At 50.0% G+C, this 115,343-nt stretch carries 113 protein-coding genes, 3 tRNA genes and 1 pseudogene (1 of these 117 running past the window's edge); 65 read left to right on the top strand and 52 right to left on the bottom strand.

The genetic code is table 11. The annotated features are described in order from the left end of the window. On the bottom strand, positions 1-125 hold the start of the coding sequence (locus ABSB80_RS05595; RefSeq protein ID WP_428368997.1) for a DNA-3-methyladenine glycosylase family protein. Its footprint begins 724 nt before the window's first position; 125 of the gene's 849 nt are visible here — the first part of the coding sequence; its start codon is at positions 123-125; its stop codon lies off the left edge, out of view. A 171-nt stretch (positions 126-296) separates the two neighbouring features. Here ABSB80_RS05595 and ABSB80_RS05590 point away from each other — a divergent pair, with 171 nt between their 5' ends. From ABSB80_RS05590 to ABSB80_RS05575, 4 genes and pseudogenes are all read left to right on the top strand, one after another. Further along, positions 297-626 (top strand): hypothetical protein, encoded by a 330-nt coding sequence (locus ABSB80_RS05590; protein ID WP_428368995.1) that lies wholly within the window; start codon positions 297-299, stop codon positions 624-626. A gap of 108 nt (positions 627-734) precedes the next feature. Continuing rightward, positions 735-1,148 carry a hypothetical protein gene (locus tag ABSB80_RS05585; protein WP_428368993.1) on the top strand — a complete coding sequence of 138 codons (414 nt, stop codon included), beginning with the start codon at positions 735-737 and terminating at the stop codon, positions 1,146-1,148. 56 nt (positions 1,149-1,204) lie between these two features. Continuing rightward, positions 1,205-1,333: pseudogene (locus tag ABSB80_RS05580) on the top strand (PhzF family phenazine biosynthesis protein); the annotation flags it as partial. A 160-nt stretch (positions 1,334-1,493) separates the two neighbouring features. Next, positions 1,494-1,922 (top strand): PhzF family phenazine biosynthesis protein, encoded by a 429-nt coding sequence (locus tag ABSB80_RS05575; RefSeq protein WP_428368992.1) that lies wholly within the window; start codon positions 1,494-1,496, stop codon positions 1,920-1,922. A gap of 85 nt (positions 1,923-2,007) precedes the next feature. On the opposite strand, the gene nifB is transcribed toward ABSB80_RS05575, so the two are convergent. Beyond that, the gene (gene nifB, locus ABSB80_RS05570) at positions 2,008-2,901 is read right to left on the bottom strand and encodes a nitrogenase cofactor biosynthesis protein NifB (protein ID WP_428368991.1); all 894 of its coding nucleotides are present in this window, start codon (positions 2,899-2,901) and stop codon (positions 2,008-2,010) included. A 145-nt stretch (positions 2,902-3,046) separates the two neighbouring features. On the opposite strand from nifB, the gene ABSB80_RS05565 reads away from it, so the two are divergent. Further along, entirely contained in the window at positions 3,047-3,616 is a 570-nt protein-coding gene (locus ABSB80_RS05565) for an FKBP-type peptidyl-prolyl cis-trans isomerase (RefSeq protein ID WP_428368989.1), read from the top strand. Positions 3,617-3,646: 30 nt separating this feature from the next. On the opposite strand, the gene ABSB80_RS05560 is transcribed toward ABSB80_RS05565, so the two are convergent. From ABSB80_RS05560 to ABSB80_RS05535, 6 genes are all read right to left on the bottom strand, one after another. Continuing rightward, positions 3,647-3,720 (bottom strand) — tRNA-Val (locus ABSB80_RS05560). A gap of 124 nt (positions 3,721-3,844) precedes the next feature. Next, a complete protein-coding gene (locus tag ABSB80_RS05555) occupies positions 3,845-4,747 on the bottom strand; it encodes a thiamine pyrophosphate-dependent enzyme (RefSeq protein WP_428368987.1) in 903 nt (300 codons plus the stop codon). A 3-nt stretch (positions 4,748-4,750) separates the two neighbouring features. Next, positions 4,751-5,905 (bottom strand): transketolase C-terminal domain-containing protein, encoded by a 1,155-nt coding sequence (locus ABSB80_RS05550; RefSeq protein ID WP_428368985.1) that lies wholly within the window; start codon positions 5,903-5,905, stop codon positions 4,751-4,753. Continuing rightward, positions 5,906-6,166, bottom strand: a complete 261-nt coding sequence (locus tag ABSB80_RS05545; RefSeq protein ID WP_428368983.1) for a 4Fe-4S binding protein — start codon at positions 6,164-6,166, stop codon at positions 5,906-5,908. After that, the gene (locus tag ABSB80_RS05540; protein ID WP_428368982.1) at positions 6,166-6,708 is read right to left on the bottom strand and encodes a pyruvate ferredoxin oxidoreductase subunit gamma; all 543 of its coding nucleotides are present in this window, start codon (positions 6,706-6,708) and stop codon (positions 6,166-6,168) included. Before ABSB80_RS05540 ends, ABSB80_RS05545 begins: the two co-directional genes overlap by 1 nt. Positions 6,709-6,749: 41 nt before the next feature. Beyond that, positions 6,750-7,622, bottom strand: a complete 873-nt coding sequence (locus ABSB80_RS05535; RefSeq protein WP_428368980.1) for a methanogenesis marker 12 protein — start codon at positions 7,620-7,622, stop codon at positions 6,750-6,752. Positions 7,623-7,661: 39 nt separating this feature from the next. On the opposite strand from ABSB80_RS05535, the gene ABSB80_RS05530 reads away from it, so the two are divergent. The 4 genes from ABSB80_RS05530 (at position 7,662) to mch (ending at position 12,099) form a co-directional block, all read left to right on the top strand. After that, complete coding sequence (locus ABSB80_RS05530; protein WP_428368978.1) at positions 7,662-8,612, top strand: NAD-dependent epimerase/dehydratase family protein; 951 nt, start codon at positions 7,662-7,664, stop codon at positions 8,610-8,612. Further along, positions 8,609-9,760, top strand: a complete 1,152-nt coding sequence (locus ABSB80_RS05525; RefSeq protein WP_428368976.1) for a cofactor-independent phosphoglycerate mutase — start codon at positions 8,609-8,611, stop codon at positions 9,758-9,760. Before ABSB80_RS05530 ends, ABSB80_RS05525 begins: the two co-directional genes overlap by 4 nt. A gap of 198 nt (positions 9,761-9,958) precedes the next feature. Then, a complete protein-coding gene (locus ABSB80_RS05520) occupies positions 9,959-11,083 on the top strand; it encodes an ORC1-type DNA replication protein (protein WP_428368974.1) in 1,125 nt (374 codons plus the stop codon). A gap of 68 nt (positions 11,084-11,151) precedes the next feature. Continuing rightward, positions 11,152-12,099 carry a methenyltetrahydromethanopterin cyclohydrolase gene (mch, locus tag ABSB80_RS05515; protein ID WP_428368972.1) on the top strand — a complete coding sequence of 316 codons (948 nt, stop codon included), beginning with the start codon at positions 11,152-11,154 and terminating at the stop codon, positions 12,097-12,099. 840 nt (positions 12,100-12,939) lie between these two features. Here mch and ABSB80_RS05510 read toward each other — a convergent pair. The 13 genes from ABSB80_RS05510 to ABSB80_RS05450 all read right to left on the bottom strand — a co-directional run bounded on the left by ABSB80_RS05510 (position 12,940) and on the right by ABSB80_RS05450 (position 22,844). After that, positions 12,940-13,482, bottom strand: a complete 543-nt coding sequence (locus tag ABSB80_RS05510) for a DUF5803 family protein (RefSeq protein ID WP_428368970.1) — start codon at positions 13,480-13,482, stop codon at positions 12,940-12,942. A gap of 32 nt (positions 13,483-13,514) precedes the next feature. After that, positions 13,515-14,720, bottom strand: a complete 1,206-nt coding sequence (gene thrC, locus ABSB80_RS05505; RefSeq protein ID WP_428368968.1) for a threonine synthase — start codon at positions 14,718-14,720, stop codon at positions 13,515-13,517. Between the two features lie 103 nt (positions 14,721-14,823). After that, entirely contained in the window at positions 14,824-15,627 is an 804-nt protein-coding gene (locus ABSB80_RS05500; protein WP_428368966.1) for a nitrilase-related carbon-nitrogen hydrolase, read from the bottom strand. Positions 15,628-15,639: 12 nt separating this feature from the next. Continuing rightward, positions 15,640-15,840 carry a hypothetical protein gene (locus tag ABSB80_RS05495; RefSeq protein ID WP_428368964.1) on the bottom strand — a complete coding sequence of 67 codons (201 nt, stop codon included), beginning with the start codon at positions 15,838-15,840 and terminating at the stop codon, positions 15,640-15,642. 2 nt (positions 15,841-15,842) lie between these two features. Further along, positions 15,843-16,493, bottom strand: a complete 651-nt coding sequence (locus tag ABSB80_RS05490; RefSeq protein ID WP_428368962.1) for a MarC family protein — start codon at positions 16,491-16,493, stop codon at positions 15,843-15,845. Positions 16,494-16,549: 56 nt separating this feature from the next. After that, a complete protein-coding gene (gene ndk / locus ABSB80_RS05485; RefSeq protein ID WP_428368960.1) occupies positions 16,550-17,002 on the bottom strand; it encodes a nucleoside-diphosphate kinase in 453 nt (150 codons plus the stop codon). Between the two features lie 7 nt (positions 17,003-17,009). After that, positions 17,010-17,201, bottom strand: a complete 192-nt coding sequence (locus ABSB80_RS05480) for a 50S ribosomal protein L24e (RefSeq protein WP_428368958.1) — start codon at positions 17,199-17,201, stop codon at positions 17,010-17,012. Positions 17,202-17,204: 3 nt separating this feature from the next. Continuing rightward, a complete protein-coding gene (locus ABSB80_RS05475; RefSeq protein ID WP_428368956.1) occupies positions 17,205-17,414 on the bottom strand; it encodes a 30S ribosomal protein S28e in 210 nt (69 codons plus the stop codon). A 9-nt stretch (positions 17,415-17,423) separates the two neighbouring features. After that, positions 17,424-17,792, bottom strand: coding sequence for a 50S ribosomal protein L7Ae (rpl7ae, locus tag ABSB80_RS05470; protein ID WP_428368954.1), 369 nt, complete (start codon positions 17,790-17,792; stop codon positions 17,424-17,426). 159 nt (positions 17,793-17,951) lie between these two features. Further along, a complete protein-coding gene (locus ABSB80_RS05465) occupies positions 17,952-19,988 on the bottom strand; it encodes a DUF2298 domain-containing protein (protein WP_428368952.1) in 2,037 nt (678 codons plus the stop codon). Next, complete coding sequence (locus tag ABSB80_RS05460; protein WP_428368950.1) at positions 19,948-20,919, bottom strand: lysylphosphatidylglycerol synthase transmembrane domain-containing protein; 972 nt, start codon at positions 20,917-20,919, stop codon at positions 19,948-19,950. The genes ABSB80_RS05465 and ABSB80_RS05460 overlap by 41 nt, the downstream gene beginning before the upstream one ends. Next, on the bottom strand, positions 20,903-21,619 hold the full coding sequence (locus ABSB80_RS05455; protein ID WP_428368948.1) for a dolichyl-phosphate beta-glucosyltransferase: 717 nt from the start codon (positions 21,617-21,619) through the stop codon (positions 20,903-20,905). The genes ABSB80_RS05460 and ABSB80_RS05455 overlap by 17 nt, the downstream gene beginning before the upstream one ends. Further along, positions 21,606-22,844, bottom strand: coding sequence for an NAD(P)/FAD-dependent oxidoreductase (locus ABSB80_RS05450; protein ID WP_428368946.1), 1,239 nt, complete (start codon positions 22,842-22,844; stop codon positions 21,606-21,608). The genes ABSB80_RS05455 and ABSB80_RS05450 overlap by 14 nt, the downstream gene beginning before the upstream one ends. Before the next feature lie 191 nt (positions 22,845-23,035). Between ABSB80_RS05450 and ABSB80_RS05445 the strand changes: the two genes are divergently transcribed. Together ABSB80_RS05445 and ABSB80_RS05440 are read left to right on the top strand one after the other, a co-directional pair. After that, complete coding sequence (locus ABSB80_RS05445) at positions 23,036-24,214, top strand: tubulin/FtsZ family protein (RefSeq protein ID WP_428368944.1); 1,179 nt, start codon at positions 23,036-23,038, stop codon at positions 24,212-24,214. A gap of 5 nt (positions 24,215-24,219) precedes the next feature. After that, positions 24,220-25,359, top strand: a complete 1,140-nt coding sequence (locus tag ABSB80_RS05440; protein ID WP_428368942.1) for a hypothetical protein — start codon at positions 24,220-24,222, stop codon at positions 25,357-25,359. 195 nt (positions 25,360-25,554) lie between these two features. Here the strand turns inward: ABSB80_RS05440 and ABSB80_RS05435 are convergent, their stop codons facing one another. From ABSB80_RS05435 to tuf, 3 genes are read right to left on the bottom strand one after another with little or no spacing between them, the layout of a single operon-like run. Further along, on the bottom strand, positions 25,555-27,216 hold the full coding sequence (locus ABSB80_RS05435; protein ID WP_428368940.1) for a flippase activity-associated protein Agl23: 1,662 nt from the start codon (positions 27,214-27,216) through the stop codon (positions 25,555-25,557). Positions 27,217-27,225: 9 nt separating this feature from the next. Further along, positions 27,226-27,534 carry a 30S ribosomal protein S10 gene (gene rpsJ, locus ABSB80_RS05430; protein WP_428368938.1) on the bottom strand — a complete coding sequence of 103 codons (309 nt, stop codon included), beginning with the start codon at positions 27,532-27,534 and terminating at the stop codon, positions 27,226-27,228. Between the two features lie 20 nt (positions 27,535-27,554). After that, the gene (tuf, locus tag ABSB80_RS05425; RefSeq protein ID WP_428368936.1) at positions 27,555-28,832 is read right to left on the bottom strand and encodes a translation elongation factor EF-1 subunit alpha; all 1,278 of its coding nucleotides are present in this window, start codon (positions 28,830-28,832) and stop codon (positions 27,555-27,557) included. Positions 28,833-28,995: 163 nt separating this feature from the next. On the opposite strand from tuf, the gene ABSB80_RS05420 reads away from it, so the two are divergent. Further along, positions 28,996-29,292 (top strand): hypothetical protein, encoded by a 297-nt coding sequence (locus tag ABSB80_RS05420; RefSeq protein ID WP_428368934.1) that lies wholly within the window; start codon positions 28,996-28,998, stop codon positions 29,290-29,292. Between the two features lie 220 nt (positions 29,293-29,512). Here the strand turns inward: ABSB80_RS05420 and cobS are convergent, their stop codons facing one another. Together cobS and ABSB80_RS05410 are read right to left on the bottom strand one after the other, a co-directional pair. Continuing rightward, positions 29,513-30,223, bottom strand: a complete 711-nt coding sequence (cobS, locus tag ABSB80_RS05415; RefSeq protein WP_428368932.1) for an adenosylcobinamide-GDP ribazoletransferase — start codon at positions 30,221-30,223, stop codon at positions 29,513-29,515. Beyond that, positions 30,220-30,654, bottom strand: a complete 435-nt coding sequence (locus ABSB80_RS05410; protein ID WP_428368930.1) for a phosphatidylglycerophosphatase A — start codon at positions 30,652-30,654, stop codon at positions 30,220-30,222. Before ABSB80_RS05410 ends, cobS begins: the two co-directional genes overlap by 4 nt. A gap of 97 nt (positions 30,655-30,751) precedes the next feature. Between ABSB80_RS05410 and cobT the strand changes: the two genes are divergently transcribed. From cobT to hxlA, 5 genes are all read left to right on the top strand, one after another. Further along, complete coding sequence (gene cobT, locus ABSB80_RS05405; protein ID WP_428369192.1) at positions 30,752-31,762, top strand: nicotinate mononucleotide-dependent phosphoribosyltransferase CobT; 1,011 nt, start codon at positions 30,752-30,754, stop codon at positions 31,760-31,762. A gap of 37 nt (positions 31,763-31,799) precedes the next feature. Further along, complete coding sequence (locus ABSB80_RS05400; protein WP_428368928.1) at positions 31,800-32,360, top strand: GMP synthase subunit A; 561 nt, start codon at positions 31,800-31,802, stop codon at positions 32,358-32,360. Between the two features lie 65 nt (positions 32,361-32,425). Continuing rightward, on the top strand, positions 32,426-33,466 hold the full coding sequence (locus ABSB80_RS05395; protein WP_428368926.1) for a DUF3821 domain-containing protein: 1,041 nt from the start codon (positions 32,426-32,428) through the stop codon (positions 33,464-33,466). A gap of 53 nt (positions 33,467-33,519) precedes the next feature. Further along, positions 33,520-34,026: a nitroreductase family protein gene (locus ABSB80_RS05390; protein WP_428368924.1), complete on the top strand. Its 507-nt coding sequence runs from the start codon at positions 33,520-33,522 to the stop codon at positions 34,024-34,026. A gap of 273 nt (positions 34,027-34,299) precedes the next feature. After that, entirely contained in the window at positions 34,300-35,586 is a 1,287-nt protein-coding gene (gene hxlA, locus ABSB80_RS05385; protein ID WP_428368922.1) for a 3-hexulose-6-phosphate synthase, read from the top strand. A gap of 7 nt (positions 35,587-35,593) precedes the next feature. Here the strand turns inward: hxlA and ABSB80_RS05380 are convergent, their stop codons facing one another. From ABSB80_RS05380 to ABSB80_RS05370, 3 genes are read right to left on the bottom strand one after another with little or no spacing between them, the layout of a single operon-like run. After that, complete coding sequence (locus ABSB80_RS05380; RefSeq protein ID WP_428368920.1) at positions 35,594-36,028, bottom strand: ACT domain-containing protein; 435 nt, start codon at positions 36,026-36,028, stop codon at positions 35,594-35,596. Continuing rightward, entirely contained in the window at positions 36,029-37,330 is a 1,302-nt protein-coding gene (locus ABSB80_RS05375) for a phenylacetate--CoA ligase family protein (protein ID WP_428368918.1), read from the bottom strand. Further along, positions 37,330-38,619 carry a phenylacetate--CoA ligase family protein gene (locus tag ABSB80_RS05370; protein ID WP_428368916.1) on the bottom strand — a complete coding sequence of 430 codons (1,290 nt, stop codon included), beginning with the start codon at positions 38,617-38,619 and terminating at the stop codon, positions 37,330-37,332. The genes ABSB80_RS05375 and ABSB80_RS05370 overlap by 1 nt, the downstream gene beginning before the upstream one ends. A 218-nt stretch (positions 38,620-38,837) precedes the next feature. On the opposite strand from ABSB80_RS05370, the gene cas1 reads away from it, so the two are divergent. Further along, positions 38,838-39,773, top strand: coding sequence for a CRISPR-associated endonuclease Cas1 (gene cas1 / locus ABSB80_RS05365; protein WP_428368914.1), 936 nt, complete (start codon positions 38,838-38,840; stop codon positions 39,771-39,773). Here cas1 and ABSB80_RS05360 read toward each other — a convergent pair. From ABSB80_RS05360 to ABSB80_RS05340, 5 genes are all read right to left on the bottom strand, one after another. Continuing rightward, positions 39,757-40,050 carry an acylphosphatase gene (locus ABSB80_RS05360; protein WP_428368912.1) on the bottom strand — a complete coding sequence of 98 codons (294 nt, stop codon included), beginning with the start codon at positions 40,048-40,050 and terminating at the stop codon, positions 39,757-39,759. The genes cas1 and ABSB80_RS05360 overlap by 17 nt on opposite strands. Position 40,051: 1 nt before the next feature. Then, complete coding sequence (locus ABSB80_RS05355) at positions 40,052-43,609, bottom strand: hypothetical protein (protein WP_428368910.1); 3,558 nt, start codon at positions 43,607-43,609, stop codon at positions 40,052-40,054. 262 nt (positions 43,610-43,871) lie between these two features. Next, complete coding sequence (gene glmM / locus ABSB80_RS05350; RefSeq protein WP_428368908.1) at positions 43,872-45,236, bottom strand: phosphoglucosamine mutase; 1,365 nt, start codon at positions 45,234-45,236, stop codon at positions 43,872-43,874. Between the two features lie 20 nt (positions 45,237-45,256). Next, complete coding sequence (gene mobB, locus ABSB80_RS05345; RefSeq protein WP_428368906.1) at positions 45,257-45,673, bottom strand: molybdopterin-guanine dinucleotide biosynthesis protein B; 417 nt, start codon at positions 45,671-45,673, stop codon at positions 45,257-45,259. A 3-nt stretch (positions 45,674-45,676) separates the two neighbouring features. Beyond that, a complete protein-coding gene (locus tag ABSB80_RS05340) occupies positions 45,677-46,549 on the bottom strand; it encodes a DUF5806 family protein (RefSeq protein WP_428368904.1) in 873 nt (290 codons plus the stop codon). 1,368 nt (positions 46,550-47,917) lie between these two features. Here ABSB80_RS05340 and ABSB80_RS05335 point away from each other — a divergent pair. The 4 genes from ABSB80_RS05335 (at position 47,918) to ABSB80_RS05320 (ending at position 52,312) form a co-directional block, all read left to right on the top strand. Continuing rightward, the gene (locus ABSB80_RS05335) at positions 47,918-48,208 is read left to right on the top strand and encodes a hypothetical protein (RefSeq protein WP_428368902.1); all 291 of its coding nucleotides are present in this window, start codon (positions 47,918-47,920) and stop codon (positions 48,206-48,208) included. 772 nt (positions 48,209-48,980) lie between these two features. Continuing rightward, positions 48,981-49,901 carry a site-specific tyrosine recombinase/integron integrase gene (xerA, locus tag ABSB80_RS05330; protein ID WP_428368900.1) on the top strand — a complete coding sequence of 307 codons (921 nt, stop codon included), beginning with the start codon at positions 48,981-48,983 and terminating at the stop codon, positions 49,899-49,901. Between the two features lie 1,668 nt (positions 49,902-51,569). Then, the gene (locus ABSB80_RS05325) at positions 51,570-52,025 is read left to right on the top strand and encodes a hypothetical protein (RefSeq protein WP_428368898.1); all 456 of its coding nucleotides are present in this window, start codon (positions 51,570-51,572) and stop codon (positions 52,023-52,025) included. 214 nt (positions 52,026-52,239) lie between these two features. Then, positions 52,240-52,312, top strand: a tRNA-Gln gene (locus ABSB80_RS05320). A gap of 326 nt (positions 52,313-52,638) precedes the next feature. Here the strand turns inward: ABSB80_RS05320 and ABSB80_RS05315 are convergent. The 11 genes from ABSB80_RS05315 to argH all read right to left on the bottom strand — a co-directional run bounded on the left by ABSB80_RS05315 (position 52,639) and on the right by argH (position 63,377). Further along, positions 52,639-53,361, bottom strand: a complete 723-nt coding sequence (locus tag ABSB80_RS05315; RefSeq protein WP_428368897.1) for a zinc ribbon domain-containing protein — start codon at positions 53,359-53,361, stop codon at positions 52,639-52,641. 215 nt (positions 53,362-53,576) lie between these two features. Then, positions 53,577-55,385, bottom strand: coding sequence for a DUF2070 family protein (locus tag ABSB80_RS05310; protein WP_428368896.1), 1,809 nt, complete (start codon positions 55,383-55,385; stop codon positions 53,577-53,579). Then, positions 55,385-56,041, bottom strand: coding sequence for a diphthine--ammonia ligase (locus ABSB80_RS05305; protein WP_428368895.1), 657 nt, complete (start codon positions 56,039-56,041; stop codon positions 55,385-55,387). The genes ABSB80_RS05310 and ABSB80_RS05305 overlap by 1 nt, the downstream gene beginning before the upstream one ends. Then, the gene (locus tag ABSB80_RS05300) at positions 56,038-56,943 is read right to left on the bottom strand and encodes a carbohydrate kinase family protein (protein WP_428368894.1); all 906 of its coding nucleotides are present in this window, start codon (positions 56,941-56,943) and stop codon (positions 56,038-56,040) included. The genes ABSB80_RS05305 and ABSB80_RS05300 overlap by 4 nt, the downstream gene beginning before the upstream one ends. Then, positions 56,940-57,278, bottom strand: coding sequence for a DUF555 domain-containing protein (locus ABSB80_RS05295; RefSeq protein WP_428369191.1), 339 nt, complete (start codon positions 57,276-57,278; stop codon positions 56,940-56,942). The genes ABSB80_RS05300 and ABSB80_RS05295 overlap by 4 nt, the downstream gene beginning before the upstream one ends. 10 nt (positions 57,279-57,288) lie before the next feature. Further along, complete coding sequence (locus ABSB80_RS05290; protein ID WP_428368892.1) at positions 57,289-57,816, bottom strand: nitroreductase family protein; 528 nt, start codon at positions 57,814-57,816, stop codon at positions 57,289-57,291. Continuing rightward, a complete protein-coding gene (locus tag ABSB80_RS05285; RefSeq protein WP_428368891.1) occupies positions 57,803-58,159 on the bottom strand; it encodes a hypothetical protein in 357 nt (118 codons plus the stop codon). The genes ABSB80_RS05290 and ABSB80_RS05285 overlap by 14 nt, the downstream gene beginning before the upstream one ends. A gap of 138 nt (positions 58,160-58,297) precedes the next feature. Beyond that, entirely contained in the window at positions 58,298-58,624 is a 327-nt protein-coding gene (locus ABSB80_RS05280; protein WP_428368890.1) for a DUF5350 domain-containing protein, read from the bottom strand. Between the two features lie 196 nt (positions 58,625-58,820). After that, positions 58,821-60,671 carry a Glu-tRNA(Gln) amidotransferase subunit GatE gene (gene gatE / locus ABSB80_RS05275; protein ID WP_428368889.1) on the bottom strand — a complete coding sequence of 617 codons (1,851 nt, stop codon included), beginning with the start codon at positions 60,669-60,671 and terminating at the stop codon, positions 58,821-58,823. Further along, the gene (gatD, locus tag ABSB80_RS05270) at positions 60,661-61,899 is read right to left on the bottom strand and encodes a Glu-tRNA(Gln) amidotransferase subunit GatD (protein WP_428369190.1); all 1,239 of its coding nucleotides are present in this window, start codon (positions 61,897-61,899) and stop codon (positions 60,661-60,663) included. The genes gatE and gatD overlap by 11 nt, the downstream gene beginning before the upstream one ends. Next, entirely contained in the window at positions 61,896-63,377 is a 1,482-nt protein-coding gene (gene argH, locus ABSB80_RS05265; protein WP_428368888.1) for an argininosuccinate lyase, read from the bottom strand. The genes gatD and argH overlap by 4 nt, the downstream gene beginning before the upstream one ends. Before the next feature lie 405 nt (positions 63,378-63,782). Here argH and ABSB80_RS05260 point away from each other — a divergent pair, with 405 nt between their 5' ends. The 16 genes from ABSB80_RS05260 to sucD all read left to right on the top strand — a co-directional run bounded on the left by ABSB80_RS05260 (position 63,783) and on the right by sucD (position 77,579). Continuing rightward, positions 63,783-65,036: an ABC transporter substrate-binding protein gene (locus tag ABSB80_RS05260; protein WP_428368887.1), complete on the top strand. Its 1,254-nt coding sequence runs from the start codon at positions 63,783-63,785 to the stop codon at positions 65,034-65,036. Positions 65,037-65,067: 31 nt separating this feature from the next. Then, complete coding sequence (locus ABSB80_RS05255; protein ID WP_428368886.1) at positions 65,068-65,835, top strand: ABC transporter permease; 768 nt, start codon at positions 65,068-65,070, stop codon at positions 65,833-65,835. Continuing rightward, on the top strand, positions 65,832-66,593 hold the full coding sequence (locus ABSB80_RS05250; protein WP_428368885.1) for an ABC transporter ATP-binding protein: 762 nt from the start codon (positions 65,832-65,834) through the stop codon (positions 66,591-66,593). Before ABSB80_RS05255 ends, ABSB80_RS05250 begins: the two co-directional genes overlap by 4 nt. A gap of 121 nt (positions 66,594-66,714) precedes the next feature. Next, the gene (locus ABSB80_RS05245; RefSeq protein WP_428368883.1) at positions 66,715-67,473 is read left to right on the top strand and encodes a 50S ribosomal protein L16; all 759 of its coding nucleotides are present in this window, start codon (positions 66,715-66,717) and stop codon (positions 67,471-67,473) included. Positions 67,474-67,619: 146 nt separating this feature from the next. Continuing rightward, entirely contained in the window at positions 67,620-67,898 is a 279-nt protein-coding gene (locus ABSB80_RS05240; RefSeq protein ID WP_428368881.1) for a hypothetical protein, read from the top strand. A 141-nt stretch (positions 67,899-68,039) separates the two neighbouring features. Further along, positions 68,040-68,549, top strand: a complete 510-nt coding sequence (locus tag ABSB80_RS05235; RefSeq protein ID WP_428368879.1) for a hypothetical protein — start codon at positions 68,040-68,042, stop codon at positions 68,547-68,549. 1,192 nt (positions 68,550-69,741) lie between these two features. Then, complete coding sequence (locus ABSB80_RS05230) at positions 69,742-70,482, top strand: hypothetical protein (protein ID WP_428368877.1); 741 nt, start codon at positions 69,742-69,744, stop codon at positions 70,480-70,482. 257 nt (positions 70,483-70,739) lie between these two features. Next, positions 70,740-71,279 carry a hypothetical protein gene (locus ABSB80_RS05225; protein WP_428368875.1) on the top strand — a complete coding sequence of 180 codons (540 nt, stop codon included), beginning with the start codon at positions 70,740-70,742 and terminating at the stop codon, positions 71,277-71,279. Between the two features lie 183 nt (positions 71,280-71,462). Next, a complete protein-coding gene (locus tag ABSB80_RS05220; protein WP_428368873.1) occupies positions 71,463-72,299 on the top strand; it encodes a fumarate hydratase in 837 nt (278 codons plus the stop codon). Beyond that, entirely contained in the window at positions 72,296-72,871 is a 576-nt protein-coding gene (locus ABSB80_RS05215) for a FumA C-terminus/TtdB family hydratase beta subunit (protein ID WP_428368871.1), read from the top strand. The genes ABSB80_RS05220 and ABSB80_RS05215 overlap by 4 nt, the downstream gene beginning before the upstream one ends. A gap of 57 nt (positions 72,872-72,928) precedes the next feature. Further along, the gene (locus ABSB80_RS05210) at positions 72,929-73,201 is read left to right on the top strand and encodes a 4Fe-4S dicluster domain-containing protein (RefSeq protein WP_428368869.1); all 273 of its coding nucleotides are present in this window, start codon (positions 72,929-72,931) and stop codon (positions 73,199-73,201) included. Then, positions 73,198-74,301 (top strand): 2-oxoacid:acceptor oxidoreductase subunit alpha, encoded by a 1,104-nt coding sequence (locus ABSB80_RS05205; RefSeq protein ID WP_428368867.1) that lies wholly within the window; start codon positions 73,198-73,200, stop codon positions 74,299-74,301. The genes ABSB80_RS05210 and ABSB80_RS05205 overlap by 4 nt, the downstream gene beginning before the upstream one ends. Continuing rightward, positions 74,298-75,086 carry a thiamine pyrophosphate-dependent enzyme gene (locus tag ABSB80_RS05200; protein WP_428368865.1) on the top strand — a complete coding sequence of 263 codons (789 nt, stop codon included), beginning with the start codon at positions 74,298-74,300 and terminating at the stop codon, positions 75,084-75,086. The genes ABSB80_RS05205 and ABSB80_RS05200 overlap by 4 nt, the downstream gene beginning before the upstream one ends. After that, the gene (locus ABSB80_RS05195) at positions 75,083-75,622 is read left to right on the top strand and encodes a 2-oxoacid:ferredoxin oxidoreductase subunit gamma (protein WP_428368863.1); all 540 of its coding nucleotides are present in this window, start codon (positions 75,083-75,085) and stop codon (positions 75,620-75,622) included. Before ABSB80_RS05200 ends, ABSB80_RS05195 begins: the two co-directional genes overlap by 4 nt. Next, positions 75,619-76,704 carry a succinate--CoA ligase subunit beta gene (locus ABSB80_RS05190; RefSeq protein ID WP_428368861.1) on the top strand — a complete coding sequence of 362 codons (1,086 nt, stop codon included), beginning with the start codon at positions 75,619-75,621 and terminating at the stop codon, positions 76,702-76,704. Before ABSB80_RS05195 ends, ABSB80_RS05190 begins: the two co-directional genes overlap by 4 nt. Beyond that, positions 76,701-77,579 carry a succinate--CoA ligase subunit alpha gene (gene sucD, locus ABSB80_RS05185; RefSeq protein WP_428368859.1) on the top strand — a complete coding sequence of 293 codons (879 nt, stop codon included), beginning with the start codon at positions 76,701-76,703 and terminating at the stop codon, positions 77,577-77,579. Before ABSB80_RS05190 ends, sucD begins: the two co-directional genes overlap by 4 nt. 60 nt (positions 77,580-77,639) lie before the next feature. On the opposite strand, the gene ABSB80_RS05180 is transcribed toward sucD, so the two are convergent. The 4 genes from ABSB80_RS05180 to ABSB80_RS05165 form a co-directional block, all read right to left on the bottom strand. After that, positions 77,640-78,020 (bottom strand): hypothetical protein, encoded by a 381-nt coding sequence (locus ABSB80_RS05180; RefSeq protein WP_428368857.1) that lies wholly within the window; start codon positions 78,018-78,020, stop codon positions 77,640-77,642. Positions 78,021-78,447: 427 nt separating this feature from the next. After that, positions 78,448-78,786 (bottom strand): DUF2085 domain-containing protein, encoded by a 339-nt coding sequence (locus ABSB80_RS05175; protein WP_428369188.1) that lies wholly within the window; start codon positions 78,784-78,786, stop codon positions 78,448-78,450. An 83-nt stretch (positions 78,787-78,869) separates the two neighbouring features. After that, positions 78,870-79,190, bottom strand: a complete 321-nt coding sequence (locus tag ABSB80_RS05170; RefSeq protein WP_428368855.1) for a B-box zinc finger protein — start codon at positions 79,188-79,190, stop codon at positions 78,870-78,872. Positions 79,191-79,203: 13 nt separating this feature from the next. Further along, on the bottom strand, positions 79,204-79,653 hold the full coding sequence (locus tag ABSB80_RS05165; protein WP_428368853.1) for a B-box zinc finger protein: 450 nt from the start codon (positions 79,651-79,653) through the stop codon (positions 79,204-79,206). A 200-nt stretch (positions 79,654-79,853) separates the two neighbouring features. Here ABSB80_RS05165 and ABSB80_RS05160 point away from each other — a divergent pair, with 200 nt between their 5' ends. From ABSB80_RS05160 to ABSB80_RS05140, 5 genes are all read left to right on the top strand, one after another. Further along, entirely contained in the window at positions 79,854-81,095 is a 1,242-nt protein-coding gene (locus ABSB80_RS05160) for an aldo/keto reductase (RefSeq protein WP_428368852.1), read from the top strand. Further along, a complete protein-coding gene (locus tag ABSB80_RS05155) occupies positions 81,088-81,720 on the top strand; it encodes a TetR/AcrR family transcriptional regulator (RefSeq protein ID WP_428368850.1) in 633 nt (210 codons plus the stop codon). Before ABSB80_RS05160 ends, ABSB80_RS05155 begins: the two co-directional genes overlap by 8 nt. Then, positions 81,717-82,442 carry an ABC transporter ATP-binding protein gene (locus ABSB80_RS05150; protein ID WP_428368848.1) on the top strand — a complete coding sequence of 242 codons (726 nt, stop codon included), beginning with the start codon at positions 81,717-81,719 and terminating at the stop codon, positions 82,440-82,442. Before ABSB80_RS05155 ends, ABSB80_RS05150 begins: the two co-directional genes overlap by 4 nt. Beyond that, positions 82,435-83,841 (top strand): hypothetical protein, encoded by a 1,407-nt coding sequence (locus tag ABSB80_RS05145; RefSeq protein WP_428368846.1) that lies wholly within the window; start codon positions 82,435-82,437, stop codon positions 83,839-83,841. The genes ABSB80_RS05150 and ABSB80_RS05145 overlap by 8 nt, the downstream gene beginning before the upstream one ends. Before the next feature lie 179 nt (positions 83,842-84,020). Next, positions 84,021-84,419, top strand: coding sequence for a pyridoxamine 5'-phosphate oxidase family protein (locus tag ABSB80_RS05140; protein WP_428368844.1), 399 nt, complete (start codon positions 84,021-84,023; stop codon positions 84,417-84,419). Between the two features lie 136 nt (positions 84,420-84,555). Here the strand turns inward: ABSB80_RS05140 and ABSB80_RS05135 are convergent, their stop codons facing one another. Continuing rightward, positions 84,556-86,121 (bottom strand): PKD domain-containing protein, encoded by a 1,566-nt coding sequence (locus ABSB80_RS05135; RefSeq protein WP_428368842.1) that lies wholly within the window; start codon positions 86,119-86,121, stop codon positions 84,556-84,558. A gap of 370 nt (positions 86,122-86,491) precedes the next feature. Here ABSB80_RS05135 and ABSB80_RS05130 point away from each other — a divergent pair, with 370 nt between their 5' ends. Then, the gene (locus ABSB80_RS05130) at positions 86,492-87,871 is read left to right on the top strand and encodes a hypothetical protein (RefSeq protein ID WP_428368840.1); all 1,380 of its coding nucleotides are present in this window, start codon (positions 86,492-86,494) and stop codon (positions 87,869-87,871) included. A 101-nt stretch (positions 87,872-87,972) separates the two neighbouring features. Further along, positions 87,973-89,394 carry a zinc ribbon domain-containing protein gene (locus tag ABSB80_RS05125; protein ID WP_428368838.1) on the top strand — a complete coding sequence of 474 codons (1,422 nt, stop codon included), beginning with the start codon at positions 87,973-87,975 and terminating at the stop codon, positions 89,392-89,394. Between the two features lie 358 nt (positions 89,395-89,752). Here the strand turns inward: ABSB80_RS05125 and trpY are convergent, their stop codons facing one another. Further along, positions 89,753-90,253, bottom strand: coding sequence for a TrpY family transcription regulator (gene trpY, locus ABSB80_RS05120; RefSeq protein ID WP_428369186.1), 501 nt, complete (start codon positions 90,251-90,253; stop codon positions 89,753-89,755). 236 nt (positions 90,254-90,489) lie between these two features. On the opposite strand from trpY, the gene ABSB80_RS05115 reads away from it, so the two are divergent. The 16 genes from ABSB80_RS05115 to ABSB80_RS05040 all read left to right on the top strand — a co-directional run bounded on the left by ABSB80_RS05115 (position 90,490) and on the right by ABSB80_RS05040 (position 109,126). Then, a tRNA-Leu gene (locus ABSB80_RS05115) sits at positions 90,490-90,574 on the top strand. 476 nt (positions 90,575-91,050) lie between these two features. After that, positions 91,051-92,433 carry a glucose-1-phosphate cytidylyltransferase gene (gene rfbF, locus ABSB80_RS05110; protein ID WP_428368836.1) on the top strand — a complete coding sequence of 461 codons (1,383 nt, stop codon included), beginning with the start codon at positions 91,051-91,053 and terminating at the stop codon, positions 92,431-92,433. Positions 92,434-92,475: 42 nt separating this feature from the next. Further along, positions 92,476-92,901 (top strand): GtrA family protein, encoded by a 426-nt coding sequence (locus tag ABSB80_RS05105; protein WP_428368834.1) that lies wholly within the window; start codon positions 92,476-92,478, stop codon positions 92,899-92,901. 24 nt (positions 92,902-92,925) lie between these two features. Further along, the gene (locus ABSB80_RS05100) at positions 92,926-93,912 is read left to right on the top strand and encodes a GDP-mannose 4,6-dehydratase (protein WP_428368832.1); all 987 of its coding nucleotides are present in this window, start codon (positions 92,926-92,928) and stop codon (positions 93,910-93,912) included. A gap of 4 nt (positions 93,913-93,916) precedes the next feature. Next, complete coding sequence (locus ABSB80_RS05095) at positions 93,917-94,855, top strand: glycosyltransferase family 2 protein (protein WP_428368830.1); 939 nt, start codon at positions 93,917-93,919, stop codon at positions 94,853-94,855. A gap of 193 nt (positions 94,856-95,048) precedes the next feature. Beyond that, the gene (locus ABSB80_RS05090) at positions 95,049-96,839 is read left to right on the top strand and encodes a thiamine pyrophosphate-binding protein (protein WP_428368828.1); all 1,791 of its coding nucleotides are present in this window, start codon (positions 95,049-95,051) and stop codon (positions 96,837-96,839) included. Positions 96,840-96,885: 46 nt separating this feature from the next. Further along, on the top strand, positions 96,886-97,767 hold the full coding sequence (locus tag ABSB80_RS05085; protein ID WP_428368826.1) for an acetaldehyde dehydrogenase (acetylating): 882 nt from the start codon (positions 96,886-96,888) through the stop codon (positions 97,765-97,767). 17 nt (positions 97,768-97,784) lie between these two features. Further along, complete coding sequence (gene dmpG, locus ABSB80_RS05080) at positions 97,785-98,804, top strand: 4-hydroxy-2-oxovalerate aldolase (protein WP_428368824.1); 1,020 nt, start codon at positions 97,785-97,787, stop codon at positions 98,802-98,804. After that, complete coding sequence (locus tag ABSB80_RS05075; RefSeq protein WP_428368822.1) at positions 98,801-99,868, top strand: NAD-dependent epimerase/dehydratase family protein; 1,068 nt, start codon at positions 98,801-98,803, stop codon at positions 99,866-99,868. Before dmpG ends, ABSB80_RS05075 begins: the two co-directional genes overlap by 4 nt. A gap of 67 nt (positions 99,869-99,935) precedes the next feature. Beyond that, positions 99,936-100,874 carry an NAD-dependent epimerase/dehydratase family protein gene (locus tag ABSB80_RS05070; RefSeq protein ID WP_428368820.1) on the top strand — a complete coding sequence of 313 codons (939 nt, stop codon included), beginning with the start codon at positions 99,936-99,938 and terminating at the stop codon, positions 100,872-100,874. Between the two features lie 3 nt (positions 100,875-100,877). Further along, the gene (gene rfbH / locus ABSB80_RS05065) at positions 100,878-102,200 is read left to right on the top strand and encodes a lipopolysaccharide biosynthesis protein RfbH (protein ID WP_428368818.1); all 1,323 of its coding nucleotides are present in this window, start codon (positions 100,878-100,880) and stop codon (positions 102,198-102,200) included. 302 nt (positions 102,201-102,502) lie between these two features. After that, on the top strand, positions 102,503-104,224 hold the full coding sequence (gene kaiC, locus ABSB80_RS05060) for a circadian clock protein KaiC (RefSeq protein ID WP_428368816.1): 1,722 nt from the start codon (positions 102,503-102,505) through the stop codon (positions 104,222-104,224). A 29-nt stretch (positions 104,225-104,253) separates the two neighbouring features. Continuing rightward, positions 104,254-104,595: a circadian clock KaiB family protein gene (locus tag ABSB80_RS05055; protein ID WP_428368814.1), complete on the top strand. Its 342-nt coding sequence runs from the start codon at positions 104,254-104,256 to the stop codon at positions 104,593-104,595. Position 104,596: 1 nt separating this feature from the next. Further along, a complete protein-coding gene (locus tag ABSB80_RS05050) occupies positions 104,597-104,950 on the top strand; it encodes a circadian clock KaiB family protein (protein WP_428368812.1) in 354 nt (117 codons plus the stop codon). A gap of 39 nt (positions 104,951-104,989) precedes the next feature. Continuing rightward, a complete protein-coding gene (locus tag ABSB80_RS05045) occupies positions 104,990-107,746 on the top strand; it encodes a PAS domain S-box protein (protein WP_428368810.1) in 2,757 nt (918 codons plus the stop codon). 3 nt (positions 107,747-107,749) lie between these two features. Next, positions 107,750-109,126: a response regulator gene (locus ABSB80_RS05040; protein ID WP_428368808.1), complete on the top strand. Its 1,377-nt coding sequence runs from the start codon at positions 107,750-107,752 to the stop codon at positions 109,124-109,126. Positions 109,127-109,199: 73 nt separating this feature from the next. Here the strand turns inward: ABSB80_RS05040 and ABSB80_RS05035 are convergent, their stop codons facing one another. Beyond that, positions 109,200-109,427 carry a hypothetical protein gene (locus tag ABSB80_RS05035; protein WP_428368806.1) on the bottom strand — a complete coding sequence of 76 codons (228 nt, stop codon included), beginning with the start codon at positions 109,425-109,427 and terminating at the stop codon, positions 109,200-109,202. A 235-nt stretch (positions 109,428-109,662) separates the two neighbouring features. Between ABSB80_RS05035 and ABSB80_RS05030 the strand changes: the two genes are divergently transcribed. The 4 genes from ABSB80_RS05030 to ABSB80_RS05015 all read left to right on the top strand — a co-directional run. Next, complete coding sequence (locus ABSB80_RS05030) at positions 109,663-109,974, top strand: Hsp20/alpha crystallin family protein (RefSeq protein ID WP_428368804.1); 312 nt, start codon at positions 109,663-109,665, stop codon at positions 109,972-109,974. Between the two features lie 282 nt (positions 109,975-110,256). Beyond that, complete coding sequence (locus ABSB80_RS05025; protein ID WP_428368802.1) at positions 110,257-110,520, top strand: Hsp20/alpha crystallin family protein; 264 nt, start codon at positions 110,257-110,259, stop codon at positions 110,518-110,520. A gap of 174 nt (positions 110,521-110,694) precedes the next feature. Then, the gene (locus ABSB80_RS05020; RefSeq protein ID WP_428368800.1) at positions 110,695-113,607 is read left to right on the top strand and encodes an ice-binding family protein; all 2,913 of its coding nucleotides are present in this window, start codon (positions 110,695-110,697) and stop codon (positions 113,605-113,607) included. A gap of 568 nt (positions 113,608-114,175) precedes the next feature. Further along, a partial coding sequence (locus ABSB80_RS05015) for an ice-binding family protein (RefSeq protein WP_428368798.1) occupies positions 114,176-115,343 on the top strand: 1,168 nt, incomplete at its 3' end.

The raw sequence follows: 115,343 nt of genomic DNA, 5'->3' as shown, positions 1-115,343 counted from the left end.
ACGTGGCTGCCAACGATACCATACCAGGCTCCGTCATCAGTGCGGTCCCAGCGGAAGACTTGGCCGCAGGCAAGGGTCTGGTCCAGCGAGAACGGCTGGTCCCGGGAAAGGGTAAGGACAGGCATGGGTTTCGGATCCGGAACTATCTTTGTACCTCCCCTATTAGGGTTTAAGGAATTTAATCCCGCGTTGAGGGCAGGAAATTCCGGAGAAAGGCTGCGTGGACATCGGAGATCGCAAAACAGTTTCGCATTGGAACGAATAGCCTTTTAATATATAAATCAATAGTTCTTCTCATGGAATTAACGGAGATCCTGAAGACATTTATTGAGGAAGGGCAGGACTGGGAACGCAAACAGACGTCGGTGAAAGGTGTTTCCATCATCCGGCTCCCGGCGACCAAGAACCGTGCGGCCTCCCTTGCAATCGATATCAACCCGATCGGCGACAACGGTCTCCCGATGAAGAAAAAAGGCATCATGATCATGAACCGCGCCGAAATTGCTGCATTCAGGACGGCGTTCAACAATGAAAAAGTTGACGGCCTGGTTGCAGCTCTCGAAGAAGTCCTGCCTGAACGCAAGACCTCAGGAAAACCTGCAAAGGCAGATGTCCTGCAGATTTAACGTCCCCGGATGCGAATTCCCGGCTGAGGAGTGATACGTATCAGGAACTGGATAGCGGCGTGTGTAATTTTTCTTGTAGCAGCAGCAATCGTGTCCGGATGTCTTGGAGTGAAGACACCGTCGGTGTCCCGGGCAACCCCCCCCGCGATACTGGTAGATTATCTGCGTACCGGGGGAGTCGCACGCCTGGACGAGAGGCTCGTCATATTCGACAACGGCGATGCGGTCTTTTCGGGCAAGGATGTAAATAGAGAGATCCAAATCAACCAGACTGAGCTTGAAACTCTCTCCAATCTCTTCGACAAGGCACAGTTCTCGATGCTCGAGAACAATTATACGTCCCATCGCTACGGGGCGGATTTTATACATTATATCATAAGTTATCACGGAAAGATAGTGTATACCGAAGATTCCGCTGTGCCTCCTGCACTCCAGCCGCTGATTGACGAACTGAATCGCATCATTCTTACTAGGCAGGCGCAGGAACCGGCGACGCAGCAGTTTGCCAATCTCTACACGTAACTGTTTAAGCGGGATTTCCCGCCGGACCGTTCCGTGGTAAAGAGGAGAAAAGCACCATGAACTCCACTCTTTTCTGCGTTGACGCATTCACGGAAAAGCCGGGTTCAGGAAACCCCGCCGGCGTCTGCATGCTCTCAGAGCCGGCGGATTTATTGTGGATTCAGGCAGTGGCACGGGAGATTGACCTGTCCGAAATGCATTTATCGTCACGGAGCACGACGGATTCGACCTTCGCTGGTTCACTCCCTGGATCGAGGTGGAGCTCTGCGGGATGCCACGCTTGCATCGGCCTACATCCTGTGGCAGCAGAGGTACCTGGGCACCGGAGAGTGTGCCCGTTTCTTCATGAAGAGCGGCACGTTCACAGCAGAATTGAACGGCGACTGGATCGCCATGGACTTTCCGGACGAGTCGGACCAGCCCGCACCGGCACCCCCCGGCCTTGCGGATGCTCTTGGCATCCGGCCCCGGTATGTCGGGAAAAACCGGTTCGATTACGTGGTTGAAACAGGATCGGAACGGGAAGTCAAGGATATACGGCCTGATTTCAGGTGTCTTGCTGAAGTTCCCGCCCGGGCTATTATGGTAACTGCCCCGGCGGATCCCGGACACGTTGATTTTGTCAGCCATTTTTTTGCCCTTGCTGTCGGTATGGATGAGGATTCTGTTACCGGTTTGGGCCACTGCTGCCTTGGTCCGTTCTGGGAAAAAGGCTGCACAAAAACGAGTTACTTGCGCACCAAGTGTCTGAACGGAGTGGTATGCTCAGCGTAAGGATAGGCGGCAACCAGCGGGTTCTGATCTGCGGGCAGGCGGTAACGATCTGGCAGGCTGTCCCGCTCATCTGACCGCAAAAATGTTATTTGTTCTCGTACATGCAGGACTGGACGTCGTGCCCGAGCTTGCCGATCGCGTCCGCGCGACAACGCTGGCAGTGCCGCATCTGCTTGACATATTTCCCGCACTCGTCCTGCATCTTCCTCTTCATCTCGGGGGTCGGCGGGGTGATATTGGCGAACTTGTACTGGGCTATCAGCGGGATGAGGTTGAAGGTATATACCCCCATCTCCCCGACTTTTTTGGCGATTGCCGGGATATGATCCTCGTTTATCCCGGGGATATAGACCGTATTGATCTTGACGATCATATGCCTTTTGACTGCCTCCTCGATCCCTTTCAGCTGCTGGGAGAGGAGGAGTTTTGCCCCCTCGATGCCTTCATACCGCTTCCCCTTGTAATCCACGAACTGGTAGATTTTTGCGCCAATCTCCGGGTCGATCGCGTTGAGGGTCACCGTGATATTTCCGACATCGTATTTCTGCAGGAGATCGATCTTGTCAGGGAGGAGAAGCCCGTTGGTGCTGATACATTTGATCACGTTGGGGTACTGTTCATGAAGCCTGCGGAGCGTCTCGAACGTCTCTTCGTTTGCCAGGGGGTCGCCGGGCCCGGCAATACCCACGACCTTGATGTAATTGTATTTTTCCACCACTTTTTTGACCATCTCCATGGACTCGTCCGGGTTGAGGATCCGGGTGGTGACCCCCGGGCGGCTCTCGTTGACGCAGTCGAAATCCCGGATGCAGTAATTGCACTGGATATTGCATTTGGGTGCAACGGGTAGGTGGCACCTGCCGAAGCTGTGACACGCCTTTTCAGAAAAGCAGGGGTGCTCCTGTATTTTGCGCATCTGCGCCGGGTCCCACTGGATTTTTTTGCCTTGGACGTCTGCGATCCTTACTTCATCAGACATATACAACACCACTAGATGCGCTTTAGTGGTATAAATAGAGTGCAATTGTACAAGCGCGGAGCGATGTCTGTCGCCATTCCATCCGTGCGTGTCCACCTGGACAAAATTGTATATGGTTTAGGGGATGATTTTATTGGGGAACGATATGAAAAAATCCGAAAAGGTCAAGGGGAAAGAGGCGGTCGGGGCCAGAAAAAAACAATACCGCCAGTACGCCATTGTCGCTGGTGTGGGAGTAACAATCCTCGCCGTTGTGGGTTTTTTTTTGTTCAACCCGTTCGTTGCTAAAACGGGAGATACGGTCGCCATTTATTTCACGGGCACGCTGGACAACGGTACAGTCATTGAATCCAATGTTAACACGACACCGTTCATTTTTACCATAGGTAAAGATGAGACCATCCCCTCCGGACTACCGGATGCAGTTATCGGTATGCATCCGAACGAGACAAAAACCGTGATACTCCCCCCGGAAAAGGCATTCGGGATATACCAGCCGTCACTCGTACATGTGGTAAACCGGTCCTCCCTGCCGGCGGATATGAATCCTGTTGCCGGAGAGACCTTCACGATCACGAGAAAGTCTGATAACGCCGTAGCAAGCGTGAAGATTCTGAATGTGACGCCGACCACAATCACCTGGGACGAGAACCACCCGCTCGCCGGCCAGAACCTGACCCTGACCATTACCCTTGAGCAAATCCTGAAACAATAATTTTTAAAAAACCAGCGGAAAAATTTACCATGGGCCCGGCCGGATTCGAACCGGCGACCTCCGCCGTGTAAGGGCGACGTCATAACCGACTAGACCACGAGCCCGGTAACTTACTAATGTCGACCTTGGGATTATTAACATTGCTGATTTCCGGATCCCTTATTGCGGAATGGCAAAAAAGGTGACAATTTCGTCCCGCGGTGGCGTCCCGTTTTGTGCAGGCGGGAATTATTCTTTTTTGGGGATCTTGATATCGATCCCGTATTTTTCCGCGTTCTTGTCCGCTATGGCTTGGATGGCGGCGATCTCCGCGTCCTGGCGCTTCGGCTTGAAGAGGTGCCGGAACCGTTTCTGGGTCTTGAGGTAATCTTCAACCGGTTTGCGCACGACCTTTTTGACTTTGGTGATTTTTCCTTCGACCATCTCGAAATTTACCCAGAGCCCGGTCTCAATGGCAAGGCGGGCAATGGCAAGGGTCTGTTCTCCTTCAAACCCCCAGCCGGTACAGCACGGGGCATGCACCTGCACATAGCAGGGCCCGGGAGTATTGATGGCCTTCTCGACCTTCTGCATCAGGTCGGCGGGATACACGATGGAGGCCGTAGCCACGTAGGGCGCACCATGCGCAGCAAGGATCTGCGGCATGTCCTTTTTGGGACGCTTGTTGCCGAACGAGTGGGAACCGGCCGGGCTTGTTGTGGTGCTTGCATCGTACGGGGTTGCACCCGAACGCTGGATCCCGGTGTTCATGTAAGCCTCGTTGTCGTAGCACACGTACGTGAAGTCGTGACCGCGCTCGAATGCGCCGCTGATGCAGATCATTCCGATATCGAAGGTCGCCCCGTCGCCGGCCATGATCACGACCTTCTCTTTCCGCCCCTGTTTTTTGAGGGCTGCCTCGATTCCTGATGCCACTGCAGACGCGTTCTCGAAGAGGGAGTGGATCCACGGGACCTTCCACGCGGTCTCCGGGTACGGGGTTGAGAACACTTCCATGCAGCCCGTCGAGGAGACTACAATCGTCTCCGTCCCGGCCGCTTGCGTCACCAGCCGTGCGGCAAGCGCCGCACCGCAGCCGCCGCAGGCGCGGTGGCCGCAGTCGAACAGGTCGCACACCTTTTTCTCTGCCATGGTTCAGAGCACCTCCTTACGCAGGCCATAGAACTGGTCGCCCTCTCCTCTCTCGAGAAGAGCAACGATCTCCCTGATATCCTTTTTCCGCACGTCTCTGCCCCCAAGGCCGAGAATGTAATCCCTGACCGGGATCCCGCTCCCATAGAGGGCGTCCCTGACCTCGAGTGCCACGGCCCCTTTAGAGCCGAGCGAGATGTTCTTGTCCAGCACGGCGATACGCTTCGCACGGGCGAGCGCTTTTGCCACATCTTCTGTCGGGAACGGGCGGAAGATGCGTATCTTGAGGAGCCCGACGTTCTTTCCCTCTGCACGCATCTCGTCGATTGCGTCCTTGACCGTCCCGCAGAGGGAGCCCATGGTTACGATTACCGTCTCTGCGTCATCGAGCCGGTATCCCTCTACAAGGGCACTGTAGTCCCTGCCAAAGAGGGAGCCGAACTCTTTTCCGGCCTTTGCGATAACGTCCTTTGCCCGTTTCTGGGCAAGGTCCATCTCGTACCTGAACTCGAGGTAATACTCAGGAGTCGCGTACATCCCGAAACTGATCGGGTCCGCTGCGTCGAGGCGTTCAGCAGGGGCAAATCTTGGGAGATATTTGTCAACATCCTCCTGCGAGAGCATGTCAACTGGCTCGTAGGTGTGGGAGAGAATGAACCCGTCGAAGCAGACAAAGGCCGGAAGGAGAATTGAGGGGTCTTCTGCTACCCGGTACGCGATGTAATGGAGGTCGGTTGCCTCTTGGTTGTCCTCGGCATAGAACTGGAGCCAGCCCGAGTCCCGCAGGGAGATCGAGTCCTGCTGGTCGTTCCAGATCGAGAGCGGGGCGCCGAGAGCCCGGTTCGCGATGGACATGATAATGGGTAGGCGCATCCCCGCGGCATTGAAACAGACCTCGAACATGAGGGCAAGGCCCTGTGAGGTCGTTGCCGAATAAGCGCGGGAACCCGCGGCGCTGGCCCCTACGCAGGCCGAAAGAGCGGAAAGCTCGTTCTCGACCGTGATGTATTCGGCATCCAGTTTGCCGTTTGCGACAAAGTCGGCCAGCGCTTCCACGATATGGGTCTGGGGGGTGATAGGGTAGGCTGAGATCACCTGCGGGCGACAGCGACTGACCGCCTCTGCTACTGCATGCGATCCCTCGGTTATTTCCATCATCTACTTCTCCTCCTGTTTCATCTCGATAGCTTCCTTCGGGCACTCTGTGGCGCAGATCCCGCACCCTTTGCAGTACGTATAATCCGGAATGAAGAATCCATCCTTGTCCTCGCTGATACAGCCCTCAGGACAGAGGGTCCGGCACATCCCGCATTTCGAGCATTTTTCGTGATCGAAGATCGGTCTGAACACCCGCCACGACCCGGTCTTGTTGTCCCTCGCCTTTCCCGGCCGTGCCCGGCAGCCGACAGCCAGTGCCATTATGGGGCCCCCTTGACGGCGTTGTAAGCCTGCCGTGCCGCCTCGATGTTCTTTACCGCCAGCTCTTTCGGGAACCGGTGGTTGAGCGCATGTTCGAGCGCCGAGAACTGGATCTCGCCCGTCGCTGCCGCAAATGCACCCATGAGTGAGGTGTTGGTGATGGGCAGTCCGAGAGCTTTGAGCGCGATGGATGTCGCGTCGATGGTGATCAGTTTCACGCCATCCGGCACTTGGTAGTCCGGTGTCTTTTCCGTGTTGACGATCACGATGCCGCCTGATTTCACACCCAAAAAGACGTTCACGTCCTTGATCAGCGTGCTGTCCTGCACGATGATATAATCCGGTTCGTACACCTGGCTGCGGAGCCGGATCTTTTTGTTGTCAAACCGGACGAATGCCTGGACCGGGGCCCCGCGCCGCTCGACTCCGAACGCCGGGAATGCCTGGGCATAGACGCCGCCTTCGAACGCGGCGACTGCGATCAGTTCGGCGGCGGTGACAGACCCCTGGCCACCCCTGCCGTGGATACGTAGTTCTCTCAAGAAAAATCCCTAATAATCTTACATGATAAATCAATATAAATCTAGAGATCCACATCGAGCCCGAGGATCTCCCGCCTGCCGGAAAATATGTCGCGGGCGATCTTGGCAAGCCCGCGGGAAGCGCACCATTCATCGTATACTGCGATATTTGAGCCCAGAAGAGATCCGACTTCCGGAGCGACAACCGGTGCAAGGCTGCCAGCAAGCGCAATCCGGGCACCGGTGTTCAGGAGCCTCATGGCAGCACATTCCATGGCGGCGAAGAGGGCTATGGTCCGCAGGCGCTCCTCATCGGGAAGCGAGAAGTTCACCCCCGCGTGCTGGAATGCCTCGTTTGCCGTACATTCCCCTGAATCGATCTTCCGGATCGCGTCCACATCAAGAGCGCCATGCAGGGTTCCTGGCGCGAAGATGCAGGCATCGAATGCCCCAACCAGTCTCCCGCCTGAGACGAGCAGGGTGACTGTGTTCGAGCTGATATCGGAAACGATCACGTCGCTGCCGAGGTCCCTGCTGACCTCATACGCGATCCCGATCTTCTCCGGGCTTGCCTGGTGCGAATAGGCCTTGAACCTCGGGTCGGTGGGGGATCCCCGGTGGAGGCCTGGGATGGCGATGGCCGGGATCCCGCTAGCGGCCACCTCGTCAAAGACCCGCGTGCCACCCCCGACATGCTTCCCTGCCCCCTCCCGGCTGACGAGCCCGCGGTCCCGGACCTTCCCGACACGGGTGATCCGGGAGAAGTTGTCGCCCATCGAGTAGCAGACCGCGACCCCCTCGATCTTGTTGAGCGGGCAGATGCGGCCGAGATCGGCGATGACAAATTCCTTTGCTGCTTCACGCGAGAGCTTGAACTCACCCGAATCACCGGCGAACCGCATGGCGGTGGTGCCGTGATCGATCCCGATGAACATAACAGTAATCCTATAGCATGGATGACATATTAGGTATTGATGTTTGATGTGGTGACAGGCGGGGCCGGGTTTATCGGCTCGCATCTGGTTGACACGCTCGTTGCCCAGGGCAACGAAGTCCTCGTAATTGATTCGCTCTGTTCCGGGCGAAGGGAGACAATAGCCCGGCATATCGATTCCTGCAAGGGAAGGTTTGTGCAGAAAGATCTGCTTGGCGACGGCTGGCAGGATTCAATCAGGGGTGCTGACAGACTTTTTCATCTCGCGGCGGACCCCGATGTGCGCCAGAGTGCCGTAAACCCGGACCCGACGATGCAGAACAATATCATGGCCACGTACCGGGTCCTTGAAGCCATGCGTCAGCACGGGGTTCCCGAACTGGTGTTCACCTCCACGTCAACGGTATATGGCGATGCCGCGGTAATCCCAACACCAGAAAGCTATACCCCGCTCGAACCGATCTCGGTCTATGGCGCGAGCAAGCTCGCGTGCGAAGCGCTGATCTCCGCGTACTGCCACTCGTTCGGGATGAAAGCGTGGACGTTCCGGTTTGCGAATATCATCGGTTCCCGGAGCGGGCACGGCGTTATCACCGATTTTATCCTGAAACTCAGGAAGGATCCCGCTGAGCTGGAGATCCTCGGCGACGGGAAGCAGACCAAGTCCTATCTTGAGGTGCACGAATGCGTTGCGGCGATGCTCTTCGCGGTCGGAAAGGCCCGGGGCACCGTCAATACCTTCAATATCGGGTCGGAAGACTGGATCGATGTCAAGAGTATCGCGGAGATCGTTGCGGAAGAGATGCACCTGACCGGGACAAGGTTCAGGTTCACCGGAGGCGACCGTGGCTGGGTTGGGGATGTGCCGAAGATGCAGCTCTCCATCGACAGGCTCAAGGCGCTTCGCTGGAAGCCCCAGACCGGTTCACGGGAAAGCGTCCGGATCGCCGTAAGGGACATGCTGGCAGAACAGCAGCACGGCGTATCATGAAATATATTGTTGTCTGCGGGGACGGTATGGCTGACGAGCCGATCGCGGAGCTCGGCGGGAAGACGCCACTCGAATATGCGAGGATACCGAATATGGACCGGATGGCGAAGGAAGGCGCCTGCGGGATGCTCAGCACCATCCCCGACAATTTTGAGGCGGGCAGCGATATCGCGAACATGTCAATCCTCGGGTACGCCCCGGAGAAGTATTACACGGGAAGGGGTCCGCTTGAGGCACTGAACATGGGAGTAGACCTGGCTCCGGGCGATGTTGCCTACCGCTGCAACCTCGTAACGGTCAATGACGGGATTATGAAGGACTTCTCTGCCGGGCATATTTCCAGCGCTGAGGGGACGGCACTACTGGCTTCCCTCCAGGGAGCACTCCCCGGCGTTTTGCTGAAAGCCGGGATCAGCTATCGCAATCTCCTTGTTGTCCGTAACGGCAGGGGGGCAGAGACTGCGCCGGCTCATGATATTATCGGGGAAAAAATAACCGATCACCTGCCTTCCGGAGGTGACGCGGAGATACTCCTAGGCTCCATGGAGAAAAGCCGCGAGGTATTCCACGATCATCCGGTGAATGCTGCAAGGATACATGCAGGAAAAGCCCCGGCCACCCAGGTCTGGCCATACAGCGGGGGTAAAAAGCCGGCATTCCCGCTGTTTAATGAAAAATATGGTAAAAAGGGAGGAATAATATCGGCTGTCGACCTCCTCAATGGGATCGGCCGCTGTGCCGGCATGGAGATAATTATGGTACCGGGAGCGACCGGCTATCTGGATACAGACTACGCAGCGAAGGGACGGTATGCCCTCGACGCGATCAGGCACCTCGACTTCCTCTACCTCCACATCGAGGCCCCGGATGAGGCGGGGCATCTCGGGAGCATAGAAGAGAAGGTGAAGGCGATCGAGAATGTTGACGGAGTCATCGGCATGATCCGGGAACAGTTCGATGGTGTCCTTGCGGTGCTCCCCGATCATCCCACCCCTATACGAGTGAAGACCCACACCCGCGACCCGGTGCCGTTTGCGGTTGTCGGGAAAGGGAAAGACGGGACTTCAGAATTTTCGGAAAAATCCGCCCGATCGGGCGGGCTTGGAACGAAAAAAGCAACCGGTTTCCTTGAGTTCCTGTTCTCATGAGGAGTGCGGCATCAGTCCCCTGCATCATCACGGTTCAGTGGGGGTAACTTTCATCATCTGCCGCACCCGGCTCGTTTTTGTGTTTCATGTCCATGGGGATATAGATTTGGACGGGAATCGCATCCTTCTGGAACCTTTATCGTATTTAACCCGGAATATCCAATGCAGTTATTACCGATCGCGTAGAGGTGTAGTGAGATGAAAAAGAACCTGCTGATGTGGGACGAGACTCTCTTCCGCGACCCTGAAGTGCTGGAGATCGATTATGTGCCCGATCAGTTCGAGTTCCGGGACGACCAGATGCGCGAGCTGGCATTCCAGATCCGGCCAGGCATGAGAGGCGGCAGGCCCCTGAACACGGTCTGCAAAGGCCTTCCCGGCACGGGGAAGACCACCAGTATCCGGAAACTCTTTTCCGAGATCGAGGAGACGACCAAGAAACTGGTACCGGTCTACATCAACTGCCAGATCGATAACACCAAGTTTGCCATCATCTCCCAGATCTTCAAAAAGCTCGTGGGGCACCTCCCCCCTTCAAGCGGCACCTCGTTCAAACAGGTCTTCGATGCCGTGGCACGACACCTGAAGAAGGAAGAGATTGTCCTCCTGGTGGCGCTGGATGATGCAAACTATCTCCTGTACGAAAACGAGATCAACAAAGTGCTCTACACGCTGCTCCGCTCCCATGAGACGTACGAAGGTACCCGAATCGGTGTCATCGTGATCATAAGCGACATGGATATTGACCTCACCCGTGCCGTTGATGCCCGGGTCGCATCAGTCTTCCGCCCGACCGAGATCTACTTCCCGCCCTACGGGGACAAGGAAGTCCGCGAGATCATGAACGCCCGGGTGATGCAGGGGCTGTTTTCCGGCGTCCTTTCCGAGGAACTCCTCGACCTTGTTGTGGAACAGACCCTGAAAAGCGGGGACCTCAGGGTAGGTATTGACCTCCTGAAACGGGCGACCCTGAGTGCAGAGAGGGCCGCACGGCGCACTATCGAGCGTGAGGACATCTGCGGAGCGTACGAGATCTCAAAATATCTGCACCTTGCGTATACCGTAAAAACCCTCAAGGACGACGAGCGTCACATCCTCAGATCATTTGCAGAGAGGAGTGCAAAGGCGCATGAGATGAACGCGGGTGAGGTGTTCAAGGCAATCAAGGAACCGCTTGCCATAGGGTATACCCGGTTTTATGAGATTGTGAAGAAGATGGATGCTATGCGCCTGATCAATCTGGAGTACCGGGAAGGGAAAGGACGGACGCGGGTCATCACGCTCCGTTATGACCCGGCAAAAGTGATCGAATATCTTTCCTGAGACAGGATCATTTTGAAAAATATTAATTATCCCAAAGCCCTCTTTTTATGAGACAGGGGTTTTTTATCATGCTGAGTGTTAACGAACTGGCACTGGAAATTTTTGATAACCTCGCCGACCTGGCCGAGGAATTCAACTGCGCTTATCATGAACTAGACAATGGCGCACGGATCGTAGATTGCGGGGTAAGCGTCCGGGGCGGCTACGCAGCCGGGAGGGCTTTCACCGAGATCTGCATGGGCGGTCTCGGCGAAGTGAACTTCCGGATGGGGCAGATCAAGGAATTCCCGATGCCCTTCATCGACGTGAACACGGACTTCCCGTCCATCTCGTGCCTCGGCGCGCAGAAGGCCGGATGGACAGTCAAGGTGGGCAACTACTTTGCCATGGGAAGCGGCCCGGCCCGGGCTCTCTCGCTCAAGCCAAAACACACCTTCGAAGTCATCGAGTATGAAGATGACTACGACTGCGCCGTGATCTGCCTTGAGAGCGACCACCTCCCGAATGCGGATGTGATGGAGAAAGTCGCGGAGGAATGTCACATCGATGTGGCGAATGTCTGCGCGGTTGTCGCCCCGACCGCTTCGATCGTGGGTTCCATCCAAGTCTCCGGGCGCTGTGTCGAGACGGCGATCTACAAGCTCAACGAACTCGGGTTTGATACAAAGAAGGTCGTCGCCGCCATGGGAACAGCTCCCGTCCCGCCGGTCAAGAAAGACGCGACGAAGGCGATGGGAACCACAAACGACGCGACGATTTACCATGGCCGCATCATGCTCACAATGAAGGCACCCGAGATCAAGGATTATCTCGAGAAGATCCCGAGCAATAAGTCCAAGGGCTACGGCAAGCCGTTTTACGAGATCTTCAAGGAAGCCAAGTTTGACTTCTATCAGATCGACACTTCGCTCTTCTCTCCGGCAGAGGTTATCATTAACGAGCTTACTGATGGTGTCGTATATCACGTCGGTGCGGTCAACCCCGAAGTCACCCTGAAATCGTTCGGGCTCCAGTAACAATACCCTATTTTTTGGCTCCGAAGAGATCACAAGAAAATTCTCTTAACACTCTTTGGGGCTTCGGCATGTTGAATCTCGAAGAGATGAGACATGAGAAGAACCTGCAGGGTTCTTCGAACAAAGGCTCCGCAGTCCAAGATTTTCGAATGAAAATCTTCTCCACAGCCTTCGGCTGTCCCCGCCTCTGCGGCAGCTCGAAAATGTCGAAACATTTTCTCGAGCATGCCATGCCTTTGGCGATGGCAGCATCCCCTATATTGATATAGTCCCTCAGAAGGTTAGTTAAAATCCCGCCGAAAATGGGGTCGAAGATTTACTTTATAAATCTTCTCCTCTTCGATGTCTGAAAACCTCTCAGAGATTCAAGGGAAGCACCCCTTGTGTTGCTCCCCCCTCTGGTGGAGACTGCTGTTCACGAATGGAAGAGCAGGCTTGAGAAGAATTCGGAGAGTTCTTTGATTTGAGAGAGGGGGTCACACTCATAATCGTTGAAGAATATAAATGCATCACATGATAAAATAGAATTTCTGCAGAGCCTATTTTTCTGCGTTTTTTAGCTTCTTGATCAAAAAAGAGAGACGGGCAAGGTTATCCCTTTTGAAGTGAGAGTATTTCCGGATCGCGTAAGGAGAGATTGCCTTTCCCGTGGCAGATCATTTCAGATCGTATCCGTCTCTCGACTTTACGTGTCCTATTCTGGACTCGCCATTATTGTATCTCGTATCTGAATTAATTTTATTCATGGAGTATCCCACTAATAATTCTCCAGAACAATGACAGACTCATTTGAGAATCCCGAAAATTGTGGATGATTATCAAATTTTCCAAAAAGTGTCTTCATTCGTTCCCTTTCCTGTTTATCAGGAACGGCAGGAGCATAACGATTGCGATAATCACAAGGACCTGCAGGAAAAAATACAGGAGTTCTTCATGACTCTGGTCATAGAACCTGAGGTCAAACGAAAGGATTTTATTCCATTGCACGGTTGTGGAATTATCCGGGTGCCGGGTGACGTTTGCCCCCGTGCTGATTCCTGCCAGCAAAGGGTTACGGATATCGAATTCCTGAGGTATCGTTACATTCACGTTGTATGGCACTTCAAAGGAAGCCTGGAGATCATTATTGTTCAGAGGTGCGATGTATGAAACGGTATAATTCCCCGGTTCAAAGGTGATGGATGCGGGACTCCCCCAAGGTCGGTTCCAAGCGTATGTACAGACTGAACACTTCTCGCCTGACAAATTCACGTTCCCTACATTGACAGGGACATTTTCACCCATGAGCCCAATACTTGCGAACTGGTAACTGGCGGTATCGTTAATCTCAATCGCCGCCTGGTAAGCGGTACCATTGGGAAAAACAACGTAGTCTGCTGACAACGCTCCTGCTGACGGGATTACAGCAAGTGCGATTACAACTGCAGTGCAGAGAGCAGCGAAGGTATGTCTGCATCGATCTCTGTCGGAGGCTCGCATTGTTTGATCACCGTTTCAGGATCTTTCAGGAGATGGCCGGTGACTACGCAGACTATCCGCTCATCCCGATCAATCATGCCGGATTCAGCCAGTTTCCGTATACCCGCTACAGAGGCGGCAGATGCCGGTTCGACACCGATGCCCTCCTTGCGTGCAAGGTCCCGCTGCATTCGCAGGATCTCTTCATCGGTTACCGATTCTGCAAGCCCACCAGTATTCCTGATGGCCGTGAGGGCTTTTTCCGCATTCACCGGTGCTCCGATGCGTATTGCCGTTGCTACGGTCTCAGGATGCGGTTCAGGCACTACTACAGAAAGGTTTTCACGGATTGCACGGACGATGGGGCTTGAGCCCAGTGCCTGGATGCCGGTCATCATAGGCAACCGGTCAATGAAATCAAGTTCCTTCAGTTCCATCAGTCCCTTATAGACTGCCGAGATATTGCCTGCATTCCCCACAGGAAGTACAAACCGGTCCGGCACATCCCCCAGCTGGTCGACGGCCTCGAAACCGATAGTCTTCTGCCCCTCGAGCCGGTACGGGTTGATGGAGTTCAGCAGGTAGAGGCCGTGTGATAGGCAGAGATCGTGCGCCATCTCGAGAGCACGATCAAAGTTGCCACGGATTGAGATGACTTTTGCGCCGTGCATGAGTGCCTGCGCTACCTTACCCACAGCAACTTTCCCTGCAGGTAAAAGGACGACGGCAGGGATGCCGGCTTTTGCCGCGTATACCGCAAGGCTTGCCGATGTATTTCCGGTACTTGCACATGCGACACTCTTTTTCCCGAGCTGGAGTGCCATTGATACTCCCACCGTCATGCCCCTGTCCTTGAATGAACCGGACGGGTTCATCCCCTCATGTTTCGCGTACAAATGGGGAATTTCCATCTCCTTCCCAAGTCTTTCGAGATGGTAGAGTGGAGTGCCCCCCTCGTGCAGCGTAACCGGATTGATACGAACCGGCAGCAGTTCCCGGTATCTCCAGACGGAGAGTGGCCGCTTGTTCCATTCTTTTTTATTAATATTGAGTTCATCGATCGGATATTTCACAGCAAGAAGGTGGCCACATTTTTTACAGTTGTACAGGATCTCGTCAGCGGGATAGGTTACTCCACAATTGACGCATGCGAGATGATACATGCAGTAGTATTGGTCTTTTCATTACATATAGGAATGCAGCTTTCCGGCATGGTGCCAGACTCGTCAGAATTGTTTATTCCTTTAAACGACTGTATCGAATATTCTATACGGACAACCTGCGATAGATCTCATCTTTCCGGTCCTTTTGGGCGGGAAAAGATTGTCTGGCAGTCTCAACAGCAGACACGTCAAGATCGCAAAAGAGCAGCTGTTCTGCATCGTTTGCACGGCTGATTATTGTCCCATCCGGGTCTGCAGTCATTGAAGATCCAGAGTATGAATCAACCGGTGTTGTGCCGGTTGCATTTATACCAACAACATACATCTGGTTCTCGAGTGCCCGTGCTTTGATGAACAATTCCCAGTGATGAATGCGGTTTTCCGGCCATGCAGCAGGAACAAGAACCGCATGAACGCCTTTTTTTGCATAGAGTCTGAACAGGTCCGGGAACCGCAGGTCATAACAGATGGCAATCCCAAACTTGAGTGAGCCCAGCGTGAACATGCCCAGCTCGGTACCTGGGGCAAACCTGGTATGTTCATTCCTGTGACTGAACAGGTGCATCTTTGCATAGGATGCGATGATCCTGCCGTCCCTGTCGATAGCGACTGCAGTATTTTTTGGAAAAGGATCATGTCGCTCGCGAAGCGACCCCAGGATGCCGATCGCGTTCTCTTTGGCATAATCCCTGAGAGTGGATATGATATTCCCATTGAGCGCCTCTGAATTTTTATTCGATTCCGGGTCCCAGCCGGTTGCGAACTGTTCAGGAAAACAGATGAGCGCAGCGCCGGAAACTGAGGCATGCCGGATGATTACTTCAACTTTTTTTAACGTTTTTTCCGGGTCTTCCCATATGCCCGCGATCTGTGCACTGCATATCCTGACAACTGGGTCTTTTTCCATAAAGAAGCCTTTTCAGATTGGCGGGGGGCTTTTTGGAGTGCTGACGACGATCATGATGGCACTCATCACGATCAGGACGGCAGTTGTGAAAAGGAGAAAGGGAGCCATACTTATGGTAATCCCTAGGAGCAGTGCCGCCATGATGGTGCCAGCAGCAGTAATACTGCTCCCGATAAGTACCAATCCGACCGATGTTAAGTCCCAGTCACTCATGTTTAGCCTCCGGTGATCAGGGGAAATGCCATTTTGATGCCGTTAATGACAAACTGCACGGCAATGGCGATGAGCAACATACCCATCAGGCGGTTGATCGCCCGGTACTCCCTCTGGCCAATTCTTTTCATGATATAATCTGAATTCCTCATCATATAATAGGTGATCGCGATCGAGACCATGATGGAGCAGAACACAACACTAATGGCGACTGGTGTGAAGACGAGTGCCTCGTTCATCAGCACAATTGTCGTGGTTATCGCCCCCGGCCCCGCGATCATTGGGATAGCTAGAGGCATGATGGCGACGTCATCGTTATCTCTCGACTCGTACCTCTCTGTTGCCGTAAGTTTGGTCCGGGATGTTTTTGCATACACCATCTCCATCCCGATTCCAAACAGCAGGATCCCCCCGGCAATCCGGAATGCCTCAAGAGTTATTCCGAAAAGCTGGAGAATCCAGGTACCAAGGACTGCGACGAAAAGCAGGATCAGGAGGGCGAACCGGCAGGCCTCCTTTGCAATGGTCTCCCGTGCAGGCTTGTCAAGATTTGAGGTCAGGGAAACATAGATCAGGGTCGAGCTGAGTGGATTAACAATAATCAGCATCGAAGAGAGCGACAACAGTGTAAAACTGACAAAGTCCCCTGCCATTAAGGATAGTGCAGCGTTAAAGGATAATAGAGATTATGGTGGAAAAAGAATCCGGGTTAGTATTCATACAACACGGACTCATCAATCCGTGTATAGGTGAATACTTCGTTGTTTTTGAAATGGATGCCGATCTCCCGGGATGCGCTTTCAGGGGAATCGGATGCGTGAATCACGTTCCTACCGATATCAATGCCGAAGTCACCACGGATCGTGCCGGGTGCTGCTTCCTGGGGGTTCGTGGAACCGATCGCCTTGCGTACGATCGCAACCACGTTCCTGCCTTCCCAGACCATGAGGAAGCAGGGGCCTCCCATGATATACTGCTTAAGCGACGGGAAGAACGGTTTTGAAAGGTGCTCCCTGTACTGTTCGGTCACCCGCGGCTCCGGTAATCTTTCGAACCGTGCTGCGATGAGCTTGAGCCCTTTTGCCTCGAGCCGGGAAACAATCTCGCCAACAAGACCGCGCTGGACCCCGTCTGGCTTGACCATTACAAAGGTGCGGTCCATGGCAGGATCACTCCTTGTTTGCCGCTTTCCTGCCGGCGTTCGTCCACTGGACACGGCGCGGTACACGGCCGAGCTTGTGATTGTTCTGGCACTTCGTGCTGCAGAAGTAGAAGATGGTACCGTCTTTCTTCACGAACATCTTGCCGGTGCCGGGCTCGAGCTGGCTTCCACAGAAACTGCAGACATGTTGTTCTACCATCTTTTACCGCCTCGAAAGTTTCTTTGCCTCACGCTCGGTTTCAAGAAGCATGACGATATCTCCTTCACGGATCGGGCCTACCGTGTTGCGGGTAATGATCCGTCCTTTGTTGCTGCCGTCAAGGATGCGGCATTTTACCTGCATTGCCTCTCCATGCATACCGGTTGAGCCAACAACCTCGATTACTTCCGCTGGCGTTGCATCATCTGCCATGATGAAACCTCACGCCTTCAGCGCGGCAAGCTGCTTGGCAAGATCATCGATCGATTCTTTTGCTTTGCCGGGCTTGACAATTGCAGCTGCGGCTGAGCCGACGTCGAGGCCGCTTGCGGCGCCGATATCGTTCTGCTTGTTGATGAAAATATAGGGAACCTTCTTCTCTTCGCAGAGTGGTGCCAGGTGCATCACAATCTCTTCGGGTTCTACATCAGCACCAATCAGCACAAGCGCTGCAATACTGCGCTCAATGGCTTTTGTTGCCTCGTTGGAACCTTTCTTGATCTTGCCGGTATCTCTTGCAACTTCAAGGGCTTCGAGTGCCTTGTTCTGGAGCTCCTCTGGAGCCTGGGTTTTTACGTAACCTTTTGCCATAACTCACCTCATTCAGGAGTAGAATGCTCCTTCATTACTCATCAGTCAGCAATGATGTAGCCATATCAATTCGACAGGAACGGAAATAAATGTTTGTGAATATGGGGTGGTGACCGGCAAGGCCGTCAACCCCTGCCCGGGAAAAACTCGACGGGAATGTCAGCCCGCAAGCCGGTAGATATCCGTGTTGTCTGCAGAATAAATATTCACAAGGCCCGTTTGCGGAAGACTGACATTGTATTGTTCGCGCTCCGGATCACCGACATAGAGCAGGGTTGCATTGTATCTTTTCATGAGCTGGACAGTCTCGTTAGGCTGTTCGTAGATTGCCTTCACATCGGCTTCCCTGATGCTCAGCCAGCCGTTATCATCGCCCCTCCACATGAACTCATGGAATGGCTGGCCCAGGATGGTAGGAATTCCCGTGAATGACGAGATCCGCGAGTAGTATGAATAATCTCCCTCTTCAGCTTCAACGATGCGTTCGTCCCCGGGTAGTGCCCTTAGGTACGCGACTCCTCCTGCATCCCCGGGATGAGTGACTGAGAGATATGCAAGTCCGTCAAGGGTCCCGGTCCCATATCCTGCGTTATACTGGATCACAAATGGCAGTGCAAACAGGATCAAGATAACCGTGAAGGTCATAACAGCGGTTTTGCGGGAAGAAAAAACAGGAATCTTTTTCCAGTCCGCTATTTTTTGCGCTACCATCTGGAAACTGGAGAGGCCGAGCATCAGCCACGCGGGAAGGTAACACTTGAAGACCGTATTCATCCGGAAATACGTGTCCCCCATATTGTCCTTCAGGTAGACCAGCTCGCAGAGGATGACGATTGCAAGGCCTGCCATAGCGAGGATACCGGGGAAATCCTGCTCTTTTCGGGCAAGTAAATAGACGAGGGGAACTACTGCAACAGCTGCGGCAAGATAACCCGTGATGACAAACGGCACTACCGCGAGAAGAAGGATTGGGCGTTTGAGGATCTCACGATGGAGGACTGCGATAAAGATGGCAATGAACAAGCCGTTGACAAGCAGAAATTCCGGGACGCTGGATGATAATGAGGCAGGCACAATCCCGATCCCCCCGGTATTGGTCTGGAGCTCAAGGTAGAACGGCAGATAGCACAGGATGGCAAGGAAAGGGATCACGCAAAGATAGAGCCATGACGCGATGCTGCGAAGGGAGGTCCTGTTCCTCCAGAGAATCAGCAGACCGAAGAGCAGAGTTATGGGTGCGTAGATTAACACGTCCCATGTATTGATCAGCGGCATGGATCCGAGACTCAATGCAGACAAAATGCAGATGAGCCATTTTCCCCGCGAATCGAGAGATTCCCACCGTTTGTATGCGAAGAGGAGCAGGAATATCAGGGAGACCTGGTTGAAGATGGAGACAACATGGGCGTGGACATCCCCCCAGATGAATGAGAAAAACGGGTATTCGTTGATCGTATTTGCAATTGTCCGCGTACTGTCCCATAGGATGGAAGTCAGAGGCTCACCGAGTGCCAGGTTGTAAAAGAAAGAAGGATTCGGCAGGAAGAATATAAGCAGCGTAACCCACCGAAACCGCTCGAGCAGCAGGGTTCCTATCGCGTATGTGACTACTCCGGCAAGAGCGAAGACTGTCGGCAAAGCTAGGTTGAACGCAACATTCGACGGGACACCACTGGTAATTGCCAGGCACCCGAACATCCAGTACCCGAGATAATAATATACATTAAGGGTGCCTCCTGAAAACCAGGGATCGAGCGGAGGTACAACCGGGTTTCGTATCACGGATGCAAGAAACCCGTGGTCCATGAATTTCTCAGCGTACGAGATGGTTGGGTTTACAAACCTCACATCCAGCATGAGGAAGAAGAGGATAAGGAAGAGTGCCACCCAGTGCCATTCACCTTTCAGTTCCTTGATCCGGTAGTTGCGATGGAGAAGATGCCAGACAATGAGAGCAAGGAATGGCACAAGTGCTACCTGAACGGGAATTCTGGCAAGGCCGCAGTACCATGATACAATGGTGAATGCGAGCACCGAGACCGGAAACGCGATGGGAAATGAAAACGCGCCAAACGTCTTTTTCAATGAAGGGTACACGGAAAGCTGTAACAGGAAGAGGACAACCAGCCAGCTGGCAACGGAAAATATCTGCTGTTCAGGAGTCAGGTTCTTTCCCCCCTCCGAATTTTTCAGCAAGCGCCTCTTTTATGCTGGGAACCACCCAGTCCCCGAAATAGTAAATCGATATGACTCCCCCGACAAGGGTAACAAGGTTTTTGATAAGGTGATCAATCACTGCGATCAGGGTGGCAATTGCCGGGGCAACACCGGCGAGCTCGAAGGTTATTGCCAGGAAGAGCTCATAGGTGCCGATGCCCCCCGGAGTAAATGGGACTGCCTTGAAGAGATTTCCGATGACGACGGCAAGAACGATGACTGCAAACGGAATCTTCTGTTCAAACATCATCACGACAGCAACACATGCCAGGATGTCCAGCAGCCAAGCCCCCGCAGATGATATTCCCAACAGCGCGAGGGATCGCTGGCTGAGTGACGCACGCTTTATTTCGTGAAGCATGTTGAGAATAATAACGAGATATTTATTGCGGGATGAGAACTTTCCGATAACCAGGAGAACTCCAAAAAATATCACTCCCGCCGCCAGAGGTACGATAATAAGTGTTGTAAACCAGGACGGTGCGTTGAGGACAAAAAACAGTGAGATCGCACCAAGAAATGCTACGGTAACGACATCAAAGACCCGTTCAACGACAAGGGATGATATACCCTCCGAGTACGTAGTGTTGTATTCGTGCTTAAGGATGAAGACCCGTACGAAATCCCCCAGCCTGGCCGGGACAACGAGATTGACGGTCTGGCTGACGAAAATGCAGGCAGTTGAGACCTTCACACTCACTGAGTAATTGAGGCTTTTGAGGATCGTATGATAGCGCCAGCCGCGGAGCCACCAGGCACAGAGACAGATCCCAACTCCAACAACGAGGTATTCCGGAATGATATTCTGGAGTGCGACGAGGAGCTGGTCCCTGACGCTGTACAGCATATACCCGATTATACCGATGGCTACCAGTGTCGGGACAACAATTGCGCTAATCTTTCGATACATGGATCTGCCACCAGAGTCTCATGACTGCCGAACCCATTTCAAATACATCTCTTGGTCTGACCGTCGTTCCTTTTCCCGCACGCCATTGCACAGGAAATTCCCGGACACTGTAGCCTTTTTTCTGGGCCCGGACAAGAATCTCCGTATCCCAGAACCAATGGTTATCGCGTACAGCGGGGAGAATGGGGAGAATACGTTCACGGTTAAACGCCTTAAAGCCGCACTGGTGATCAAAAACCCTGCTCCCAAGCAGGCTACGTACTAGGAAATTATAGGACCTGCTGGCAACTTCCCTCCCCCCGCTTCGGACAATATCGCTATCCGGCATGAGCCGAGACCCTGTGGAAATATCATATCCATGGCGGATAGCGTCGATCAGTTCCGGCAGGTGATGAATGCCAGTTGCGAGATCAACGTCATAATAACATATGATACTCCCCCGTGCATCGCGGATAGCCCTGTTCAATGCCCGTCCCCTTCCTTGTCTTTCATCACTATGAAGGAGATGTATCCTGGGATCCTGCCTTTTGTATTCAGTGACAAGTTCTGCACTGCCATCGGAGCTTCCATCTTCAGCAATAAGTATCTCAAACGACAGGGTGATTTCCGAAAGGGATTTTATTGAAGCCGGGATGGCAATTTCCAGAGATTTCCGGTCATTAAAAACCGGAATAATCGCCGTTACTTCAGTTCCTGTCATGGACGCTCCGCTGCCTGATCGTTTCAGCAACTTCCAACCCGGCCCTTACGGATCCCTCCATACTTCGCTCGGGATAATTCGTTGCTGAAAACATCCCCGCTGAATACATGCCCGCATTTTCGTAACCCCGGATGAGTGACCGGTACCCCGTGGTATAGACCGGACCAGCCCAAGGATCTACGGCAATCCTGTGCCAGTGGATCTCGTGTCCGGCTACAGAAAAACGCCGGCAAAAGTCCATAAGCATTCTCTCATCCAGCTGAGGGGGTACGAGTCCAGAGAAGTATGATGCAAGATAGATAAGATGCTCACCGTATCGTTCCCGGGGAATGAAATTGGTATGAGTGACGACTGCACCATAGGGTGCAGGATCTTTCATATTCAGCCAGTAGATGCCATCGGTAACCTCTCTGTCCATGGCAAGAGTCATGCAGGCGGCACCTTGGTAGGGGATGTGAGAAGTTGCAGGTCCCCCGAGCCGCTCCAGTTCCTGCGGAGGAATTGTGGAAACCGCTGCATCATACCGGGTTCCGTTCATCTGCCACGAATTTCCTGTATGGGTCAGATTACTGACAGGCTCCTGCTTGTGAATTCTTCCACCTTTGTCAGAAATTGCGGATTCCAGTGCTCCGATCACCTGGTGAAATCCCCCTTTGAGATATCCGAGCCGCTCCCCTGAAACACTTCGATTAGAACGGATAGCAATGCGGCTGAAAAGCCATGCAGCGGAGACTTCTTTCCTCTGTTCACCGAATTTACTTTTCAGGAGGGGTTCAAAAAAAGAGGAGTAAATATTCGTACCTAGGTTTTCAATGATGTACTGGTCTGCAGGGATATCGTCGAGAGTGCGGAGATCCCTTTTCTTTGCTCTGATAGTAAGCCAGGCAAGTTTTGCCTTATCGATGATAGTGAGTTCCGGATACTTGAGGATCTCCAGTGGTGTGTTCAGGGGAAAAATTCTGGATTGTGCGAAATATCCCGTCGTACCCGTCCACCATTCCAGTTTATCGGAAAGGCCTATTTTTTCAAGGAGTGAAAAGAGTGCCGAATTCCCTGAAAAACAATGGTGATAGTATCGCTCGATCCAATAATCCTTCATATTGTATGAGGAGAGACAACCCCCGAGATGAGGCATTTTTTCAAAGAGATCAATCTCGTGCTCTCCCGCAAGTGCATGCGCTGCGACAAGACCGGTCAATCCCCCTCCGATAATTCCTATCTTCATAGTGATGATCTATAGTACTTTTCAGAGCGAAATGAAAAAGGCTCCGGAAAAAAAGCCGGAATTATGTATGCCACCTCGGAGATATTATAAGAAAGTTTTTGTATTGCCGAGATAAAGGTTCATATCAGCAAAAGGACTTAAAAGAATTAAAATAAATAATTATCTGTTAGCCCATTGGATGGTGTCACCGGATGCGGGTATTTTTCATAGGTTTTGGTCAAGCGGGCGGCAAAATTGTCGATATGTTTATCGAGCAGGATAAGAAGCTCGGTACAAACAGCTTCCGGGGAATTGCAGTCAACACTGCGCGAACGGATCTGATGGGTTTAAAGAATATCGAAATGAAGGACCGCATCCTTATCGGACAGACAATGGTAAAAGGTCACGGTGTGGGCACCGACAACGTGACCGGCGCCCGCGTCACAGCTGATGAAATCGACAGCATCATCAGTGCGATTGATATGCGGGGAACACATGATGTGGATGCATTCGTCATTGTTGCCGGCCTTGGTGGAGGGACCGGGTCCGGGGGATCACCGGTACTTGCCCGGCATCTTAAACGCATCTACCGGGAACCTGTCTACGCCCTCGGTATTATTCCCGCGCCTGAAGAAGGGAGACTGTACTCATATAACGCCGCACGAAGCCTGACAACTCTGGTGAATGAAGCTGATAACACCTTTATTTTTGATAACAGTGCCTGGAAAAACGAGGGTGAAAGTGTCAAGTCCGCGTTCCAGCGCCTGAATAATGAAGTTGTAAGGCGGTTTGGGGTACTCTTCCGCGCCGGCGAGGTGAGCCGGATGGGCGTTGGGGAAATGGTTGTTGACTCCAGTGAAATTATCAACACTCTCCGTGGCGGGGGGATTACATCCGTTGGATATGCCGTAAGTGAAGTCATGAGCAAACGCACAAAACAACAACGGGGAATTCTCGGTGGACTGAAGGATAAATTTGGTGGCAAGCGGGAAGCAAATGAGGAAGTGCTGATGGGTGAAGACCGGTCTGCGAAGATAGTTGCCCTTGTACGCAGGGCAATGCTTGGCAGATTAACATTACCCTGCGATTACTCCACGGCAGAACGTGCGCTTGTCCTCCTTGCCGGGCCTCCGGATGAGATGGATCGGAAAGGTGTAGAGAAGGCGAAGAGCTGGGTAGAAGAGAATATTGCCGGTGTAGAAGTCCGTGGAGGAGATTATCCGGTGAACAGTGAATACGTCGCGGCTGTCGTAATGCTGGCAACTGTTGGCAACGCACCCAGAATCAAGGAACTTCTCGATATCGCTAAAGAAACAAAGGAAGATGTTATTAAGTCAAAAGAGAAAAAATCGAGTATGTTTGAAGAAGGTATTGATCCTTTGTTCGAGTGAGGTTGATGATGAAGGGATTAGTGAAATGGATTATACTTGCGATAATTCTTATTGTGTGCATTCCGATAGTATCTGCATTCACTGTTACAGGTGTCACCATAAATCCTTCGGGATCTTTGACACCAGGGACCCCGGTAACGGTCTCGTTACAGGTTGAATTTTCAGCGTCTTCAGGGGAAACGTTCCCTTCCGGCGATGATCTTCAATTCATTACTGATTTGACCAGCCCACAATGGACATATACCATTGTTCTTGATGGTGTTGATAATCCAAGGCCTCAGAGCACATCCCGTTCACTCGATTTAAGTGGTTTTGAACTTTCCTATCCATCAACGGTTGATGAATCTCTTCAGATCACTCTCCAAGGAACGGCCCCTTCCGTTGATCAAACTACCAATAAAACAATAATCACGGTTCAGGAAAATGACCAGAACGGCAATCTTATCGCAAGCTCCGTATTCACCCAAACCACGATGGTGATAAATGTTAATGATGTAGCGACAGCAATATCCGGGATAAAGAATAAACTCACAACATTCAGATCAAATATTGACGAAAAGGCTGCAATGGGGATTGATACCAGTGCCGCTGAATCAAAATATAGTGAAGCATCTAGTGATATTAATGCAGCTGCAGCTCTCCCCTCCACGCAATATTCTGCTGCTTTGAATGATTTAACCGCTGCACAGACGGCAATCGATGCCGGGGGAAATGCACTCGACCTCGCTTGGGCAAACGAAGAAGTTGCAGCTGCTCAGACGCCGATAACAAATGCAGATGCGGTAATCGCATGGTTTAAAGGTAACCAGACCACCGCAGATGACCCCCAGCTCGGTGCCATTATTGCGATGCGAGAAGTTGCTGTTGGCTATATCTCGAGTGCCAACGATTTTATCACCAATGGACAATATGATCAGGCCCGGGCAAAAGCAGAAGCAGCATTTACGGAAGGCAACCAGTCTTACACGAATGCCCTCCAAAGGCAATATACACTTATGCACAGTGGAATTGATATCGGCGGGATGATCTCCGGAATCTTTAAATCCGGGGTATTGGTGGTCGTTGTCGGTATTGTTGTAGTAGTCCTGATCGGGGTTGGAATTGTCGTCTATCGCAAACGTTCACGATGGGATGAACTGGGTTAATCCGTTTTTAAAATTCTCTTTTTTATAACCAGAGAATTCAGGTCCGTAATTCAATACGTATGGCGGAGACCGGATCTCTTCCAAGTACAAAGCAGACTTGCAGGTAGTTCTCTATGATTTGGCATTTGTTGATATCAAAAAATTGAGATATTTTTCATCATTTCTTATTTCCGAATAGAACGAGACATGTTTATATTATTTTTTGAGAGTAAAAACATCAATATTGATACTGCCCATCTTCCCATCGCGGTGAATATAATAATCGAGAAGTCTGTCTTCGTTATCATAAAAAGAGAACCAATAATCCAGTTTATAGGTCGTTTTATCATAGCCTTCAATCGATGGGTAGCTTTCAGTATCGTGAAGGATAATTACCCCCGGATTATTTTGTGTTAAGCTGGCAATTTCAGGAAGATCGTTGTACAATTGAATTTTATCCAACCAGCGATGACCACGATAATACCACGGGAGAGGCCAATAGTCTTTCGATGCGATGACGACACGATCCGAAGCGTCCATCAACTGCATTACCTGACGGAGATCTTCCGAGTTCTGGACCTGGACAATCGGTTCGTTGATATCCGCTGGAATGAAAGCGACATGCCATGTCATGGTAATAAGGAAAATACATCCAATAAGTGCGATTGCAGTCTTTTGCCAGTTAATCTTGTACACTGCAACAAAGCACATCGGTAGGAGCTGATGAATCAGAAGCCAAGGGACTTTCTCGCCAACGTAGGCATAGAATGCCATGGTGAGGATCATCCAGTAAATACAGAATCCGAAAAAGAGATCGGATTTTGAATGTATCTCATCTCCCCTTTTTAACTGTTCCAAGCTGACTGTCGCAAGTTCTTTGGTTGAGAGAGCAAACCCTCGGTGCAGTACCCAGTTTCTGGTCTTTTTTACTAGTACTAAAATATCCTCTCCAGCCAGGAGGTACTGGAAAGTCCCGATCATTGCGAGGATAAAAATCGGAAGTTCATAGAGCAGGTAAAGAGGGATATAAAAAAACCAGGGCCCGCCAAGACGCTGCTCGTTACTCATTGAGCTCCAGTGAACAACAGCCTGGTACCACCCGGTTGTATCTGCCTCGAAATGGACTCCGGTGACAGATACCTGAAAGTTTTGTCCTACGAGAGTCTCCGGATGGAACCCGAATGCTGAGTAGAGGAGAGCCGTTAGTGCAACAACAAGAATTAAAAAAATAATGCTGTGTTTTTTCCAATGAGATGGAAGGACCAGACGACCTCTCCAAACAGCATAGAAGAAAAATGAAGCAAAAATAATCAGAATTACTGGTGTCTCCTCTTTGCAGCACAGAGCCCCCGCGGTTGCAATCGCCGCAATTATTGCAAACCTGATCTTTCCACGGTCAAAATAATAGAGAAGGGATACAAGAAGCAGGAATGTGAAAAAGAGCATAAAGATGTCATGCCTGAGAAACCGGGAAAAATATACCATATCCGGGGATATGGCGAGAAATAACGCCGCGAGAAGTGTCTGATTCTTATTGATATACCCAAGACGATAGACATAATACACAAGCGGTATCAGGAGGGCTCCAAAGAGGGCGGGAAGAAGACGAGCGACGAGGTCTGAAGCTCCGAATAATGAGAACATCCCCGCTGTAACATAATAAAGGAAAGGTCCATGATAACTTGGATCATATACCCATGTTCCTTGGGTGAGTAACTGAAAAGAGAACCAGGAATGAATTGCTTCATCATGATGAAGTAACTTGAGATCGAGCTGCCAGAAACGCAGAAAAATTGCAATGAGGATAATTAATAAAAGAACTCTCTCAAAAGTGAATACCTGTTTGAGTTTACTGGAAAAATGAGCGGCCTGTTTCACGCCGCACCTTCAACTTTCTAAAACTATCTCAATGCCAATATCTTTTGGCACCTGGATGCGCATTAACTGGCGGAGTGCACGTTCATCGGCATCGATATCAATGAGGCGCTTATGTACACGCATCTGCCAGCGATCCCATGTTGCGGTCCCTTCTCCATCCGGACTCTTCCGTATCGGCACAACCAATCTTTTGGTTGGGAGGGGTATCGGGCCGGCCAGATTCACACCTGTGCGTTCGGCAATCTCCCGGATTCTGTCACAGACCATCTCTACTTTCTTGAAGTCTGTCCCTGTCAGGCGAATTCTGGCTTTCTGCATGTTGTTCACCAAAAATAATATTATCTCATCTGTTTCGGCTGAATGGCGATGCACATTCCAGCGGCGATCGTTGAACCCATATCACGGACAGCAAACCTGCCGAGCTGCGGGAGTTCCTTGACATTCTCAATGACCATCGGTTTCGTTGGCTTGATGACAACAATGGCGGCATCACCTGATTTAAGAAATGTCGGGTTTTCTTCCTTGGTCTGACCGGAGCGTGGGTCGAGCTTCTTCTTGAGCTCGATAAATGTACACGCAGTCTGGGCGGTGTGGCAGTGGAAGACCGGAGTATAACCTACCGTTAGTGCACTCGGGTGCTGGAGTACGACAATCTGTGCAGTAAACTCATCGGCAACCGTTGGCGGGGCATCTGCGGGTCCACAGACATCACCACGGCGGATATCTCCTTTGCCGATACCACGGACATTGAAACCGACGTTGTCACCGGGTACTGCCTGGGGTATCTCTTCATGGTGCATTTCGATGGACTTGATCTCTCCATCCTTGTTGGCAGGCATGAAGGAAACTTTCATCCCCTTCTTCATGATACCGGTTTCAACACGGCCGACCGGAACTGTGCCGATACCGCTGATGCTGTACACATCTTGAATTGGGAGGCGGAATGGTTTGTCGGTTGGTTTGTCGGGCTCTTTGAAGGTGTCAAGTGCCGGAATGAGTGCCGGGCCTTTGTACCAGGGCATTTCTGGACCGACTACCTTAATGTTTGCTCCGCCAAGGGCACTGATCGGGATAAAAAGAGTCTCATCGGGTTTATATCCGACCATCTTGATGAGATCGGAGAGGTCCTTCTTGACTTCGTTGAACCGCTTTTCATCGTATTTTACTGCGTCCATCTTGTTGATGGCGATAATGATCTGAGTAATACCAAGGGTTCTTGCAAGGAATACATGCTCCTTGGTCTGTTCCATTACCCCATCTGCGGCGGCGACAACGAGGATTGCAGCGTCAGCCTGGGAGGCACCGGTAATCATGTTCTTGACAAAGTCTCTGTGTCCTGGGCAATCCACGACCGTGAAATAATACTTCGGCGTATCAAACCGCTTGTGGGCAATATCGATTGTGATACCTCTTTCACGTTCTTCCTTGAGGTTGTCCATAACCCATGCAAACTCAAAGGTTGCCTTGCCCTTGGACTCGGCCTCCTTTCTGTAGCCTTCGATAATGTGTGCAGGTACTGCACCGGTCTCGAACATCATTCGTCCGACGGTGGTAGACTTTCCGTGGTCGATGTGGCCGATTACAGCCAGATTCATATGGGGCTTGTCAGATGCCATTTAATTGATCCTCCAAATGTACGGGACTGTCCGCTTACAGTCAGTTTATGCGAGTATTACTTATATGAGACCCAACTATATAAAGCATTTCGATTTGCGAGAGCATTTTTCCGATGTAAATAAACATCGACATTATGATATCTGATGCTTGAATATCTTCATTATGAAGATTCTGCCACTTCAGCGGGATGAAAAAAAGAGCCGGGTTACGGTAACCTGTGCTGAGGGTGACGTTTCGGTCTACAGCCACTGCGCGTATTGTAAGCACTGTAAGGGAGTTCAAACGACAAGCCGGATAGTACCCACACCTCAGACGCAGGCACTAAATGATATGAAACGTGGATCCGCAGCAGATGAAAACCTGATGAATGCAGCAATGATGTTCAACTCACTCATCCGGGATGGGACCGCGATTCAATGCGAAGATGATGCAGGACATGGATATGAGAGATTATATTGACTCTTTCCCATGTGTGTTTTGATATTGATATCATAGTTTTTACATCTGAATCTTTATTTAAAACTGTCAATTTGCTATTATACCATCTTTTATTGTCTGCCTTCGATAACCCGATATGGAAAGATATTTTTGCGGTTAACACCTAGGTTGGATTTATCTACTTAAAATTAATTTTAATCTAAAAAATTTGGGGGAGGGTCCTGTTTTCGATCGCCCGTCGCTAGATAAGTGCTATCGCGAGAATCACGCAGGCACGGGTGATCTCATTTGAAGCACCGACTACATCGCCGTTTACCCCTCCAAAGAGATGCTTGGAGATAACAACCAGCACTATCGGACAAAGGAACATCACGATGAGAGATCCGAAGATCTTTATCGGTTCTACAGGCAGGAAAAAAAGTGGGAGGCAAAGGAGTAAAGACAAGAGAGGGAATGACTTCTGGGAGAATTTGTGAAGATAGCTGTGTATCCCCTCACGAAATGGAGTTCCGTACGTTGTTAAAAAAGACATGGAAAACTTTGCGCAGACCTCGCCGGTAATTATCGCAACAATTAAAGAAGGGGACTCCTGCAGCCCCGCAAATAAGAGGATTGTAATTGTTATCCCAAGTGCTAAAGCTCCGGCCCCGATATTCCGGTCGAGCAAGGCCTTCACCCTTTTCTCTCTGTTCCCATGAGCCATCAGGCCATCACCAAAATCAAGCAATCCGTCGAAGTGGTGAGCACCGGTGATTAACATCAACATTGCAATAGCGATTGCCGCAGCAACTGTCCGGTCAGCAATAAAGAACACCGGTAGTGCTACGATCAATCCGATGATGTAACCTGCAAGAGGATAAATATAGGAATGCCTGCCGAAATTTTCAAGATCCTCTACCTTACCCAAAGGCAATACTGTTGTAAATTGCAGGAGAGAAATAACAGGTTTCATAAACATTCGCCATACAAGCGTGATGTACAACCGGCGATCAGTCCTGCAATGGCATCATCGAGAAATGGTCCTAATCTTGCAAGGATGCCGGGTTTTTTTTGATCGTAACGGGTAAATTCGAACCGTGCATAGGTACCTCCAATGCACTCAGCGATGGCCATACCAATGATTTCATCACTTAGCAAAAAAATAGGATCATCAGCAATTTCAGAATTTTTTCTTTTTTTATAAAGTTCATCTTCAAGGAGAATTGCTCCGAGAATCAAGGAGGCGACATTTGGATCATCAAGATATTTTTTTATTTTATGCTTGATTTCAACTGCCGCCAGATCCTCCGGCATTCCATGAGAGACGTACAATCCCATGGCTGCAGTGACAATGTCATCAAGTGTGATTCCATTATCTCGTAATCGCTGTTCGATCTCAAACATATGAATAAGAGTTGGATTTTTTGGACTATTATATCGTTGTGGAATTTTTAACCGATATCTCTAAACTGAAAGAACGGTGATGTATGAGTTGATAATTATGGGGTTCTTTTCAGCCATCTGTCCTGTTACGTTTGATAAACCACTATTCTGCAGCATTCTTGGCAATACTCTGCTTTCGACCGTTCCAGGAATCTCGGGTGCAGGTCCCACACCGGAAAAAACTCTTTTAACCCCAATACTTGATGCGGAACTGATTACATTCGGCACTATAAAAAGTCAGCCGATAAAACCGAATACTCCAACTGGTTGTCCGACTCCAGCAACCATAACCCGGGCAATGATGGAATTGACCGGGTTGCATCCGGTTTTCATTAATTCGGGTCTCCAAAATCAGCCGACAGTCCCTTGTATCGACGCTTATGGGAATGTTGGGGAGGATCCGCGTTTTCGAGATGCCGTACCTCATGCACGGAACCTTTTCCGCCAAGGGGAATTGATAGGTAATTTTCTTTCTGCATATAGTGACCTTCTTGTGCTTGGTGAGTGCGTGCCTGGGGGAACCACGACAGCATTGTGTGTGCTCCGTGCATTGAATTATGATGCCGCTGTTAGCAGCAGTTTTACAAACAATCCTGTTACGAAAAAAGATGAGATATGCCGCCTAGCACTTAAACGAATCAGCGATGATGAAGTGTCACTGCCACTTGATATAATCAGATATACTGGTGATCCCATGATGCCGGTTGCTGCAGGAATCGCACGTACCTATGCAGGTAATATTATCCTAGCCGGTGGAACCCAGATGCTTGCGGTAAGTGCAGTGATAAAAGCTATTGGAGGGTCACTCCCTAACATAGTAACGACAACATATGTCAGAGATGACCCAACGGCTAATGTTGTTCATCTGGCAAAACAGATTGGAATAGGTATATCCTATGTGGATCCGGGCTTTGGCGACATCGGGCATATCGGGCTTGCAAGATATTGTATTGGTGAGGTAAAAGAAGGGATGGGTGCCGGTGGAGCGATGTGTCTTGCTTACCTCCTTGGTTATAGTCCTGAAGCAATCAGAAGTAAGATTCTTACAACCGTAAATACCTATAGTTGAACAGACTTAATAGGATCTCAAAACAAACCTCAGACTAATGCTTCCTATCTATATTGTCAATAACTTCGGGCAATTTAATCATCTTATCCTTCGGACACTCCGTGATATGGAAATTGACGCTACAATGATTCCTAACTCAACTCCCCCACAAAAAATAGCGGAGGACTGTAGAGGAATAATTCTGGGCGGGGGTCCATCTTTAGAGCGTTCCGGTAATTGTGATACCTATCTTGATCTTGGACTGCCGGTTCTTGGAATCTGCCTCGGGCTCCATATAATCGCAGTAAAATTTGGTGGGGAAGTGCATACCGGGCGAAAAGGAGGGTATGGACCGGTCGATGTAGATATTTGCGAACATAATGATATCCTGAAAGGTTACCCGGATAAGATAAGTGTTTGGGCATCGCATGCTGATGAAGTTACTAAGATCCCAGAAGGATTTACACTCCTTGCTCATTCATCCATCTGCGGTGCAGAAGCGGTTGCTTTTCAAAAAATGCATATCTATGGACTTCAATGGCACCCGGAAGTAAGTCATACGTTTGAGGGAAAACGCGTTTTTGAAAATTTTAACCAAATAATTCTTGATACTCTGTAATCCATGTGTTTTATGTCGATCAATTTGCCGTATTAAATATATATTCGGAGACAATAAGGAAGATCATGGAAACCAAAACGTTCATTCTATTTTCATTCATGATTACTGGTGTTCTTTTTTTTGTAACTCCTGTTACTGCAGCGGCTCCAATCAGTACTATCGCTCCTGGAAATACTGTTTTTATTGGCGAACAGGGACTTGATGTAACCTCGGTGATGAACGGGGATTCACAGATCGGATGGTGGGCATCAGGTGCTTCGATCGCAACAAGTTCACCGGACTATACCGTTTCGATATCAGACCTGAAAAATTTCTATGTCTCTCCAACCGATTTCGGATCCCATCAAGGATCATGGTACAGGTTCTCAGCATCAAGCAAGGCAAATGGTACTGCTTTTATTGTTGCCGATCCTCACCTTGGCATCCGTGTTGAAGATTCAACGGTTAATGTTGAGGTAACTGACAAATGGGTGCCATCAGGTGATGATATCAAGTTCAGTATTGAAACAAATCTAGTTCAGATAACGCAGAGAACCGGCGTCAATTCAGTTCCTGTAACAATCTATGTCCAATCTCCGACAGGTGGAACCTTCAACGCTCTTTTGGATTCATCGGGAACGCCCAATTCGATTGTTGACATTCCTGTTACAACCAACCCATTTTCCCCTTCATTCAGCTGGAATACGGGCAAGCGCGATATCTATCCTCCGGGAACCTATTATATCTGGGCAGATTGTGATGTGAATTCCATGAAGGATAATTACGGCCAGATCGGAAAGACTGTCAGCCAGCAGGTTAGTCTTCTCAATCAGGATCAGAACCCCCTGATTGCAAACAGCGGGTATATAACAAATCCCACAACCCAAATCACTGTTATACCCAATCAAATAATCACAGCAATCGTGAACCCTGCGGTTACTTCCTCCCCTTCTATTCAATATACAACCAGTGTTCAAATGGTTAATACGACAGTACTCCCTGTGGCAACGATTTCGAAAACCCCACTTACCAACACACCGATTCAGACAAAATCCACTGGATTTGAGGCGGTTCTTGTGGCATCCTCTATGCTCTTTGCGATAGTCCTCTTTTTCAGGAAAGAATGAAATCCTCTTTTTAGTCACAACAATTTTATTGGATGAGTCTCCCATTCCGGTGTATGAACATTGTAACAACGGTAATCAAATCCCGTCATAGCGTCCGGAAATTCAAAACCGGCAAAGTCGATGAAACGGTAATCAGGGATGCAATAGAATGTGCATCGCTTGCACCTACTGCAAAAAATATCCAGCCATGGTTGTTTGGTGTAATCAGGAACCCGGGGATGCTCGCAAATATTGCAGGGCTCACCGAAAATGGAAAATTTATTGCAGAATCTTCTGTTTGTTTCGCAGTTTTTGGAGAACGGGATGAGATGTATTACCTTGAAGACTGTTGTGCAGCGACAGAAAACCTTATTCTGGCACTTCAGGCATACGGGGTTGCATCATGCTGGGTAGCAGGGGATAAAAAATCTTATGCCGAACCGGTTAGAAAATTACTCAATGTACCAGAAAAATATACCCTAGTATCATTGATTGCTGCAGGCAATCCTGCTGAAATAACGATTTCAGAGAAAAAAGACAAACGTCATATCTTCTTTTGCGAAGAATTCAAAATGGACTGATCCCCGAATCATAATCTCTCTTTTTCCTGAAACGCCCACGCCTGTCATAAAAATGGAATGAGACTAAATATGTCAGATAATTATTGAGATTATCGTAATTTCCGATGAAGAAAGAGCGCTATTATAGAATATTATGGCACTCATACCACCTTCGCAATAGAACACATTCGGCGAAACTGCATTTTGTCTTCTAATCATAATCCCGTCATTTACTCGTAAATCCAGATTCTTTTTCTCGTAATCATTAAGCCTCGGGCAGGACACATCTTGATTATGAAAAATGCGGTTCTGCAAGTGGCACTTGATCTTCTTGACCTCAAACGGGCATTGCAGATCGCCTCAGAATCATTGGATGGTGGTGCCGATTGGATTGAGGCAGGAACGCCCCTTATCAAAAGCGAGGGTATGCAGGCAATCCGGTCCCTGAAAGAACATTTTCCGGAATCGATCCTTGTTGCAGATATGAAAGTTGCTGATACCGGAACTCTTGAAGTGGAGATGGCCGCGAAAGCAGGTGCGAATATCATCTGTATTCTTGCCGATGCTGATGATTCTGTTATTGCTGAAGCCATACGAGCTTCACGACTTTATGGTGTCCGGATTATGGCTGACCTGATTAATGTCAATGATCCGTTGACTCGTGCAAATCAGCTTGAAAAAATGGGTGTTGATATAATTTGCGCCCATGTAGGTATTGATCAACAGATGAGTGGAAAAGATTCCATCGATCTTCTTACGAAATTATCAGACCGGATTCATATCCCCCTTGCGGTCGCCGGTGGGATAAATGCTGAACGAGCCGGAGAAGCAGTACAGTATGGTGCTGAAATTGTGATTGTTGGTGGAAATATTATCCGCTCCTCTGATGTGGCCGGCTCTACGAGAAAGATCCGTGAAAAAATGAATGCACCTTCTTTCGAACCCCATAAAATGAGATCCCCCGATGAAGAGACCCGTGCTCTCCTCATGCAGGTATCTGCACCCAACGTGACTGACGCTATGCATCGTAAAGGTGCGATGGTTGGAATAATCTCTATCTGTGGCAACGTAAAATTGGTTGGAAGGGCCGTAACAGTTCAGACATTCGCGGGTGACTGGGCAAAGCCCGTCGAGGCGATCGATATTGCCAATAAAAATGAAGTCATTGTTATCAATAATGACAACGGGACCCATGTTGCTCCGTGGGGGGAACTTGCCACGCTGAGTTGTATAAAAAAAGAAATTGCCGGTGTTGTTATTGATGGCGCGGTGCGGGATGTTGATGATATACGGGAAATGAAGTTCCCCCTTTTCGCAAAAGCTATTGTCCCGAATGCAGGTGAACCCAAGGGGCTGGGAGAGATCAACACCGAAATACAGTGCTGTGGACAATATGTTCGACCCGGTGACTGGATTATCGGCGATGAGAGCGGTGTAGTTGTAATTCCTTCGGAACGAGCCTATGAAATTGCCCGCAGGGCGCTCGAAGTGAGAAAGGACGAAGAGAGAATACGTGAAGAGATTCGCAGGGGAAGTACGCTGTCAGAAGTTGTGCAACTGATTAAATGGGAAAAGAAATGATTTTATTTTAATGGAAAACGGATTTTTCAAGCAGCGTCGCACCGGAATTTTGTATTTTTCGGATTGCGTCGTCAATTTGATCAACGCGGAGAATGAGTACTGCACCCTCTTTTCCTGAATAGGCATATGAATATTCAATATTAATACCTGAATCTCCCAGAATTTTTGCAACCTCATACAATCCTCCGGGCTGGTCTTTCATCTTTACTGCGATAACTTCGGTAAATGCGATATTAAAACCAAGGGACAACAGCTTATCATGTGCTTTTTCCGGATGATCTACGAGCGCTCTGACAACTCCAAATCCATTCGCCTCGGCTATGCTAAAAGCAAGAATATTGATATTCTCTTCGCCAAGTGCATGGGCAATTGCTGCAAGCCTCCCAGGGCGGTTTTCAGAAAATATCGAGATCTGCTTTATCACAAATTTTTTTGTGTCCATTTATAACGACCTCTTGTCTATGACTTTTTTTGATTTTCCTTCAAATCTGGGCAATGAACCCGGCTCGACCAGTTCCACATCAACGTTCACATTCAATGAGTTCCTGAGCCGGTGCTCCACTTTCTGCCGAATCTGCATCAAATCATTGATCTTATCGCTGAATGATCCTTTGGTCAATTCAACACGGACAAGCATATCATCAAGTGCCCCCTTTCGGTCAACAACAATCTGGAAATGCTGTCCCACTTCCGGAATTGCCATCAGCCCATACTCTATCTGGGATGGGAATACATTGATGCCCCTTATTATCAGCATATCATCAACCCTGCCTTGGATCCGCTGGATACGCGGATGTGTCCTGCCACAGGCACAGACGTCATCGTCAATCGATGAGATATCCCCAATACGATACCGGATCATGGGGAGGGCTTCTTTCTGGAGAATCGTGATAGTAAGTTCACCTTTTTCTCCAGCCTCAAGCGTTTCTTCGGTTTTAGGATCAATGATCTCAGCGAGTGCCACATCCGACCAGAGATGAAATCCTTTCTGTTCCGAACATTCTGTGAACATTGGGCCTGAAAGCTCACTTGTCCCATAAATATCATAAGCCTTGATACCCAGCCAGTCTTCGATTCGGTTACGCATGCCTTCAGTCCAAGGTTCGGCACCAAGAATTCCTGTGCGAAGTCTCGTGTCTTTTTTAATGTCAACCCCCATCTTTTCTGCTACTTCCCCGATGTGCAGGAGATAAGATGGAGTACAGGCAATGGCTGTCGCACCAAGATCCTGCATCAGTTCGATCTGGCGTTCTGTGTTCCCGACACTTGTGGGAAGCACTGTTGCGCCGATACGTTCTGCACCATAATGCATACCAAGACCTCCGGTGAACAGACCGTACCCGTAACTTACCTGAATCACATCTCCCCTGCCGAGTCCGAGCGAAGTCAGGCCGCGGGCAAGAGAGGTTGTCCAGGTATTCAGATCGTTCTGGGTATATCCGACAACGGTGGGTTTTCCCGTGGTTCCACTTGATACGTGGTATCTGACAAGTTCATCCTGTGAAGCCGTAAAAATTCTGTCAGGATAATTATCTCGTAAATCCCGTTTGAACATAAAAGGAAGTTTTTTTACATCTGCAAGTTCACGAATATCGTCCGGATGAACATGTTGATCTTTCATTCGATCATGATAAAACGGAGAGAAACTATAAAGACGATATACAAGGCTTTTAAGCAGTTTATACTGCATTCTCTGGAGATCCGCCTTTGGCATCTCCTCAATACGGGGGTCCCAGCACACCATTATATTGCCTCTCTTCGATCTATCACTCGTTTTGCTTTGCCCTCAAATCTAGGCAGCGATCCGGGTTCGACAAGCTTCACCGTAGTCCTGAGTTCCAGTGCATTCCGCAATTCCTTGACAATGTTTTTCTGGAGTTTTGCAAGGTCAGCAAGTTCTCCGCTGAAATAATTTCTGTTGATCTCCACTTCTACAGTCATCTCATCAAGATGATTAATTCTGTCAATATATACCATAAACTGATTTCCCACTTCGGGTATTTTCAGGAGTACATGTTCGATCTGGGAGGGAAAAACATTAATTCCTCGAATAACAAGCATGTCATCGCTTCTTCCTGTTATCCGGGCAATCTTTTTACCTCTCCTGCAAATGCACCCGTCTTCCATGAGCATACTCACATCTCCTGTGCGGTACCGCAGTAATGGCATCGCCTCTTTTACTAAGGGTGTTACTACAAGTTCACCCCGTTCTCCATCTGCCAGTTGATCTCCCGTTTTTGGATCGATAATCTCAACAAGATAACAGTCATGCCAGATATGGAGGCCGTCCCTTTCCTGACATTCGAATGCGACGCCCGGCCCGAAAAGTTCGCTTAAACCATAGGAATCATATGCAGTCACACCCAATCTTTTTTCAAGCGTTTTTCGTATGCTTTCTGACCAGGGTTCAGCACCAAAAAGACCCGTTTTCAGTGAGTTAAGGGAGGTGTTCATCTCTTCCGCGACTTCTGAAAGGTGCATAGCGTAACTGGGAGTGCAGTGGATTGTAGTCACGCCAAAATCATTAATCATCTCGATTTGGCGTTTTGAATTACCTGTTGCACTCGGGATAACCATCATACCGATTTTTTCCGCTCCATAATGAAACCCGAGTCCCCCGGTGAACATCCCGTAATTCACCATGTTCTGGAAAACATCATTTTTAGTGATCCCTACCATTGTCATATTCCGTGCAATGAGATCAGACCAGATGTCCAGATCGTTACGAGTATAGCCAACGACGGTAGGCTTTCCCGTTGTTCCTGAAGTCGTATGAATCCGAATAATTTTTTTTAGAGGAACTGCAAAAAAACCAAATGGATATCCGTCCCTGAGGTCTTGCTTTTTGGTAAATGGTATTTTTGTTATGTCTTCCAGCGTCCTGATCGAAGAACTTTTTATTCCCGCTTCAGCAAGGCGCTTCCGGTAAAACTCAACATTTTGAATCTGATATAAGGTTTTTTTCAGACGTTTGAACTGAAGTGCCTGCAAGTCCTTAGGCTTCATCGTTTCGATTTTTTTATCCCAGAACATTAACGCTCCCCTGTTGCTATCACATGACAAATGTATGTATACCGCTTTCTACGGTTTATATTCACCGAAATTGATGAAATACCCTCCTGGAATACCCTCCTGGTAAACTCTGTAAGACTCTTAAGAAAATTGGCAGAGAATTGCGCAATATGCCAAAACGATGAATTAATCAGTGGAAATGTGATACTATTTAGACAACTATATTGCATTTTCTGGAGTTGATTGGGACGGATTATCCTTGGTTGTCGGTAAGTGGGTTCGGCGCTCATATCAAATCGACCCAGAAACTATTGATTGTCCAGAAAAAAAATAATTACGAACAATTTCCGATAGAAACCGTCAAGAATCTCCTCCTTATTGGCGGACATACCCTCAGTACAACGACTGTAATCCAGCTCGTGAAAAATGGCGCATTTATCTCCTTCTTTGAAGCGGATGGCAGTCCTGTCGGAACAATTCAGCCATTTGATGATCGGAGCATAACAAAGATTCAAGAGATCCAGCAGTCTATTCCACGGCAACGATACGCAATAAAAATTGCCCAAAGTTCAATAAAATCCCGGCTGATGGCCATTGAGCGAATCGAAGAAAATCAAAAAATCTCTCTTTTTTATGAGGGTGAATTAGAATTTCTTCTCAAATCCCATGACGAACTGGCGTTTCTTATCAAGCTGGATGAGATTCGCCGGCTCCACAGGCTTACATCTGATATGTATTATGAAATAATGTCGCGGAATACTCCACCGGATTTTGTGTTCAGAAGAAGGACGAGCCGCCCCCAGTTAGATCCCATCAACGCCATGCTCTCAATTGGATATGCGATGTTATATGGGAATTGTTGCGTTCCCGTCGTGGGTTTACATCTCGATCCCGATATCGGCCTTATCCATGATGGCAGGGGGAGCCTGGTTCACGATCTTATTGAACCCTTAAAAGCAGAAATGATTGATCCCATTGTGTTTCAGGTTGCACGCGAGAAACTTAAATCCAATGATTATGAACAAACACCAACCCGTTGTATACTGTCAGATGATCTCATTAAACAGATGATCGGGATGTTATATAAAACAATAAATAATAAGAAAATCAACGAGCAGGTGATCAATTTCTGCAATTCGATGCAGAATAACACGGAATTCAAAGTTCTGTACTGATGCGGCCGTCGCTTTTAATTATCGAAAAATCATTAAATTGTTTATGAGGAATTTCAGTGGTCCGCAGGTCTCTGATTATTGCACGGGGACAACCATAAACCATTGAAACAAACTTTTCAAGGATTATAGGTTCTCCAGTAGCGCAAATATGCACTCGCCCATCAGCAAGGTTGATCACGGTTCCGGTTACATTCAAATCAGTTGCAATCCGTCGCACGCAAGCCCGGAATCCTACTTTCTGAACTCTGCCACTTATGAGAATCTCTATAGTGTTCACATTATAACCCCTGCATGATTTTTATTGCAATTCCAAGTTCGTCGAACACTTCGTCCCGTATAGATGATTGCCGGATATTTGTTGCAGCATCTATTGCAAAATCAAGAATTTCCTGTGCTGCGCGGTCGCACCCAGCAGAATAGATTTTCAAGGCGATATCGCACATCACAAAGGATCTTCTTGAAAGCGGACGAATTATACGGGCTTCTTTTATCGAATTCTGGATCATCCGGCGCGAAACCTTTTCTTCTCCTTTCTCTCTGAAAAAAACTGCAAGATTGCAGAAAAAAATTGCTTCTTTCCCGCGATCCGCAACTGATCGAACCAGTCGTTCAAGCGATGTAATCTGATTTGGATGAATACCGTCTGTCACCATCTTTTCTGACAGTGCCTTAATTTTTAAATAAAGCGGGGGAATATCGTACGCTTGAGTGTATCCCATTTTTTTAAGACGGTCAAACCGCAAATCATCATCCTCAATTGATTTTGTAATCTGGATAGCCAAAGAGAGGAACTTATTATCGTTATTTTTTTGGTAGAGCATGGAATAGATCCGGGCAATATTGTCGCGGAATTTATCGCCAATCGATTGAATGTTAATTTTCTTGGTTAATGTATCAGTTTTTTTAAGAAGAGCAAGGGATGTAGCATCGTCAGAGCTTTGTAATGGAAGAGGGATGATATTGAGGAGGGTGATAACTTTCTCGTATGGTGAAGAGATCTTCTCTGCTGCGTTCTCCATAAAATGTAACAAATTACTGCATTGATCTTTGTCTTGCCGAACTATACCATAAACTGCAATAAGGGAATTAATGTACTCTACGGGATCGGAAATTTTTTGAACAACTTCCAAAGCAACATTAATCCATTCAGAATCCGGTTCAACTGCATTCAGACTGACTATTGCGAATACAACCTGCCTGCGAGCCATTGCATCCTTGTCAAACTCGACCCGGTCCAGTTGCTGTATTCCTTTTTTTAGGCATTGTGAGGCAAATTTTGCGTCGAATCTGCAATACAGTGTTGTCAGATCAGAGAGGATCAATACTTTCTGGTATTCTGCAGGCAAACTCACGAGATCTTTAAAAATATTGTCCAGAATCTGATATGCCTTGTTATAATCATGGATTATTATCAAGGAATCCGCCAGGTCGCATAATCCCTTTAGTTTTAGGTATGGATCGTTGACTAACTGAAGAACCTGAAACCGCAATCTGAAAATGACCGGGTTTGATTTGGATGCATCATTTCTGTAGAGGAGTGATGCCAGAATCTCATAAGGATCGGTAGAGTTAGGGCTGAGGATATCATCATCAAGACTTGAAATAATCCGGGACATCATTGCATCCCGTTCGTACGAATTTTCTATTTCAATGGCATACATTACCATGGGTATTATATAATCTCGGTTATTGTTGGCTCTTGAATACGATATGATTATATCAATTATACCGGCAATCTTGAGCGAGATTTGAGGGGATTTGATATTGTGTTTGATAATCTGAAGTCCCCGTTCGAATGGTTGAAGTGCTGATATGAAATAATCCTCTAATTCTGAAAATCTGGAGTCTTTGATAAAAATGCAACCGATTTTCACGAAACATTCAGCTATCCGCTCAAACAACTGTGCTTTGAGCGATGGATCGTTAATATCCGAGGCAATAAGATGAGCATCTTCAAGAGCATCGGGAGACTTTTTATCGATTGCATATTTTATAACTCCATCGATTATATTTGCCATTGCATATGTCGCAAGATCCTTTTCGAGAAGAGAACTGCTCCAAACTTTCATCCTTAAAAGAAGATCCAGATCTCCCTGCTGTGCAGCGAGAATTGAAGCATCATCGATTATGCTGCTCAATGTTGCGGATCTTGTGCTCTGTCCATCAATCTCGCACGTGAGGCCGACTGCTCTCTGGAGGAAATCTCGGTTTTTTGTTCGTACCCCTATTTTTGCTATTTTAATGACGATATTCGAAATTGCCCGTTCTTTCAATGATTGTTCGCCAATCGATTCGGCAAGTTGAATGAGAATTTCGGGATCATATATTTCCAGAAATCCACGATCAATAAGAATCGTTATGCTTTCAAGAATGAGATTGTCCTTTTTTGGATGCATACTGATAAGATTTTTAATCGACTGACTATGTTCTATAATATCTTTGAAAGAGTTCTCCTTACTAACTTCAATTATTGACCTGTAGATTGCATTATTGGCAACGTCTTTTTTCAGACTTATAAGAATGGCATTTTTAATTAATGGAATGTTATCATTTGCTATCCCTTTTTTCAGCAAATGTGACAGGCTGTCCGTAAATTGGGGGAGGTTTTCAATCTCATGAGAAATTTTTCCAAAAATTTCAAGAGCGGAATTAAAATCACCCGAAGAAAGCATTATCTGGGAAAAATGAAGGTAAATCCGTGACAAAATTAGACTATTACAGTTTTTTTCGATGAGAGGAATCAGATCTGTCAAGACTTGCATTTCATTAGAATTGAGGGCAACTGATATTCCAGCACGAACGATTTCTCTGGTTGGACACGTTTCTGTCTCAGATTGGTGCTCGTGAAGTTTCAGTGCAGAGGAAAGGAACCATTTATCCCCCGATCGTTCAGCCTTTTTCAGGAGATCCAGGACAAGGGTAGCAGCTACCTCGGGTTTATCATCGCACAATGTCTGTAGTATATTGATAATTTGTTTCTTTTCTTTGACACGTTCCAGTAGCTGTTCCGTCAGAGAACTTATTATTTCGAGATATGCATCGTGAGTGACGTCGTTAAAATTATTCATAAAGAGGGGAATATCCGTCATCTCTTTACTGAAACCGGATTTCGCCCCTTTACCTATGATGAATGAAAGACAGTCCTGGCGTCGTATTTTCTGATGAATATCTGTTGCGCTGCTGATGCTCTTAAAAAATGACGATCGATCCTTTTTCAAAATGGAAATTGTTGCCAATGCTTTTGCAAGTTCTGCATGGAGTACTGCCCGTTTTGATATATCCCCAATATCTTCAATTAAATGGAGGGAGGTGTAGAGAAGTTGTTGATCGCGTGTGGTTATTGCCCATACGATTAGCAAAGGAATAATATCAATCATTATATTAGATCGATATTTTCTGAAACTTATCCGATCAAGCATAATCATGCCAGTTCCGATAAGTTCAGGATCCGTTTTTGACACTCCTGCTTCAATGAGATCACGGGCAATCATTGCGAAAACTCGTGACTGATCGCTTTTTTTATTCAGTTTTTCAGAAAGAGAGGATACAGATTCTAGCCAGGCATCATCTTTTGTTAAAATATATTGTTTAATAGTCTGTGAAAAAAGATTATCGATTTCATTATTTTGGGGATTGGGGAGAGATAATAATAATGTTGGTTTATTTTTTTTCAGTGCAATCTCAATAATTGCCTTATTAATATTGATAATTAGATTCTTACGGCCTTTGGATCCTTTCGTATGTTGGATATTTTCAATAACCGCTGCAATATCTTTCCAATCCTCTACAGGAAACGCACGTTGTATTTCGTCAAAAATTTCTTCGGATCGGACCATTCATTATCACAAGTTCAATATTGCTGAGTAAACTCAATTTGACTGAAATATTAAATAAATTTTTTGATATCATTTGCGTGCAATTTTTTTTTTTTTGGTTATAATGGGCATTTATTATCGAATTTGACAAAACGTTCAATAATATTGATTAAATTTCAAAATACCGATTTTTTGAATATTTTCAAATTTCATTTTTGACGATAATAATTAGGATTAAATCTGGAAAAATAGAATTTGATTTTAGCCCGATGATCGTTATTTCTTATTGAACGATCTTCTGTATCTCCTGTTTAAGCTCCTCGTGAAATGCAATACCCGTTTCACGTTTTTCAGAATCTATAATAATTCGTAAAATTGGTTCGGTACCGGAAGAACGGATCAGTGCCCAAGAATCATCCTTAAAAACTTTTAAGCCGTCGGTGCGATCAATCGGGTTTTGAGAATAGAATACGCCCAGGGCCTCTAATATTTTTTCACCCTGTGGAGTGACAATCTTGTCTTTTATAATATGACGTTTGGGTAACTGTTTTACGAGTCCTGATAGTTTTTTTCCGGTTGAAGCAAGAATAAGGACCATCATTGCGGCGCTCATCCCCCCGTCGCGACAGAACTGGTGATCAGGGAAAATGAGCCCGCCGTTACCCTCACCCCCGAATATTACGTGCTCTCCCTGGTCAATGAGTGAGAGCATTGTACGGGCGACATAAATGCTACCGACCGGTGTAAAAGTAATCGGGCAATTTTCTTTTTTGGCTATCATCTCCACTATCTGTCCCGTACTCACAGGTGTAACAATTGTTCCTTTACTCTGGCGGCAGATATGTTGTGCCACAACCGCGAACTCCTGATTTTCTTCAACAAATTGGCCTTTTTCATCGATGAATACTGCGCGGTCAGCGTCACCATCATGGGCTATACCGAATACCGCCCCGCTACTGACTACCAGAGAAGACAAATTCTGAAGTCCTTCCTCAGAAGGCTCCGGTAAACGACCGGGAAACGTCCCGTCCAATATACAATTGATGGTAATCACGTTGCATCCCATCAGTGAAAGTATTCGTGGGGTAGTAATACATGCAGGACCGGAACCCGGGTCTACAACTACTGTCATCCCTCTTCCAGGTTTACCAGTGAAGTGGTTCGCCACTGCTGTAATATATTTTTCAATAAGGCGGGGAGCGTTCAGATCGTGGCCAATGTGATCCCATGTGTGTGTTGAAAAGGGTTCATCGAATATCAATTGTTCTAGTTTCAGGGTCTCCTCATCCCCCATTTCCGTTCCATCCGGTTCAATGATCTTGATGCCATTATATTCCGGGGGGTTATGGGACGCTGTAATCATTGCACCCCCATCAAACTGTTCTTTGACAAGGTATTGGAGTGCAGGTGTGGGAAGAATGCCGCAGTCTACGACATCGCAACCTGCCGCAAGCAAGCCCGATTTGATGGCATTGATGTAGGTTCGACCAGACGTACGGGTGTCCCGCCCGACAGCAATTCGCCCTTTCCGCATTGTTCCGAGGGATGCCCCGATCTTCATTACAAGTTCCGGTGTAAGTTCTTTACCAGTAATACCCCGAACCCCGTTTGTCCCGAACAACCTTTTCTGGATCTTTTTCGTTATCATTTTTATCCCCGTTATTTGTTTCAAGTCTGAAAATCTTCAAAATGAGGAAGAGATTTAATTACTTCGTCTACCGTGGGATTACGCAAAATATACTGATCGACCGTAAGATTACCGATTACAATTTTGGGGAACGACCGCTCCTTGTAACCTTCGATGATAGCGTAATCTATCCTGTGAAAAAATAGCATACGTAATGTATCATCAAGTTGGTTTTTCCGAAATGTAATAACGGTCTTGTTCGCATCTATCCCGACGGTGATATCTGCCCCGGCATCATAAAAGATCGTCGTGTCTTTTCCCTCTTCGAGGAGATAGTCATGATCGCCAAGGTGCTTTATAACTGCAACCTTGCCATATTTTTTAAGTTCGGGAATAAGATTTTTAATAAAGGTGGTTTTGCCGGAGTTTGATCTTCCAACAACCTGAATCACTTTCACGGGTTATTTCTCCTCGCTTACGTGCTTAGTTTTTTGAGAATTTGCATCATCTCTTTCTTTACATAATATCATTTTTTCTTCATTTTCGTGAACACTCGTACGTTCTTGATCCGTTCTTAAAAAAATACTATGTGATGATAGTCGATGAGATTGTGCTTCGCCAATCATATCCTTACCAATACCAACAGTGGACAACTCCGTCTTTTCAATCAGTACTTGGACCGCATCTGTATCAATTACTGTCTTATTTCCACCATTTTTTCCAAAACCAGAAGGATCTGCGGGATCAGTCTCCGTCCCTTCAATTGACGTTGTTCTGGTATCTGCCATGTCAGATTCAGGATTCGGGAGGTGATCGCGGGTATCGATCTCTTCACTCCGGGTTTTGAGGATGGTTTTTGCCGCTTCGCCGACACTCCTCATTACCTTGGTAATGCGATCTTCAATATCGATCTCTTCATCGATGTCCAGTGTTGTCCCCTCTACTTCAAGGAGGAATCGCGCCACTTCACTCGCTTCAAAAAGCAGATCGTCAAGTTCATCAGTGGTAAAAAATCCGCACATAGCACCATAGAAAAAGGTGGCGCTTGCTTTACGAACTTTCTTTTTAAAAGAATTCCGTGCCTGGTTTACAGCCTGAGGAGTATAGGTCTCTTCCATGAAAGGAACAAGTTCCGGAAGATTTTTCCCGATAAATGTCATTTCTGCACCTCCGGATGTACGAAAATCCGTACATAACCGGGCTAATGCCCACTCCCTCGCCGTAATGTACGTGCGCTTACGTAAAAACTGGTTAACTTTCCGATATGTTGCACCATCCACTTTTTTGAATTTTTTATATTTGTTGATCTCCTGTTGGATATTCGCATCGTCCATACATGATACTCCTGTATATCTTTTTGAGACTATGTTTTGGCAATGAGTGGATTATTTGACTGTTTTGTATATAGCAATATATGGTTTATTTTCAAACCAGATCAATTATTATCTCGTCGATACTTTGATTTTCTCGTCGTTTTCAGAATTTTACGTGATTCATTATAATGAGGTTCCGAAGATCATCCGGATTTGATTCCCTAAAATCAAGGAAGGTAAAACACGGATGGGAAAATGTCAGGGTTACTGCTCGTTGTTCTTTTGTAGCATTTTGAATTTCTCATCCTGTCAGGACGTTGATGAGGCTCGAATGGATGTGTAAATGGGCTGATGATCCCTGGAAGTTGCCCCGGGGAAGATAGTCAGCGATCATCATGGTTTCAAACATTACGCCAGGAAATGACGGTCATGCAGCTGGGAGGGTCTCGTGCGCCTTCATCCCCTTCTCAAGTTTATTTTGCGAGCCTCACATTAAGTGCCTGTTGTCGGTTTCATGGTACTGAATGAAACAGGAGTATTCCCCGATCAAAGAAGGCCTATTTTGAGAGCTCTGTAATGTGGGCGGTCGAGCCCACGATCGTGGGATTCCTCAGCAGGGTTCTGCAGCGGATTCAGCAGCATTTGTGTATAGCAGCCGGCAGTTTATTTCGGATCAAGAAACCAAAAGATTTTGAAACGGGACTCATTTTAGCCTCCGTTCTTATACGACAACACCATGTTTGATCGTTTCCACTTGGAGGAATTCTACAAATAGGATGGTCCAGCCGTTCCATTTGCAACAAGGAGCATCTATATGCACAATCTTATAGGCTGAACGGCAGGACCATACGCGGGATATCCTGGACCTAGTTGCTGGTATTGAGCTGCGGGACTATACAGGATTGGAAAATCTGGAAATGGGGAAACTCAACGACGTAGAAAATAAATTGATAAATTTAGAAAAAGCAAAACACGATGACAAATGATGGATTTGAAAATTTTGAAAACTTCGAATTGAAGAAATTGATCATCTGAAAAAAAGCCTATAATTTGTTGAATGAATTTTCTTAAATCAAAAATTCGGATAAAGAATGGAATCTTGTTTTAAAGTAGGATTTCCATTGGGAACGTGATCATTTTTCTTTCAAAAACTGATTTTTTTGTCAGGCGTGAAAGAGGTCCTCGTTTGTCAGGCTGCCTGGCCCCTGGCCTCCCTGCAGTAGCGGGACCAGATTTTTGCATTCATTTCTAGTGGAACGATCGCGGGATTAACCCAACAACGATAATAATATTCTCTGCAGGAACCGATATCCATTAAAAATTAACCTTATTTGGTTAATGGAATTTCTATCGAAAAATCTTTAATGTGATATATCGTCTGAGGGATTTATGCGTGATCGAGATATCAAATGGTTAAATAAATATAAAATTCCCATCAATTATATAATAATAGGAATTGGTTATATCCTTGTAGTTTCTGGGGCTTTGTCAGTTTATCCCGATTTGTCGGTTCTTGGCAATCTCAAAATAGCTATTGGATTATTTATTATGGCCCTCGGTTTTTCGTTTTTATTTTCCAATAATGGGGATATTAAAACTAGGCTAATCCGAATTGAGGAAAAGATTGACAATTTAGAGGGGAGGAAATTGTCAGAGGAGAAAAACCCCTTGAGGAATTAACTCGAAGAGAGAAACTTGATAAAAAGAATTTGGAGATTAACGCCAGTTCACGTCATTATACAATATTAGCCGTATTATTTGCGATGGCAGCGTTTGTAGTTAATATTAATTGGTTGATATAATTCCTGACGGGAATCTCTCATAGATTGATTCTATTGGCATTTTTGCCTCTTGATGGGTCTAAGTAGAGGTCAAACGAAAAGAAAGCCCCTTTTGAAGATTTGGATATTCATCCAATTGTATCATTTTTTAAAATAAACTAACCCAATTGTAGAATACTAGTGAAATGAAAAGAAAGCCGATTAAGAATTTGATTTCCATTTTTTCCATAGAATATAGATTATTAGTATCCAAAGAATAACAATCCCAATTTCTAAAAGTTCCATCTTATAATGGAATTAAATTAAAAAATTCATCCATTAACATTTTAAATCCAAAATAAGGATTGTAAGGCATAACCAACCATTTCTAACCTGGCATAAATATTTTTTCAAATGAATTTTAAGTACAATCTTCATTATCTTCCGAGTTTTATCAAAGGAATAGCACAAGTTTACTGCATAGGACGCACAGACCGGCTTGCAAACCGTTCTGTTGCCCTCGGCTAGCTACCGAGGCTTGTTCTGTGCGGCCTTGATGCAGAAATGCGAACCGTGCTAAATTTGCGAACGAGTGAATACCAAATCTCCGAGTCCGGATCGAAAATTCGACTTTGCGTAGAATGTCTATTCTGCGCAAACCTTTATTTATTTGAGATAAGATAGAATAGAGCATGGAAAGCGGGTATTTTTCGGAGTGGCTCAAAAGCTACCGGAATTACCTCCGGATGCGAAACTACTCAGCCCGCACACTTGACAGTTACGAGCAGGTCATCAAGCATTTCGCATATTACGTCTGGTTGCGTCGGCACACCGAAGTGTCAAAACTGGTAATATACTGGAAAGATTTTGAAAAAGCCCGGCTTGATACCGATGTGGATGTAACTCCCGTAATGGTCAATGATTTTCTCTCGTTTGTATCCTCGATGCGGACCTATAAGCCAAAGACCTTCCATCGTATTATCTCGACACTCAGTTCGTTCTACCGGTTCCTTTATACCCAGGGCGCAGTTACATCAAACCCCCTGACAGGGATTGATCGGCCACGGATTAAACAGCAGGAGATCAAGTACCTGAAACATAACCAGGTATTACGCCTGATCGAATCAATAGAGGATCCCCGTGATAAACTCATTGTGAGGACCATTTATGCTACGGGAGTACGGGTATCAGAGCTCTGCAATATGAATATTGAGGATATTGACTTCGATGAACACACCATCCGCATACGCGGAAAAGGAGACAAAATGCGCATCGTTTTTGTCGATGACGATACCCTGGCAGAGATTCTCAAATTCATTGGAAACCGTCTTGCCGGACCCCTTTTTATCGGGCAACAGGGAAAACATATCTCCTCCCGTGCCATCCAGCATATATTCAAGCATTATGCTCCTTCAGGGATCACTCCCCACAAAATCCGACACAGCTATGCAAGTGAACTCTATAAACGTTCGAAGAATCTCAGGGTAGTTCAGGAAAACTTGGGGCATACTTCTATCAAGACTACAGAGATCTATCTGCATACTGATATCGATGAGAGACGGCAGGTATATCAGCAATATTTCCCTTTGTTCGGTTCGAATGAAAAGGCATAAAAAAGGGTGATCGTGCCGTATTCTGGGTGATTTTTCCGAACGGATGATCTGATAGAGATTTTAAGTGATCCTCTTTGGGCTCTGTAGAAATCCTATTATCTTGCGTGATTCGCTTACATTTTTCAACGGTTATGAGAGTGACCCTCTCTCACGTCGAAGAACTCTGACGAGTTCTTCTTATTCTCGAGGTACTGATGAACCTCTTCTAAAATCGAAGAACCCTTCGGGTTCTTCTCAAGCCTGCTCTTCCCTTCGGGAACAGCAGTCTCCCCCACGAGCGTCTATAATGAAAGCCAATGATTTCGACAGAGCCCCACTTTGTATACATTTTAAGCAATCCGCCCCCATGGTTTTCTTACTTATTAATTGCTCCAATAGTATGATAGATCCTGTTTTGATCATTTATTGAGAGATTTTGATATTTACGCTATTTCTCGTCGTAGTTTCCAATTAATCGGTACCAATTATTTTATTATAAACCGTATGATGCTATATCTTAAAATTACTTCGGAACAGATGAACCGCTTTGTATAAGCAGAATGAAAAACGCTGTCGATCTAAATTTTTAAAGAATTTTTCACTCATTCTATTTTACCAGAAAATCATAAGAATTTGATAAAAACATAAGAATTTGAAAAAAATCCGGAAATAGCACGTCTCTGACAAGTCTAGATTGCATTACATCAGTTTTCAATGCAATAAGGAAAAATTCACCGGAGAATCTGTTTTATCAGGATCTCACCTATCAGAGAACATCTCCTCTGATCAAACATAATTGTCGATTGAAAAATTCAAAATTCCGATATTCCCGTCATAAAAAAGTATTTCCAAATATTTGTAATTTCGTTTGTTTCATCAATAGCAATCAAATCTGATTATCTGAATTTTTCTAGATTGCCGGATTGTGGATTATGCATTCCAATAATTCCATTTTTAAGAATTGCTTGAAAAATTGAATAAAATTTCAAATTTTTCTATTCTTTCGAATAAAAATTCTATTATCAAATGTTCGTATTGTCAAATTTTCGTTGGTAAATTTTTGACAATGAAATTATTCCAGATTTCACCAATCTATAGTGACCAATTGGATTTCCAATCTTTTAGAATTAATAACTGTCTCCTTAAAATTTTATCGAGTTTAAATATTCCATTTTTTCCAATCAAACTACGATACTATTATAATAAAATTTTTTGGATATCTCAATATCTCATCTGAAGTTTGTATCAAATCCAATGATCCAAAATTATTCCAATTCACCATACCGGATAGAGGCAAATATAATTCTTTTCAAATTCAGTTTTATCTTTGAAAATCAAAAAATAGGATTTTCCAATTTTTTGGAAAAACCTGAAAATCTATTATTTTCGATATAATTGTCCTGTGAATGTCAATTCGAAAACTAAAAAATTCGATTTTTTTATTCGAATTTATTGGAGAATACTGATGAATTTTTTGTTAATTCAATTTATTATTGTATATCAAGAGATTTCATGATCTCTTTGAAAAATACGTAGCTTTATTTTCATCCGACTACGAGGTAAAATATCAAACCCTCTGAAAATATCACTCCGGAACTCCTACCGGAACAGGGTTTCCAATCCCAAAATGGATTTGTATGCAACCGCAATACTTTTTTCCCTGTCTGTTGACATAGTGCAGGGATGCATATGGCAAAGATCCAGAAACGAAAATATGAAAAAACTGATGATGCGGAAATTTCCCTTGTCCTCCAGTGCAATGACAGTCATGAATTTTACGAAAAGTACCGGGAGATGTTTCCAAACCGGAAAAAAGGTATTGACAGTATCAGCAAGATCTGGAAACGCCGCAGCGAATTTTTAAAAAAGCAGCAGGCAGAAACGCAGTCTTCCGAATCAACAGAAAGATCGGCACATGAATTTGAAAATCTTGTATCAGCACAAAACAAAATACTGGCTGAACTGTCCACAGTGATGAAAGAACAGCTCAAGGTGAGCAGGGAAATCCTTGCGCGTCTGCCAAAACAGATCCAGAAACCGGAGGAGCATACCCAGAAACCTGTGGAGATACGACAGCCCGAACAAAAAGAACACGCAAAGAAACCGGGTACGGAAAGACCCAGTGATATAATGATTGGATCCTGACCCGAAGTGTGCAGCTGATGAGCGTACAAACCGGAAATAATCAAAATAATGTCAAAAATATTATTTATTGTAAGACACTGTCCGCAAATTCTAATCCTGGACAATTCGTCTCCCGTTATATGGCGGTGAAAGGTATTCTTATAGTTACCAAATGCAAATGAATTATGGCTCCGGGTATCGGAAGAACGCTGGAGTGACAAACTTTTGAACCTGAACCCCCGTAGTGTAGCGGTCAATCATGCAGGACTTTGGATCCGGCGACACCAGTTCGAATCTGGTCGGGGGTATTTTTTTGTTCCTGATTGTTATCATAGCCATATTGTTACTATTCATGCCGTCACCATCGGGAATTCATGACATCTGCTCTTATATTCTGTGAGCTGGGATCCCGGGCTGATGCCTCTCGAAAATTTTTCTCCTCACAGTGTCCTTTATTGGACCGATGCAACTATTTCAACGGCTGGGTAGGGAGATATGAAATATCTGAAACAGAACTATCCTTACCTCTTCATTTTTCCAAGCGGAACACTCTATTCGACGGAAATGTATCTCATCTTCTTCCCTGTTTTTAATTCCTGGATATTCCGGGTAATCCGAATAAAAAAATGCGGGTTTATTCCAGGATAGCAAGGAGATTATCACAGCAGGAACTATCCATGATCCCGGTCGCAGAAAAAACCGGATCGGCCTGGACCCGCGCCAGTCTCCGCATCTCTTTTTTCGAAAGGCAGAAGCCTTCTTTTTCCCTTATGGAAGTACGGTCCAGGATTGCATTTCGCAGGGATGTGGTAGCAATGTTGAATGCTGCATTCACATCTGCATGTGCCACGAACCCGCAGTGCGGGCATTCAAAACGCTTGCGCATCCTCCGCCCGAAAAGCCCGCAGCGGCTGCAGCGTTTCGATGTATATTCCGGATTGATGTAGATTACCGGAATGCCTCTTTCTTTCGCCCGTTTCTCAACCTGGCGTTGGAGCGAGAAGAACGATCCATTTTCAAAAGAGAACATGAACGGATCGGAGATATTTTTTTGATTCGAGTAGCGTGCCGAGAAGAGTCTCTCGAATTTTATACCGGAACCGAGCGATTCCGCAAAGGAAACGATCTGTCTGCAGATGGCATGAAGGGCTGACTTGAATCTTTTCCGTTCGCGACTTTTGAATTTTTTAAGTTTCCAGAGTTTGCCTTCCTTGTAGAATTTCGTGCAGTTTTTCAAAGAATGGCTGTGGACATAGTGGATATTTTTCCCCAGTTTCATTACTTTCCCGCTGTATGGGTCGGCAGCGACGGCCACATGGCCGGTCGTGTTCAAATCAACACCGATCCAGCGGGTCATGAAGAGTGTGGCTTGATGAAATCTGATCACCTTTCCTCTCGTGATAATTCAACCGCTGTACGAAATGCCTGAACTGGTGAGCGCGTCCCGGTGTCTGATCATCCCCTGCTACATGAGAATACACACCTGACTACGAATATATCTTCTGGTCAAAATAACCCGGATTAAAAAAGGGATAACGAATCGTGCAGATTCTTCTAGAAAACTGGCGGCACCTATCCCATTACTGCATAGGCGACGAGGGAGAGGAGGAATGCCAGGAGCAGCATGGCGAGCGAAAGGGGGGCAACGAATACCAGCATTGCATTCACCGTGCTTGCCAGCTGGGAAATCCGGTTGGAACCGAAGACAACGATATGTTCGCAATGCGCCGTGCTGGCAGCAGATTCCGCAGGTGCAAGATCATCAATCGCCGCCCGGACCGCCTGCATGACATAGGGAATAAGATCAGAAACAGGGACATGCATACCAACCGGGTTCTTTCCGGTGATGGTGTTCACGACATGGGAATCGGTGGTCATCACTTCAGCATGATCGACGAGCGTAAGGACTTGTCCAAGGAGGGCTTCCCGTACCCCGGCCGCCATATTGTTCCCGTCAATCAGGACGTATGCAGTGCGCTGTCCTTCCACATCGATGATCATGACCTGGATTCCAAGATCCCCGAACCCCTGCTCCCTGCTGTAGGGCAGGGTCAGGTGGGAAACCCCTGCGCGGAATGGCAGGAGCGGAGTGGTCCGGCAGACCTCCATGGCATCGACAGATGCACGCTGGTATTCCGTTGCTGTCAGTGTCGCGAGAAGGACGGGGGATGAGAGGTCAGTCATGCAGTTATGCGCATCAACCACCGCGACCTGGGGGAACCAGCGGTGTCCTTCCGCCATGATCGTGGACCCGATCGAAAAATCCAGATCCTCGGTCTTCAGGGGCGACCGGGTAGTGACGAGAAGGACCGAATCCCCGAATCTCTGGTAGAGAAGCTGTACCGATCCAATCGAGAGACGGCCCGACTTTCCTGCCCCGGCTGAGTATACGAGATCCCGGCGGGATTTATTGAGTGCATCGATAACCTTGTTGCTCTCGGATTCGGAAACGAGGTTGAAATCATGGGTTGCGCAGCCGTGCGCGACAAGGGTCTCGTCATCAAAACTGTCGTGCAGGATCTTGGGGAGATTGCCGCCACCGATCTCCCCCATGGGCCCGGGATGCAGGTTCGGGACCGTGAAGATGAGTGGTTTACGCGTATCCCTCCGGAAGAAAAAGCTCACCTGGGGCACAAAAATCTCTTCCCCTATTTCACGGAAGAAATCCTCCATCCCTTTCGAACCATCGGTCATGTGGGCGATGAACGCGTTGACGAATGCAAGCCCCCGGATTTTAAATGCCCTCTGGAGCGGGCGTTCTATCATCCAGATCAGGATTGCAAAACCGAGCCCGAAGACGATATGAAGCACCAGGGCAAAGATGCCGAAGTACGGCGAGAAGAGGAGCATGCCGGCAAGAATGCCGACCCCGCTCTGGGTGAGTGCAGGCAGGATCATCCGCGGGATCCGGTAGTCCGCAATAGCGACCAGCACAAACAACCTGAGCCCAAAGATAAAACCCAGGGAGATCGCGTAAAAAAGGGGGATCAGTTTCACCGAGAATGCCAGAGCCGCGAGGGTTATGATGACCCCGAAGACCGTGCAGGAGAGCGCCAGAAGCCCGGAACGGTTCCAGGTCATGGTTTTCCCGCTGGCCTCGATCATTGGTTTTGTTAGTGCAAGTGCGGCGATCGCGGGGATCGTGAAGGCAATGGTCCCGGAGAACAGGAATTTTTCCGGTAATGCCAGGTAATTGCTCAGGACCGCCGGCAGGGTAAATGCCACATTACCGGAAACAGGGAGGTTCAGCCATGCCCGGGCATTTGCCCCGTCGATGATCAGGCCAAGGAGAACGATGAGTACAAGGGACTGCTTCCAGTTCGGGGCAGTGAAAATGTACCGGGTGAGCTGCCCGAGTTTCACATCACCGCCCTGGGCCATTAGGCAAATCCTCCAAGGACCAGTTCATGGCGGTCGGGTGTCGAATGTATCGCTGCTGCAGAGTATGTTACCGGGCGCGAGTAAAACGGGGCGTTGAGCGTGATACTCTCATACTCGCCGCCCTCTCCTGCGAGGTTAATACGGCGGGTTGCGGCAACGCGCTTGAGCCGCTGGATCAGGTTCTCATCGATACGGGCTCCAAGATAACTCGCGTCGAGTCCCTCTGCCGCCGTGACGATTATCCTTGCATCCATCCTCACCGCAACTTCCCGCAGCAGGAGTTCAGTATTCATGTGCCAGAGCGGGGTGAAGAGCTCCAGACCGAGGCGATCCGTGATCGCCTTCACACGCTCCGCCTGGTATTCCGAAGCGACAGCACCTGCGATTACGCCTTCAATGTCCAGCGAGCCGAGCCCCTCTTCAAGGTCAGCAAGCTCTTCTTCCTTTCTGCCCTGCGTTTCTATCTCAACATACTCCATTCCTGAGACCCGGGCGATGACCGGAACAACATCGAGGTTTGCGGAATGGAACATATAGGAATCCCGGTTCTTCGGGCGTGCGGTGACCAGGTACCGCACGTTTTTCCCGCTGTCAATTGCTTTCTGGCACGACAGTACCGAGTCCTTTCCCCCGGAAGTGAGTGCGGCCCAGATCATGGGAACGGTCTCCTCTGTTCCAGGACGCTTATGGTGCCAAAATGCTGCCGGTAGCGTGAAAGCATTGCATCCCAGTCAGGCAGGTGTGTCTGGCAGCCAACATGTTCCACGATATAGGATGCGGTTACCGTGCCGACCTTACAGCAGGTCAACGGGTCATGACCCTTTACGAATGCCGAAAGGAACCCGGCACGGTATGAGTCGCCGGCACCGGTCGGATCGGAAAGCGTGACCGGAACAGCCGGAATGAACTGCTCGTTTCCGCCGGAATAGAGCGTACTTCCGTCCCCGCTCATGGTGAATATCGCCATATCAACCTGGCCGATGAGTGCCTCCCTTGTAATCCCCAGCGTTGTGCACATCTGTTTTGCCTCATGCTGGTTGGCAAAGAGGATGTCAGTATATGCTATGATCGATCCGAGCTGCTCCTTTGTGTACCAGAAGACATCCTGCCCGGGATCGAACGATGCGAACTCGCTTCTCTCCGCGACCCTACAGTTGAACTCCGGATCCGCCGTTGCCATGTGCACGAACGGGAGGGACGGGGCTTCCGAGGTTGCGAACGCCCTGGATGCTCCCCATTCAAAGAAGGTCATCTGGTCGCCGTGATCGTCCGTGAACATGAACGCCGTCGGCGTATGTGCATCGGGGACCCTGAAGAACTGCTGGTGGATCCCGAGCTTGTTCATCCAGTGGTCATAATCCCCACCGGCAAAATCCCCTCCGGTACAGGAATGCAGGGTCACCTGTTCGCCCAGCATCGCGATCCCTGCCGCAATGTTTGCAGCGCCGCCGCCAAAATAGATCTGCCTGTCGGTAATGTGTGTTGAACAGTTCTTTTCCGGGAGGTGGGGCACCCGGGAGATATGATCGATGGCAGTATGCCCGACGATATGGATCATTGTTCCTGCACATCCACAAGTTTGAGGGGGACGTCCCGCAGTGCTTTGCCGATAACCGATTTGGCGATCCGACCGGCATGCTCTTCTGATTCAGCCCGGAACACTTTCATCTCAAGGACAAGACCCACGAGCGCGGTATCTGCCACCACGATAGCGCTCGAGAGCGTCTCCTCGCAATAAGGACAGGTGAGGAACCCGGCATCGACTTCCACGTACTTTGCGGCCGGGTTGAGGCGTTTTCCGGCTTCACTTACAGCGATCCCGATCGCGTCATCAAGGGATTTGACATCGCGAACGATCCATGCAGACTCCAGGGTTACTACGTAATCCGGCATCTTCTCACCATCACCATGTTTCCCGGTGGACATGCTCCCCGACTTCCATGCGCCCGGTCAGGTGTGCCGGGGGATTGCCCCTCCCGAGCGCGAGCAGAGCGATGGGTCGGATATGCTGGGGGAGATCGAGGACTTCCCGTACTCCGTCATCATCAAAAGCACCCGTCCAGCAGGAGTGGATATCCATCGCATGGGCTGCAAGCATCATGTAGGTACAGGCAATTGTGGCGTCTTCCAGTGCATAGAGGATCCCCCGTTCGCCGTATCGCGACATCGAGCGGACATAGTTGGAGCAGACCACAAAGATTACCGGGGCCTGCTCCAGGTGCTGTTGTCCGTAAGCGACTTCGGCAAGCGCAAGGCGGGTGTCCTCCCCGTTGACAACAATGACATCCCATGCCTCGAGGTTGCCGGCACTTGGTGCAGTACTGGCGCATTTCAGGATGTTCGTGATCTCTTCGTCAGTCAGCGGTCTGCCGTCGTACTCGCGGACCGATGATCGCCTTGTCAGGAACCCGAGAAAATCAGAGGAGTCCATGTTCCGAGAGTACCTGCCATGCTTCCTGTGCCGGGGTGGTGGATGCGCTGATCGCGGCAGCAATCTTCTGGGAAGCCTGTTCCGGCTGGTTGCTTTCTGCAAGGGAAATGGCTTCGTTCAGGGAATTGATCGCTTTCTGGAACTCCGGCCTGCCGGTGCTCTTTGCCGCAAACTGGATCTCATTCCGTATCGACTCCATCATCATGAGAAGTATGCGGCGTCCTCCGGCGCGCTCCTGCTCGGCAAATCCCGTAAGTGCGAGGCAGAGCTGGGATGCAATGATCAGTTCCGACTTTGCCCGTTCTCCGAACTGGTAACTTTTTACTGCGGTTGGAAGATCCATACTCACCATAGTTGTTGGGATAAAAGATAGTTATCCCTGACGCATTATTTCTGAAAAACAAAACACACCGCAGTGTGAAAAACTAAAGAGGTTCATTGAACCTCTCAACCCATCCCGGGCCCGGACGCGTTTTGGTACTTACCGCGATGACTTCGCCTTGGCGCCGAGTGCTGAGACTTTTGCGCGGCGCATGCGTCTGCGGATCATCGGGTTTGCTGTCGATTCGTTCATACCGGATCCACCCGAGCGGTCCCCGCCACGCCTGCCCCCGCCACGACGTCCGCCGCGTCCACCCCGTCCGCCCATCGCTTCTGCGGCCTGGTCAATCTGCTTGACATTTGCACCGGCTTTGAACCGCTGGTTGGGACCGGGGGTCTTCGCCTCTCCCTCCTTTTTGGGGACGAGACGGATCTGTCCTTTGACACCTTTTACCTGCGCCCAGAGGGTTGTACCTGTTTTGCCCATAATTAAACTCCTTATCTAATTCTGCCGCACCACTCATAAATGTTAGGGCAGGTTCCCACGGTATCTCTTGTGGAGTACGGGTTGTAAACAACACCCCGGTGAACAACACCAGCCTTGGGTTCTTTCATTTTGAGACATCGCAGGAGATGATGTTGGGCAGGAGGCATGGAACCCCCCACCCAGTTTCCCGTTGGCTTTACCCCGGCTTCGCGGCAAGGGCCCGGTCGATCTCCCGTCTCAGGATCTCGCTCACCACTTTTCCGTCAACGGATCCCCGTACTTCCGCCATGACCACACCCATGAGGGGGCCGAGCGCGGCTTTACCTTTTTCGGCGACAAAGTCCGGGCGATCGGCGATGATCTTTCGTACAATCGATTCGAGATCGTCACGCGATATAGAGGGGGCGAGCCTGGAAAGTGCAGCATCCACGGTGCTGCCCGAAGCGACGCCGCGGAGGAGATCGGGAACCGCTTCTTTTGCAGCCCGCCCCTGTTCGACAGCGTGCCAGATGGAAAGATATGCATCATCCGGTACAGCGTGTATCGCGACTCCTTCCCGCCTGAGCTCTGTCGAGGTCGACAGGATAGTGAACACTGCGAGCTTGGGTTTTATCCCCTCGCGTACCGCGCGTTCAAACAAGGGGAATTTGTCCGATGATACTAGCTGAACTGCATAGTTCTTTTCGATCGCATACTTCTGTGCATAGCGCTGTGCCTTTGCTGACAGGAGTTCGGGTACGGTGATCGAGGCCCACCGGGGATCATCGATGAGTACCGGCAGTACGTCCGTCTCCGGGTACATGCGTTCGGCCCCCGGCAGCGGGCGCATGTAGGCAGTGCTCCCGCTCTCGAGCATCTTGCGCGTCTCCTCCGGTACCGGTTTGTCCGAGAACGCGATCCGGGCCCGCATGACGATCTGCGCGATCGCGCACATGGCTTGTTTTTCGTTTGCTCCTGAGACGAGGATTACGCAGTCATCATCCCCGGCACCGATATGCGAGCGCAGCCTAGCTACTTCTTCCGCGGTAACCCCGTACGCCGGGAGTTCGTCCGTATGGAATATACCCCCGACCCCGCACTTCTTCGCATAATCTGACATCTCGCTACCCAGACGGCGCTCCGGCTGGATCTCCCGGCCCACGAGACCTGCAAACCCCTTCAGGGTAAGCGCACGGATCTTTTTTGCTTTTTTCAGCACCGCCGATCTGGTATCCCTGAAGAGATCGGTGACGTCCGTATCGCGTGAAACGGAAGCCCCCCTGGAACGGAGCTCGTCGCGTATCTCCAGGAGGTTCTGCTGCCGCTGCACCTCGCGCCTGACAACTTCGGCTATGAGATCGAGCTCCTGCACCCCTTTGATCTCGACCCGTGCACCATTGGCGATTGAGATGTTCACATCCTGCCGGATGGTACCCAGGCCGCGTTTCACGTTGCCGGTAGAACGGAGTACCATGCCGATATACTCGGCGACCTTCTGTACCTCGTCCGGTGTATGCATGCACGGCGAGGTCGTGATCTCCACCAGAGGGATTCCGAGCCGGTCGAGCGAGAAGACCTCGTCTTTCACCCGCTGCGCCGCTTCCTCCTCGAGACAGATCGTCTCTATCCGGCCCCCGTCCGGGAGCACACCGTTGAATGCCACAAGTGCCGTGCGCTGGAACCCGCTGGTGTTCGACCCGTCGATCACGAGCTTGCGCATGGTATGCACCTGCGGGACCGGAGTCATCCCGAACATCTTGCCGATCGTCAGGCAGATAGTAAGCGCTTCGTCATTGATCGGCGCCGGGGGTTCCTCATCGTTCTCGACAAGGCAGGTCGTGTCGTAGGTGTAGTACTGGAATTTGCGGTGGTGCTTCATCTCTTCCAGCGCCGCGCGATCGATCCCTCCCATCTCGCTGACCGTTGCCCGGAGGTAGCGGAAGAACTCTCCGGTATGTTCCGGGATCTCCCGGAGGGTGGTCGGGCAGTGGCAGAATAACTTCTCTGCGGTATCCAGCTGCTGGTGGATCTCGATACCGGCAACGAGACCGATGGTCTTATAATCCATAGGCGCTCCTCCGCATGCATTCCCCTCTGAGATCCCTCTGCATGAGGGCTGCAGCTTTCTCCCGGTTGTTCTCGTTCCCAAGCACCCACATAAGCTTCACCAGCGCCGCTTCCGGGAGGGTATCCCCGGCTTCAATGACCCCTGCGGCCAGCAGATCGCGGCCGGTATCATAGACCCGGTCGCACACCCTGCCGTTCATGCACTGGGAGGTCATGACGACCATGGTCCCCTCGTGGATGAGTCGGGCGAGACCCGGGATGAGCGCTGTGCTGACATGACCCAGGCCTGTCCCGGAGATAACGAGGCCCTCGTATCCTTCGTACGCCTTCAGGACATCCGGGAACATCCCCGGGTAGAACTGGACAAGGGCGCAGTGCGGCTCCATTTTGTCCCGGAGTGCGAGGGAATTCGTACCCCGTCGTACGGCAGCAGGTCCCAGCGTCACTTTCCTGGAGGGGAATTCAATCCCCCCAATGGGTGAAATACCCAGGCTCCGGAAGGCGTCCCTTCTCGAGGTGTGCATCTTCCGGACCCGGGTGCCCCGGTGGATGGAGCAGACATCATCGCTGGTCGTCGCATGCATCACAACCGCGACTTCCCCAAGATCGCTCGTTGCCGCCGCGGCAGCGCAGACCGCGTTCATCGCGTTGTCGCTGGACGGCCTGTCCGCGGAGCGCTGGGAACCGACAAATACGATCGGTACCGGGGTATCGATCATGAAACTGAGCGCAGCGGCACTATATGCCATGGTGTCTGTGCCGTGGGTGACGATGATGCCCTGAGCGCCGCCACGGATCTCGTCATGCACTGTCCGGGCAAGGTCCTGCCATATTGCCGGAGTCATGTTCTCGGAAAGGATCGTAGCGAGGGGGATGGTCCGGTAATTTGCTATCTCCGCAAGTTCGGGGATGGCGAGCAGGATATCGCTCGCATTGAACTGGCTGGTGACCGATCCGGTCCGGTAATCGATCCTGCTTGCAATGGTCCCACCGGTAGAAACAATGGAAAGGTTGGGGAGCTTGCTGTCCTGGACCACGTCAAGATTCCTTCCTGGCGCAGGTTCCGGGTGCCCGATGACCGTACAGGATCCCGGAATAACCCCGATGTTGTAGCCTGAATCCAGCTTGACTACCGCCATGCCGTCCCGTTCGGTGATGTAAATGCCGTTCCTGCTCATCCCGCCATGATCACACCGGACGAGATCCCCGGAAACTAACCGTGCTGTTATGCTACCAGCCTCCGCGCTTCAGCTATGAGGTGCTCTTCTGCGGTTGCGAGTTTTACCTGTTTTTTGCTGACTGATTCTGCATCACGGTGATGCTGTTTCCTCCGATCAGCAAGTGCAGCGCTCACTGCTTCCGGTGCCGGCCCGCCAGGAGCCTTCCGGAGCTCAAGAGAATATTTTACATTGAGCATCCTGTCAATATCCTGCTGTGTAAGGCCTTTTCCTGCAAGCGAGATTCCTCCGCCGACCTCTCCTGCGGCTTTTTCGAGCGTGGCAAGGGAGAGATCCCCTTTCTGGACTGCCCTGCCGACGATGTTATGGGCCGTGCGGAAGGGGAGACCAAAGGACCTCACAAGGGAATCGGCGAGTTCGGTTGCCGTTGAGAACCCTTTCCCTGCCTCCTCCCTCATCCGTTCTGTATCGAACGATGCGCTGGCGAGCATCTCGGCAAGGAGCCGCAGGCTCTCACCAGTATCCTCCATCCCGCGCCAGAGGTTCGGCGTGAGTTCCTGGAGATCGCGGTTGTAACTCATCGGCAGGCCCTTGACCGTTACCAGTGCCCCGCTGAATGCCCCGAAGACCGATCCGGATTTTGCCCGCATGATCTCGGCGGTGTCAGGGTTCTTCTTCTGGGGCATGATAGATGAAGTGGAGCAAAAAGCGTCATCAAAGGTCACGAACTTCACAAACGAGGTGCTCCAGAGGATTAGTTCTTCGCAGAGCCTGCTGGTATTGGCCATCAGGATGGTGAGGTCTGCGAGGGTTTCAAGCGCAAAGTCGCGGGTAGCCACGGCGTCCATAGTGTTGGTGACAAGGCCATCGAAGCCCAGAAGTGCAGCGGTGAATTCGCGGTCTATGGGATAGCCGGTGGATGCGAACGCGGCTGCGCCAAGGGGGGACTGGTTGACCCGTGCGTATGCCTCGTTCAACCGGTCAAAGTCGCGGGAGAATGCCTGTTCGTACGCAAGGAGGTGGTGGGCAAGGGTGGTGGGCTGGGCATGCTGCAGGTGGGTGAACCCGGGCATTGCGCTCTCCATATGGTTCTCCGCGAGAGTCAGGAGCACTTCCCGGACTTTCAGTACCGCGGCCATCTGTGCGATCAGATCTTCGCGCAGTCGGATCCTGATGCAGGTCACAACCTCATCGTTCCGTGACCGCCCCATGTGCATCCGCCCTCCTGCCTCAACCCCCAGCGATTCGATCAGGAGCGATTCGATCCCTGCATGCACATCCTCGAACCGCTCATCGAACACCTCTTCCGGTATACCTGCGTCATGGAATCTGAGTAATGCAGGAAGGAGCTGGCGTGTCGTGGCACGATCATTGATCTTCTGCCCGTCCAGCATCAGAACGTGGGCAATATCCACGAGGATATCCGCTTTGGCTATATACCGGTCTGCACGCATCGAGGAGAGGAACTGCATCATCCCTTCCGTCCTCTCACCGGAAAGGCGCCCCAGCCTCACAACGTCGCTTCGCATCCGTTTCACCATCCGGGTTTATCTTTACCTATTGGCTGTCAGTTGATTAAAGCCACGCCTTGCGTGCGGCCGGTTCTATCGCCTGCCGGCTGGATCTGCGCAGGATAACCGGTGAGGGGTGAAACAAAATCCCCGCCTGAGGAAACAAAATCCCCGCCTGAGATGAGAGCAGCGCGCACGAGGCGGTCGGTTGGGTGAGATTGTACCCTCGGTCAGATACGTCCGGGTCAATCAAGAAATTTTTCCCGATTGTCCGAAATAATGCTAGAAATTTACCATATTGTGAACAATTTTATCTCACTGGCTGTCTTTTTGTCCATTTTTTTATGATAAATTATCACAAATGGAGAGGAAAAGAATTCGTATTGGTCACTTTTTTATTATTGATAAAACAACTCTCCCACCATGAAAGCAATGAGGATTACGATATTGGCATTCATCGTCTTTGCCCTCGTACTGTTTACCGCCGGCTGCACCCAGCCTGCGGCGACACCGGCAGGCACGACCCCGGGTCCGGCATCGACAGCGGCATCTTCAGGAACGGTAGGGATTCTCTACACGCAGGGCGTCGGACCGATGCCGGGCCTCCTCGCCACCAGCCAGGTCGATGGCTACATCTCCTGGCAGCCGGTCGTTGAGGCCGGCGTGGAGAGCGGGGTCGGACAGGTTGCTTCCTATTCAAAGGATCTCCCGCCTGCGGGAAAGTGGAGCGATCACCCCCAGAACGTCTTCGTTGTCCGCCAGGACTTCTATGATAGTAACCCGGATTTCGTGAATGCGTTCAGTGCCCTCAACCTCGCATCGAGCCAGTACATCACCGATCACCCCCGGGAATCGGCAGAGATCGTCGCCGACTGGCTTGCAGGCAAGCAGAATTTCACCTACGGCAACGTGAGCGTCTCGTCGGTCACCGCGGTCAATAACTCCCTCCCTACCATCAGGTTCACCAATGAACCCTCAGATGCATGGAAGAGCAGCATGAATGACTTTGTCCAGGCACAGATCGACCTCGGCTCTATCAACGGATACTTAAAGAATGGCACGGCCGGAGACAAGGAATCACTGCTCTACAACTTCAGCCCGTACCAGAGTGCGGAGACCATCATCGCAACAAAGAACGTACCTACACCGCCCGTCGTGAAAGCGCCGGTCACGGTCGGTTACCTGATGGCAGTGGATCACTCCGCTCTCTTTGTCGCGGTCAAGAACTACCAGTACTTCAACGACACCTATGGTATCGAACTCAAACCCCAGGATCCCACCAAGGCCAAACCCGATGTGGCAGACCTCATCGTGAACGGCCAGAAAGTCGCTGAAGTTCACCTCGTGTCCGCTTCGGCCGGCCCTGCCCTGATGCAGCTTGCGGCTACCAATGGGATCCAGATGTCCTATGTCGGTGCGCCTCCGGCTATCGCCGCAATCGACCAGGGTATACCGATCAAGATCACCTACCCGATCGATAACCTCGGTTCCGGCCTTGTCGTGACCAGGGGGGCACCTGTCCAGGACTGGCAGAGCTTCATCGCCTGGGCAAAGCAGCGATCGGACGCCGGCAAACCGCTCGTCATCGCTGCTCCCGGCAAGGGCTCGATCCAGGACGTCATGCTCCGCTATGCCCTGAAGGACAGCGGATTTGCAACAACCGAAGTAAAAATTTAATCAGGACAGCGGGTCATTATCATAGAGAACGATGACGCGACGCCTCGGCCTTGTATTGCCCCTCCTCCTCCTCATCGGGTGGGAAGCAGTGGCGATCATCATCAACAACCCTTTTTACCTCCCGAGGGTCGAGTCGGTCATCCCGGTACTGCTCAACCCTTTCAGCACGGATTATACGCTCGGGACGGGAAGCCTCGTTGACAATGCCCTCGTCAGTATCGAGCGGGTGATCATCGGGTTTGGCATCGCCGCTGCTGTGGCTATCCCGCTTGGCATCGGCATGGGCAGATCTTCCCGGATCAACGATCTCTTCGATACGACCATCGAGATGCTCAGGCCCGTCCCCCCCCTTGCCTGGGTCCCCCTCGCGCTCGCCTGGTTCAAACTGGGCATCGCCTCGATCGTGTTCATCATCTTCATCGGCTCGGTCTTCCCTATCCTGCTCAACACGATCGACGGCGTCCGTGGAGTGAAGAAGACCTGGATCGAAGTAGGAACAACGCTGGGAGCGAGCGAACGGCAGGTGCTCTCCAAGATCGTCGTGCCCGGTGCCGCCCCGACCATCTGGACGGGGCTCCGCGTCGGGTTCGGGATCGCGTGGATGTGCGTGGTCGCAGCGGAGATCCTCCCCGGGCCGACGTCCGGCCTTGGGTACCTGATCATGTACGCGTACAACCAGGGACAGATGAACGTGATCATTGCCGGGATGATAACCATCGGGCTGATCGGGCTCGCGGCAGACCAGCTCTTCAAGATCGTAGAGAGACGCCTTTTCAGCTGGAGGGGGCTTGACCGATGACACTCTCCCTGAGGGAAGTCTCCCGGATATTTACCACGGAAAAAGGTGAGACGATCGAGGCGCTCTCGCGCATCTCCCTTGAGATCCGGGACCAGGAATTCATCTGCATCCTCGGCCCGTCCGGGTGCGGGAAGACGACGATCCTCCGCATCATTGCCGGGCTCGAATCTGCGACCTCGGGAACAATCTCCCTCAATGGCACGGCAATAACAAAACCGAGCCCCCTGATGGCCATGATCTTCCAGGAATATTCGTTGTACCCCTGGCGGAACGTCCAGGACAACGTCACGCTCGGGCTTGAACTTAAGGGGATGAAAAAGGCAGAGCGGGAAGAGAACGCAGAAAAGTACATCGAGCTCGTGGGACTCAAAGGTTTCGAGCGGAGTTTCCCCTACGAATTGTCCGGGGGCATGCGGCAGCGGGTAGCCGTTGCACGGGCGCTTGCCCTCGATCCCTCGATCCTCCTGATGGATGAACCCTTCGGGGCGCTCGACGCCCAGACCCGGAACCGGATGCAGCACGAGTTACTGCAGATCTGGCAGAAGACGAAGAAGACGATCCTGTTCGTCACGCACAGCGTCGACGAAGCGGTATTTCTCGCTGACCGTATCGTTGTGCTGACCCGCCGCCCCGGAACCATCCGGGAGATCGTCACCGTTCCCGGGGAAAGACCCCGTGAGCGGACCGGCGAGCAGTTCGTCCAGATCCGCCGCCACCTTCTCGACATGATCAACGAGGAGTCGGGAACAGTCCAGTAAGGTTTAATACGCCCCATCTCCATTTTATAAAAGCAGTTTGTGGAGCGTACCGGCATGGCTGTCCGTTCATTTCCGGACGATTATGCCCGCTTTTGACAACATACCACAGGAGTAGGACGCGATGGTAAGAAAACCGGCAAAGATGTACAGGAACATCTCGAAGAAAGCCTATACGCGGCGCGAATACATGGGCGGTGTTCCGGGGAGCAAGATCGTACAGTTCGAAATGGGCAATCTCTCGCAGGAGTTCCCGACCGAAGTCGACCTGATCGTTGAAGAGGCGTGCCAGATCCGGCACAGTGCACTGGAAGCTGCCCGCATCACGGTGAACCGCCGCCTGCTCAAGGAAGTCGGCAGGTCGAACTTCCACTTCAAGGTCCGTATCTTCCCCCACCATGTCCTGCGCGAGAACAAACAGGCGACCGGGGCCGGTGCAGACCGAGTCTCTGAAGGCATGCGTCTTGCGTTCGGCAAGGCGGTCGGTACTGCCGCACGGGTCGAACCCGGCCAGAAGATCATGACGGTTTACTCGACCCCGCAGTACCTCGAGAAGATCAAGGACGCCCTCCGCCATGGCGGCCACAAGCTCCCGACCCCCTCGCATCTCAAGCTCAGCACGATCAAGGTCAGCGGCAAGATTGTTGCGGCACCGAAGCTTGTCGGTGAGAAGGTTGTTGCACCGCCGGTTGTTACCGAAGAGGCGGCAGCAGCCGCAGCCGAGCCCGTGAAGGGAGCAGAGGCTGCAAAGGGCGGCGCAAAAGGCGGCAGGGAAGCGGCCAAGGGAGCAGCACCGGCAGCAAAGGGTGGCAAGGAAGCAGCAGCACCCGCCAAGGCCGAAGAGAAGAAAGGCCCGGCCCACGCAAAGGGCGGCAAGAAGTAATAATTTTTTCTTTCTCTCTCACATTTTTTTACCCGTTTCTGGCAAATGGATATCGTATTTAATCCGGAAATGGCTGTTTCTGAAATCTCAACTCAATTATATAATTAAGAAACATATTATTGATCATGCCATGCGAATTGACCGACATGGAAATACAGATTTTATATATCCTCTACCGTAACAAAAATTTCAAAATCAGCGCCGGATACCATAGTGAGAAACTCAAAAAAATTCTTCGGAAGAAATACAAGCAGGACTTCGATGAAGCCATCGCGAACCTGAAGAACAGGGCATACATTGCGACTGTCAAAAAAGACGATCCCAAATATTACATCGCTGACCTTGGGAAAGTGTATTCCGTCCTGAAAAACCACGGCCTGAATGTCACTCCTCTTGGAGGGGGCAGGATCCGCCATCTTGATTGACGGTACTGATTCTGTTAATTTTTTTTAACAATTCTTTTATACCATGCTTACCAACAGGATGGTGACGAGAATCCTCCGGGTGGTACCCGGTGCCGACCCGGATGAATACGGCATACTCCGGATAAGGAAGATGTGATTACCATGAAACAACCATTCGAGGGTTTATTCGGCGACACCTGCGAGACCCGGCTCATGCAGTTCCTGCTGCCGATGTACGGCATCGAATTTGACATGGCCGATCTGACTGACGAAGTCAGGCTCACCCGGCAGTCCATATCAAAAGCGATGAAGAAATTTTCGGACAGGGGCATGGTGAAGATCCGGAAAGAGGGACGTACCTGGCTTTATTCCATCAACGAACAGTCTCCGCTGGTAAAACGCCTTGAGGACTTCGACAACTCCCTGATCGAAGCGATGGTCGGACCCGACAATTTCGCTGGAATACAAAAAAATGACGACAAACCGGTTCATTCTTCACACCGCAAGGAACGAGGGCGGCGTACAGAAAATGCATCCCTGCGCTATCATGCTACCCCTGAGGAGGTCCCGTGCATTGCAAGCAGCTCCGGTACTTACCTGGATAAAAGGAGCCGAGTCGGGATTCACGAGCCGGTGAAGGGAGCAGCCCCGGCAAAGGGCAGGAAGAAGTAATATTTTCTTAAAACTTTTTTGCAGATTTTTATGTCAGGCCCGGGTTTTTGGCCGCATCCAGACCCGGCAATTATTTTTTATTGTCACCTACGGATCTGGGAATTTTTCAAAAAGATTCTTGTCCGCGAGCTTGCGGTTGGCGAACCTGGGTGTTGAGAGCCGGACGGGTACACGAACCTGCATGCCCGGTGAGGTGTCCCCGAAACAGGATCGCCCCACCTTTATCAGGGGGGCATCCTGCCGGACGGTAAGTCTCCCATGGTCCATTTTCCGACGGAGAGTTCCCAGGCAGGATCCGGCTCCGGAAATTTCCAGTGGAAGTGGTGCCAACGCCCGACAAAATTCTTCGTATAAACAGGTATTCTGGCAAAAGCACGATTTTAAAAGTGAAAAAACCGTGCAATTTAGCGGCCTTGTACGGACCGCGAAAAACCGGCAGTCTTGCAGGCTGTCCGGGAACCCGGCACGGCCCGGAGTGCCATTACGGCCGAAATTAAAAGGGGGTCCTGTAAGGGGTTGGAAAAAACAGGTTTTTTCCCGAAAATGCTGAAAAACTGCCCGCCGGCGTTCCCGGTCCGTTGCCGGAGGGCATCCGGATGGAGGGATACGGTTTTTTTGCCTGTTTACTCCCCGGCCATCGGTCGAAAACCGATCCCTGAGGGAAAATAGCGCCACCGATTTCTCCGGGAAATTTTCAGAATCCGCTCGTGATTGCCCGGCTGGGTCACCTGGCGAGGATCCGGATCCGGACAGCGCCTCGATCAGGTATGTGCGTAGTGCAAAACCCGGCAGGAATCAGTCGTCGCATCCGCGATGAATGATCCGGGAAGATGAAAACTTTGAGAGTTGAGTGGTTTTCCAGTAAGTCGAAGGTCGGCTGCTGCCTTCCTTCGAAGTTCGGCCTTAAGTCTCACTTCTCTTCGTCGAGGTTTACCGGAAACCTCTCCGATTCTCCTCGTCGAGGTTTTGACAACCCTCTCCAACCACGAAGCAGAGAAACCATCAGGCTTCGAAGGTATTGCACGTAGGAAATCGCAACAAATTCTTTTCCGGAGATCAGCAATTTTCTAAAATTCCCGCCAACCGATCCGGCAATTATTATTTATTGCCAGATCCGGACCCGGGAATTTTTCTAAATTGCCAGGTGCGGATGTGGGAATTATTTTTTATTGGCAGGACCGTGCCAAATCGAATGATTCCTGTACATCCGGAAAAAGGTAGAGTAGCAATCAACCAATCAGAGAGAAATCCGTTTAACCTCATGATTAGGATGGTGACGCTCCCCAACCCCCACAAGCCGAACTGCCGCAACAGGCAGGCAGTTCTTTGTTGTGGGGGGATGATGATTTCTCTATATTGTATATCAATAAAAAATATAGCCAAACGGTTGGTTATTAATCATTGGAGATTTATGGGATTTTTCGGCAAAATTGGGGAAGTATTCAACAAAATAGACTACCATACATCGAATGATCCTGAAATAGTTGGTAAACGATTTGAGGACCATGTTGAAAGTCTCTTTTCAAAGAAATATTTCAAAATTCTAGAGAAAACACATTCATTCAAAACAAACGCGGATAGATATGTTGAGAGTAGTAAAAACCCGGATTTTATCTTTGAATATGCTCCTACCAAAGAAGCATTTGCTGTCGAATGCAAATTTCGAACAAAACTGAATCACAAGGGACAATTGGAATGGTCATATCCCGCCCAATTAAAACGCTATCAAGAATTTGCAGCACAATACCGAATTCCTGTTTACATAGTCATTGGTCTGGAAGAAGATCCCGAAGGTGACGAGGAACCAGAAGGTTTCATGTTCAATATACCATTGAGTGAGGCCAAATATCCTGCACTTTATGAAAGTGTTTTTGCCAAATATGAAAGACCAATAGACAAGCCTTTTTTCTGGAAAAATGGAAGATTGTATTAAAAAATTTCAGCCAAATACTTCACTACACTTCCAGTCCCTGACTTTGGGGATGTAATTGCATTACAGACACCGTGGAAAGCGATGCTTGAATATCACGCTGGGGACTACATATCGATAATGGATTATGGCAATACCTTGGCTCATATAGAATAAGTCACAGCAATGTTATTTGACAGTTTGATTAGCTATCGAAATCTAAATTAAATTTAACTAATATGAATCCAACAGAAAATATTAAATTAGGATAGAAAGAATGTATGGAATCTATCGAAGACAACAAAATCAATTCAGAGCGAAACCATGAATTTGTTTTAAAAATGACCTATCGATTTTATAAAAACCATATAAAAAAATGTGAAAGCGATTATAACTTTATTGGATTTCTTTTAGCTGCGAATGGTGTATTGGTATTAGCCTATTTATCGCTATTTTCGGTAGTATTACCTAATGGCATACCTTTCTCCAATTTCCCGTTTGACAAATTCCTTTTATTATTATGCATGTCCTTCTTACCAATATCGCTCTTTATATCAATTTGGACTTCTATTGGCTTTTTAGTAATATCACGACCCATTCCTTTTTGTATAGAGGGTGTCCCTTGGCAAAGATTGGTAGTACATAACTATCTCGAACTGCAAAAAGACGCTTTAGAAGCCTTAGAAAATACCGTGATAAAAAATGTTAACAAATATGATAAATCTATAAAATGGAGGTTAACTTCAATTATTTTTTTCGGTTTAACGATAATCGCATTTTCTTCGCTTTGCTTTGATTATGCACTAGTAAAACTACTTTGAAAATATTATAGTTAATTGTGTATTATTTAAAAAAAATCACAAATAAAAAAATTCGCCAATTCACAGTTGATTGTATGTTTCATTATCAGAATTCCTCGCACTCTTCTCCAGCCCGCAATTCCCGATGAGAATTGCGGTCTATCCCAATCTCTATATTACCCCCCCGCTCACCAGTATAGATAGATGCAGAAGCCGGATACCGATCACGTCTGGTCAGCCCTTGCCGATGCCACGTTCCGGGCGTTCCGCGAAGCTGCCATCACGCTCCCCCCTGATGTAATCCAGGCGATCGAGCGGGCTGCTGCTGCCGAGACGAACTCGGTCGCCCGCGGAGAGTTTGCCAATATCCTGCAGAATATCAGGCTGGCAGAGGAGCTCGGCGTCCCCCTCTGCCAGGATACCGGTATACCGGTGGTCTATCTCTCCCTCCCACCGGATGTCCCGGTTTCAGACGCCCTGTACGAGGCGGTGGGTGAAGGTGTCAGGCGTGCGACAAAAGAGGTGCCACTCCGCCCCAATGTCGTGGACCCCATCACCCGCCACAATACCGGGGATAATACCGGCAACGGCATGCCGGCAGTCCATATCCGGCCCGGCGAGCGGTTCACTGTGACGGTGCTTCCCAAGGGCGCCGGGGCGGAGAACAGCTCCCGGATTGCGATGCTCCTCCCTTCGCATGTCTACGGCATAGAGGGATTCGTCGTAGAGACGATGCTCCATGCCGAGGGCAGGCCCTGCCCGCCGGTATTCCTCGGGGTCGGGATCGGGGGCACCTTCGACCTTGCCGCATCGCTCGCGAAGGAAGCGCTGCTGCTCCCGGTCGATGAGATGACGGCCTTCGAGCAGCAGATCTGCGACTCGGTCAATAAGCTTGGCATCGGCCCCATGGGGCTTGGCGGCGATACGACCGCACTTGCGGTCAGGGTGAAGACTGCCGGGTGCCATACGGCCTCCCTTCCCGTCGCCGTGAACGTCCAGTGCTGGGCAAACCGGCATGCAACCGTGGAAGTGAAGCGATGAGCAGAAAGACGGTCCAGCTGCACATCCCTCTCGGGAACGAAGTCCTCGATCTCCGGGCAGGGGATCAGGTCGAACTCTCCGGCACTGTTTACACGGCGCGGGACGAGGCACATATCCGAATGCAGAAAGAGGGCATCCCTTTTGATCCGAAGGGGGCCGTGATCTATCACTGCGGCCCGATCGTCCAGGACAACCGTATCCTTGCCGCCGGCCCGACCACTTCTGCCCGGATGAACGATCTCTCGGGTTTTCTCATCGAACGGGGCGTCCGGGGGATCATTGGCAAGGGAGGTATGGGCGTGGCCGTGCGCGGGCAGCTCAGGAACCGGGGGGTCTATTTCGCGTTCACCGGCGGCTGTGCCGCACTTGCATCGTCTCACATGACCCTGAAGGGTGTTCTTTTCGAAGACCTCGGGATGGCAGAGGCGGTCTGGGTGATCGAACTTGACAGGCTGCCGCTCGTGGTCGGCATCGATGCTCATGGCAACGATATTTTTGACGCTGCCCGGACGCATGCGGCTGAAGCGTTCCGCAAGTTCTCCCGCTCGAAAGGCCCGGGCAGCCCGGGTTGAAACACATAGGTTTTTTTCAGCTCAATGGAAATCTAATACGACAGGACTCAATTTCCCATGAAACTCGCCATTGACGAGACCCGGTGCAAGGGCTGCAATCTCTGTACAAAGGTCTGCCCGTATAAGATCTTCCGGGAAGGCAAGCGGCCCAACCGTCGTGGCATTGTGGTGCCCGAACTCGACCGTCCTGAACGGTGCACAAACTGCCGGCTGCGGCATCTCTACGGGCGGCAGCTCTGCGGCGTGTGCCAGCTCACCTGTCCCGATCAGGCAATCCACTGGATTGATGAAGAACCGTACGAACCCCACAAGGTGGCGATCGAATATTGACGTCGAGACTTGAGTTCTGGCAGGGGAATACTGCCTGTGCCGAGGGAGCGCTTGCGGCGGGCTGCCGGTTCTTTGGCGGTTACCCGATCACGCCCTCAACGGAAATTGCCGAGCACATGGCCGCAAAGCTCCCGAAGAAGAACGGGGTCTTCATCCAGATGGAGGACGAGATCGCAAGCATCGCCTCGGTGATCGGCGCTTCGTGGACCGGAGCGAGGGCGATGACGGCAACGAGCGGTCCCGGCTTCTCCCTGATGATGGAGAACATCGGGTTTGCCGCAATGACGGAGACCCCCTGCGTGATCGTCAATGTCCAGCGGGGAGGACCCTCGACCGGCCAGCCTACCCTGGCCGCACAAGGTGACATGATGCAGTGCCGGTTCGGATCGCACGGCGACTATTCCATCATCGCCCTCTGCCCGGCAAGTGTCCAGGAGATGTACGGGCTCACGGCAAAGGCATTCAACCTTGCCGACCATTACCGGGTCCCGGTATTCCTGATGGCGGACGAGATCGTGGGCCACATGCGCGAGAAGATCCTCATCCCGGATACGGTCGATCACGTCCCGCGCCGGGAACTGGTGCGGGGCACCCCCCCGTTCCGGCCGGATGCCGACCTCATCCCCGGTTTCCCGCAGTTCGGCAAAGGGTACGGGGTCCACGTGACCGGTCTTACCCACGATGAACGGGGGTACCCGTGCGCAACCAACCCGAAACTCCACGCGGCGCTCGTGCAGCGGCTCGTGGACAAGGTCGAGTCCGCCCGCCATGACATCGCGGACTATGATGCGATCAACCCGGATGCAGAGGACGTCTTCATCGCGTACGGGGCGCCGGTCCGCACGGTCCAGCAGGTCATGCACGACCATGCCGCACAGGATATCGGGTTCCTGCGGCTCCGCACGGTCTGGCCCTTCCCGGAGAAGGCACTGGCTGCATTCAAAAACGTCCGGAGGTTCCTTGTCCCGGAACTGAACCTCGGCCAGATCGCCCGTGAGATCGAACGGCATGTGGATGTCCCCGTTGTCAGCATCCCGAAACTTGGCGGGGAACTCCACACGCCCGCCGAGCTGGCAGCGGCCCTGGAGGCAGGACGATGAGCTTCGAAGACTGGTTCCGCCAGGACCGTCTCCCCCACATCTACTGTGCCGGCTGTGGCAACGGCACGATCATCAACTGCACGCTCGCGGCAGTCGACCAGATGGGGTGGAAGAAGGAGGAGACAGTCTTTGTTTCGGGGATCGGCTGTTCATCGCGGGCTCCCGGCTACATCGTCACGGACTCGCTCCACACGACCCACGGGCGGGCAATAGCGTTTGCTACCGGTGTGAAGATGGCAAACCCGGACCTCCACGTTGTCGTATTCACGGGCGACGGCGATCTGGCGGCGATCGGCGGGAACCATTTCATCCATGCCTGCAGGCGTAACATCGACCTCACGGTGGTCTGCATGAACAACCAGATCTACGGGATGACCGGAGGGCAGGGCAGCCCGACTACGCCTCTGGGGTGCCTCTCGTCTACCACACCGTATGGATGCGCTGAAACCCCGTTCGACCTCTGCGATCTGGCGATAGCTGCGGGGGCCAACTATGTCTCGCGCTGGACATCCTACCATGTGAAGGAACTCGAGAAGGCCGTGAAGGCCGGTCTCGAGACTCCCGGGCTCTCCTTCATCGAGGCGCTGGTCCAGTGCCCGACCGCGTTCGGGCGCAGGAACAAGTTCAGGCAGGTCGCGGACCACGTGGAGTACCTTAGGTCGCACTCGCTCCTGAAAGCAAAACGCGACCGGATGCTGGAGCAGGGCGAGCTTATCCCAGCAGATATGTTTGTCGTCGGGGAACTCCTCCGCAGGAACCGTCCTGCCCTGGGGGTGAAGCCATGAGAAACGAGGTACGGTTCTCCGGGTTTGGCGGGCAGGGGATCATCCTCTCAGCGGTCATCCTCGGCAGGGCCGCCGTCATGTACGACAACAAGTATGCCGTGCAGACCCAGGTCTACGGGCCGGAAGCCCGCGGCGGGGCATCGATGAGTGCGTTGATCATTGACGATGCGCCGATCCTCTACCCGAAAGTGGCGACACCCGACATCTACGTGATCATGTCGCAGGAAGGGTTCGAGAAGTACGGTGGCGACGCGGTTGACCCTGCCGTGATGCTGGTCGATACCACGCTCGTCCACTCCCGGCCGAAATGCACCTGTTTTGAGATCCCGGCCACCCGGGAGGCAAAAGAGACGCTCGGGAGGGACATTGTCGCAAACATCGTGATGCTCGGGGCGCTCGTGGCATCGACGCGTGTGGTGAGTGAAGCGGCACTCGAAAAGGCGATCCTCGACTCCGTGCCCAAAGGCACCGAGGCGCTGAATATCAGGGCGATGAAAAAAGGCATTGAACTGGCCAAAGGGCTGAACACACCATGAAGTTACGGGAATACGAGGCAAAAAAGGTCCTGCGGGAGAGCGGGATATCCGTCCCGGCAGGTTTTCTCATCCGGTCGGCAGCTGAACTTGCTCCCTATCTTGACGAACTTGGCGAAGTGTTTGTACTGAAGGCGCAGGTGGATGTCGGCGGCAGGGGAAAGGCCGGGGGCATCCTGATGGCCGACAAAGCCACGGGTGTTACCGTTGCACAGGAACTGTTCACCAAGCAGATCAAGGGCCTGCCCGTGAAGGAGATCCTTGCCGAACAGCGCCTGTCCATCCAGCATGAGTATTACCTCTCGATCACGGTTGACCGGGCAGGCAGGCAGCCTCTTATCCTCTTCACCGAGGCTGGTGGAGTGGACATCGAGATAACGGCAAAAGAACAGCCTAGTGCGATCCGGAAAGTGATGGTCTCACCGCTCATGCGGGACATCCCCCCCTTCATGATCCGCGAACTTGTTGGCAGCGCGCCAAAGGAGATCGGGCCGGTTATCAGCAGGCTCTACCGGATATTCCTTGAAAAGGATGCCCTCCTCGCCGAGATCAACCCCCTCGTCGCCACGCCGCAGGGGGTCTTTGCGGCCGACGCCAAGATCATTGTCGACGACAATGCGCTGGGCCGGCAGGGCATCAAAGTAAACCGGGACCTGACCGACCGCGAGCGTGAGGCCGAGACTCAGGGCTTCTCATATGTCGAGCTCGATGGTGCGATCGGCGTCATCGGGAACGGGGCCGGGCTCACGATGGCGACCCTTGACCTTATAGAATATTATGGCGGCAGGGCGGCGAATTTCCTCGATGTCGGCGGCGGTGCCGAGAGCGATCGGGTGATGCACGCCGTCAGGCTGGTGGCAAGCGTGCCTTCGGTCAGGGTTATCGTGGTGAACCTCCTTGGCGGGATCACGAAATGTGATGAAGTGGCAAAGGGGATCATTGCCGCAGGAATCCCCCAGAAGGTGATAGTCCGGCTTGCGGGAACGAACGAGGCCGAAGGGAAGAAGCTCCTCTCTGAGAAGGGCTACGAGATGCTCGACACGATGGAACTTGTCGTAAAGAAAGCCGTTGAGGTGACCGCATGATCTACGGCGACAGGAATACGGGAATCCTCGTGCAGGGCGCCACCGGGAAGCAGGGCGAGTTCCATATCGGCCTGATGAATGCCTACGCACGGCAGGTCGGGGGCAAAGGGGTCGTTGCCGGCGTGACGCCGGGAAAAGGCGGCCAGCAGGTGCACGGTGTCCCGGTTTTCAATACCGTAAAGGAAGCGATGCGCGAGTATGACATCGGTGCTGCCGTTATCTTCGTCCCCGCCGCTGCGGCAGGCGATGCCATCATGGAGGAGGCAAACGCCGGTATTCCTGCCATCGTCTGCATCACCGAGCACATCCCGGTGCACGATACGATGAAAGCGATCGCCTATGCGCGGATGGAGGGCGCCAGCGTGATCGGGCCGAACTGCCCGGGCCTGTTGTCTCCCGGCGAAGTGAAGATGGGGATCATGCCGGCGGGGCTCTTCTCCCGCGGGAATGTGGGGGTGATCTCCCGATCAGGCACACTGACCTATGAAGTAGTGGACGAGCTCACCCGGGCCGGCATCGGCCAGAGCACCGTCATCGGAATCGGCGGCGACCCGGTGATCGGCCAGACATTTGTCGATGTGCTTGAGCGCTTCGAAAACGATCCCCAGACCAGGGCGGTCGTCCTGATCGGGGAAGTGGGCGGGAACCTCGAAGAGGAGGGGGCGAAGGCCACGGACCTCCCGATTGTCTCCTATATCGCCGGAGTTTCTGCACCGCCCGACAAGAGGATGGGCCATGCAGGTGCAATTGTCGAGGGCGGGGAAGGGGATGCCCGCTCGAAGATTGCCCGGCTCAAAAAACACGGCGTCCCGGTCGCGTCCCGGGTATCCGAAATACCGGAGATGGTGCGTGAGCTGTTCCGGTGCCGGTGCTGAAATTTTTTAGAAAATTACATAATTAACTGTGAATAAAGTAATAAATATTTTGAAAATAACTTATTTTTTCATTTTAATGGCGTCGAGAAGTTGTTTTTGATTTTTTTCAGTTTCTGTAAATGAACCCAATGCAACACCTATGCCATATAATGCAAGTCCACTTAAAAATTGTGGGCTAGTTAATTGACTAGATATAAATGTCAACGGATCTGGTCCGAATCCTTTCGATAAAATTGAAAACAAACCATAACCGAGAATCATTACAACGCCAATAACCGTAAAAAATATTGTAAGGAGGGTCATGACGTAAATATGATTTTTCTCTCTGTTTGATTGGGGCTGAACGAATATCCCCACAATTTTTGCAAATACTAATAATATGAAGCAGAAAAAAATTAAAACGGAAATCGCTTCGATAAGATTCATTACATCAGGTTCCATAATTATTCATCGCAAGCCGGTAATCTCTTCTTCTTCAATTCTTTTTCGCATTGTTTTTTTCGGATTCGATATTCGCGTTGCATTTTTTTAGTGTATTCTTTCTGTGCATCTTCGACATTCTAATGGTTTTTGATAGCCGTGTGTCTGCCGATCTCCCGGTTTATAGCGAGGGCTTTTCTTCTTGGGTCGCTTGGACTCCCTTCCGTTGTTTCCCGTGAATGAAATCTGTGAACGTATAGACGGACGAGATATAGCCGCTCATAGTTGATTTGTTCGTAGCGATGCCATACGCGCAAAACGCCTATCGGGTTTTGCGCTACTCATTTAACCTATATCCAATAATGAAAAGTTATTGAACCGCCGCGGGGGCGCCCCGTCGGGGGCGGCGGCGTTCATCCCCCTATGTGAGGAAGTAACTGAACCGCAATCACCAATGAATAAGACCCCCACAAAACATTCCGATAAACACAATTCCCCATCCGCACAATAACCCGGTAATAAACCTCGTCAGATTATTACTTTGCCTTTGGGAAAATGCCTGATATAGTCCATCCAATATCAGGGGAATAACAAAAATGACAGCCCAGAAGATGGGAAAAACGAATCCCCAAAATCCTGCGATAATTGCGGATATCCCACCTATCAAGGATCCCAGACACCGGGAACATAAGACATTTTCCAGCCCAAAAAAATGAAATGACCGGTCTTTTCTCCGGTGGCAGATGCAAAAGCCAAATGTTCGTTTTTTTATGGTTATGTATAACATCGGGCCAATACGCTCTTCCCATTTTGTAAAAATTTTCATTATATCGGGAAAAAAAATGAAAATAATGAGGTATTTTCATAACCTCAGTGGTGTGACATCCCCCATCCGATCAGGAAAAAGATGAACAACAATATACAACAGACAAGGATGACTGTTCCCCATTCACTATCCTTTTTTGGTTTTTGCTGCTGTTGTTGCTGTTGCTGTTGGTTTTGCTGAATAATGATTGGTTGAGCCGCAGGCGGATTTGCTCTTTCCTGCGTGGTTTTCTCAGCCAGTTCAACAATGCATTTCTTACAATAATTTTTCCCGTGGATCTGGGTCAAACAGTCTTCACAGAAAAAATTACCGCAGCCAACACAAGCGCCTTTTACTTCTTTATCAGGATGATTCTGGCATTTCATTCATATCTCCAACCTAATTTTTCATCTTTGTTTTTTCTTTTTCTTTGAGCAGTACCAGTGCATAATAAAATCCGACAGCTAGTGCGGCTATCAGGAGCACTGTTCCAAGCAGACCCATATAGAGATTTCCTCCGGAAAAAGCGAAAATGGCAATAGACACTAAAAATAATACCAATGCGATAAATGCGAGATGTAGATTTGTAAAATCCAGTGTAACCAGATTGGGGAAAGCGTCAGAATCCTGTTGCTGCTGCTGTTGCATCGAATGAGGGTAATACTGGGTCTTGTCTTCTACCTTTCTTCTGATACAATCCTTACAATAGTTTTTATCATCTATTTGTACGAGACAATCTGCACAATAGGGTTTACCGCAATTAACGCAAATGCCTTGAGCTTCTTTATTGGGATGATTGCAGCAGTCCATAGTATACTCAATCCTTTCTTGCGCTTTAATAATTTCCATTTTAATTGTTTTACAATTTATTTTTAGTTTATATACAGAATATTTTTTCCCTGCCGAAAAGGTCCTTTGGAAACGTGCAAATTATTTAGGGACCCCCTTGCATCAAGAGGCCCTTTTCCGGGACCCCCGTAGAAAATATCCACACCTTTAAATATAAACGCTGATAACTGACTGACTAGTCAATTTAGAAGGTGTTGGTAATGCTCTACCGAACAGTTCCAAAAACGGGTGACAACCTCTCTATCCTCGGCTTCGGTTGCATGCGTCTTCCCTCGACACGAACCGGAGGAATTGACGAAGAACGCGCCACCCGCCAGATCCGGCACGCGATCGATGGAGGTATCAATTATGTTGACACAGCGCCCGTCTATCACCTCGGGAAGAGCGAGCAGGTTTTGGGCAGGGCGCTTGCCGGCGGCTACCGGGAAAAAGTCCGGATTGCCACGAAACTCCCCCACTGGTCCGTGTACGAGCGTGCCGACATGGACCGTATCCTTGACGCGCAGCTGAAGACCCTGCAGACCGACCACATCGATTACTACCTGCTCCACAGTCTGGGCAGGAGCAGTTTTGAAAAGCTTCGTGGTCTTGGTGTCCTCGAATTCCTCGACGCCGCAAAGAGAGACGGGAGGATCCGGAATGCGGGCTTCTCGTTCCACGACAATCTCTCCGCCTTCAGGGAGATCATCGATGCCTATGACTGGCAGTTCTGCCAGATCCAGTACAATTACCTCGATGAGCAGAACCAGGCGGGGACCGAAGGGCTCAGGTACGCCGCACAGAAAGGGCTGGCCGTCATCGTCATGGAGCCCCTGCGGGGGGGAAACCTTGCCGGCCGGATTCCTCCGTCGATCCAGAAGTTCTGGGACGAAGCACCGCTCAGACGGTCACCGGCCGAATGGGGCCTCCGCTGGGTCTGGGACCACCCGGAAGTGACCGTTGTCCTCTCAGGTATGAACGATGAAGCCCATATCGATGAAAACCTGCGGGTTGCAGACAGTGCCCTTCCGGAGTCCCTTTCCGGCGATGAACACGTGCTCATCGGAAGGGTGAGGGATGAATACCGGCGGCTGATGAAGGTCGGGTGCACGGGCTGCGGCTATTGCATGCCATGCCCGGCCGGGGTTGATATCCCCGGTTGTTTTGCAAGCTATAATTCTCATGCACTCTTCCCTCATGACAGGACGGCAAAGTTCCAGTATATCGGGAGACATGGCGGCCTGATCGGTGACAGGTCCCATGCCGGGTTGTGCCGGCAGTGCGGAAAGTGTGCAAAAGCCTGTCCGCAGCACCTCCCGATCCCATCCCTGATGAAGGATGTCTCAAAGGAGATGGAAGGGATGATGGGCGTTGCCGTGCCGGTCCTCCGGGGGGTACTCTGGTGCGTGAACAGGGCCGGCAGGGTACGCCGGGCAATAACCGGTGAGACCCCTCATGCCTGATAAGGGGAATGACAAACAGGAGGCGATCCTGGATACGGCACTCACCCTGTTCACCGAACGGGGCTTCTTTGGCACACCGACATCCATGATATCGAAGGAAGCAGGGGTCGCGACAGGGACCCTTTTCTTCTATTTCAGGACCAAGGAGGATCTCATCGATACACTCTACTGCCGGATCAAGGCCGAAGCCGCGGCAGCGATGTGCCGGGGGCTCGGAGAGGAACCCGGGGTCAGGGACAAGCTCCACCGGATCGGCAGGAACGCGGTTGGGTGGGGGGCAGTGTACCCGGAGAAGATGAAGTTCCTGGAACTCTTCGCGCACTCGCCGTTTGTATCCACCACTGCCCAGGAGGAGGGGATGTCCCGGTTCCTGTTCCTGAAGGATCTCGTGGCGGACGGGATCCATGAGGGCGTGATCCGGGACTGCGATCCCCACCTCATCTTCAGCATGATGGCAACGTCCCTCTCCGGACTGGGCTCCCGGATCTCCTGCACGGAAGACCCGGGCGAGCGGGAGAACCTCATCGAAGAGGGGCTTGACATCATCTGGAACGGTCTCCGGGCAGAACCGGATGGAGTACGGAAAGGAAGCAGGAATAAGAAAAAGAGGAAGATGACACCATGACGACAATTCTGGAGACAAAGGACCTGTCGAAAACCTATGGGGAAGTAAAGGCAGTCGATCACGTGACCCTGGCTGTCGGGGAAGGAGCCCTGTTCGGCCTTCTCGGCCCCAACGGGTCGGGCAAGACGACGATGATCAGGATGCTGACGGGCCAGACCCGGCCGACCGGTGGCACAGCAACGGTTCTCGGCCTTGATGTTGTACAAAACCCGGTCAAGGTCCGTGAAAAGGTGGGGATAATCCCCGAACAGGAGACCCCTCCCAGCTTCCTGACTGCCATGGAGTACCTGGATTTCGTAGGCGCGATCCGGAACATACCGGATGTGACGAAACGTGCAGACTGGTGGTTTGATTTCCTTGATTTCGGGGACAAGAAAGATGTACTCTGCAAGGACCTGTCCCGGGGGACCCGCCAGAAACTGATGTTTGCCCAGGCTTTCATCCATGAACCGGCGCTCGCTCTCATCGATGAACCGCTGATCAACTTCGACCCGATTATGCAGGACGTGGTCAAGGAGTACCTGTCGGGGTATGTCAAATCCGGCAGGACGATTTTCATCTCGACCCATATTCTCGAGGTGGCTGAGGAGATCTGTTCAGGTTTTGCGATCCTGCACAAGGGGAAACTGCTGCATACCGGGCCGGTTGCTGAGCTGACAGGGAGAAACGAGCACCTATCCGACTTCTTCCTCTCGCTTGTCCGGAAGGATCGCCATGCTTGAACTGTTCATCGGCATGATGAAAGAGGAGTGGCGTATCCATTCCACCATGTTCGGGAGCTTCTCCTTTGCCATGTTCCCGGTCATGATCTTCGGGATCGCGTTCATGGGCTCGTTCCTCCTCCCCCTGATGCGGACTGCGCTTCCCTCCGGCAACCTTGCGCTTGTCATCCATGCAAACTTCCTCCTGCTCGGGTTCATGGTCGGCGCGTTCGGGCTCCTGGCAGGCGAAGTCATGAACCGGCGGTTCGGGCAGGCAAGCCTCCTCTCGTATTCCGCCCGGAGCCTGCCGCTCCCGGAGCGGTTCATCTTTCTCAATTTTGTCATCAAGGACACAGTTTACTACTTCTTCCTGTGGGTCTTCCCCTTCGGTCTAGGGTATATCGCTGCGTCCCCGTTCACCGGGGTGACTCTGCTGCAGGCCCTCCTGCTCCTCCTCACCCTGACGCTCTCCTTCCTTTTCGGTCTGTGCGTGATATTTTTCCTTTCTGCAGTCTACGCCCGCTCAAAACGTGCACTCTGGCTGCTCGTTCTCGTGCTCGGTTCAGGGTGGGGAACGCTGGCGGTTGTAACCGGTATGAACCCGGCTCTCCTGTTCCCTCCGCTCCTGCTCTATTCGTCGTTTACGCTGGTCAATCTCCTCGTTTCATGCGCGATCCTTATCGTCCTTTTCGGTGCGTCAATCATGCTTTTCAGCCCTGAATATTCGGGGCCCGCCAAAAAATTCACCAACGCATTTGCACCTCTTGTACAGAACCTGTCATTCTTCCCCCACCCGCCGCTTGCCGCAAAGGACATGATCGACATGTACCGAAGCGGGAGCGTGGTCGGTCAGACGCTTTTCTCGTTCCTCATCCCGCTCGGCGTGATCTGGTTCTTCCTCTCCCTGCTCGGGCGGTACCTGCCCCCGCATGGCCTGTTGTTCATGTTTGCCATTCTCACTGGCGTGATCGGGTCGACCATGTACACATGGGTCACGATGTTCGATACCTTCGGCCCGTATGCCTGCCTGCCGGTCGCTGTCAGCACGCTGATCGAGAGTAAGATCACCAGCTTTTCCCTGCTGCAGCTGGTGCCCGCTGTATTTATTGCGGTCGTCGCGACCCTTTCCGGAGAACTGCTCTATCTGATCCCTGCCGCAGTCCTCTGCCTTTCGGTCTCGTTCTATTCGGTTGCAGTTACCGTCTGGCTTACCGGGCTCTCCCCCAGTGTGCTGGTATATGACGTGAAAGTCCTCTTCACGTATATTGTCGTTGTCGGTATTGCCCTCACGATCCTTACCGGCCTGGCATTTGCCAGTCCGGATTACGCATTTGTATCGGTTATCCTCATCATGCCGGCGTGGCTGGTTGTCAGGAAAGCAAAGGTAAAGTGGGATGCGGTCGACCCGGCAGGATTTTGATTTTTTTTGCCAAGAGTATCTTTTTCTGATATGCTCCGGGTAACTGCAGCCCCGGGTGTTTTTGTCTTTTTTTTAAAAAAGTTAGAACTGTTTATTCACAAGTATCTGGTTAGTTTCAAAAAGAATACTGCAATCCTTAATGCCCTTTGTCGAGTAATACTTATCCGGAGAAGACAGCAATGGTCGCACTGACAACGGAGATCAGTGAGTCGCTGACCGGGACAAAGACCGTGTTCCTGGCGACATCATCGAAGAACCGCGTGCCAAACGTCGTCCCGATCGGGGCATTCAAGCTCCTCGATGATGAAACCCTGCTCATATCGGACCAGTACTTCCACAAGACCATGCAGAACATAGCGGAGAACCCGGTGGTGGCCCTCTCCTGGTGGGGAGAGAAGGGCGGCTTCCAGATCAAGGGGCCGGTGACCATCCACACGAATGACGAGATCTTCCGGCAGGATGTGGCGTGGATGAAGGAAGTCAGGCCCCACCTCGCACCGAAGTCCGCGGTCGTCATGAAGGTCGCCGAGGTCTACCACGTGAAGCCCGGAACCGATGCCGGGAAGAAGATACTCTGAACTAATTTCAATTGTTTTAGAGGTTCAAATTTGGGGATTTAGACCTTAACAGCCAAATTTTCTTTTTTGATTCATCCACAGTCAAGAGTGTGTTATTAAAAAAAAGTTCCCTGGTTTTCAGGGGTCCTCCTCAGTTTCAGAGGTCTCCTCCCCGGTGGCGTCCGCGTTGTTCGGGTTTTTTCCTGAGCAGGTGAAGTATTCCGGCACCAATGAAGAGAATGACGATGATGATGAGGGCCGGAAGAGCCCAGGATGATATGTCCTGTGCTGATGACGCAGGACCGTTCTGGCCGGTCGTTGGTACCGGGGCTGTTGTTGTGGTATTCACTACGGTTGATGTCGGGGAAACCGTTGCTGTTGTTTGTTGGGCTGAGGGCGCAACAGCAGTTATATACCCGGTCTTTGTCACTGAGTCGCTGCCTCCGCCATTGACCGCAATGAGCGAAACCGAATATTTTCCCGGAACGGAATACGTGTGCGACGGGTTCTGCCGGGGAGATGTTGTGCCGTCACCGAATCCCCATGTCCATGCCGTCGGGTTGTTGGAAGACGTGTCCGAGAAACTCACCGTGAAGGGGGTGGGTCCGGAAGTCAGATCGGAAGTGAAGGAAGCGACAGGGGGTGCCGGGTTCACGGTAGTATAGTTATACTTGGTCACGCTCTTGTTGCCGCCATAATTTGTAGCCGTAAGCGAGACCGTGAACGTTCCCGGGGTCGTGTAGGTGTACACCGGGTTCTGGAGGGTCGAGGTGCCGCCGTCACCGAACGACCAGGCCCATGCATAGGGGGAGTAGGTGGATGTGTCGTTGAAGGTTACTGAAAGAGGTGCCGATCCGGAAGTTTTGTTCGAGGTGAATGCCGCAACCGGGGGCAGTTGTGCGGTTACTCCCACATACCCTGAACTGACCGTGGACGCACTCCCGCCATAATTTGTTGCCGTGAGCGAGACCGTGTACGTTCCTGGGGTTGTGTAGGTGTGAACCGGGTTCTGGAGGGCTGACGTGCCGCCGTCACCGAATGACCAGGCCCATGCAGTGGGGGAGTTGGAGGACAGATCCGTGAAACCGACTGCGAGGGGCACCGTTCCCGAGGTTGTATTCGCGCCGAATGAGACTACCGGAGCCAATGCCTTATTTGCCGTGATGAAGTTCGTGTCAGAATAGGTGTTACTGCCACCATAATTGGTCACGGTGAGCAATACCGTGTACGTACCGGGGATCGTGTACGTGTGCGACGGGTTCTGGGAGGTATTCCACCCACCGTCACCGAATGACCAGGCCCACGCGGATGGAGAATTGGAAGAAGTATCGGTGAAATTAACCGTAAAAGGCACGGTACCGTAGGTTATGTTTGCGGTGAAGGAGGCAACCGGAGGTACCGGCTTGTTCGCCGTAATGTAATTGGATACCGTATTCGTGTTACTCCCGGCCGCATTGGTAACGGTGAGCGAAACTGTGTACGTTCCCTGCGTCAGATACGTGTGCACAGGGTTCTGGAGCGATGCTGTTCCTCCATCTCCGAATGTCCATGTCCAGGAAGACGGCCCATTGCTCGATACATCGATGAACTGAACCGTCATCGGCGCCTGCCCCGTGGTGATATTTGATGCGAACGCCGCAACCGGGGGGGTCTGATCAGCTGACACAGGGAGTATGAACAGCATGATGGCAAAGAGCACAAGCCAGATACCTGTCGTTTTCATAGGTTCCCATCCAACGATCGTTTTACTCCGGATACATAACACGACAAGATCTGCATATCTCCATCTCTCTGGAAATTAGATATTACGAATTGTTATTAAATAGTTGCCGATGGCGTTTGAGCAATCCGGGACCGGAAACCCCCGTGGGGGTACAGCGTATCTGTCTTTTTCCATTTGTCACCGGAAATATGAGATGATTTCCGGAATGACAGACATTCCCTGGTACAGGTTAATTTCACCCGCTAATTCTATTGCCTTGTAAAGGGATCCAGGACTGACCCGGGTCCGGCCCAGGTAATCTCTTTGTCAGGTACTTGTTCAAGGCGAATGGTTATCCTGATGGAGGTCAAACGTGAGAAATACACCGAACATGACAGCGCCGCAGTTCTTCCCGATCCCACGCGACCTTCGCGCTCTTGCATGCGATGCCGTGAACAGACACGTAGCACCACTGCCATTTGAACGGGACGGAGTCCGGGTGACTGAGGAACTGGTGGGCATCACGCTTGAGTGCCTCAACGCGGAATTCTCAAAGACTCTCGCCATCGTAGCAAAAGCAATGATTGCATCCCATATGCCGGAAGGACTTGACCGGTGTCTTGAGCAGCGGCTGAACATCGACGGGCGCCCGACATCCGCGGTGATCGCTGAAATATTGTGCCGTGCCCACATCGCTGAAAAGACCGAGGTACTTGACCTCAGCTCGCACCGGAAGGTCCGGGGGATACGGCTGCTGCCATCCTGGACCTGGCATGGGTATTCCGAACCGCTGAAGACCGTTATGACCGTTGCCGACTCCGGATCCAGTTCCCTGTCATTATCATGGATGAATCTCTGTCCGGTCTGCAGGACCGGATCACTCAGCCGTGTCTCCGGCAGGCAGTTGTTTGGTCTGCCGTACACAGAATATTTCATTGAGTGTTCATATTGCGGTGCGAAATTCGTCCCTGCCGGGGAACAGTTCCGCCTGGTATCGGTAGCCATTGTGCGGGACCCGCTATGGAAATCCAACCTTGACAAGACATATCCGCCTGAGACCTGGTCGGCCATCGCGCGAAATACCGGCAGGGTCTCACAAAAACCAAGAAAAGATCCCGGCAAGGAAGACCTGCATGAACCGGGCAAAAAGGCCAACTTCGGGGTTTTTCTCCCCATGAAGGACGGTTCCGGTGCAGTTCAGTGCGGCCAGAAAACCCTCTATTTCAGACCCGCCTGCCTGATATTTTCCGGGGGGGCGAAGAATGATATTTTTACCTGGGCACAAAAGTCACTCCATGAAATTCTTGAACTCCCCCCTTATCGTCACCTCAAAGAGCCTGTCCTTGCCCGATACTCCCGGTACCTTTCTCTCAGGGTCGGTCTGTTCCTGTGGGAACGCAAGGAACGGCACGACCCCTTCTATCGTGAATTCCTCAATCCTTATGGCGATGAAAAATACGGCAGTTTCCGGATGAAGGAATGCGATGAAGCAGGAAAAAAAGGAATCTTTCTGGTAGTCGAAGACGGGAGAATTGTCCATGCAGGCTGCTGCGATGACAGCTTCCGGAAGATGATCGATGAGTACCTGGGCCGCGTATCCTCGCATGACTGTTATCGCGATGGAGACAGCATACGGTGCAGGATCAACTCCCTTCTGGTTGCCAGAAAGAAAGATGCCGGGATATTTCTCCACTGCGTAGCTGATGATCAGGAGCGTCTGCACATTGCCGAAACACTTGGAGCTGCTTCGACCGGTGCTCATGACCCTTGAAAAAATGGCAGAACGCTCAGGAGTACCGATCAGAGAATTTTTCTTATCCAATGAGAACATTATAGTTATCAAGTCCGGATACCGTGGATCGGAGCTCACTGATGAAATGCCCATATTGCGGGATGAATGTACGGGATAATATCGTGGAATGCGGCTATTGCGGCAATAAAATACCCAGTCATCCGGGGAAATCTGCAGCTGCAGGGAGCAAACCGCCTGTCTCTGGAGGCACTCCGGTCCGTAAAGGGGGAGAGCATATACAACACCATGCAGATGAGCCCGGAAATGAGGATGAAGAGGAAGGTGGTCTTTCAGCATACCTTCAGCCTGGCGAACAGATCCGTATCGGTTCCCTCAATGTATCAGTCAAAAAATTTTTCTTCCATGCATACCTGACCGACAAGCGCGTCTTCCTGATCGATACCCAGGAAAAGAAACTCAAGGTTACCGCCAAGGATGTCGCGCTTGATACGATAGCAGGAAGCATCGTCGAGCTCTCTGAAAACTCAGACCCTGTCCTCGTCCTGTCCATTCGATCGCCGGATGAAGAGATCAAAACAATGAAACTTGTCTTTGTCCAGAACGGTATGGATCGTTCGGCAGAGATTGACGAATGGATCTCCCTGCTTCAGAACAGCCACCCCTCCGACAAACCTGCAAGGAAGACTTCAGCTGAGCCCGCAATGCCAGCGGAAGAACCGATATCTGACCGTCCGTTTGACAGACCGGCGCGTAAGCAGGAACTCCAACCGACAAGGAAGCCGGTGAAGGATCACGAAAAGCAGCCCCCGGTCAAACGGCTCCTTTCGCTGTATAAAGTTCCCCAGGCAGAACCGGAATCCGGGCCCGGGCAGGAACCTGAACCGGAACCTGAACCGGAACCTGAGCCTGAAATTGTGATGCCTCCAAAACGGATGCAGGTGCGGCAGGTGGCTGAACCTGTGAAAAAAGTCGTTGCCACGGGATACACCCGGGAGATCCCTCCGGTCAAGGGTTCAGAGGTCAAACCGGTAAGAAAGCCCGAAGTCCAGTCAGTCATGAAAGTCGCAATGAAAGGGGCTGTCAAGCCATTCCCGCAGCAGACTCCGCAACCGGTGAAACGTTCTGTTGTTGAACCTGTGCGGCGACAATTGCAGGATAGCGAGCCCGGGAACGAACCAGTTTCCTCCCGTCGTCCTGTTGTGGAGGAAACGTATCAGGAAAAGCCTGCACAGGAAGAGGGAGGAGATACGCCCCAGTTCTGCCATAACTGTGGAAAAAAGCTCCCCCATGCAGCAAATTTCTGCCCGGGGTGTGGCACAAAACTGAACCAGGGAAGGACGTTACCGCATACCAGCCATTCAGTAACGACTCCTGAAAAAAGAGCGACAAGAACAGATCCGCCCCCCAATGAACACCGGCCGGCCCGGGAAGAGGAATCCGACGAAGATGAACCCGAGGAGGAGAGACCGGTGAGGCCTCCCGTCAGGAAGGCGCCAAAAGGCAGCGAGATGACAATCCTTCACAAATTCCTGAGACGGTGATGGGATTTTCTGCTCTGCTGAAACCTTATTTTTCTAAATCATTTTCTTATACTCTGCCCCGGTTAGGAGGGTGACCCCCTCTCTCAGATCGAAGAACTCTAACGAGTGCTTCTTATCTTCGAGGTCCTGATGGACCTCCTCGGAAATCGAAGAACTCTGACGAGTTCGATCGAAGACTTACGGTCTTCTCCCTGTCTCAAGTCTGATGACTTTTGACAAGAGGGAGTTTTTCCAAACTCCCTCTGCCACATCTCTGATGAGATGCTGCATTCTCCAGCCTGCTCTTCCCTTGGGGAACAGCGGTCTCCCAAAAGAGCGTGTATGATAAAAACCGATGATTTCTACAGAGCATTTTTTTTCAGATTATGACCTGTTTTACCTGAGGCAGCGCCCGGATCTGTTCGACCACACCGGCCGGGGGGGACTCCTCTATAATGATAACCAGTTTTGGCTCTTCGGAAAACTGGGGGTCGGTAACGAAGATCTGGCGGATTGCAACGGAGTGCTCCGACAGCACCCTGACTGCCGCACCAACGATGCCCCGCTCACTGGCATTCTTCGGCAGGACCGTGATGACAAAGAACCCCAGCGATTCTGCGACCCTGCTCAGGTCCGGCGTTGCCCGCATGTTGAGAAAGATGTCCCGCAGCATCGGGCGCTCAAGGATGCGCCGCGCGGTGGAGTCCACGACCCTCCGGTCGGAACCGATAACCTTGGCCACGGCAGTTGCCGGCACTTCGATCCCGTTGCAGCTGATCCGCCCGTCTTCCGTTACCCCAAACCCGTTCTCTAAGAGGAACCTCACCACGCGATTCTGCGAGGGCGAGTCGGCAAATTCGTGGATGATATCTGACCACATACTCACCACTGGGTATGACGCTTATAAATATACATCTATGTTCTCCATGCTGCACCAGTGCCGGTGAATTCACGCGTTTTTTATTCTGCCTGGAGCAACGGGGATGCAGATCGTATTCGTTCAGCTATTCTGTATCCCGCAGATCGTTCCAGCGTGGTTCTGGATCTCGTTTCCGTATCCCGCATCAACTTACATAAGATTTTATTAGATAGACAACCTCTTTGATATGGCACAGAGCGAGGGTAGCCAAGCCAGGTCAAAGGCGCTAGGTTGAGGGCCTAGTCTCGTAGGAGTTCTTGGGTTCGAATCCCATCCCTCGCATTCGTCCCCCGGGGCCAGATCTCTTCTCATCTGTTCAGAGTTTTCTGAGAACTTTTACGAATACCTGCACTGCTGATCGTACTGCGTTACGCGCTCAAAGTACCAGGTTACAAACTCCGGCCTGTCTGAAATCGATCGCGGGTACCTCATCTGGATCTGCCCAAGGGAAGGCAGAGGTATGGACCGTTGAACCATCCCGCCATCCCCCGGGCGGGAGACCGTATTCGACGTGTGGCTTTTAAAAAATTTAGTCAACTCGCCCTTCCCGATTTGTCTCCTGTTGCACAGGATGATGAACTCCGCTCCATCCCGTGTGTATCGCTCTTGAGCACGGGGGTGTCTTCTGGCGGGTCAATGAAGAAAATCGGATCGGATATACGTATAGTCGGCTCTGTTGAAATCATAATTTTCTGATCCTTCGCTTATACTCTGCTGCGGCTGGACGGTGACTCCTTCTATCAGGTCGGACTCAGTTCGTGAATATTTTCCTGAAGGACTTCCTGCGGTTGAACCGCCCGAAAACGGATATAATCAGAAAATTCTCAAAAATACCCGATTATAATGTGTTTTCCGGCATTTTTCAAAAAACGGCTGCCAAGGGCCTTTCCGTAGTCTATCGTCCCGGGAACCGATCTGAATTACCGCCCGTTTTCCGGGTCTGCTGCAGGGCCGCTATTTTGCAGGGTCAAAAACCCAGGAAAACAATTTGTCCGGGAAAAAACGCAATTAAAACACTATTTTTCATGGGTGTGGACATTGCTTCCTATGGAACCGGAAACCGGGATCGCGAACCGGGAAATCGGGGGCTGATTCAGGGCCGGATTTGTCGTGATGATTGTAAGACCCTCCCCACTCTATTTTTAGGACTGCCCGGACCCTGTCCAGAAGAAGCCCGGTGCAGGCTCCGGTTATCCTGTTTTGAGGAGCGGTTGGGACATATTCAAAAAAAATCGAAAAAATCTGACCGACTTTTTTCAAGCTTGACAATAAACGCCGGTTTATCCAAACTAAAATCACGACAATTAAAACAGATTCGATTTAAATATCTCAAATTCTTAATTATACACGGATTTCTCATGAAAGTAGTAATCTTGGCAGGGGGTCTGGGGACACGGCTCCGTGAAGAGACGGAATACCGGCCAAAACCGATGGTTCAAGTTGGCAATAGACCGATATTATGGCATATAATGAAAATTTACAGTTATTACGGATTTAAAGATTTTATCATCTGCCTGGGTTATAAAGGCGCCATGATCAAGGATTATTTTTTGAATTATGAGGTCATGAACAGCGATTTTACGGTAAACCTGGGAGACCGCTGTAATATTACTCTCCACAATGACCACACAGAGCGCGACTGGAATGTCACCCTTGCTGAAACCGGTGAAAGATCACAGACCGGCGCACGGGTTAAAAAGATTGAAAAATATATCGATGACGATACATTCATGCTGACGTACGGCGATGCTGTGGCCGATATTGATATCAGCAAACTTTTTGCATTTCACCAGTCCCATGGAAAGATCGGGACTGTCACCGGGATACACCCGGTGTCCCGGTTTGGCGAACTGTGTACTGATTCTCACTGTGTAAAACAATTCAGTGAGAAGCCACAAACGATGGGTGGTTTTGTCAGCGGGGGTTTCTTTGTTTTCAAGAAGGATTTCTTTTCCTATCTGGACGACCATGACAACTGTATACTCGAGAAGGAACCCATCGAACAATTGGCGGCAGATAATGAACTCATGATGTTCCCCCATGAAGGGTTCTGGCAGTGCTGTGACACGTACCGGGAACTGGAACTTCTCAACTCCTTGTGGCAAACCCCGAATGCCCCATGGAGAGTATGGGATGATTAATCTCCATTCTCCACGCACTATACCTAAACGGAGTACCAGGTATTGAAATCCGAACAGATCCGCGAGTATTTAAGAAAGCATTCCCTGCTCGATCAGTTCCCAAAATTTGCCTGTGTCGGGATCTTGAATACTATTGTCGGTTACGGCGCATTTTTTATTCTTTCGGATTATTTCTATTATCTCCTCGCGCTTATCCTGTCGCATATCATCGGGGTAACCCACAGTTTTCTATGGAACAAATTCTGGGTGTTCAAATCAAAACAGTTCAAGATTCTTGAATTTGCAAAATTTAATTTGGTATACCTTTTTGTTCTGCTTGCCAACATGGTGACATTATATATCAGCGTCTCCATTTTCACCTTCAATCCCAAGATTGCGCAACTTGCAATTCTGCCATTAATTACCTTAATTAGTTATGCTGGACAAAAATATTTCAGTTTCAGACAGATTACCGAAAAAAATTGCTGATCTTATTGCCAAAGGGGACTAGGTATGAAAAATGAACATTTCTGGAGAAACCGGCCGGTTTTTATAACCGGCTGTACCGGCCTGCTTGGTTCCTGGATGTCCCAGGCACTTGCTGAGAGGGGGGCACAGGTCACAGGTCTCATCAGGGATACGACACCTCAGTCGCACCTGTACCGTTCCGGGACAATAAACAAGATCACTACGGTCCGGGGTGAAATCGAGGATTATGCCCTTATTGAACGTGTGCTCAATGAATATGAGATCGAGACGGTTTTCCACTTGGGCGCCCAGACCATCGTGACCACGGCAAACCGCGGGCCCATCTCCACATTCAAATCCAATATCGAGGGAACCTGGAATATTCTTGAAGCTTCCCGTAACGTTCCGACAGTCCGGAGAATTGTTGTTGCATCCAGTGATAAAGCCTACGGGGATCAGAAAAATTTACCCTATGACGAGAGTACCCCTCTTGAAGGACGTCATCCCTACGATGTTTCGAAAAGTTGTGCCGATTTATTATGCCGGTGCTACTTTGAGACCTATAACCTTCCGGTCTGTGTGACACGATGCGGCAATTTTTACGGTGGCGGGGATCTCAATTACAACAGGATTGTCCCGGGAACCATCCGTTCGGTATATTATAATGAAAATCCGGTAATCCGCAGTGATGGTACGTTTTTGCGGGATTACTTCTACATCAGGGACGGAGTAGAATCCTATCTCCATCTGGCAGAAAAGATGGATGATAAACGGTTCTGGGGAGAGGCATTTAACTTCAGTACAGAATCGCCCAAGTCGGTTATTGAGATTGTCAATGATATTCTGAGGATCATGAAGAGTCCCCTAAAACCGGTGGTATTGAACCAGGCGACAAATGAAATAAAAGATCAATATCTTTCTGCGCAAAAAGCCAGAAAAATGTTGAACTGGTCACCCGGATATGCATATGAAGAAGGGCTGAAAGAAACGATTGAGTGGTACCGGGATTTTTTCAAGATGCAGGTGCGATAATTCTATGAAAAAATTAATCAGTATCGTGATTCCGGCGTACAATGAAGAAGACGTGCTGGATGAACTCAAACGCCGGCTCCAGAACGCAATGAATACGTGTAGTAATTACAATTTTGAGGTAATAATCGTAGAAAACGGGTCTTGGGATTCTTCCTTTGAAAAATTAGTACATATTCACACGGAAGATCCCAGATTCAAAATTATCCAGCTCTCCCGGAATTTTGGTTGTGATGGAGGTGTAACTGCCGGTTTGCAGTATGCCCGGGGAGATGCGGCGGTAATAATGTGCGCAGATCTGCAGGATATTCCGGAATTAATTCCCGAACTTATCAAAAAATGGGAAGAGGGTTTTGAAATCGTCTATGCAATCGTACAGGAGCGGGTGGGGATATCTGTCGGGAGGCGTATCTCTTCGCAACTATTCTATAAAATTTTTAACAGACTGACGAATAATACGATGCCCGAGAATGCGAGTGATTTCAGACTCATCGATAAAAAAGTCTTACGAGCGGTAAACCAGATCGGAGAAACAAACCGTTTGTTACGGGGAATAATAGCATGGACGGGTTTTAAACAGACGGGTATCCCGTTTGAACGTCCGCCAAGATTTGCCGGTGAATCGAAAGCGGATTTTATCACAATATTTAAATTGGCATTAAATGGGATTTTTTCTTTTTCTGATCTCCCATTAAAAATAGCAACGGTTCTGGGGTTTATCATATCTGCGTTATCTTTTCTTCTTCTTTTTATTGAAATAGCATTATATCTGATCTACGGCCGGGAAGTACCCGGGATTGCAACGATCATCTTTGTGATCTCATTCTTATTCGGCATGTTATTCCTGATACTGGGGGTAATAGGGGAATATATATCGAGGATATATGATGAATCAAAAAAACGGCCTTTATATATTGTTCGTGAGGAAATCGGATTTGGAGATTGAATCCAACCACCCACATTTCCTGGAAAATCGCAAAAATGCCGTGTGCCATGAGATCTCTACGTATATGACTACTCTATTCCGGGAATTAAAGTTGTGATCCTCAAAATTTTACGAATCTGTAAGCGGGATATGAGGGAGTATATGTTTATACCAGATGATTACCCATTTTTGTGTTAAGTATAAGGTGTATCCAATGAAAATTCGCGTCGCTGATTATATTACTTCAAAATTATACGATGCTGGCGGAGAATGTGTTTTTTTAATTGCCGGGGGAATGATAATGCATCTCACGGATGCACTGCTGCAACACAAAAATCAGAAATTCATGTGTTGCCATCATGAACAGGCTGCGGTAATGGCTGCAGAAGCATATGGGAGGGCAACGGGAAAACTCGGGGTTGCATACGTGACTGCCGGCCCCGGGGCGCTAAATACTCTCACGGGTGTTGTCGGGGCATATGTTGATAGTTCCCCCTGCATTATTGTCTCCGGTCAGTCGAAAGTATCCCAGGCAAAAATTCAGGGGCCCCGTCAATTTGCCCTTCAGGGGTTCAATACATTGCCAATTTTTCAAAATGTCACTAAATATGCCGTAATGCTGGATGATGTATCCCGGGTAAAATATGAGATCGAAAAATGCATTTACCTTGCAAAATCCCCCCGTGTAGGGCCGGTCTGGATTGAATGCCCCATTGATATCCAGGGAGCTTCATTCGACCCTGACGACTTTGAAGGATATATTCCCCCGGCACATCAGGACCCTGGAAAATCAGATCTTCAGAAACAGATCCGGTTGGTCGCTGACAGTATCAGAAACAGTCGCAGGCCATGTCTTCTTGCAGGTGCGGGAGTCCGGCTCGCAGATGCAATAGTAGAATTTCACCAGTTTGTAGATACTGTAAAAATTCCTGTTATGACATCCCGTCTGGGAATGGATTTGATAGATCACAACCATCCCCTGTTTGTGGGGAGACCCGGAACCTATGGAGACCGGGCCAGTAATTTCACCATCCAGAATTCAGACCTTTTTTTAAGTGTAGGTTGCAGATTGGCAATTGGTCTTGTCAGTTATCAGTATGAAAACTTTGCACAATACGCAAAAAAAATAATTGTGGACATCGATGAGAAAGAACTTTCAAAACCCTCAATAATTCCTGACATCGCAATTCAGGCAGACGCAAAGGCATTTTTCATTGAACTGAACAGGGAACTGTCAGATTTTCAATTCGATAATTTACCCTGGATCTCCCAGACACAGAACTGGAAAAGTAAATATCCCGTGGACTTACCCGAGTGTGGCAATAAAACCGGCGAGATAAATTCCTATCATTTCTACACGATGCTCTCCCGGAACGCTCCTGAAGACGCCCTCTTTCTGGTCGATACCGGGTCCTGTTTCCATGCATATGCACAGGCATTTCAGGTAAAATACGGTCAACGCCACATTATCACCGGAGGGCTTTCAACGATGGGGTACATGCCGGCAGCGATTGGGGTGGCCGCTGCAAATCCGGGAAAAAATGTGTATTGCATAACCGGTGATGGATCTCTTCAGATGAACATTCAGGAACTTCAGACAATTGTTTATAATTCACTTCCAATAAAATTAATCGTTTTGAATAATAATGGATATCTTCTCATCCGGTTAACCCAGGACAATTTCCAGGGGGGGCGTTATATCGGTACTGATAAAAATAGCGGCGTCAGCTTCCCGAATTTGGAGAAAATCGCAATGGCATATGGAATAAAATACCTGAAACTGTCGCAGTCCGGGGATCTGAACCTGCAGATAAACCGGATATTCGCCGAATCCGGGCCGATGATATGTGAAGTTATCAGTCCGGCAGATCAGGTGTTGATCCCGAGAGTGGCCTCAAAGATCCTTGAAGATGGAAGTATGATCTCAATGCCTTATGATGATATGTTTCCTTTTTTACCGAGAGAAGAATATTTAGAAAATTCCGTGAGAGATAAAATACTTTAATTTTCGCTGGCGCGAGGAGAACAGAACGATACTTCTTGGTGGAAAGATGAAAAAACTGAAAGTTGCAATCCTTGGCAGCGGCAATATCGGGACCGATTTACTGGTTAAAACCATGCGCTCTCAGGTTATTGAATGCACATTATTTATAGGGCGCCATTTAAATTCCCCCGGGATGAATAAGGCCAACAGTATGGGAGTTAAAACTTCGGATCTCAGTATCGAGGCGATAGAACGAAATCCTGATTCGTGTGATCTGGTCTTCGATGCAACTTCCGCTCTTGATCATAAGAAACACTGGGCTGTTCTGAAAAAAATGAATAAAACAGTCATCGATATGACACCATCCGGTATTGGGGAGATGTGTATTCCCGCGATCAATATTGAAAATTGTCTCCGGTTTGATAATCTAAATATGGTTACCTGCGGGGGTCAGGCATCCATCCCCATTGCCCACGTAATAGGAAAAACCCAGGAGAATGTCAGATATATTGAGGTGGTCTCAAGCATTGCTTCGCGGAGCGCCGGGCCGGCAACAAGGCTGAATCTGGATGAATATGTTGAGACTACAGAAAAGGGAATAAAAAAATTTTCCGGTTGTGATGAAACAAAGGCAATTCTTATATTAAACCCTGCTCAGCCATGTGTTGATATGCAGACCACGATTTTTGCTAAAGTTGAAAAGCCAGACATGAAACGTCTCAGGGCAGAAGTCGATACCATGGTTTCCAGGATCCAGGAATATGTACCGGGATATACACTACTCGTTTCTCCCTTAATTGAGTCCAACCGCATTGTAATTATGGTAAAAGTCCAGGGATTGGGGGATTATCTGCCAAAATATGCAGGAAATATGGATATTATCAACTGTGCAGCAATTGCGATGGCCGAACGATATGCCAGAAAAACGTTAACGGTTCCGGGGAGTTAATATCCGGAGGAATTTTCATGTCTAAAATTTTAATTCACGATGTAACCTTAAGAGATGGCAATCACGCTATAAGCCATAAAATGACCGCTCACCAGATCGCCGTATATGCATCCGCAGCAAATGCAGCGGGAATACCTACCGTTGAAGTAGGTCACGGAAATGGTATTGGTGCATCTTCGTTGCAGGTTGGTGAAAGTGCAATCGATGATGAAGCGATGCTGCGGGAAGCAAAGAAAAATCTGACCCGGTCTAAACTTGCCGTCCATGTTATCCCGGGATTTGCAACTATCAACAAAGATCTGAAAAAGGCTCTTGACTTAGGAGTGGATGTAGTCAGAGTCGCTGCCCATTGCACAGAAGCTGATCTCACCCAGCGTCATATCAACTTCGTACGGGACCGGGGAAAAGAGGTCTACGGGGTTCTCATGATGAGCCACATGGCATCAAAAGAGACGCTGGTTGAAGAAGCACAAAAAATGGAATCGTATGGTGCAGAAGGGGTCATAATATTTGACTCGGCAGGTGCTTATGTACCCGATGAAGTAAGCGAACGCATCTCGCTGCTGGCAGGCAGTTTAAATATACCTGTCGGCTTTCACGCCCATAACAATCTGGGACTGGCAATCGCAAATTCGATCGCTGCTGCCCAGGCCGGAGCGACGATCATCGATGGCTCTGCACGGGGGTTTGGTGCCGGTGCCGGGAATGCCCAGATAGAAGCAGTGGTTGCCGTTTTAGAAAAACTTGGATATTCCACGGGAATTGATCTTTATAAAATACTCGATGCATCGGAGATTGCTGAAACGGATCTGATGAAAGAGATTCCGAGAATTCGTTCTTTGAGCATTATCAGTGGACTTTCCGGAGTATTTTCTGCATTTTCCAAACCGGTAGAGAGAATTTCAAAGGAATATAATGTCGATCCACGGGATGTTTTTTTTGAACTCGGTCGCCGCCAGGTAGTTGCAGGTCAGGAAGACATGATAATTGAAGTTGCTTCGGAGCTCTCTGCGAAAAGGGGTGGGCAGAAACCATGAGCCTGACACCGAAAGAGATTGTCCAAGAAGATTGTAAAAGGGTCACTGCAGGCCAGACATCCCTTCTGGAGCCCCTGAGAGATGAGCGTATTCTGATAACCGGCGGGACGGGTTTCATGGGGACCTGGTTGTCGGAAATAATCACGTATTTGAATGATAATTTTGATTTTAATGCCCATATTACTCTGTTATCGAGCAGAGCAGGCAGTTTTCAAAACAGAGTCCCCCACATCGCATCACGCCAGGATGTGGATTTGATCGAACGGGACATCCGGAATCTCACGGACATTCCCAGCAACATATCGTGGATCATCCATGCCGCTGCCAATCCTGACAACCGTATCCATGCTTCTGATCCGCTCAGGACTATCGATGTAATTGTGAATGGGACACGTGCTGTGCTTGAATATGCGGCCAGACTACCGGATGTGAAAAAGATTTTGAACATCAGCTCCGGTCAGGTATACGGAGCTCAGCCTTGGGAAATACCGGGAATTCCCGAAACCTTTATCGGGGGCCTCGACTGCAGCGCTTTCAATGCTTCATATCCGGAATCCAAAAGGATGGCAGAGACGATATGTTCAGTTTACCGGAACCAGCAAAGACTGCCCCTTGTCAATGCACGGCCTTTCGCTTTCATCGGGCCATACCAGTACCTGGATCGACCATGGGCAATTAATAATTTTATCCGGGATGGTCTGATTGGCGGGCCGATACGTATCCTCGGGGACGGACAGACGGTCCGCAGTTATATGTATCCCAGCGATATGGCCTGGTGGCTGCTGAACATACTTGTACAGGGCTCTGTCGGGGCGAATTACAATGTGGGAAGTCCTGAAGCAGTAACCCTGCAAGAACTTGCTGAGAAAATTTCCGGGCAATTTCCAAAATCCCCCCAGATTATTACCGGATTATCTCATGATACATTATTAAGAAGTTCAAAATTCGTACCGGATACCAGATTAGCCGAAAAGAAGCTTGGATTAAAAATTACCATTGACCTGGATATGGCAATCAGACGAACTATCCTCTGGAACCAGATGGTTCCCCTGAAAAAAGATTAAGTGTTCGGTAGGTTAGTCGTTATCCGGTTGAGGAGACTAAATCAACGTAGGTATTGGGTGGTGTCGGATGAAAAATGATAAAAAAACGGTTTTTATTACCGGATCCACAGGATTTATTGGAAAAAACATTGTCGAACATTTAAAAGATAATTATATCCTGCTTACCCCGCCTCATAAAGATCTGAACCTTTTTTTTCAGAAAGACGTGCGAACTTTTTTCTTACGAAATGAGATCGACTGCGTAATTCATTGCGCGAATTTCGGAGGAACCAGAAAGACACCGGGAGTCGGAGAGGTAATTGAAAAAAATATGCGAATGTTTTTCAATCTCGCAGAAAACCAGGATCGGTTTCAAACCTTGATTCATATGGGATCCGGGGGGGAATACAATAAATGCCGGGATATTCAGAAGATACCGGAAGAGGAATTCGGGAGCCAGATTCCTACAGAAGAACATGGTTTTTCCAAATATCTTATCTCAAAATATATCGAACAAACAGAAAATATGTATTGCCTCCGGTTATTCGGGATATTCGGAAAATACGAGGATTATGAATTCAAATTCGTATCAAATGCGATCATAAAAAACCTTCTCTCTATGCCAATCACCATACGACAGAATGTGTACTTCAATTGGCTTTACATCGAAGATTTTTTTAAAATTCTCGATTATTTCCTGACCCATAAACCCAAATATCCTTCATATAATATCACCACGCCTGATCCAATAGATCTTGTTTCGATCTCGGAACTCATTAATTCTATTTCAGATTTCAAGTCTGAAATTATTGTTGAAAATGAAGGGTTAAACTATGAGTATAGCGGGAGTAATACGCGATTGAGCGAAGAAATCCCGGGTTTGACATTCACCCCAATGAAATCAGCATTGAAAGATTTAATCAGATATTACCAAAAAATACTCCCCGAAATAGATCCCGATACAATCCGAAAAGATGCATACGCTGCATCCTGCAAGATTAACCCAATCCTCAACAAGGAGTCGTGACATATGGATCCTGAGAATCTGCGGAAAGAAATTTTTGAAAAAGTGAAAGAATATCATATCCTGAAAAAGAGGTCCGAAGTTTTTATTCCCGGAACGTCCCCGGTTCCTTATGCCGGCCGGGTCTACGATGAAAAAGAACTTATCAGCCTTGTTGACGCGTCTCTCGATTTCTGGCTCACCACCGGACGCTATGCCGATCGGTTTGAAAAAGATCTGGCTGCATTTCTCGGTGTGAAATTTTGCCTCCTGACGAATTCCGGCTCTTCCGCAAATCTTCTTGCCGTTTCTGCGCTCACCTCCCCCAAGCTCGGTGAAAAGAGATTGAAACCCGGCGATGAAGTCATTACTACAGCCTGCGGTTTCCCCACGACACTCAACCCCATCCTCCAGAATAATCTGGTACCGGTCTTTGTAGATGTTGACCTGGGAACGTATAATATCCAGGCCGATCGTATCGAAGACGCTATTTCTGACAAGACAAAAGCGATCATGGTCCCGCATACGCTGGGGAATCCCGCCGATCTGGACATCATTATGAACATGGTGAAAAAATATGATCTCTGGTTCATCGAAGACAATTGCGATGCCCTCGGCTCCCGGTATAAGGGGAAATTCACCGGGACTTTCGGACACATCTCTACCTTCAGTTTCTATCCGGCACATCATATTACCATGGGGGAAGGGGGTGCCGTATGCACGGACGATCCCCTGCTCAGGAAAATAATTGCATCGTTCCGCGACTGGGGCCGCGACTGCTGGTGCGATCCCGGCTGCGATAATTCCTGTGGGAAACGTTTTGACTGGCAGCTGGGAGATCTCCCCAAGGGATACGATCACAAGTACATCTATTCCCATATCGGGTACAATCTCAAGGTTACGGATATGCAGGCTGCAATTGGGGTTGAACAACTCAGGAAATTACCGGGATTTATTGAGAGACGAAAAGAGAATTTCAAAGTACTATCTCAGGGACTAAAAAAATACGAGGAGTATTTGATCCTTCCTCATGCAACACCGCACTCAGATCCCAGCTGGTTTGGATTCTCCATTATTGTCCGGGAAGATGCCCCGTTCAATCGTGACGATATTGTCAGATATCTGGAAGAGCACACGATCGCTACCCGAATGCTCTTTGGAGGGAATCTTCTCAAGCAACCGGCATATGCAGATATGAAGTACCGGGCACCGGGTGCTCTTATGAACACCGATCTCGTGATGGATACGCTGTTCTGGATTGGGGTGTATCCAGGACTAACAGATTCAATGATCCAGTACACCTTTCACCAATTCGATGAGTTTATGATGCCCCGCTCCACAATTTCATGAGGATCGCAAATAGAGAGAATACTCCGGAGAATGAAATAATACCTCTGCTCGAAAAATACATCTCCCGTGAGTCTCCGGTACAGCCTTGGCCGGACCTGGCGGACGGTCTGTGCCGGATGCCCGGAGGACTTCCACGGAACCTTCGGACTCAATCGTCATCGGGTATTCGCCCTGTGAGCCCAGTGCACGGTTCCGGATCGCCGGTCACCTGCACTTCTCCGGAAAGGACGGGCCACCCCACTAGTATATGAGTGGTGCGGATAATAGTTCCATCAGGGACATAATGCTGGTGTCTGGGAAGCATGAAAAAAACTAAGACTGCCGCAAACGAAGGAACGGCAGAACTCGAAAAAGTTCCCTCAGGGGTCAAGGGCCTTGACGACATAAGCGGTGGCGGGCTCCCGAAAGGCCGCCCTTCGCTCGTCAGCGGCGGCCCGGGGTGCGGGAAAACGCTCTTTGCGATGGAGTTCATCGTCCGGGGGATAACCGATTACGGTGAATCCGGTGTCTTCATCGCGTTCGAAGAGAAGATCGACGACCTGAAGAAGAACTTCAGGTCGATGGGATTCGATCTCGACGACCTCGTCCGCCGGAAGGAACTGGTCCTCGACCATATCACTATCGATCGCTCCGAGATAGAAGAGAGTGGCGAGTACGATCTCGAAGGCCTGTTCATCAGGCTCGGCACGATGATCGACGAGGTCGGCGCAAAGCGCGTCGCCATCGATACCCTGGAGGCCCTCTTCTCCGGCTTTGCCAACGAGGCGATCCTCCGGTCGGAGCTCCGCCGGCTCTTCCTCTGGCTGAAAGACCGGGGAGTGACTGCTGTCGTCACGGGCGAACGCGGGGAGCGGACGATCACCAAGTATGGTCTTGAAGAATATGTCGCGGACTGCGTCATCACTCTCGACCACCGGATTATGGACCAGATCGCGACCCGGCGCCTGCGCATCGTCAAGTACCGGGGCAGCATCCACGGCACGGACGAGTACCCGTTCCTGATCAGCAGCGATGGCATCTCCGTCCTCCCCATCACCTCGATGTCCCTCTCCCACACGGCATCGGAGGAGAGGATTGCCACCGGCATCCCCCGGCTCGACACAATGCTCGGGGGAAAAGGGTTCTACCGCGGATCCTCTATCCTCGTCTCCGGTCAGGCAGGCACGGGCAAGACGAGCATCGCCGCGACGTTCATCGATGCAGCATGCAGGCGCAACGAGAAGTGCCTCTTTTTCATCTTCGAGGAATCCGAGAGCCAGCTCCTGCGGAACATGAAGTCCATCGGGATCGACCTCGGGCCGTGGGTGAAATCCGGCCTCCTGAAGTTCCACGCGGTCCGCCCGACGGCGTACAGCCTCGAGATGCACCTCTCGATGATGCTGAAGCTCGTCGCGGAGTTCTCGCCGACCGTGATAGCGGTGGATCCCATCTCCAACCTCTATCCCATCGGTGACGATATCCAGGTGCGCTCGATGCTGATGCGCCTGATTGATTTTGCCAAGTCCCTCCATATAACCGGCCTCTTCACCAACCTCTCGAACGACGCGGTTTCCGAGGTCTATGCGCTCGAATCGACCGAGATGCACGTGTCTTCCCTGATGGACGCATGGCTCATCCTCAAGAACGTGGAGGGGAACGGGGAGCGGAACCGTGCGTTCTCCATCATCAAGTCGCGGGGGATGGCCCACTCGAACCAGCTCCGGGAGTTCGTCCTGTCGGATCAGGGTATCCAGCTCCTCGACGTATACAAGGGCAGCGAGGGCGTCCTCTTCGGCTCCGCCCGGATGGCACAGGAGAGCAGTGAGATCGACGACCGTCTCCGCAAGAACGAGGAGATCGAACGGAAGAAGCGAGAGCTCGAAAGCAGGCGGAAGCTGATGGAGAACGAGATCGCGCTGCTCAAAGAACGGTTCGCACGCGAGGAGGAGGAGATGAAGATCCTCATCGGGAAGGATATCTCCCGCGAGAAAGCGGCAGCGAAGACCAAAACGGACATCGCGACCCAGCGGCAGGTCGACCGGTGACCCGGATGTCCGCAGTGAGACGAGGTGAAATGTTGCCAGTTATCCCTGAGACCAAACGGAAGGAGAAAGAGAAGAATACCGAAGACCCCGCGGGCGAAACATGGATCCTGCGGCTGTACGTTGCAGGGCAGACCCCGAATTCTCTGACCGCTTTTGAAAATCTCAAGAAGATCTGCGAGGATTTCCTCGGATCCAGGTATTCGATCGAGGTCATCGACCTGCTGAAACACCCGCAGCTCGCGAAGGACCATCAGATCATCGCCGTCCCCACCCTGATCCGGAAGCTCCCGACCCCGGTCAAGAAGATCATCGGGAACCTTTCCAACACCGAAAAAGTTCTTGTGGGCCTGGACCTCCGGAAGGTGACGTGATATGAAGGCCGTGACAAAGAAGAAGGCAAAAGGCGATGTAACCGCCGAATACGAGACGGCGCTTGTGAAGCGGAAGACCGATCACTACATGCTCCGGCTCTACATTGCCGGCAACAACCGCCGGTCACAGATCGCGGTCGAGAACGTGAAGAAGATCTGCGAGGAGTACCTGAAAGGAAGGTACGAACTCGAAGTGATCGATATCTACCAGGACCGGACAAAGAACCTGGTCGACCTCGTGCTCGCAGCGCCGACCCTGATCAAGAAGCTGCCGCTCCCCTTAAGAAAGGTCATCGGTGACATGAGCCGGAAGGAGAAAGTGCTCGTAGGCCTCGACCTCGTCCCACGATCGTAACAGGCCCTGCATGACAAAAAACACTACCAGAGGACCGGCATGAAACGGGAAGGCGCGAACCTCAAAAAAGAGGTCGGGGAACTGCGCGGGAAGGTTCGCGAGCTCGAGGAGACACTCGAAGCCATCCGTTCCGGTGAAGTGGATGCCATCGTTGTCTCGAAAGACAACGTCCAGCAGGTCTACACGCTGGAAGGAGCCGATCACCCGTACCGGGTACTGATAGATAATATCCGGGAAGGGGCGCTCACCCTCTCCCGGACCGGGATGATCCTGTTCACCAACACGCGGTTTGAAGAGATGGTGCAGCTGCCCCCCGAAAAGGTGCTCGGCACGTCTATCTTCGATCACGTCTGCCCGGACTTTCAGAAGGATATCAAAGAGGCAGTGAGGGTGATAGTGAAGAAGGCGTGCCAGATCCGGGTCCGTATCCGGCAGGGATCTTCGTCCCTCCCCGTCCTCATCTCCATGAACGCACTCTCTTCCGATATGGATACGAAGATCAGCGTTGTCATCACTGACCGGAGGAAGGACGAAGAGCGGCTCCGGTTTCAGGCACGCCTTCTCGATGCGGTCGGGGACGCGGTCATTGCGGTTGACACCGACCACATGATCATATTCTGGAACGAGGCAGCGACCCGTACATACGGCTGGAATCCGGAAGAGGTCATCGGTCATAACGCGTCCGAAGTGGTGGTTCCGGAATTATCGAAGAAGGATGCGCGGAAGATCCAGGCGCAGCTCGACAGGGGAGAGATCTGGTCCGGGGAATACCTGGTGCGCCACCGGGACGGCCACGAATTTCCCGTTTATGTCACCGACTCCCCCCTTTTCGGTGACAACGGGAATCTCATCGCGACCATCGGCGTAAGCCACGACATCAGCGAACAAAAGCGTGCCGATGATGTGTTGCGGCACAGCGAGGAGGATCTTCAGCGGGCTCACGAGTTGCTGGAGGCCGTAACGAAAGGAACTGACGTGATTATCGCCGTTCAGGATCTGGACTTCCGGTATATCTTCTTCAACCAGACCTATAAGGAAGAGATTAAGCGGCTCACCGGTAAGGATCTCACCTTAGGCACCAGCATGGTGGAATTGTGCGCAGGAATGCCGGAAGAGCAGAAGAGAGCCGTGGATGAGTGGAGCAGGGTAATGCACGGTGAGCATGTGAACCAGATAATAGAATTCGGTGATCCCGGTGAGAACCGCAAAGTCTATCATGTACTCCATACTCCACTCAGGGATGCCCACGGGACTATCGTTGGTGCCGGGGAAGTCGCGTATGATGTAACAAAACAGGCACATGTTGAGGATAAACTTCGTGAAACAAAGGAATATCTTGACAACCTTATTACCTTTGCCAACGCCCCCATTATTGTCTGGGACCCGCAATTCAAAATTACCCTGTTCAACCGGGCATTTGAACATCTGACGGGCAGGACAGCGCAGGAAGTCACCGGACAGCAGTTTGATATACTCTTACCCGGGAAATGCCAGACTGAAACGATGGATCTTATCCGGAAAACCATGGATGGTGAGAGATGGGACAGCGTGGAAATACCTATTCTCTACAAGGATGGAGGAATCAGGACCGTACTCTGGAACTCTGCCCCTATTTTCGGACCTGACGGTAAAACCATCATTTCCATTATCGCGCAGGGGCAGGATATTACCGACCGGAAAAAAATGGAGTCCGAGTACCGGCTGCGAGCTGCAGAATATGCAAAGATGAACGTGATTCTCAAAGAAGAGATCCGGCAGCGAAAATTTTCCGATACATCGCTTAAAAAAACCCTGTCACTCCTCAACGCATCGCTTGAATCAACAGCAGACGGTATCCTGGTGGTCGACCTGCAGGGTAAGATCACCAATTATAACCAGAATTTTGTGAATATGTGGAGTATTCTCCCGGATTTACTGGAATCAAAGGAGATCGAGAGGATAATCCGTTATATCCTGCCGCAACTCAAAAATCCCGAAGAATTTCTTGCCCATCTCAAAGAGCTCCAGTCAAGTCCGGGACGCGAAAGATTTGACGTCATCGAATTTAACGACGGGAAGATCTTTGAACGCTATTCAAAACCCCAGAAAATCGGAGATAGTGTGGTCGGCAGAGTCTGGAGTTTCCGGGACATCACCGATCGCAGGCATGCAGAGGAAAACCTTATTGCATCCTTGACAGAAAAGGAAGTGCTGCTTCGTGAGATCCACCACCGGGTCAAGAACAATCTCCAGCTGATATCCGGCCTGCTTGATATGACCCGGATGAATTCTCACGATGAATCAACAAACAGCATACTGACCGATTTGATGCTCAAAATCCAGACCATGGCGCAGATCCACACACGGCTGTATGAGAGTAAACAGTTCGGAAAAATCAGTCTATCAGCCCAGATCCGGGACCAGATAGCCGGGTTATCAAGTATTTATTCCAAAAAGGGACACGAGATCACCTGTAAGATGAATCCCCATGAAGTGTTTCTCCCGGTAGACCAGGCCGTTCCCTGTGCGCTTGCGGTGAATGAGATCCTTTCGAACGTCTATAAACATGCCTTCAAAGGGCGAAAAAATGGCACTATTGAGATCTCTGCACTGCAGGAGAACGGCTGGATCAGAATCATGGTGCGTGATAATGGAATCGGGTTACCCGCTGATTTTGATATCAATTGTACCAAAAGTCTTGGAATCTCACTGATCAGGACACTTGTGCAGCACCAGTTGAAGGGATCATTTATGGTCAAGAGCCAGAGCGGTACTGAAATATGCATTGAATTTCCTGCTATACCGGATGGGGCATAACCTATGGCGAAAATACTTGTTGTTGATGATGAAGCGATCATCACGATGCTGCTGGAAAGACGTTTGAGCGCAATGGGATATTGCGTTGCAGGCATGGCGGCTTCCGGTGAAGATGCGGTCGATAAAGCGCGGAGTATCCGACCTGATCTCGTTCTGATGGATATCGTGATGCCAGGAAAGATGAATGGTATTGAAGCAGCAGAAATCGTTACAACGGAACTGGATATTCCGGTTGTTTTTATCACAGCGTATGCTGACGATACCATCATTGAAAAAGCAAAAAATGTCAGACCCTACGGCTATATTGTGAAACCCTTCAATGAACTGGGGATCAAGGCAGCCATTGAGATGGCACTGTTCCGAAAAGCGGTGGAACAGGAGGAGCAGAGATCAAGAAAATCTGCGCAGGAGAAAATTTCACCGGAAACGGAAGCCGGCAATCTGGCACAGGAGAGTCTTTCCTATCACGATCTACCGGAAATAAAAACCGTACTTTTAACCGATATCTTCACCGACATCGTTCTCTTCCTGTACGCGGACCCTGTCGTAAAAGAACCAATATTCAAATTTGCACTGGAAGAGGGCATAAAAAAGGGAGGACGCACCCTGTTTGCCTATTCCCAGTCATCTCTCCAGAAACATTTTCCAAAAGAGATCCTGAAAAAGAAACTTTACACCCACCGGATAAAAAGAAACGAGGTTACTGTCCTGCTGCCAGTCCTCGAAAAGTGCACTGAATCCCTGCTGTATGCAGGTACAACGGATTCCCTGCAGATCCTGATTGATTTTTCTGAAACCGAAGAGTTCGATGATATCCTTGCCATAAAGAACCTGCTTCTTTCAAAAAAGGAGAACAAGATCCCCGTATCCGGGATCATCGCCCTAGATATCGGGAAAATTGATCACACCCTGATAAAATCCATGGCCACGGGTATCCCCAAGATCATCGTATCAACCGGGAAAGAAACGACGCTTTCGTTTGCCCATCATACATTTCCTGCCGAATCTGTTTCGGTTGTCCCCCAGTCAACCATCGATGATGTCGTAAAAAAGTCACTGGAACCGGTGGTCCTTTCACTTCTGGATAAACCAATTTCAGGGAACGATATCGTTCACGAGATCCATCGCCGGTACCATGTTCATATTCCGCAGGCAAGGGTTTACACTATCCTCCACGATCTTCAGGAAAACGAGTACCTTGAGATCATAGCATCAGGAAAATCCAAATTGTATCGTCTTACCGAAAAAGGAAAAAAACACGTCAGCCAGAAACTCAATGACTTCCAGCAGGTGTTCCAGCATATCTTATATGACAAACGTGGAATAAACGCGGGGATTCCTGATAAAAATAATGGGGAGGAATCAGATCACCCGCAATGAACAAGGTGGTGCCTGCTCTCCACCTGCTGACATAGATATTCCTCTCTTCTTTTTACGCGGCAATCCCGGGTTCTTATGAAAAACGAAACAAAATTTGCAAAATCCAGTCATGTTTATCTTCTTTCATAAAGAGGTAATCCCCGGTCACAGTATTATCCGATGGAGGTGGATTGACATCTTTGAGAAAAAATGCCTCAATCTGACGTTGTGGATGCTTCCAGGCAGAAGCTGCACAATGCCATAACGCGTGGATGGACGGAAGGGAGCCCGTATCCGGGGATTGGGCTCCACCCGCTGCCATCCACGACTAAATATCTTCCAAAGTAAAAATACATCGAAACAGCCCCGTACACAAGGTTCAATCACTGTGCCAGACTGCAGCGATCCGTTCAACCTGGTTGTTATGCCAGCTATTGATCGGTTATTGTCTCACCCGATCATTTGGGGTATGCATCTGGCAAAAAATAACGTGCATAACTGAAAATGACCAGGAAAAACACCGGGCCCCATAGAAACAGGAAACGGAGAACAGGAATATGCGGACAGGGAATTCTAAAAATACGAGGCCGATAAAAACCATCGAACCTGCAACAACTATTGTTGACGAAGGAAAATTCCTCCGCATTCTTACAGAACTGCCAGGTATAACCGAGGAAAAAATCAAAATCGATCTTGAAAACCACTCGACCTCGGTTACTATCGTTGCATCTCATCCTATGAAACAGTATAAAAAAGTGATCACCATTCCCTGGGAAGTAAAATTCAGTAAAAAACGGTTTTCCGATGGAGTCCTTGAACTGACCCTGGAAAAAAATCCTGGAAAAAAACCAGATCCTGATGCACCCTGATAACCTGGTGGTACATCTCGCTCATTTTAAAAAACCGCAGGCACATCGTTCCAAAATCTGCATCAAAATCTGTTTTCTGACAAAGGTCATATATTACGAGCCGGCTTGAAAAATAACCAGCAAGATGGCGATAGGGTACTAGTTCACCCCGATCGTCTTTAGGGTATACAGCTGGTAGAAAATAACGTGCATGAGCGAAAATAACCAGGAAAACATACCGGGGTCCATACAATGGAAGAGAGCAGGAATATGCGAACAGGGAATTCTAAAAATACCAGGCCCATGAAAATTGTCGAACCGGCAACAACTATTGTTGATGAAGGAACATTCCTCCGCATCTTTACCGAACTGCCGGATATCGCTGAGGAAAAAATCAAAATCGATCTTGAAAACCACTCGACCTCGGTTACTGTTGCTGTATCTGATACCGTGAAACCCTATAAAGGAGTGATCACCATCCCCGGCGAAGTAAAGTTTAGTAAAAAGCGGTTTTCCAATGGGATCCTTGAACTAACCCTGGAAAAAATAACGCCGAAAAAATCCTGATACCCTTTGATCTCCAGACAATAAATTTCTCCCGGTTCTGAAAACCGCAGGCACATTGTTTCAAAATTTGCATTAAATTCTGCATTTGGACAAATGGATTATATCATTTGCTCTCTTTTGTCGAGATCGGCAAGGAGGTAACTCTCCTTTGTCAAGATCGTCAAGGAGGTAAGAATGACAAGCATGAAAAAAAGTGAGAGAACCATTTTCTCCCTTGTATTCAGCGTAGCGCTGATCTGCCTGATGGCCGCCGCGATAGTTCCCGGCGTGATGGGTGCATCAGCCGTGGACCTTGGATCGGCAGGCAATTATGCGATTCTGGCAAAAGCAGGAATCACGACCACAGGAACCACTTCAATTATTGGAAATATTGGCGTGAGCCCGATTGCTGCCACAGGAATGACAGGATTTGGCCTCGTCATGGATCTCTCGAATCAGTTTTCTAAATCGTCCCTGGTTTCAGGAAATGTTTATGCATCCGACTATGCGGCTCCTACCCCGGCCAGGCTGACTATCGCTGTAAACGATATGCAGGCAGCGTACACTGATGGCGCCGGACAAGCTCCCGATGCAACCGAACTGGGAGCCGGAAATATCGGCGGGATGACCCTCGCTCCCGGTGTCTACAAATGGAGTACCGGCGTGACAATCCCAACCGATGTCACCCTCTCGGGAAGTTCAAAAGATGTCTGGATATTCGAGATCGCACAGAATCTCGTTGTCAGCTCCGGTCAGCACGTTGTCCTCAGGGGCGGTGCACAGGCAAAGAACATTTTCTGGGTGGTCGCCGGCCAGACGACGCTTGGAACAGGATCGGTATTCAATGGAAACATCCTGGACCAGACAGCGATTGTGCTCAACACGGGTGCAACCTTAAATGGCAGGGCACTGGCACAGACCGCGGTTACCCTGGACGCGAACACGGTAACGGGTGCAGCGGGTGCGTCGGCGCCAAGCAACAGCGTTATGACAGCACCAAGTAACGGCGCCAGCGGGACCTCCGTAAATCTTGGATCGGCTGCCAATTATGCGATTCTGGCACAAACCGGAATCACGACAACACCCGGCACGCGGGACACACGGATCTACGGCAATGTTGGTGTGAGCCCCATGGCTGCATCATCCATGACCGGATTCGGCCTCGTCGCGGATTTCTCGAATCTGTTTTCGAAATCCTCCCTGGTTAACGGAAATGTCTATGCATCCGACTATGCGGCACCCACTCCGGCAACCATGACTGCGGCGGTAAACGACATGGCAACAGCGTACACTGCTGCCAACGCACAGACTCCCAGTGTTACCGAACTGGGCAGCGGAAGTATCGACAAGATGACCCTCGCCCCCGGTGTCTACAAGTGGAGTACCGGCGTGACAATCCCCAGCAGTGTCACTCTTGACGCTCAGGGCAATCCGAATGCAGTCTGGGTATTCCAGATAGCAGGAGTTCTCAGCAGCGGCGTAGATTCGCACGTAATCCTCACTGGCGGAGCTCAGGCACAGAACGTCTACTGGGTTGTCGCCGGCAATACGGCGCTTGGAGCAAACTCTGCGTTCAACGGGAATATCCTGGATCAAACCAATATTGCGCTGGGTAATGGCGCAACCTTGAACGGCCGGGCACTGGCACAGACTGCGGTTACCCTTATCGGGAACACGGTGACCAACCCGACAGCGATCCTGGCACCAAGCAACAGCGCCAGCGGAACTCCCGTAAATCTTGGAACTGCCGCCAATTATGCGATCCTGACAAAATCCGGAATCACGACAACGCCCGGCACGCAGAACACACGTGTCTACGGCAATATTGGCGTGAGTCCCATCGCGGCATCATCCATAACCGGATTTGGTCTCGTCGCGGATTTCTCGAATCTGTTCTCGACATCGCCTCTGGTTAACGGAAATGTCTATGCATCCGACTATGCGGCACCTACTCCGGCAACCATGACTGCGGCGGTAAGCGACATGCAGGCAGCATACACTGCTGGCAACGCACAGGCTCCCGGTGTCACCGAACTGGGCGGCGGAAATATCGACAATATGACCCTCGCCCCCGGTGTCTACAAGTGGAGTACCGGCGTGACAATCCCCACCGGTGTCACTCTTGACGCTCAGGGCAATCCGAATGCAGTCTGGGTATTCCAGATAGCAGGAGTTCTCAGTACCGGCGCAGATTCGCAGGTGATCCTTACTGGCGGAGCTCAGCCACAGAACGTCTACTGGGTTGTCGCCGGCAATACGGCGCTTGGAGCAAACTCTGCGTTCAACGGGAATATCCTGGATCAAACCAATATTGCGCTGGGTGATGGCGCAACCTTGAACGGCCGGGCACTGGCACAGACTGCGGTTACCCTTATCGGGAACACGGTGACCAACCCGACAGCGATCCTGGCACCAAGCAATGGCGCCAGCGGAATTCCCGTAAATCTTGGAACTGCCGTCAATTATGCGATCCTGACAAAATCCGGAATCACGACAACACCCGGCACACAGGACACACGGATCTACGGCAATATTGGGGTGAGTCCCATCGCGGCATCATCCATGACCGGATTTGGCCTCGTCGCGGATTCCTCGGGTCACTTCGCGAAATCGCCTCTGGTTAACGGAAATGTCTATGCAGCCGACTATACGGCACCCACTCCGGCAACCATGACTACTGCTGTAAGCGACATGGAAGCAGCGTACACAACTGCCAACGCACAGGCTCCCGGTGTCACCGAACTGGGCGGCGGAAGTATCGACAAGATGACTCTCGCCCCCGGTGTCTACAAGTGGAGTACCGGCGTGACCATACCGAACCGTGTCACTCTGGACGCTCAGGGCAATCCGAATGCAGTCTGGGTATTCCAGATAGCAGGAATTCTCAGTAGCGGCGTGGATTCGCACGTTGTCCTCAGGGGCGGTGCACAGGCACAGAACGTCTACTGGGTTGTTGCCGGCAATACGGCGCTTGGAGCAAACTCCAAGTTCAACGGGAATATCCTGGATCAAACCAGTATTTCACTGGGTGATGGCGCAATCTTAAACGGCCGGGCACTGGCACAGACCGCGGTTACCCTTAACGGGAATACGGTGACCAGCCCGTAATGAGCGTAACTCTCATTGTAATGGCCAGAAACCATGCATGAGATCAAGCTGATCTCAGGTATGGTTGAATCAAAACACCATGAACGAACAAGGTGATGCTGGCCCATCACCTGCTGACAAAGGCAATCCCCCCCACTTTTTTATGCGGTAATCCCCGCTTCTTATGAAAAAACGTACCATGACCGGTTTATCCTCTTTCATAATGAGGTGATCCCCGGGCAGAGTGTTCCCCCGGGAAGTGGATTGTCCTGCCTGAGAAAAAGAATACATCATTGACGTTGCGGATGCTTACAACCAGAATCTGCCCAATGCCACAAGGTTTGGATGGGCGGGAGGGGGGGCTCTCCCTGTCCGGGGATCGGGCTTCATATGCTGCCAATCAACGAGTATAATAGTCTCTGAAGTGAAAACAGAGTCGGAAACCCTGCTTTTACTATACCGTGGGTTTTCTCCAATGCCTGAAATTCAGACCCGGGCACAACCTTCCAAAATTTGCTTCAAAATCTGCTTTTTGACAAAAATCATATACTCCGAACTGGCATCTAGAGTGATTATCATGGAGGTTTAAATGAAAAGCATAGTAAAATATGGAGGAAAAAGTTTCTCCTTTGTATTCAGCATTGTGCTGCTCTTCCTGATCACTGCCGCGATAATTCCCGGCGTGATGGGGCAGGGGACACCAGTTGGTCTTGGATCGGCCGGCAATTATGCGATCCTGGCGGAGTCCGGAATATCAACTACCGGAACAACTTCAATTTCAGGGAATATCGGGGTAAGTCCAATCGATGCGACGGCTATAACGGGATTTGGACTTGTCATGGATCCCTCGAACCACTTCTCGACATCGTCCCTGGTTGACGGGAAGGTATTTGCGGCGGATTATACGCCCCCCACTCCGGCAATGATGACTGCTGCCGTAAGCGACATGCAGGCAGCCTACACGGTAGCGGCCGGACGGACACCAGATGCAACCGAACTTGGAGCCGGAAATATCGGCGGGATGACCCTTGCCCCGGGCGTCTACAAATGGGGCACGGGTGTAACCATACCCACCGATGTCACCCTCGCGGGAAAACCAAATGATGTATGGATATTCCAGATCGCACAAGGTCTTGTTATCAGCTCTGATACGCGTGTCATCCTCAGCGGTGGCGCACAGGCAAAGAATATCTACTGGGTAGTCGCCGGACAGACGACGCTTGGAACGGGATCGGTGTTCAACGGGAATATCCTTGATCAGACCGCAATTGTGCTCCAGACCGGTGCAACATTGAACGGCAGGGCGCTCGCACAGACTGCAGTTACCCTGGATGCGAATACCGTGACCAGTCCGATGATACCGTCAGCACCGAGTAACAGCGGCTCTGCGACACCCGTAAATCTTGGAACGGCCGGCAATTATGCGATTCTGACGAAATCGGGGATCACGACCACAGGAACTACACAGATTAACGGCAATATCGGAGTGAGTCCAGCCGCGGCAACATACATGACGGGATTTGGACTTGTCATGGACCCCTCGAACCAGTTTGCGACATCGTCGCTGGTTAATGGGAGGGTGTATGCAGCGGATTATACACCTCCCACTCCGGCAATGATGACTACTGCCGTAAGCGACATGCAGGCAGCGTATACCAACGGGGCCGGACGAGCTCCCGATGCAACCGAACTGGGTGCCGGAAATATCGGCGGGATGACCCTTGCCCCGGGCGTCTACAAATGGAGCACGGGTGTAA

The sequence above is a fragment of the Methanoregula sp. genome (assembly GCF_050010295.1).
In the GTDB taxonomy this organism is placed as follows: Archaea; Halobacteriota; Methanomicrobia; order Methanomicrobiales; family Methanospirillaceae; genus Methanoregula.
The sequence above is the reverse complement of the archived record's forward strand: the minus strand, read 5'-3'. Positions and strand labels throughout refer to the sequence as shown.

Coding starts and splice junctions, on each gene's coding strand:
- ABSB80_RS05590 (WP_428368995.1), top strand. CDS start 297: ATGGAATTAACGGAGATCCTGAAGACATTTATTGAGGAAGGGCAGGAC.
- ABSB80_RS05575 (WP_428368992.1), top strand. CDS start 1,494: ATGAAGAGCGGCACGTTCACAGCAGAATTGAACGGCGACTGGATCGCC.
- nifB (WP_428368991.1), bottom strand. CDS start 2,901: ATGTCTGATGAAGTAAGGATCGCAGACGTCCAAGGCAAAAAAATCCAG.
- ABSB80_RS05565 (WP_428368989.1), top strand. CDS start 3,047: ATGAAAAAATCCGAAAAGGTCAAGGGGAAAGAGGCGGTCGGGGCCAGA.
- ABSB80_RS05555 (WP_428368987.1), bottom strand. CDS start 4,747: ATGGCAGAGAAAAAGGTGTGCGACCTGTTCGACTGCGGCCACCGCGCC.
- ABSB80_RS05550 (WP_428368985.1), bottom strand. CDS start 5,905: ATGATGGAAATAACCGAGGGATCGCATGCAGTAGCAGAGGCGGTCAGT.
- ABSB80_RS05545 (WP_428368983.1), bottom strand. CDS start 6,166: ATGGCACTGGCTGTCGGCTGCCGGGCACGGCCGGGAAAGGCGAGGGAC.
- ABSB80_RS05535 (WP_428368980.1), bottom strand. CDS start 7,622: ATGTTCATCGGGATCGATCACGGCACCACCGCCATGCGGTTCGCCGGT.
- ABSB80_RS05530 (WP_428368978.1), top strand. CDS start 7,662: ATGTTTGATGTGGTGACAGGCGGGGCCGGGTTTATCGGCTCGCATCTG.
- ABSB80_RS05525 (WP_428368976.1), top strand. CDS start 8,609: ATGAAATATATTGTTGTCTGCGGGGACGGTATGGCTGACGAGCCGATC.
- ABSB80_RS05520 (WP_428368974.1), top strand. CDS start 9,959: ATGAAAAAGAACCTGCTGATGTGGGACGAGACTCTCTTCCGCGACCCT.
- mch (WP_428368972.1), top strand. CDS start 11,152: ATGCTGAGTGTTAACGAACTGGCACTGGAAATTTTTGATAACCTCGCC.
- thrC (WP_428368968.1), bottom strand. CDS start 14,720: ATGTATCATCTCGCATGCGTCAATTGTGGAGTAACCTATCCCGCTGAC.
- ABSB80_RS05500 (WP_428368966.1), bottom strand. CDS start 15,627: ATGGAAAAAGACCCAGTTGTCAGGATATGCAGTGCACAGATCGCGGGC.
- ABSB80_RS05495 (WP_428368964.1), bottom strand. CDS start 15,840: ATGAGTGACTGGGACTTAACATCGGTCGGATTGGTACTTATCGGGAGC.
- ABSB80_RS05490 (WP_428368962.1), bottom strand. CDS start 16,493: ATGGCAGGGGACTTTGTCAGTTTTACACTGTTGTCGCTCTCTTCGATG.
- ndk (WP_428368960.1), bottom strand. CDS start 17,002: ATGGACCGCACCTTTGTAATGGTCAAGCCAGACGGGGTCCAGCGCGGT.
- ABSB80_RS05480 (WP_428368958.1), bottom strand. CDS start 17,201: ATGGTAGAACAACATGTCTGCAGTTTCTGTGGAAGCCAGCTCGAGCCC.
- ABSB80_RS05475 (WP_428368956.1), bottom strand. CDS start 17,414: ATGGCAGATGATGCAACGCCAGCGGAAGTAATCGAGGTTGTTGGCTCA.
- rpl7ae (WP_428368954.1), bottom strand. CDS start 17,792: ATGGCAAAAGGTTACGTAAAAACCCAGGCTCCAGAGGAGCTCCAGAAC.
- ABSB80_RS05460 (WP_428368950.1), bottom strand. CDS start 20,919: ATGTATCGAAAGATTAGCGCAATTGTTGTCCCGACACTGGTAGCCATC.
- ABSB80_RS05455 (WP_428368948.1), bottom strand. CDS start 21,619: ATGACAGGAACTGAAGTAACGGCGATTATTCCGGTTTTTAATGACCGG.
- ABSB80_RS05450 (WP_428368946.1), bottom strand. CDS start 22,844: ATGAAGATAGGAATTATCGGAGGGGGATTGACCGGTCTTGTCGCAGCG.
- ABSB80_RS05445 (WP_428368944.1), top strand. CDS start 23,036: ATGCGGGTATTTTTCATAGGTTTTGGTCAAGCGGGCGGCAAAATTGTC.
- ABSB80_RS05440 (WP_428368942.1), top strand. CDS start 24,220: ATGATGAAGGGATTAGTGAAATGGATTATACTTGCGATAATTCTTATT.
- rpsJ (WP_428368938.1), bottom strand. CDS start 27,534: ATGCAGAAAGCCAGAATTCGCCTGACAGGGACAGACTTCAAGAAAGTA.
- tuf (WP_428368936.1), bottom strand. CDS start 28,832: ATGGCATCTGACAAGCCCCATATGAATCTGGCTGTAATCGGCCACATC.
- ABSB80_RS05420 (WP_428368934.1), top strand. CDS start 28,996: ATGAAGATTCTGCCACTTCAGCGGGATGAAAAAAAGAGCCGGGTTACG.
- cobS (WP_428368932.1), bottom strand. CDS start 30,223: ATGAAACCTGTTATTTCTCTCCTGCAATTTACAACAGTATTGCCTTTG.
- ABSB80_RS05410 (WP_428368930.1), bottom strand. CDS start 30,654: ATGTTTGAGATCGAACAGCGATTACGAGATAATGGAATCACACTTGAT.
- cobT (WP_428369192.1), top strand. CDS start 30,752: ATGGGGTTCTTTTCAGCCATCTGTCCTGTTACGTTTGATAAACCACTA.
- ABSB80_RS05400 (WP_428368928.1), top strand. CDS start 31,800: ATGCTTCCTATCTATATTGTCAATAACTTCGGGCAATTTAATCATCTT.
- ABSB80_RS05395 (WP_428368926.1), top strand. CDS start 32,426: ATGGAAACCAAAACGTTCATTCTATTTTCATTCATGATTACTGGTGTT.
- ABSB80_RS05390 (WP_428368924.1), top strand. CDS start 33,520: ATGAACATTGTAACAACGGTAATCAAATCCCGTCATAGCGTCCGGAAA.
- hxlA (WP_428368922.1), top strand. CDS start 34,300: ATGAAAAATGCGGTTCTGCAAGTGGCACTTGATCTTCTTGACCTCAAA.
- ABSB80_RS05380 (WP_428368920.1), bottom strand. CDS start 36,028: ATGGACACAAAAAAATTTGTGATAAAGCAGATCTCGATATTTTCTGAA.
- ABSB80_RS05375 (WP_428368918.1), bottom strand. CDS start 37,330: ATGGTGTGCTGGGACCCCCGTATTGAGGAGATGCCAAAGGCGGATCTC.
- ABSB80_RS05370 (WP_428368916.1), bottom strand. CDS start 38,619: ATGTTCTGGGATAAAAAAATCGAAACGATGAAGCCTAAGGACTTGCAG.
- ABSB80_RS05355 (WP_428368910.1), bottom strand. CDS start 43,609: ATGGTCCGATCCGAAGAAATTTTTGACGAAATACAACGTGCGTTTCCT.
- glmM (WP_428368908.1), bottom strand. CDS start 45,236: ATGATAACGAAAAAGATCCAGAAAAGGTTGTTCGGGACAAACGGGGTT.
- ABSB80_RS05340 (WP_428368904.1), bottom strand. CDS start 46,549: ATGGACGATGCGAATATCCAACAGGAGATCAACAAATATAAAAAATTC.
- ABSB80_RS05335 (WP_428368902.1), top strand. CDS start 47,918: ATGCGTGATCGAGATATCAAATGGTTAAATAAATATAAAATTCCCATC.
- xerA (WP_428368900.1), top strand. CDS start 48,981: ATGGAAAGCGGGTATTTTTCGGAGTGGCTCAAAAGCTACCGGAATTAC.
- ABSB80_RS05325 (WP_428368898.1), top strand. CDS start 51,570: ATGGCAAAGATCCAGAAACGAAAATATGAAAAAACTGATGATGCGGAA.
- ABSB80_RS05315 (WP_428368897.1), bottom strand. CDS start 53,361: ATGACCCGCTGGATCGGTGTTGATTTGAACACGACCGGCCATGTGGCC.
- ABSB80_RS05310 (WP_428368896.1), bottom strand. CDS start 55,385: ATGGCCCAGGGCGGTGATGTGAAACTCGGGCAGCTCACCCGGTACATT.
- ABSB80_RS05305 (WP_428368895.1), bottom strand. CDS start 56,041: ATGATCTGGGCCGCACTCACTTCCGGGGGAAAGGACTCGGTACTGTCG.
- ABSB80_RS05300 (WP_428368894.1), bottom strand. CDS start 56,943: ATGATCCATATCGTCGGGCATACTGCCATCGATCATATCTCCCGGGTG.
- ABSB80_RS05295 (WP_428369191.1), bottom strand. CDS start 57,278: ATGCCGGATTACGTAGTAACCCTGGAGTCTGCATGGATCGTTCGCGAT.
- ABSB80_RS05290 (WP_428368892.1), bottom strand. CDS start 57,816: ATGGACTCCTCTGATTTTCTCGGGTTCCTGACAAGGCGATCATCGGTC.
- ABSB80_RS05285 (WP_428368891.1), bottom strand. CDS start 58,159: ATGGATCTTCCAACCGCAGTAAAAAGTTACCAGTTCGGAGAACGGGCA.
- ABSB80_RS05280 (WP_428368890.1), bottom strand. CDS start 58,624: ATGGGCAAAACAGGTACAACCCTCTGGGCGCAGGTAAAAGGTGTCAAA.
- gatE (WP_428368889.1), bottom strand. CDS start 60,671: ATGGATTATAAGACCATCGGTCTCGTTGCCGGTATCGAGATCCACCAG.
- argH (WP_428368888.1), bottom strand. CDS start 63,377: ATGCGAAGCGACGTTGTGAGGCTGGGGCGCCTTTCCGGTGAGAGGACG.
- ABSB80_RS05260 (WP_428368887.1), top strand. CDS start 63,783: ATGAAAGCAATGAGGATTACGATATTGGCATTCATCGTCTTTGCCCTC.
- ABSB80_RS05255 (WP_428368886.1), top strand. CDS start 65,068: ATGACGCGACGCCTCGGCCTTGTATTGCCCCTCCTCCTCCTCATCGGG.
- ABSB80_RS05250 (WP_428368885.1), top strand. CDS start 65,832: ATGACACTCTCCCTGAGGGAAGTCTCCCGGATATTTACCACGGAAAAA.
- ABSB80_RS05245 (WP_428368883.1), top strand. CDS start 66,715: ATGGTAAGAAAACCGGCAAAGATGTACAGGAACATCTCGAAGAAAGCC.
- ABSB80_RS05240 (WP_428368881.1), top strand. CDS start 67,620: ATGGAAATACAGATTTTATATATCCTCTACCGTAACAAAAATTTCAAA.
- ABSB80_RS05235 (WP_428368879.1), top strand. CDS start 68,040: ATGAAACAACCATTCGAGGGTTTATTCGGCGACACCTGCGAGACCCGG.
- ABSB80_RS05230 (WP_428368877.1), top strand. CDS start 69,742: ATGATTCCTGTACATCCGGAAAAAGGTAGAGTAGCAATCAACCAATCA.
- ABSB80_RS05225 (WP_428368875.1), top strand. CDS start 70,740: ATGGAATCTATCGAAGACAACAAAATCAATTCAGAGCGAAACCATGAA.
- ABSB80_RS05220 (WP_428368873.1), top strand. CDS start 71,463: ATGCAGAAGCCGGATACCGATCACGTCTGGTCAGCCCTTGCCGATGCC.
- ABSB80_RS05215 (WP_428368871.1), top strand. CDS start 72,296: ATGAGCAGAAAGACGGTCCAGCTGCACATCCCTCTCGGGAACGAAGTC.
- ABSB80_RS05210 (WP_428368869.1), top strand. CDS start 72,929: ATGAAACTCGCCATTGACGAGACCCGGTGCAAGGGCTGCAATCTCTGT.
- ABSB80_RS05200 (WP_428368865.1), top strand. CDS start 74,298: ATGAGCTTCGAAGACTGGTTCCGCCAGGACCGTCTCCCCCACATCTAC.
- ABSB80_RS05195 (WP_428368863.1), top strand. CDS start 75,083: ATGAGAAACGAGGTACGGTTCTCCGGGTTTGGCGGGCAGGGGATCATC.
- ABSB80_RS05190 (WP_428368861.1), top strand. CDS start 75,619: ATGAAGTTACGGGAATACGAGGCAAAAAAGGTCCTGCGGGAGAGCGGG.
- sucD (WP_428368859.1), top strand. CDS start 76,701: ATGATCTACGGCGACAGGAATACGGGAATCCTCGTGCAGGGCGCCACC.
- ABSB80_RS05180 (WP_428368857.1), bottom strand. CDS start 78,020: ATGGAACCTGATGTAATGAATCTTATCGAAGCGATTTCCGTTTTAATT.
- ABSB80_RS05175 (WP_428369188.1), bottom strand. CDS start 78,786: ATGTTATACATAACCATAAAAAAACGAACATTTGGCTTTTGCATCTGC.
- ABSB80_RS05170 (WP_428368855.1), bottom strand. CDS start 79,190: ATGAAATGCCAGAATCATCCTGATAAAGAAGTAAAAGGCGCTTGTGTT.
- ABSB80_RS05165 (WP_428368853.1), bottom strand. CDS start 79,653: ATGGAAATTATTAAAGCGCAAGAAAGGATTGAGTATACTATGGACTGC.
- ABSB80_RS05160 (WP_428368852.1), top strand. CDS start 79,854: ATGCTCTACCGAACAGTTCCAAAAACGGGTGACAACCTCTCTATCCTC.
- ABSB80_RS05155 (WP_428368850.1), top strand. CDS start 81,088: ATGCCTGATAAGGGGAATGACAAACAGGAGGCGATCCTGGATACGGCA.
- ABSB80_RS05150 (WP_428368848.1), top strand. CDS start 81,717: ATGACGACAATTCTGGAGACAAAGGACCTGTCGAAAACCTATGGGGAA.
- ABSB80_RS05145 (WP_428368846.1), top strand. CDS start 82,435: ATGCTTGAACTGTTCATCGGCATGATGAAAGAGGAGTGGCGTATCCAT.
- ABSB80_RS05140 (WP_428368844.1), top strand. CDS start 84,021: ATGGTCGCACTGACAACGGAGATCAGTGAGTCGCTGACCGGGACAAAG.
- ABSB80_RS05135 (WP_428368842.1), bottom strand. CDS start 86,121: ATGAAAACGACAGGTATCTGGCTTGTGCTCTTTGCCATCATGCTGTTC.
- ABSB80_RS05130 (WP_428368840.1), top strand. CDS start 86,492: ATGACAGCGCCGCAGTTCTTCCCGATCCCACGCGACCTTCGCGCTCTT.
- ABSB80_RS05125 (WP_428368838.1), top strand. CDS start 87,973: ATGAAATGCCCATATTGCGGGATGAATGTACGGGATAATATCGTGGAA.
- trpY (WP_428369186.1), bottom strand. CDS start 90,253: ATGTGGTCAGATATCATCCACGAATTTGCCGACTCGCCCTCGCAGAAT.
- ABSB80_RS05100 (WP_428368832.1), top strand. CDS start 92,926: ATGAAAAATGAACATTTCTGGAGAAACCGGCCGGTTTTTATAACCGGC.
- ABSB80_RS05095 (WP_428368830.1), top strand. CDS start 93,917: ATGAAAAAATTAATCAGTATCGTGATTCCGGCGTACAATGAAGAAGAC.
- ABSB80_RS05090 (WP_428368828.1), top strand. CDS start 95,049: ATGAAAATTCGCGTCGCTGATTATATTACTTCAAAATTATACGATGCT.
- ABSB80_RS05085 (WP_428368826.1), top strand. CDS start 96,886: ATGAAAAAACTGAAAGTTGCAATCCTTGGCAGCGGCAATATCGGGACC.
- dmpG (WP_428368824.1), top strand. CDS start 97,785: ATGTCTAAAATTTTAATTCACGATGTAACCTTAAGAGATGGCAATCAC.
- ABSB80_RS05075 (WP_428368822.1), top strand. CDS start 98,801: ATGAGCCTGACACCGAAAGAGATTGTCCAAGAAGATTGTAAAAGGGTC.
- ABSB80_RS05070 (WP_428368820.1), top strand. CDS start 99,936: ATGAAAAATGATAAAAAAACGGTTTTTATTACCGGATCCACAGGATTT.
- rfbH (WP_428368818.1), top strand. CDS start 100,878: ATGGATCCTGAGAATCTGCGGAAAGAAATTTTTGAAAAAGTGAAAGAA.
- kaiC (WP_428368816.1), top strand. CDS start 102,503: ATGAAAAAAACTAAGACTGCCGCAAACGAAGGAACGGCAGAACTCGAA.
- ABSB80_RS05055 (WP_428368814.1), top strand. CDS start 104,254: ATGTTGCCAGTTATCCCTGAGACCAAACGGAAGGAGAAAGAGAAGAAT.
- ABSB80_RS05050 (WP_428368812.1), top strand. CDS start 104,597: ATGAAGGCCGTGACAAAGAAGAAGGCAAAAGGCGATGTAACCGCCGAA.
- ABSB80_RS05045 (WP_428368810.1), top strand. CDS start 104,990: ATGAAACGGGAAGGCGCGAACCTCAAAAAAGAGGTCGGGGAACTGCGC.
- ABSB80_RS05040 (WP_428368808.1), top strand. CDS start 107,750: ATGGCGAAAATACTTGTTGTTGATGATGAAGCGATCATCACGATGCTG.
- ABSB80_RS05035 (WP_428368806.1), bottom strand. CDS start 109,427: ATGGCAGCGGGTGGAGCCCAATCCCCGGATACGGGCTCCCTTCCGTCC.
- ABSB80_RS05030 (WP_428368804.1), top strand. CDS start 109,663: ATGCGGACAGGGAATTCTAAAAATACGAGGCCGATAAAAACCATCGAA.
- ABSB80_RS05025 (WP_428368802.1), top strand. CDS start 110,257: ATGAAAATTGTCGAACCGGCAACAACTATTGTTGATGAAGGAACATTC.
- ABSB80_RS05020 (WP_428368800.1), top strand. CDS start 110,695: ATGACAAGCATGAAAAAAAGTGAGAGAACCATTTTCTCCCTTGTATTC.